Raw genomic sequence first — 112643 nt, 5'->3', positions numbered from 1 at the left:
GCCGTCCTGGCCGCCGCCACGGTGGTGTTCGCGTTCGTCCCGGGTCCGCTGGAGCACCTCGCCCAGCCGTACGCCGATCTCTTCGGGACCGCCGAGCACCCGGCGCACCTGGCCCTGTGGCACGGCCTCACGCCCGCTCTCGGGCTCTCGGCGCTCGTGGTGGTGGCCGGGACCCTGATGTTCCTGTTTCGCGGTGCCGTCGCGCGTGCCCAGGACGCGGTCTACCCGCTGGTGGAGGCGGAGAGCGTCTACCGCCACGTGGTCGGCGGGATCGACACCCTCGCGGTCTGGGTCACCGGCCGCACCCAGCGCGGCTCGCTGCAGTTCTACCTGATGGTCATCATCGTCGTCGGCGCGGCGACCCCGGCCGCGGCCGTGATCCTGCTGGACCAGCCGGTGCCCTTGCACACGCTGGCCTTCGAGTCTCCGACCCAGCTGGTCATCGGCCTGACGATGATCGCCGGCACCCTGCTGGCGGTGCGCGCCCACCGTCGTTTCCTGGCCGTCCTCATGGTGGCCGTGACCGGCTACGGCATGGCCATCATCTTCGCGCTCCACGGCGCGCCCGACCTCGCCCTCACCCAGCTGCTGGTGGAGACGATCGTCCTGATCGCCATGGTGCTCGCGCTGCGCTCCCTGCCCGTGGAGCTGTGGTCCTCGTCCCCGTCCGGGCACCGGATCCTGCGGGCGCTGCTCGCCATCGGCTTCGCGCTCGCGATGGTCTCGGCGACCGTCGCGGCCCTCGCCGGTCGCGTCGTCGAGCCGATCTCCCTGGCGCTCCCGGACCTGGCCTACGTCGACGGCGCGGGCGCGAACATCGTGAACGTGATCCTGGTGGACATCCGCGCGTGGGACACGTTCGGTGAGATCACGGTGCTGGCCGCTGCCGCGACCGGCGTCGCCAGCCTCATCTTCGTGCGCGGCCGTGGCGACGGCGGGAAGTCGCTCCAGGACATCGAGTCCGGCACGGTGGACCGCGGGTCCGAGCACATCCACTCGTCGCGCCGCACCGCCGCCCTCGCGATCGCCCGCCACTTCGCCCGGACGGACCGGGAGGCCTGGCTCGTCGCCGGCCGGACCCTCGCGCCGGAGCGCCGGTCGATCGTGTTCGAGGTCGTCACCCGGCTGCTCTTCCACACGCTGCTGCTCGCGTCCGTGTACCTGCTGCTGGCCGGGCACAACCTGCCCGGCGGCGGCTTCGCCGGCGGCCTCCTCGCCGGGCTCGCGTTCTCGATCCGCTACCTGGCCGGCGGCCGCTACGAGCTCGCCGAGGCGACCCCGATCAGTCCGGGCACCCTGCTCGGCCTCGGACTCGCGGTGTCGGCCGGCAGCGTCATGGTGCCGTTCCTGGTCAGCGGGAACCTCTTCGAGTCGTTCGCCCTGGAGTTCACGCTCCCGATCTTCGGGGAGCACAAGTTCGTCACGTCCACGGTGTTCGACGTCGGCGTCTACCTCGTCGTCGTCGGGCTCGCCCTCGATGTGCTCCGCAGCCTCGGCTCGGAGATCGACGAGCTCTCCGAGGGCCGCGGGATCACCGAGCGGCACGACGACGGCGAGTCCTGGCAGCACGACCGCGACGCCCGTGGCGGGACCGGGGGCGACGGCACCCGGGACGATGCGCCGCCCGGCGACGACCTCGCCCCGGGGGACCGGATGATCCACGAGAGCGCCGCCGGCGCGCGGACGGAGGACGACCCGCGATGATCCCCGCAACCGCCAGTGATGCCGCTCAGACCGGCCTGTCCGTGACCGCCTCGGTGGCCGCCGGGACCGGCGACACGCCGTCCATCAACGTGCTCCTGCTCGTGGTCATGGGCGTCTTCTTCGCGGCCGGCGTCTACCTGCTGCTCGAGCGCAGCCTCACGCGCGTCCTGCTCGGGGTGCTGCTGACGGCCAACGGCGTCAATCTGCTCATCGTGATCGCCGGCGGTCCGGCGGGCCTCGCCCCGCTCTACGACGAGGAGATCGCGGCCGGCGACTACGCCGACCCGCTGCCGCAGGCCCTCATCCTGACGGCGATCGTCATCACGTTCGCGATCACCGCGTTCATGCTGGCGCTGATCTACCGCTCCTGGGTGATCGCCCGGCGCGACGAGGTCGTGGACGACCCCGAGGACCTCCGCGTCGCCGAGCAGCACCACTTCGACCCGGAGGAGGACGCCGTCATCGCGGCCGAGACCACGGAGTTCGTCCCCGAGACGAGCGACCCCGAGCTGCCGCCGACGGCCGGGTCCCGGCCCGGCCGCGCCGGCGGCGGGCGCACCAGCGACCCGGAGCGGGGTGACGGATCGTGAACGAGGTCCTCGAGCTGATCACCAGCGTCGCGCCGCTCGCCGTCGCACTGCCGATCCTCGGCGCGGCCCTGGCCTTCGTGCTCCGCCGCCGCAGCCGCGCCCAGCGCACGGTCACCATCGGAACCCTGTGCCTGACGCTCGTGCTCGAGACGTCGATGATGGTCAACGCCTGGCGCAACGGCGCCCAGGCGGTGTTCCTCGGGGACTGGCATGCGCCGTTCGGCATCACGATGGTGGTGGACGAGTTCTCGTCGCTGATGCTCGTGGTGTCCACGGCGGTCAGCCTGGCCGTCCTCCTCTACGCCACGGCGCAGGGCATGGTCGACGGCGACGGGGACGGGCCGATCTCGATCTTCCACCCCACCTACCTGATCCTGGTCGCCGGCGTCTCCAACGCGTTCCTCGCCGGGGACCTCTTCAACCTGTACGTCGGCTTCGAGATCCTCCTGACGGCGTCGTACGTCCTGCTCACCCTCGGCGGTACCGCGCCGCGCATCCGCGCGGGCATCACCTACGTCGTCGTCTCCGTGGTGTCCTCGATCCTGTTCCTCATCGCCATCGGACTGGTCTACGCGGCGACCGGCACGGTGAACATGGCGGACCTCGGCCTGAAGCTGGAGGACCTGGAGCCCGGCCTGCAGATGATCCTGCACCTCATGCTCCTCGTGGCGTTCGGCATCAAGGCCGCCGTCTTCCCGCTGTCCTTCTGGCTGCCCGACTCCTATCCGACGGCGCCGGCGCCCGTGACGGCGGTGTTCGCGGGCCTGCTGACCAAGGTCGGCGTCTACGCGATGGTGCGCACGGAGACGCTGCTGTTCCCGGGCGACCGGATCAACTCCCTGCTCATGGTCGTGGCCCTGCTGACGATGCTGGTCGGGATCCTCGGCGCCGTGGCGCAGCAGGAGATCAAACGTATGCTCTCCTTCACGCTGACCAGCCACATCGGCTACATGGTGTTCGGGCTGGCGGTGGGCAACGTCGTCGCGCTCGGGGCGACCGTGTACTACGTGGCCCACCACATCATCGTCCAGACGTCGCTGTTCCTGGTCACCGGCCTGATCGAGCGCCGCGCCGGCACGTCCAACGTGGACCGGCTGGGCTCGCTGGCCAAGCTGTCCCCGGTGCTCGCGGTCCTGTTCTTCATCCCGGCGATGAACCTCGCCGGGATCCCGCCGTTCTCCGGGTTCCTGGGGAAGCTGGGGCTGATGCAGGGCGGCATCGACCTGGGCACCCCGCTGGTCTGGGTGCTGCTGACCGGCGCCGTCCTGACGTCGCTGCTCACCCTCCTGGCGGTGGCGCGCGTATGGAACCGGGCGTTCTGGCGCAAGGCGTCCGATGCCGAGGACCCCGAGCCCGTCCTGCTGCGCAGCCTCGCCGCGGTGCACGCCGACGCGGAGGCGTCGGTCGGTGCCGCGGCCGAACCGGCCGGCCCCACGGTGCGACCTGCGACCGCGGAGCACGGCCGCGCCGTACCGCGCATGATGGTCGGCGCCACGTCCGGCCTCGTGATCCTCGGCGTGGCGCTGACCGTCTTCGCCGGGCCGCTCTTCGAGTTCAGCGACCGCGCCGCGACCAGCATGTTCGAGCGGAAGCCCTACATCGAGGCGGTCCTCGGCGAGGGGGCGTACGACGGCGAGCCCCGGGTCGGCGTCGTCGAGGGCAACATCGACGGCGAGCCCGAGCAGGAGCAGGAGCAGGAGCAGGAGCCCAGTGCCGGCGCGGGTGACGTCGACGCTCCGGGCGCCGACCACCGGAGCGGCGAGAGCCCCGCCGCGCAGGACGCAGGGGGTGGGCGATGAGCACTGCAGACAGCCGGTCCGCCGGCCGCCGCTGGCGCCACCTCCGCGCGCGGGCCCGGCAGCGTCGGCGGCGCTTCGTCGTCGAGCTCCCGCTCCTGGTCGGCATGATGCTGGTCTGGGGTGCGCTCTGGCAGGACTACTCGGCCGGGAACCTGATCTTCGGATTGGTGATCTCGATGGGGATCGTCTCGCTCTTCCGCCTCCCGCCGGTGAAGCTGACGGGGCGGTTCAACGTGTGGTGGGCCCTCGTGTTCATCGTCCGGTTCGTGGGCGAGGTGACGGTGGCCAGCTTCCAGGTGCTCTGGTGGTCCCTCCGCTATGGACCGCGCGTGCGCAGCGCCGTCGTCGCCGTGCAGCTGCGGGCCCGCGAGGACCTGATGATGACCGCCACGGGCCACACGATGACGCTGATCCCGGGCTCGTTCGTCGTCGAAGTGGACCGCGGGACCGGGACGCTGTACATGCACGTGCTCAACCAGAGCGGACCGGACAGCGCCGAGCGGTTCCGCCGGCACGTCCTGGACACGGAGAAGCTGATCATCCGCATCATCGGGACCCCGGAGGAGGTCCAGCGCGTCCGCGACGAGGACGCCGGACGGGCCGAGCCGCCCGTCCAGCCGGTGCTCGCGGCCGACCGGCCCCGGGCGGGCCGGGCCGAGTCCCGCGCCTCCGGGCAGTCGTCGGGACGGGGCGATCCAGAACGGGGCGATCCAGGACGGGGCGATCCAGAACGGGGCGATCCAGGACGGGGCGATCCAGGGCAGGGCGGACCGGGACGGAAGGACGAGGCATGATACTGACGACCGCGGCCTGGATCGCCGGGACCCTGCTGAGTCTGGCCGCCGTGCTGGTGATCGTCCGGCTGATGCGCGGACCGTCCATTCTCGAGCGAGCCATCGCCATGGACGTGCTGCTGGCGATCATCATGGCGGCGCTCTGCGTCGACATGGCCGTGAACCACCACCTGAACCACATGGCCTTCGTGGTCGTCGCCTGCGTGGTCGGCTTCATCGGCACGGTGACCATCTCGCGCTACGTGACGGACCGGAGGAACACGTGATGCCCGATCCCGGCCTCTGGGCCACCCTGCGCGACGTGACGACGGCGGTCTTCCTCGTCGTCGGATCCCTCATGTCACTGACGGCCGCCGTGGGCATGCTCCGCTTCCCCGATCTGATGTCCCGCATGCACGCGGCGACCAAGCCGCAGGTCCTGGGCCTGCTGCTGCTCCTGGGCGCCGTCGCCCTCCAGATCGGCTCCTGGAGCGCCGTTCCCGTGCTGGTTCTGGCCTGGCTGCTGCAGCTGGTCACGGCGCCGGTCAGCGCCCACATGGTTGGGCGGGCCGGCTACCGCACCAAGCACCTCCGGCGCGCGATGCTCGTCAACGACGACCTCGGCGCCGTCGTCGAGCAGTCCGCCGAGCGGGAACGCGGGCGCGCCAGCGGTCCACCCGCGCGGGAGCCCGGGCAGACGTAGTAGTGAGTCGTCCCCCAGGGGTGCCGCGGCGTGGCGCCCCGGGAGTGGTTCGTCGCGAGCGGCTCAGACCTCGTCGGCGGTGCGGCGCAGGTAGGCGATGGCACCGTCGGTGCCGCGCTTGGTGAGGACCTGGATCACCGCGGTGACCACCGAGGAGGCGATCGCGAAACCGAGCGCCTGACGCAGCGACGCCTCCGCCACGGCCTCCTTGTCGCCCGGGCGCGGCGCGGGCTGGCCCGTGGCCTTCCGCCAGAGGCCGTCCAGCAGTTTGGAACCGGCGATGCCGGCGGCGACGGACACCAACGCGCCGAGGGCTTTCAGGATCAGTTTCATGCGGGCGACTCCCGTGTCTGTTGCTGGCGGCCTTGCGATTACCAACTCAGCATAACGCGGCGCTAAACTTGGCCTCACCAGATACGACAGGGGAGCGTTCGCCGTCGTCGAGCGCCGGGAGACCGGCCGACGGCAGGACGCTGAGAGTGCGCACCGACGCAGACCCTCGAACCTGCTCCGGCTAGTACCGGCGAAGGGAGTCGAGCTCTTGGGGTGCCCAGCAGCACCCTCCCCTCCTTGACCTCAAGGAGGAAAACATGGCAACACCGATCAATCCTGCAGCCCCGTCGACGGCCAAGGCGCCCCAGCGCGCGTGGCGGGTCGTCGACATCGTGGTCGCGTCCGTCATCGCGGTCGTCTCCGGCGTGATCTTCTGGGCCTGGAACATGTCCTACGCGGGACTGGACTTCCTGTGGGTGGCCTTCCCGCCGTCGTCGGGCCTCGTGATGGGGATGTGGCTGTTCCCCGGCGTGCTCGGCGCGCTCATCATCCGCAAGCCCGGCGCCGCCCTGTACTGCGAGCTCCTGGCGGCGATCGTCTCCGCGTTCATGGGCTCCCAGTGGGGCCTGACCGTCCTGATGTCCGGGCTGGTCCAGGGGCTCGGCGCCGAGGTCGTGTTCGCGTCCCTGCGCTACCGCCGGTGGGGCCTCCCGGCCGCCATGGTCGCCGGTGGCGGCATGGCCCTCTTCGGGACGTTCAACGAGCTGTTCATCGTGAACTGGTTCCCCATGTACACGCTGCCGATGAAGTTCGCCTACATGGGCTTCGCGATCGTCTCCGGCGTCGTGATCGCCGGGCTGGTGTCCTGGGTCGCGACGCGCGCCATCGCGCGGACCGGGGCGCTGTCCTCGCTGGCCTCGCGGCGGGCCGCGCAGGAACCGGTCGCCGGCTAGGCGGGCGGCAGCGATGAGTGCGGAAGTGACAGGTCCAGAGACGAGGACTGCGGGTGCACGGCACGGGGACCCGGCCGGGGGGACTGCACCCCGGCCGGCGGGCTCGACCGCCGAGGCCACGACGGCCGGCGCCGAGGTCGTCGCGTCCGGCTGGGGCTGGCGGCATGCCGGCCGGGAGAAGCCCGCGCTGGCCGGCGTGGACTTCCGGATTGCCCCGGGCGAGCGCGTCCTGCTCGTCGGGCCGTCCGGGGCAGGGAAGTCGACGCTCCTCCACGCGCTGGCGGGGGTGCTCCCTGCGGACGACGACGAGGCCGAGTCGACCGGGAGCCTGCTCGTCGGCGCCGGGGCTGAACGCGTGACGACCGGCCTCATGCAGCAGGACCCCGAGACCCAGGTGGTCCAGTCCAAGGTCGGCGACGACGTCGCGTTCGGTGCCGAGAACCTCGCGGTGCCGCGCGAGGAGATCTGGCCGCGCGTGCGTCAGGCGCTCGACGCCGTCGGGCTGGGCGGCCTGCCGCTCGACCACCCGACCAGCTCGCTCTCGGGTGGGCAGAAGCAGCGCCTGGCGCTCGCCGGGATCCTGGCGATGCGGCCGTCGCTCCTGCTCCTCGACGAGCCGACGGCCAACCTCGACCCGGACGGTGTCGAGGAGGTGCGCGACGCCGTCGTACGCGTCCTGGAGCGGACGGGGGCGACGGCGTTCATTGTCGAGCACCGGCTCGCCGCCTGGGCGCCCCACGTGGACCGGGTGCTGGTCCTCGAGCCGTCCGGCGGAGTGATCGCGTCAGGGACGCCGGAGCAGCTCTTCGCACCCGGGGAGACGCGGGAGCGGCTCATCGCCGCCGGCGTGTGGGTCCCGGGTTTCGTTCCCGAGGTGTCGGTCGACGCGGTCGCCGCGGCGCGTGGGACCGCCGGTGGCCCCGCCGGCGGAGAGGCCGACCGGACTGCCTCGCCCGCCCCGGCTCCGTGCGTCGCGATGGCGCGCGGGCTGGCAGTGGGGCGCGGGTCGGCCAAGCGGGGCGACGCGCCGACGCTGGCCGGCGTCGACCTGGACCTGACCGCGGGGCGCGCGCTCTGCGTGACGGGACCGAACGGCGCCGGGAAGTCCACCCTGGCCCTGACCCTCGGTGGGCTGCTGCCGGAGTTCGGCGGTGAGTACGCGTACACGACGGCGTCGGGCCGCCTGCCGCGGCGCCCGTACAGGTGGCGGGCGGCGGACCTGGTGAGCCGGATCGGCTCCGTCTTCCAGGAGCCCGAGCACCAGTTCGTCACCGCGACGGTGCGCGAGGAGCTCGAGTACGGGCAGCGGCATGCGCGCGACGACGGCGGCGAGCCGCTGTTCTCCGAGGAGGAGATCGCCGACCGGACCGACCGGCTGCTGGAGCGGCTCCGGCTGGCCGAGCTGGCCGACGCGAATCCGTTCACGCTGTCCGGCGGCGAGAAGCGGCGCCTGTCCGTGGCGGCCGTGCTCGCGACGCGGCCGCGGGTGCTGGTGCTGGACGAGCCGACGTTCGGCCAGGACGCCAACACGTGGCGCGAGCTGGCCGAGCTGATGCTGGCGGAGCGGCGGGCCGGGACCGTGATCGTCGCCGTGACGCACGACGAGCACTTCGCTGCGGCCATCGGGGCCGAGCAGGTCGATGTCCGCGATCTCGCCGAGCACCCGGGTACTGCAGCGCCGGCCGGAAACCGGGGGCCAGGCCGGCTGAGCCTCGAACCCAGCGCCCGTGCCTCGACGAGTTACCTGGGGCGGGCGAACCCGCTCGCGAAACTCGTCGCCCTGGCCTGCGTCACGATTCCCCTGGTGGTGTCGATGGACTTCGTGAGCGCCGGCATCGTCGTCGCGGCGACACTCGCGATGCTGCCGCTGAGCGGGGTCCGGATCGTCGACTTCCTGCGGAGGACCTGGCCCCTGATGATCGCGGCGGTCTTCGCCGCGTGGGGGACGGCTCTCGTCGGCGAGAAGACCGGCGAGATCCTGTTCGAGGCGGGCTGGTACAGCATCTCGACCGGCTCGGTGACGGGCGGTCTGGCGACGGGGCTGCGCATCTTCGCCGTCGCCCTGCCGGCCGTGCTGATCGTGGCGAGCACCGACCCGACGGATCTCGCGACGGGGCTGGCGCAGAAGGCCCGGCTGCCGCACCGGTTCGTGCTCGGAGCCCTCGCGGCAATGCGGCTCGTGGGGCTTCTGGCCGAGGAGTGGCAGGTGCTCGGCATGGCCCGTCGCGCCCGCGGCGTCGGCTCCAACGGAAGTCCGTGGCAGCGGATGAAAGCGAACGGCGGGCAGGCCTTCGGGCTCATCGTCCAGGCGATCCGGCGCGCCTCGAGGCTGGCGGTCAGCATGGAGGCGAAGGGCTTCGGTGGGCCGGAGCGGACCTGGGCGCACGACTCCGTCTTCACGGGTCGGGACGCCGTCGTGGTGCTCGGCGGCCTGCTGCTGGGCGTCGTCGCGGTGTCCGCTGCGATGGCGCTGGGGGCGTGGAACGTCGTCTGGGCGTCGTAGTCCGCCAGCGGTGTGGAGGGGCGTCGGGGCCAGGCTCCGGCGCCCCTCCTGTGTCCGCGAGGTTCCGTCATGCCCTGTGGACAACTCGGTACTCGGACGCCGGAAACGTTAGGCTCGAGAGACGCTGGGGGAGTGAAGCACATCACGAGGGGTAGTTCTATGCGGTTCAAGGGGTCTGGCGTCCTGGGCATCGCGGCGGTGTCCGCGGCGCTCGTGCTGAGCGGTTGCTCCGATGGCGGGGGTACGACGCCGGATTCGAGCGGAGCCGCGCCGACCTCCTCGGCGGCCCCCGAGACCACAGCGCCGCCGACGCCCAAGCCGGCCACATCGACGTCGCCGGCGGAGAACATCGAGCCCCCGGTCATGCCGGAGGAGGCCAAGGAGTTCACGGCGGAAGGCTACGAGGCCTTCGTTAACTATTGGTTCGAGGCTCACAATTACGCATATATGACAGGCGATTATCGACTAGTTGAATCCGCATCTCTTGGCGAGTGTCAGTACTGTTCGGACACGATTAGACTAGCTCAGGCCACGAACGCGAACGACGGTTGGCAGTTTGGTGGCGACGTAACAATTAGCGATTTCTATACTCCGATGAGTGAATCTTCGGACGGCACTGTAGATGCCGTATTCACTTTCAACCAAAGCTTCGGTGCCGCATATAATGCAGACGGCTCGCCCAACGAGGAGGTTGGCGAGATACCCGAATTTACATTGCCCTTCACGTTCTGGGCAACGTATGAATCGGAGGTCGGATGGAAGGCTGCCAAGATAGAGCCGGTTCAGTAAGATGCATTCTCGGCGACGCAAGACGGCCAGCTTTTTTGTCGCTAGTTTTATGATCTCCACTTTGTGGGCATTACCGATAGCAGGGTCTGCAAGTCCCGCCCAGCCTTCTCAAGATCCGCGTACTTTATGCGCGACTGCAGCGGGTAAATCCGATAAATCGAGGTTTGGCGCCGTTTGTAAGTTAACCAAGGAGGCGTCAGGCTCAGAGCCGCCCTCGGGGTCAGGAAAAGACCGTGAGGACGCTCAAAGTGGTGCAGGGGCGGGCGAAGCGTCCATGCCGAAAACTCCGAGTGTATTCTATTCTTGGGTGCTCTACTGTGATATTGAGAATTCAGGAGTCATAGATGTCGCCTGCGTCGAAAACACGGATAATATCTGCATCGATGGCCAGCGTTACTACCGCCAATATTCTTATACGGTCGACAATCCCGAGCGGATCCGTACTGGTGTGACGGGATGCCTCGGAGAAGCCGAAGTCTCCGAATCCGACGCGGAAGCGACGATGGATAACATCGTCCTGACACAAGCCCAATTTCGTTCGTTGCCGCTGGCCTCAGCCGGGATCCAATTCCAGGATGAGGTCGAAGGCTGGGGCGTGGCGCTGGTCGGGCACCACGTGAATGTCTGGGCCGACAGTGAGGCGCAGACGCTGACGACGACGATCCTGGGGACCGAGGTGGAGGTCCGGGCGACTCCGATCGAGTACAGGTGGTCCTACGGTGACGGGCGCACGCGCACTGTGGCTGAGCCGGGCGGGCCGCGTCCGGAAGATGCTGATCCGTATGAGTTCTCAACGGTGACGAGCGTCGTCTACGAGGAGACCGGGAACTACGACATCGGACTCGAGACCGTGTACACCGGCCAGTTCCGGTACAACGGCTCTCCGTGGCTGCCCGTCTCCGGCGTCGCCGTGGTGCCGTCCGATCCTCGAGGCGTCAGCATCTGGGAGACGGTCACCCGGAACGTGGCCGAGGACTGCATCGAGAACCCCGACGGGTGGGCCTGCCGCTCGCCCTGGCTCACCACACCGCCCTGGGAGGAGTAGAACAATTACTCGATGGCGTCGATGAGCCGTGAGAGCTCGGCAGTGAGCTCCGCGTCCGTCGCGATGGGCTGACCGTCGATGGCCGTCACCGGCGCCAGCAACCGAACGCTGGAGACGAGCCAGACCGCGTCCGCATCCAGCAGGTCCTGCGGGACGACCGGACCGTACCCCAGCTTCCAGCCCGCCTCCTCGGCCAGGCCGAACAACGCGCCCTGCGTCGTTCCCGGCAGGATTCCAGTCCGCAGGGTCGGCGTGATCAGCCGCTTCTCGTTCCCCTCCCGCGTGGCGAGCAGGACGGTGGACGTCGGGCCCTCGAGCACTCGCCCGTCGCTGGAGGTGAAGATGACATCATCGGCATCGTTCTTCCGCGCGTGGCGCAGGGCGGCCATGTTGACCGCGTAGGACAGCGTCTTCGCCCCCATCAGCAGCCACGGCGCGCGCTCCGCCACCGTGGAGTCGTAGCCGCGGTCGAGGAGCAGCACTCGCACTCCGGTCTCCCGCTGTTCACGACCCAGTGCCGGGGCCGGTGAGACCGTCACCCAGGAGGTGCCGTGCCCGGCACCCTCCGGACCGCGGGTGGCGATCAGCTTCACGACCGCCTCGACGTCGGTGTCCGGCTGACCCCCTGTGCCGGTGCCGGCATCGACCCGGCGTGCCTCGCCGTCGTACTCCGCGATGGCGGTGGCGACCGCCGCCCGCCACACGTCCTCCCCGGGGATGTCCAAGTCCGAGAGCTGGGCCGAGGACTGCAGCCGAGCCAGGTGCATGTCCAGCTTGCGGACCGAGCCCCCCTTGTAGAGGGCGGACTCGAAGATCCCGTCGCCACGGGTCGCTCCCTGGTCGAGCACGGAGAGCTGCGGTGCCGAGGCGTCGGCCACTCGGCCTGCGGGGACGGACGGGTCGATGAACACCAAGACTGTCATGCCCACCAGATTACTTGCCGTGCCGATCCGAGCCGGCAGACGGGTGGCGTCCCGGGCTCTTCCGCGCCCGACTAGGCTGGACCCATTGCTGCGTGTCGCCGCGCAGAGACCGGCATGGCTCGCGCCGGGGGCGGCGTGCAGCGGTGCCGAGGAGGAAGGTGGAATGTGGTCGACGCAGTGTCGCTCCTGAACGACTTGCCCGTGTGGCTCCTGGCCGTCGCCTGGGCCTTCGACGTCGCGATCCGGGTGCTGATGCTCGGCATCGTCCCCGGGAACCGGCGCCCCACGACGGCGATGGCGTGGCTGCTGGCGATCTTCTTCATCCCCGCGCTCGGCCTGGCGCTCTTCCTGCTGTTCGGGAACTTCAAGCTCTCCGACCGGCGCACCCAGAAGCAGCTGCAGGTCAACCGCCGGATCCTCGAATCCACCCAGCACCTGGAGAGCGAGGACGTCACCGGCGACGCGCCGGAGTGGCTGGAGTCGGTGGTGTTCCTCAACCGTCAGCTCGGCGCCTTCCCGATGCACAGCGGCAACCGGTTCGACTTCATCACCGACTACAAGCGGTCGATCGAGGCCATGACCGGCGAGATCGAACGCGCCGAGAAGTACGTCCACGTGCAGTTCTACATCATCGGCGACGACGACGAATACGTCTCACCCTTCCTCGAGGCGCTGGAGCGCGCGGTCCAGCGCGGCGTGAACGTCCGGGTCCTCTTCGACCACCTGGGGACCCTGCGCGTCGACGGGTACCGGAACCTCAAGCGCCGCCTCACGGGCGCCGGCATCGAATGGCATCCGATGCTGCCGGTCTCGGTCCGCAAATGGCGGTGGCGCCGCCCCGATCTCCGCAACCACCGCAAACTCGTCATCGTCGACGGCAAGGTCGCTTTCACGGGCAGCCAGAATCTCATCGAGCCCGGCTACAAGCGCGAGGCCGCGCACCGCATCGGCCGCGAGTGGATGGACATCATGGCCCGTGTCGAGGGGCCGCTCGTGACCGGCCTGGACATCGTCTTCGCCACCGACTGGTACCAGGAGAGCGACGACGATCTGCTCGCCGACGTGGTCGCCGGCGGCCTGGAGCCGAGCCGGGGGGAGACACGAGCGCAGATCGTGCCCAGCGGCCCGGGTTTCGAGTCGGAGAACAACCTGCGGCTGTTCAACACGCTGGTCTACGGCGCGCTGGAGCGGCTGACCATCACCAGTCCGTACTTCGTCCCGGACGACTCCCTGCTCTACGCCATTACGACGGCGGCGCAGCGCGGCGTCCGCGTGGAGCTGTTCGTCTCCGAGCGCGGCGACCAGTTCCTGGTCAATCACGCGCAGCAGTCCTATTACGCCCAGTTGCTGAAGGCGGGGGTGCGGATCTTCCGCTACCGGCAGCCGACCGTCCTGCACACCAAGTGCCTGACCGTGGACGACACGGTGGCCGTCTTCGGCTCCTCGAACATGGACATGCGCTCGTTCTCGCTGAACCGCGAGGTCTCGATCATGATGCTCGGAGCCGAGGTCGTCGAGGAGGTCAACCGGGTCCAGGACGAGTACCGGCTCGAGTCCAAGGAGCTCACGCTCGAGGAGTGGGCGGCGCGCAAGCCGGCGGCCCGGTGGCTCGACAACGTCTGCCGCTTGACGGCGACCCTGCAGTAGCGGTCCTCCGCGCACGTCGTCGTCCTTCGCCCACCTGGGGTCCGGGTCCCTCGCCCGGGTGTCCCTCGGGGACTACGCGTCCGGAAACTCGGCGCCGAGGGCGTTCAGGACGCCGAAGGCCTTGGTCCGGACCTCGTCCCACTCGTCGGCCGGGTCCGAGTCCGCGGTCACCGCGCCGCCGACCCCGAGCGAGAGACTCCAGGCGCCGTCGTCCGATTCATCCGCCGTCATCACGAGGCTCCGGATGACCACGGAGAGATCGCAGGCGCCCGAGTCGGCGAAGTACCCGATCCCGCCCGAGTAGAGGCCGCGGGCGTGGCCCTCCTCCAACCGGTCCAGGATCGCCATGGTCGAGATCTTGGGGGCCCCCGTCATCGAACCGGGCGGGAAGGCGGCCATGACGGCCTCGGCGCGTGAGGCGGCGGGCCGCAGGCGCGCCTCGATGGTGGACACCATCTGGTGCACGCTCGCGTACGACTCGATGGCGCAGAGCCGCGGGACCGAGAGCGTCTCCGGTGCAGCGCTGCGGACCAGGTCGTTGCGCAGCAGGTCCACGATCATGATGTTCTCCGCCCGGTCCTTGGGCGATGACTCGAGGTCCCGACGCAGGGCCGCGTCGTGCTCCGGGTCGGCGGAGCGCCGTCGCGTGCCCTTGATCGGTTCGGCGCGCATCCATCCATCAGCGTCGATCCGGAGGAACCGCTCCGGGGACGTCCCGGCCAGTGCGACGCCGTCGGCGCGCAGGTAGGCGGCGAACGGGGCCGGGTTCGTGCGGCGGAGCTGGCGGTAGGCCTGCCACGGTTCCCAGTCCTTCGCTCTGGCCTCCAGTCTCGTCGTGAGGCAGACCTCGTAGCTGTTGCCGTCCCGGATCTCGGCCTGCGCGGCGCGGACCTTCGCCTGGTAACCGGCGGCGTCGTCGCGGCAGGAGAAGACCGGCACGGAGTGCGGGGTCGGGGGTATGCCGGCCGCCCCGGTGCTGGCGCGGAGCGCGTGCCGCACGGTGGTGCTCCACGCGGGCGACGCCGCGTCAAAATCAGTGGACGAGTCGCCTAGTCGACCATGCGCCGGATCGGATCTGGCGGACTCTTCCTGGAGCGTCCAGGCGCGTGCCTCGTGATGGTCGATCACCACGGCGCGGCGGGTCCGGAACAGGAGGGCGTCGGGCAGGGACCCGGCCACCGACGAGCCGCCGACCTCGCGCTTCAGCTCGTAGCCCAGCCACCCGGTCCAGCCCAGCTGGAAGTTGCACCCGCTCGAGAGATACCCGAGCGCGCCGGGGCCGGTCAGGCGACGGGCCCCGGCGTCCTCCGCCGGGTCCCACCAGCGGGCGAGCCACTCCGTGAACGGGCCCGGCACGTTGGCCGTCGCCGCGCCGACGCGGACCAGCGTCCGCGGCTGGGCGTCCGCGTCCTGTCCGTCCCCGGCAGCCCTGTGCTCGACGACCGTCCGCCCGCACCCGGTCCCGGGTGCGCGGAACGGCTCGGGGATTGGATGATCGGCTCCGGCTCCGGCTCCGGCTCCGGCTGCGCGGTCGGGAGCGCCGACGCCGTCGGGGCCGGCCGCACCGTGGTCGGCCAGGGCGATGATGCTGAACCTGTTCCGTCCGCCGGCGTCCTCGGCCTCCGGATTCGACGCCTCGAGCAGCGCTGCATGGGGCGCGTGGTGGGCGCCGAGGCGCTCGAAGACGTCTGCGGCGGCGACCGGACCGGTCAGCCGGATCTCGTCGACCCGCTGGACCAGGGACCGGGCCGCGACGACCTCCGGGCGCAGGACATCGTGCAGGCCCGGCAGGTGCAGGAGGGCGGCTTCCGTCGCCTCGACGGCCGACCCGCCGTCGGATCGGCGGACGACGACGTCCGCGGCCGACCGGACGTCGTCGTCCGCGAGCCAGAGCTCCTCCTGGGCGGCCCAGCGGTCCCAGTGCGGACGGTAGGTATCGCCGTCGCGGTCCAGGGCGCGCGCCCGGCGGACGTCGTCGTCCTCGTCGATCCAGACCACCGCGTCCAGGAGCGGCCGTGCCGCCGCGGACGCGACTCCGACTCCCTCCAGCACGACGACGTCGGCCGCCGGGGTGCGCCGTCGCTCGCCGGGGCAGTCGCCCGTCCAGTCCCACGCCCGCCAGGTCGCGTCGCGGCCCGCCGCCAGCTCGGGGAGGACCTCGACGGCGAAGACGTCGATCGCCGTGGCGAGGCCGTCCCAGCCCGGGTAGAGGTCCTCGAGATGGAACAGCGAGACGTGATGGTGCCGACGCAGCCGCGTGACGAGCTCGAGGGCCAGAGTGCTCTTGCCGGCGCCCGAGCGGCCATCGATAGCGATCAGCGTCGGCGCGGAGCGGCGCGGCGCTGCGGAGGAGGGGCTCAACGGTCAGCTGTCCGCCGGGCGGGCCGCGCTGCGGATGTACTCCACCAGGCCGGGCATGGCGGACATGATCAGGCGGTGCGTGGTCTCGAAGTCGCCCTCGTCGCCGAACCACGGATCGTAGATGCCCTGCGCGGAGAGACCGGCCTCGGCGACCTCCGGGTCGAACGAGCGCAGCATGCGGACCTTCTCCTCGGCCTCGGGCGTGGGGGCCATGCGGCGCAGCGCCGCGTAGTGGTCGGTGTCGAGCGCGAGCACCAGGTCGACGTTCTCGAAATCCGAGGCGTCGAACTGCCGCGCCACGTGCCCGGCGGTGTCGATCCCCTGGCGGGCCAGGAGAGCGCCCGCGCGCGCGTCGATCGGGTTGCCGAGCTCCCACTCGCTGACAGCGCTGGAGGTCACGACGACGTCGTCGATCCCGGCCGCCTCCAGCTCGGTCCGGAGGAGGTACTCGGCCATGGGGGAGCGGCAGATATTGCCTGTGCAGACAGCGGCGATGCGGAACATGACTCCAGTCTAGGGAGCCACGCCGCGGCGCGTGAGCGGCGGCACGCGAGGCGGCGGGGCCCGGGTCAGTGCGTCAGCAGGAGGAGGACGGCGACGAAGATGAACAGCGTGCCGAAGGACAGGTTCATGAGGCGCTGGCCGCGCGCTCCCCGGGTGAAGCGCCGGAAGGACTTGGCGGTCGCCGCGAAGAAGAACCACATCACGGCGACGTCGACCAGGACCACGGTGCCGATGAAGGCCGCGTACTGCGGCAGCAGCGGCGCCGAGGGGTCGATGAACTGCGGGGTGAAGGCCAGGAAGAAGACGATGGCCTTGGGGTTCAGCAGGTTCACCCAGATGCCGCGGCGGAACATGGACCAGGCCGGCTCGCGCACGCGCTGGCCCGCGTCGGCGACCTCGGCGGCCGGCTTCGCCAGCATCAGCCGCACGCCCAGGTAGACCAGGTAGGCGGCGCCGGCGTAGCGGATGATGTTGAACGCCAACGGCGAGTTCGTGACGAGCAGGCCGACGCCGGCGGCGACGATGAGGACGTGGATGAGCAGGGCCAGCTGCTGGCCGAGGATGCCCCAGAAGGAGCGGCGGAACCCGGAGCTGATCGCGTTGGACATCGTGTTGATGGCGCCGGCGCCCGGCGTGAAGCTGATCAGGGCGCAGGCGCCGAGCAGGGGTAGCCACACACTCAACGTCACCGGGAGATCATAGGGCCCAGCGGCGGGTGGAACCCAGTCGCCCGCTCAGCCTCGTCCCGGCGTCTGCCGGCTGCGGCGGACGGTCCGGCCGGGCGCCGGCACTGCGCGGAACGGAGGGTCCGGCCGGCCGGGGACGCCGGCCGGAGTGCGGTCCGGCGCCCGTCGTGACGCCCGCCACCGACAGGACGCCGTGGTGACTGGTAGTGTGGGGTTCCTGCGATACGAGCGGCGGACGCATTCCGCGCCAGCCCCGTGTCCTGCGTCGATCCTCCTGTCGTGCATGGCCCCACCGGCCATCGATACGTCCGAGCCTCCGTCAGTCCGACGGGCCCGGTCCGCGGTCAGAGACTTCGGCGACCTGCCGGCACCAGCCGGCTGCCAGACCGCCGAGTGCTCCTGCCGACGGTCCCACTCTGATTGAAAGACAGTGATGACTTCCTTCGCTCAGCTCGGCGTGCCCGAGCGCCTGCTCACCATCCTCAACGGCATGGGCGCCACCAGCCCGTTCCCGATCCAGGAGGCCACGCTCCCGTCCACGATGGCGGGACGCGACGTCCTCGGCCGCGGCCAGACCGGCTCCGGCAAGACTCTCGCCTTCAGCCTGCCGATCGCGGCCCGGCTCGCCGCCTCCGGCGTGCGCCGCGCCTCCTACCGCCCCCGCGCCCTGATCATGGCGCCGACCCGCGAGCTCGCGACCCAGATCTCGCGCACCGTCGACCCGCTGGCCTCGGCGCTCGGCCTGAAGACCGCCGTCGTCTTCGGCGGCGTCTCCCAGCACCGCCAGGTGCAGGAGCTCAAGGCCGGCGTCGACGTGCTGATCGCCTGCCCCGGCCGGCTCGAGGACCTCATCGGTCAGGGCTACGTGGACCTCTCCACCGTGGAGATCTCGGTGCTGGACGAGGCCGACCACATGGCCGACATGGGCTTCCTGCCCATGGTCCGCCGCATCCTCGACCGCCTGCCGCGCGGCATCCAGCACATGCTCTTCTCCGCGACACTGGACAACGGCGTCGACACGCTGGTCAAGCGGTACCTCGACCGCCCGGTGACGCACTCCGTCGACGCGCCCCAAGCCGCCGTCGAGACCATGACGCACCACGTGCTGGTCGTCGACGCCGACGAGAAGAAGGACCTCGTCCGCGAGCTCGCCGCCGGCGCCGGCCGCCGCATCATGTTCATGCGCACCAAGCACCACGCCAAGAAGATGGCCCTGTGGCTGTCCAAGTCGGGCGTGCCCGCCGTCGACCTGCACGGCAACCTCAGCCAGAACGCCCGCGACCGGAACCTCGCCGCGTTCTCGGCCGGCGACGCCAAGGTCCTCGTGGCCACGGACGTCGCGGCCCGCGGCGTGCACGTCGACGGCGTCGAGCTGGTGGTCCACATCGATCCGCCGACCGAGCACAAGTCCTACCTGCACCGCTCGGGACGTACCGCTCGCGCCGGCAGCGAGGGCGCCGTCGTCACGATCTCCACCTACGAGCAGCAGCGGGAGGTCTCGACGCTGCTGAAGGCCGCCGGCATCTCGGTGCCGTTCCAGCGCGTGAGCCCCGACGACGACGCCGTGCTCGCCATCCGCGGTGCCGAGGCCGAGGCCGTCGAGTACGTGGCGCCGCAGCCGCGCCAGCAACAGGCACGTCCCAAGGCGGACCGGCCGCGTGGCGGCGGCGACGGGCAGGGTGAGGGCCGCCGCGGCGGTCGCTCGCGCCGTCGTCCCGGCTCCGCCGAGGCTCCGGCGGCCCAGCGGGCCCAGGGCGAGGGCCGGCGCAGCCGTCCCCAGCGCTCCGAGCCGGCAGCCGGCCAGGAGGCGCGTCCGGCACGCCAGCGTCCCGCACAGGACGGCGAGAGCCGTCGCGGTGGGCGTCCCCAGGGCGCCGGCCAGCAGCACTCCGGCGGTGCCGGCCGGCGTGACGGCCAGGCCGGCGGCGAGGCTCCCCGTGCCCCGCGCGGACGCCGCGGCACCCGCCGCGCCACCGCGCCGGCGACGGGCGAACGCCGCCGCTGAGGCCCGGCACCGCTGAAACGCGGCGTCGAGCCGGCGTGATCGGCGGGCCGGCCGGCGCAGCCCCGGACGGACATCGACGGAAGGGCGGTAGCCGCACCAGTGGTGCGGCTACCGCCCTTCCGTCTCTCTCGGGTCAGTCCTCCTCGGCTGCCCGCCTGGCCGCTCCGTCGGCTGCCTCGTCGATCGTCGTCGACGCGCGGTGGAGGAATCCCTCGATGAGCCGGAGCTCGTCGTCCGTGTAGGCACCGGCCATCGAGTCGAGGGCCAGCGCCAGCGGCCTGAAGATGCGCGAACCGGTCCGGCGGGCCAGATCGGTGGTGTGCAACTCGATCCGGCGGCGGTCGGCGGCGTCGCGCCGGCGCTCGACGTGGCCCTGCTTCTGCAGCCGGTCGACCAGTGCTGTGGTGGCGGGCGCCGACAGTCCCAGGTGGCGGGCCAGGTCGGAGGCCGTCGCGGCCTCTCCCGAGCGCTCGCTCTCGAGCACGGCGTTGAGCGCGTGGAGGTCGGTCTTGTGCACCCGCGCGGAGCGCGCCGCCGAGTCGACGTACCGTTCGGAGGCCACGGTGACCCGTTGCAGCGACTCGATCAGCCGCCACCGCAGCCCGGCCGAGTCCGGCCGGTCGAGGGGTGCGCCGGAGACCGCACCGCGTGCCTCCGGCTCTGGGTTCACGTGGGGGTTGCTCGGTCTCATGGTGGGGCTCGGTCTCATGGCGGTGCTCGGGCGGGGTCGGGCGATGGGGCGAAGGTCCGATCATAGCGCCGGGGCGGCCGCGGACCGGCTAGTATTTCCATCGTCGAACTAATTCGACGCATCGGACGTGACGCCGGGTCGCACTGGCCGGCCCGGCGCGGACAACGGAGGTACTCGTGGGCCGGGATACGAGGTCGGCTTTTGTGCGCGGACTGATCGCCCTGACAGTAGTCGCCGTCTGGCTCGCCGTCATGGCCGTCGGCGGGCCGACCTTCGGCAGGATCGGCGAGGTGCAGACCACCGATCGCACCACCTTCCTCCCGGACTCGGCGGAGGCGACGCGAGCCGTCGAGTGGCAGTCCAGGTTCTCCGCGTCGGATGCGACGCCGGCCGTCGTCGTCCTCGAGGCGGAGGCCGAACTGTCCCCGCAGGACGCCGCGCCGCTCCTGGGGGACCTCCGGTCGGCCGAGGTCGGCGGCCGGTCGGTCGTCGACGGCACCGTCGTGGGACCCCTCCCGTCCGACGACGGGCGGGCACTGGAGCTCGTCGTGCCCGTGTCCAGCGGGGTCGACGTCGAGGCGGCCGTGGAGGAGCTGCGGGACCTGGGCGCTGCAGCCCTGGAGCGCGGGGACCTCGCCGAGGGCGTCACGGTGTACGTCACGGGTCCGGCAGGCTTCGCCGCCGACCTCACGGAGGCCTTCGGCGGCATCGACGGCGTCCTCCTGGTCGTCGCGCTGCTGGCCGTCCTCGTCATCCTGGTGGTGGTCTACCGCTCGGTGCTCCTGCCGGTCTCCGTGCTGCTCACGGCCGTCGCGGCGCTCTGCGCGGCCATCGTCGTCGTGTACCAGATGGCCTCCGCGGGCGTGATCCGCATCGACGGGCAGAGCCAGGGCATCCTCTCGATCCTCGTCATCGGCGCGGCCACGGACTACTGCCTGCTCATCGTGGCGCGCTTCCGGGAGGCGCTGAGCGAGGGGCTGGACCGGTGGGGTGCGGTGCGGCAGGCCTGGCGGCGGTCCGTGGAGCCGATCCTGGCCTCCGCCGGGACGGTCGTCGTCGGGCTGCTCTGCCTGATGTTCTCCGACTTGAACTCGAACCAGGCGCTCGGCCCCATCGCCGCCAGCGGCATCGTCTTCTCCGTGCTGGCGGCCATGACCCTCCTGCCGGCGCTCCTGGGCTTCCTGGGGCGGGCCGCCTTCTGGCCCGTCATGCCGAAGCAGTTGCCGACGCGCACCGGGCCGGAGGCCGAGGGGCGGGCCGGCTATCCGTTCTGGTCGGCCATCGCCCGGTGGGTCCGCCGTCGGCACCGGCCCGTGTGGATCGTCACGACGATCGCGCTCGCCCTCGGCTGCCTCGGGGTGGCGCAGTTGCAGGCCTCCGGCGTCCCGGAGTCCTCGCTGGTCCTCGGGCCGTCCGAGGCCCGCGACGGCCAGGAGGCGATCGCCCGGCACTTCGACGCGGGCTCCGGCTCGCCCACGCAGATCTACATCGACCAGGCCAGCGCGGACGACGCCCTGGATGCCGTGGGCGTGAGCCCCGGGGTGGCCTCCGCCTACGCCACGGCCGACGACGGCGGACCGGCCGGGCCCCGGGCGGAGCCGCGCGTGGTGGACGGTCGCGTCCAGATCAGCGTCACGCTGGCGGACCCTCCGGACTCGGCGGCCGCGGAGCAGACCGTCGTCGAGCTGCGCTCGACGGTCCACGCCCTCGACGCCGGTTCGGTGGTCGGCGGCCCGACGGCGACCGCACTCGACCAGCAGGCCACTGCGCAGGACGACGTCCGGAAGATCATCCCGCTGGTCCTGGCCGCCATCCTGCTGATCCTCATGCTCCTGCTTCGCTCCATCGTCGCGCCGGTCGTGCTGGTCGCGACGACGGTCCTCTCCTACGGCACCGCCATGGGCGTCTCGGCGCTCGTGTTCAACGGCCTCTTCGAGTTCCCGGGCGCGGACCCGACGGTGCCGCTCTTCGGGTTCACGTTCCTCGTGGCGCTGGGCGTGGACTACAACATCTTCCTCATGAGCCGGGCGCGCGAGGAGGTGGCGCGGCTCGGCGTCCACGACGGGATGACCCGCGCCCTGACGGTCACGGGCGGGGTGATCACCTCGGCCGGCGTGGTCCTCGCGGCCACCTTCGCCGCCCTGACGGTCGTCCCCATCATGTTCATGGTCCAGCTCGGCTTCATCGTCGCGTTCGGCGTGCTGCTCGACACCCTCGTGGTGCGGACGCTGCTGGTGCCGGCGCTGGCGCACGACCTGGGCCGGTGGCTCTGGTGGCCGTCGGTTCTCTTCCGGCGCGGCCGGCCGGGCTGACGGCGGCTGGCTGGGCCTGGCCACGGGGGCTCGGGGGCGGTGGCGAGCCGGAAGCGACGTCGGATCAGGTGGGCCCTCGTGGTCGCGGAATCGGACCGCCCCGGCGCATCGCTCAGGGCGAACAGCACCCTCTCCGGGGCCCGACGCTCTGGATCGTCCCCAGTCAGCCCACGATCAGGGGTGATGCGACGGGTCGGCCCCTGCCCGTCGCGGCAAAGTTGAGCGAACTTCACTCAACTCTGGATTGACACCCGACCGGGGGTGAGTAGAGTTGAGTCCAGAACGCTCAAGCCAGTGTGCCGGAGACCGGCGTCGGCTCGGGCGGCCCCATCGTCAGAAAGAAGGAGCACCATGTCACGTGCAGTAGGAATCGACCTCGGAACCACGAACTCCGTCGTGTCCGTCCTCGAGGGCGGCGAGCCGACCGTCATCGCGAACGCCGAGGGCGCCCGCACCACCCCGTCCGTCGTCGCCTTCTCGAAGTCCGGCGAGGTTCTCGTCGGCGAGATCGCCAAGCGGCAGGCCGTCAACAACATCGACCGCACCATCGCCTCCGTCAAGCGCCACATGGGCACCGACTGGAGCGTCGAGGTCGACGACAAGAAGTACACCGCGCAGGAGATCTCCGCGCGCACCCTGATGAAGCTGAAGCACGACGCCGAGTCGTACCTGGGCGAGAAGGTCACCGACGCCGTCGTGACCGTCCCGGCCTACTTCAACGACGCCGAGCGCCAGGCCACCAAGGAGGCCGGCGAGATCGCGGGCCTGAACGTCCTGCGCATCGTCAACGAGCCGACCGCGGCCGCCCTGGCCTACGGCCTCGACAAGGGCAAGGAGGACGAGCTCATCCTCGTCTTCGACCTCGGCGGCGGCACGTTCGACGTCTCCCTCCTCGAGGTGGGCAAGGACGAGGATGGCTTCTCGACCATCCAGGTCCGCGCGACCGCGGGTGACAACCGCCTCGGCGGCGACGACTGGGACCAGCGGATCGTCGACTGGCTGCTGGCCCAGGCCAAGTCCAAGGGCGCCGACCTGTCCAACGACAAGATCGCCCTCCAGCGCCTGAAGGAGGCCGCCGAGCAGGCCAAGAAGGAGCTCTCCTCGGCCACCAGCACCAACATCTCGCTGCAGTACCTCTCGGTCACCCCCGAGGGCCCGGTGCACCTGGACGAGCACCTGTCCCGCGCCAAGTTCCAGGACCTGACCAAGGACCTGCTGGAGCGGACCAAGAAGCCGTTCCACGACGTCATCCAGGAGGCCGGCATCAAGGTCTCCGACATCGCGCACGTCATCCTGGTCGGCGGCTCCACCCGTATGCCGGCCGTCTCCGAGCTGGTCAAGGACCTGGCCGGCCAGGAGGCCAACAAGGGCGTCAACCCGGACGAGGTCGTCGCCGTCGGCGCCGCGCTCCAGGCCGGCGTGCTGAAGGGCGAGCGCAAGGACGTCCTGCTCATCGACGTCACCCCGCTCTCCCTCGGCATCGAGACCAAGGGCGGCGTGATGACCAAGCTCATCGAGCGCAACACGGCCATCCCGACCAAGCGCTCCGAGACCTTCACGACGGCGGACGACAACCAGCCGTCCGTGTCCATCCAGGTCTTCCAGGGCGAGCGCGAGTTCACCCGCGACAACAAGCCGCTGGGCACGTTCGAGCTGACCGGCATCGCGCCGGCCCCGCGCGGCGTGCCGCAGATCGAGGTCACCTTCGACATCGACGCCAACGGCATCGTCCACGTGTCCGCCAAGGACAAGGGCACGGGCACCGAGCAGTCGATGACCATCACGGGCGGCTCCTCGCTGTCGCAGGAGGACATCGACCGCATGGTCAAGGAGGCCGAGGAGCACGCGGCCGACGACAAGGCCCGCCGCGAGGCCGCCGAGACCCGCAACGCCGCCGAGCAGTCCGCGTACTCCGTGGAGAAGCTCATCAAGGACAACGAGGACAAGCTCCCCGAGGACGTCAAGACCGAGGTCCAGGCCGACGTCGACGCCCTCAAGGCCGCCCTGGAGCAGCAGGACAACGACGACGAGGTGAAGGCCGCGTTCGAGAAGCTCCAGAGCTCCCAGACGAAGCTCGGCGAGGCCCTGTACTCGCAGGCCCAGTCCGAGGGTGCCGCGGGCGACGCCACGGCCGACGCCGACGACGCCAAGAACGATGACGAGGACATCGTCGACGCCGAGGTCGTCGACGAGGACGAGAAGAAGTAAGGACGGTCCCTTCCATGCCGCATCACGGTCACGAGGAAGAGCACGGCGAGGAGCCCGTGCGCTTCAACGACAAACGGAAGATCGATCCGGAGTCGGGTCAGCCACGCGGCACGGAAGCTGCCGGGGCGGGGTCGGAGGACCCCGCTCCCGCGGACGCCGGCTCCGCGGAGACCGGCTCCGCGGAGACCGGCGCTGCCGAGGGCAACCCCTCCGGAGGAGCGGACGCCGCCGCCGCGGGCAGCGCGGAGGCCGATGCCGCCGAGGCCCTCGCCGAGGCGGAGCGCATCATCAACGGCGCCTCCGGCACGGACGCGGCGCCCGAAGCGGCGACCGACGTGGAGGCGGAGCTGCGGAACGACCTCCTCCGCCTCCAGGCGGAGTACGTGAACTACCGCAAGCGGGTGGAGCGAGACCGCGAGCAGGTGCGCGAGCTTGCCGTCCAGTCGGTCCTCACCAGCCTGCTGCCGGTGCTCGACGACCTCGACGCCGCGCGCCAGCACGGCGACCTCGAGGACGGTCCGTTCGCGGCCGTCGCCCGCAAGCTGAACACGATCCTCGAGGGCCACGGCCTGGAGCCGATCGCCGAGGCCGGCGGCGCCTTCGACCCGAACGTCCACGAGGCGCTGATGCAGCAGCCGAACGCGGAGATCCCGGCCGACCACGTCGCCCAGGTCCTCCGCACCGGCTACCGCAAGGGCGACCGCGTCCTGCGCGCCGCAGGCGTGATCGTCTCGACCGGCGAGTAGCCGGCGCACCCCTCGGGCTCCCCGGAGCCCGGGGGCGTGCATCGCCGTCGTCCCGACGTCTCCCGACCGCCTCCCCGAGGCGCTGGGGACCACCGGTACGACGGCGGTGCTCGCCCCGGCGGGCAGGGCCCGCCACCGCCGCTGACGCGGCGCAGGAAGACTCTCATCGACACAGCAGGAGGAGGCGCCAGATGGCAAGCCAGGATTGGGTCGACAAGGACTTCTACGCGATCCTCGGCGTCTCCAAGGACGCGTCGGACGCGGAGATCAAGAAGGCCTACCGTAAGCTCGCCCGGAAGTACCACCCGGACACGAACCCCGGGGACGAGACGGCCGAGCAGCGCTTCAAGGACGTCACCGAGGCGAACACGGTCCTGTCCGACCCCGAACAGCGCCAGCAGTACGACGCGATCCGCGCCATGGGCTCCGGCGCGCGTTTCAGCGCCGGCGGCGCCGGCGGTCCCGGCGCGGGTGCCGGGTTCGACGACGTGTTCAGCAACCTCTTCGGCGGCGGGGCGCAGGCCGGCCCCGGCTTCGGCGGGCGCGGCGGCGGACAGGTGCCACCGGAGTTCGCCGACCTCTTCGGCGGCGGCGGATTCGGCGGTGGCTTCGGCGGCGGCTTCCAGGAGCCCCCACGCAAGGGCGCCGACCGGACCGCCACCGCGAACATCTCGTTCGCGTCGTCCATCCAGGGGACGAAGGTCAGCCTGCGCGACCCGTCGGGGGAGATCGTGGAGGTCCGCGTCCCGGCCGGCATCAAGGACGGCCAGACCGTGCGCGTACGCGGCAAGGGACAGCCGGGCCCGGCAGGCGCCGGCGACCTGATGGTCAAGATCCACGTGAAACCGCACCGGTTCTTCGCCCGCGACGGCAACGACATCCGGGTGCACGTCCCCGTCTCCTTCGCCGAGGCGGCGCTCGGCGGGGAGATCGAGGTCCCCACCCTGACCGGCGACACCGTGCGGCTGAAGGTCCCGGCCGGGTCGAGCTCCGGGCGGACGCTGCGCGTGAAGGGCCGCGGCGTGAAGACGTCCAAGGCGACCGGCGACCTGCTGGTGACGATCGACGTCGTCGTGCCGCAGAACCTCTCCGGGCAGGCGAGAGAGGCCGTCGAGGCCTTCGCCGCCGCGACCGCCGACGCCGATCCCCGCGCGGGCCTGGCCGAGAAGGCTGCGCTCTAGGGGGCTGCGATGACCGACGATGTGACCCCGGTGTTCGTGATCTCGGTGGCGGCCCAGCTGGCCGACATGCACCCGCAGACGCTGCGGCAGTACGACCGGTTGGGCATCGTGAGGCCGCAGCGCCAGCGGGGCAAGCAGCGTCGGTACAGCGCCCGCGACGTCGAACTGCTGCGCGAGGTGCAGCGCCTGTCCAAGGACGGTGTGTCCCTCGAGGGGATCAAGCGGATCATGGAGCTGGAGCACCAGGTGCAGGCGCTCCAGTCCCGCGTCAGTGAGCTGACCGAGGAGCTCGAGCTCGAACGCTCCGCCCGGCGCCGGCAGTCCGGACTCTCGCGCGTCTTCGCGGCCGGCTCGGCGGGCGACGTGGTGACGCTGGCCCGCGGCGAACGGCCGCGCCCGCGGAGCCAGGCGCTCGTGGTCTGGGAGCCCCGGCGACCGTCGGGCCGCTAGTCAGGACCGGATGCGGCGACGGCGGGCCCCGCCGTGCGCGCGGGCCCGGTGCCCCGTGCGGCGTTAGGCTGGGGAGACAGGCGCCCGGTTCCGACGGCGTCGCACCTCGGGAGGATGGTCGGTCATGGCACTACCAGTCACGGAGCCGCGCCCGGGGGGCCAGGCAGCAGGGGACCAGGTATCAGGGCACCACGCATCACGGGGCCACGCATCAGGGCACCACGCATCAGGGGAGACGCGACCGGGCGCGGAGCTGATTCCGGCCCGGTCGGCCACGCGGCGTGGACGGGTGCTGCCAGCACTCACGGCCGCCGCGGCGCTGGTCCTCGCCCTGGCGGCCTGCACTCCCGGCGGCACGGAGCCTGAGCCGACCGAAGGCAGCGCCCCGGCCACCGGCGACGCGTCGCCTCCCGCGCCGTCGCGGACGGCATCGCCCGATCCGAGCGCATCGGCGTCGAGCGAGACGGGCCCTGGCGGAACGGACGAGTCGGCAGCGCTGTCGGACGGCGACTACGGGACCGGTGCGGTCGAGAGCGACGGCTTCCCGGACGCGCTCGAGGCGCCGGGGGAGGGCGCGGAGCTGCTGCTCGAGGACGTGCGCGTCGGGGTCCACGACGGTTTCGACAGGATCGTGTTCGACCACACCGACGGCGCGCTGCCGGGGTACCGCGTCGAGTACGTCGAGGAGCCCACGGAGCCGGGCAGCGGGCAGCCCCTCGAGATGGCCGGATCCGCCTATCTCGCCGTCCACGTGACCGGTCTGCGGCCCGGGATGGCGGGGGAGGAGCACGGCCACACCGTCCTCGACAAGGCCTGGACGGGCACGTCGGACGTCTTCCAGGAGACCGTCACGACGAGTGTCTTCGAGGGCGCGTCGAGCTACTACGTCTCGCTCGACGAGGAGCGCGGTTTCTCGGCGCGGATGATCGAGGACGGCTCGCGCCTCGTGATCGACGTCCGGCGCTGACGGCGTCCGGCGCCGCAAGGGCCCGGACCGGGGAGCGTTCGAACCAACCCGCATTTGTCGAAGGACCATGAACCGCATGACGACGAGACTCCGACCCGGCGGCCGCCGCGGGCCCAGCCGGCGGGCCGCGACCCATCCCGAGGGGCCGGCGGCGTACGATCCCCCTGTGGTGGCACGGAACTACGCGGAGTACACGGCGGAGGCGCGCCGGCGCTTCAGGGAGCTCTGGGCCGTGCGGCACGGCCTCGAGGACCGGCAGCGCCGGGCGGTCGAGGGCGTCGGCCATGCCCTGCGCTCGGGCTCCATGGACCGGGCCATTCCCGAGCGGCGCCTGCTCTACCTGGACCTGACCGGACCGCGTCCCCTGGCGGCGGTCGCACTCGGCGATCTGGACACGGCCAGCCACATCACGTGGCATCTCCAGGGCGTGGGCATCACGCCGGATACGGCCATGTGGGGGACCGTGCGCGAGGCCGGGCAGGTACTGCTCGAGCAGCGCCGGGTCGGCGCACCGGAGCCCGCGTCGATCGCCTGGCTCGGCTACCGGCCACCGGGCTACGTGATGGCGCTCTCCTCCCTCCACGCCAAGGCGGCGGTCCCGCGGTTCACCGAGGACTTCCTGCGGTTGCTCCGCTTCCGGCCCGACCGCCCGCCACTGGCCCTCGAGGGTCACTCCTACGGCTCGATCGTCGCGGTCCACGCGCTCGAGCACCTGGCCCGGGTCATGCCGCCGGGGCCTCCGCTCGTCGACGCGCTGGTCTCGACCGGATCACCCGGTCTGCCGTCGCGGTTCCGCGACACCGTGGAGTCGCTGCGCATCCGCGATGACCGCCTCTTCGACGTCGTCGCGCGGAGCGACTACATCGCGCGGGCGGGGCGCTGGCTCGGCTGCCTCACCGGCGCCCGTTCCCGGGTGGGCCGGGCCCTCGACGTCGAGGCTCGGCCCGAGCTGGGGCTGCATCCGGTCACCGGGCACAACTCCTCGCACTTCGTCCCCGGGCGCCTGCAGAGCGTCTACGGGTACCGCGATCCCGGCACCACCTCGCTGCGCAACATCGCCCGCGTGACCACCGGGCTCGAGCCGATCTGACGCCGGCTCGACGACGGACGCCGGCTCCCCGTGGGGAGCCGGCGTCCGTGTTCTGTCCGGGGTCCGCGGCGGCGCGGGACCGTGGGGGCCCGCTGGTGCGCGTCCCTACTTTGCGTGCCGGGCGTGGGGCTCGAAGGACTCGACGTCCTCCGGCGTCCACGCCGTCACGCCGCTGAGCTCGGGCATGTCCGAGGCCAGGAAGACCGGGTCCTCGCCGAGGCTGCGCTGGGCGCTGTAGTGCTTGAGGAGCTTCAGGGCGATGCCGCCGAGCAGGAAGATCGAGACCAGGTTCGTCAGTGCCATCAGGCCCATGATGCCGTCGGCGAAGCTCCACACGACGCCGACGCTGGCCAGCGCGCCGACCAGCACGGAGGCGGTCGCGAGCGTGCGGTAGGCCGTCATGACGGACTTGCTGCGGGTCATGAACGCGATGTTCGCCTCGCCGTAGTAGTAGTTGCCGATGATGGAGCTGAAGGCCAGGAGCAGGATGATGACCGCCAGCAGGATCGCCGACCACGCGCCCAGCGAGTCGGACAGGGCGGTCTGCGTCAGCTCGATGCCCTGCGTCTCGCCGAGCGGGTTCGGCACCGAGACCAGGATGATGAACGCCGTCACCGAACAGACCACGAAGGTGTCGAAGTAGACGCCCAGCGTCTGCACCAGGCCCTGCTTCACGGGGTGGGAGACGGCCGCCGTCGCGCCGACGTTCGGCGCGGAACCGAGGCCGGCCTCATTGGAGAACATGCCACGCTTGACGCCCTGCATGATGACCGCGCCGAGGCCGCCGCCGACGGCCGACTGGAAGTTGAAGGCCTCGGTGAAGATCGAGCCGAGCACGCGTGGCAGCTCGGAGATGTTCACGACGACGACGACGAGGCCCACCAGGATGTAGAGCGCCGCCATGGCCGGTACCAGCGACTGGCTGACGTGGGCGATCCGGCGGATCCCGCCGAAGACCACGAGCGCCGTCAGGACGGCCAGCGAGACGGCGATGGTCACCATGAGCGTCGGATCGCTGGTGCCTGCGGCCCCGGAGATCGCCTGGGCGATGGTGTTGGCCTGGAGCGAGGAGAAGGCGATGGGGAAGCAGATCACGAGGATGACGGCGAAGACGATGCCGAGCCACCGGGCCTTGAGGCCCTTCTGCATGTAGTAGGCGGGGCCGCCGATGTAACCGTCGGCCGACTTCTCCTTGTAGAGCTGGCCGAGCGTCGACTCGACGAAGCTCGACGCGCCGCCGATGAAGGCCATGACCCACATCCAGAAGACGGCGCCGGGGCCGCCGATGGCGATCGCGGTCGCGACGCCGGCCACGTTGCCGACGCCGACGCGGGAGGCCGCCGAGACCGTGAAGGCCTGGAAGGCGGAGATGGACTTGGGCTCGCCGTCCCGTCCCACCAGGGCCTTGTCCGTGAGCGTGCGGAGCATGTTCGGCAGCAGGCGCGCCTGGACCACCCCGGTGCGGAACGTGAAGTAGAGGCCGACGAACGCGACGACCGGCAGGATGATCCAGGTCCAGAGCCAGCCGCCGGAATCGCCGAGCCAGGCCTCGATGGCCTCATTGTGGAAGAGTTGCATGCGAGCGAATATACCCGCTCAGTAATGGGAGATTCAGCGCTTCCGGTACGCCAGGTCGAAGATCGAGCGGCCCGCGGCGAGGGCCTTGGTCTCGAAGCTCGTCTGGACGCGGCCCTCGAAGCGCGGAGCCCATCCGCCGCGCTCGCCGTCGTACAGGTTCTCGAAGCGGGCGTCGGGGTCGAGGACCTCGCGCATCTGGTGCGCGTACTCCTCCCAGTCGGTGGCGAGCCGCCAGAGGCCTCCCGGGCGCAGCGCCCGGTGGGCGCGGTCCGCGAAGCTCTCCTTAACCAGGCGCCGCTTGTGGTGCCGCGACTTGTGCCACGGGTCCGGGAAGAAGACCCACAGCTCGTCGACGCTCCCCGGGGCGAGGAGATGCTCCAGGACCTCCGGCGCATTGGCCTGGATGACGCGCACATTGGTCAGATCCTGCTTCCCGGCGCGGAGCATGAGCTGGGCCAGGCCGGGCGCATAGACCTCGACGGCCAGGAAATCCCGCTCCGGATGCGCCGCGGCCGCCGTGACGATCGCCTCGCCGAGGCCGGAGCCGATCTCGACCGTCAGGGGCGCCGTCCGGCCGAACACGGCCTCCTGGTCGAACCCCTCCTGCCGGCTGACGGAGGTGTCCGCGATGTCGCGCGAGACCTCGTAGAGGTAGCGGTCGGAGTACTTCTCCCAGGCCGCCAGGCGGCGGCCCTGCAACCGGGAGCCGCGGCGCACGAAAGAGACGGGCTCGGCGCGGTAGTAGCTGGGGTCGTCGACGGCGCGGCCGCTGACGGGCTGCTTGCGGTTCTCCGGGGAATTCACCCTGACAGGGTACCCGGACCGCGGGGCCGTGCGCCCGGCCCCGGAGGGGCGTCCGCTCCGCGGGGGAATCAGGGAGAACCCCTATGGCCGCTTTCAGCCGGAGGGGACAGAATGAGGCCATGAAGTCCACACTCTCCGCCGTCCTGAACGTCATCTGGCTCGTCTTCGGAGGCCTGTGGCTCGCCCTCGGGTACTTCGCCGCCGGCATCATCTGCTGCCTCCTCATCGTCACGATCCCCTTCGGGATCGCGTCCTTCCGGATCGGGCTCTACGCGCTGTGGCCGTTCGGGCGGACCATCGTGGAGCGCCCGCGCGGCGGCGGCGTCGGGGCGACCCTCGGCAACGTCATCTGGGTCCTGGTCGCCGGGATCTGGATCGCCATCGGCCACGTGCTCACCGCGATCCCGATGTTCCTGAGCATCATCGGCATCCCGCTGGGCATCGCCAACATCAAGCTGATCCCGGTCTCGCTGGTGCCGCTGGGCAAGGAGATCGTGCCCTCCGACGCCGTGCTGCCCACCTACCGCCGCTCCTGAGATGACCGGTGCACGGCCCGCCGGGCCGTCCGCCGGGACCGGGCCGTGACGACGGCACCGGCGGCGACGGCCGCCCTGCTCGTTGGCGGGGCGGCGCTCTGCCTCGCGGGGTTCGTGCTCACCGTGGTCTACCACGTGCCGCGCAACGAGTCGCTGGCGCGACTCGACCCGGGGGCGGCGGGGCTCGGATGCTGGGTGGCCGTCGTCGGGGGCCGAGGGATTCGATCTCTGGCCGGGGAATAGATCCTCGTGCTTCAAAGTTGAGCATAATAGACTCAAGTTTGAGTGGATCGTCCGCGCTGACAGCGAAGCAGAGAAAGGATCACGAGTGGACACCAAATTCACCACGCAGAGCCAGGAGGCTCTGTCCGCCGCCGGCATGAACGCCTCGACGGCCGGCAACCCGCAGATCGAGCCCGTGCACCTGCTGAAGGCCCTCATGGACAAGCGGGACTCGGTGGCGGTCGCCCTGCTGAAGGCCGCCGGCGTCGACCCCGATGTCGTCTCCGTCCAGGCGAGCGGGGCCATCAAGGCGCTCCCGGCGTCGTCGGGATCCTCGGTGGCGCAGGCGCAGTTCTCCCGCCAGCTGCTGCAGGTGGTCAGCGTCGCCCAGCAGGCCAGCACGGAGGCCGGCGACACGTACGTGTCCACCGAGTTCCTCCTCATCGGCCTCGCCGGGGACACCGGCCGGGCCGGCGAGATCCTCCGCGAGGCGGGCGCGACCCCCGAGGCGTTGAAGACCGCGCTGCCCGGGCTCCGCGGCGACCGCACCGTGGACAGCCCCGACCCGGAGGCGACGTTCCAGGCCCTCGAGAAGTACGGCACGGACCTGACCGCCATCGCGCGCTCCGGCAAGCTGGACCCGGTCATCGGGCGCGACGCCGAGATCCGCCGCGTGGTCCAGGTGCTGTCCCGGCGCACCAAGAACAACCCGGTCCTCATCGGCGAGCCCGGCGTGGGCAAGACCGCCGTCGTCGAGGGGCTCGCCCAGCGGATGGTCGCCGGCGACGTGCCCGAGTCCCTGCGCGGGAAGACGCTGATCGCCCTCGACCTGGGCTCGATGGTCGCGGGCGCCAAGTACCGCGGGGAGTTCGAGGAGCGACTGAAGGCCGTCCTGGAGGAGATCAAGAACTCCGACGGGCAGATCGTCACGTTCATCGACGAGATTCACACCGTCGTCGGCGCGGGTGCCTCCGAGGGCGCCATGGACGCCGGCAACATGCTCAAGCCCATGCTGGCCCGCGGCGAGCTGCGCCTGATCGGCGCGACGACGCTGGACGAGTATCGCGAGAACATCGAGAAGGACCCCGCGCTGGAGCGGCGCTTCCAGCAGGTCTACGTGGGGGAGCCGAGCGTGGAGGACACCATCGGCATCCTGCGCGGGCTGAAGGAGCGCTACGAGGCGCACCACAAGGTCCAGATCGCGGACTCCGCGCTCGTGGCCGCCGCCAACCTCTCCCACCGGTACATCACCGGCCGGCAGCTTCCGGACAAGGCGATCGACCTGGTCGACGAGTCCGCCTCGCGTCTGCGCATGGAGATCGACTCCGCTCCGGAGGAGATCGACGTGCTGCGCCGGGCCGTCGACCGGCTGACGATGGAGGAGCTGGCCATCGAGGGCGAGACTGACCCGGCGTCGGTGGAGCGCCTCGAAGCGATCCGCGCTGACAAGGCCGACAAGAAGGAGCAGCTCGACGCCCTCAATGCGCGCTGGGAGGCCGAGAAGGCGGGCCTGAACCGCGTCGGCGACCTGAAGGTGCAGCTCGACGAGCTGCGGATGCAGGCCGAGCGGCTGCAGCGCGAGGGCGACCTGGAGAAGGCGTCCCGCCTGCTCTACGGGGAGATCCCGTCCCTGCAGCAGCAGCTGGCCGAGGCGCAGGAGGCCGAGCAGAACGCCGGCGACCACGAGCTGATGGTCTCGGAGGAGGTCTCCGCGGAGGACATCGCCGAGGTGATCAGCGCCTGGACGGGCATCCCCGCCGGCCGCATGCTCCAGGGCGAGTCGCAGAAGCTGCTCGCGATGGAGGAGTTCCTCGGCCACCGGCTCATCGGGCAGTCGAAGGCGGTCACCGCCGTCTCGGACGCCGTCCGCCGTGCACGGGCCGGCATCTCGGACCCGGACCGTCCCACCGGCTCGTTCATGTTCCTCGGCCCCACCGGCGTCGGCAAGACCGAGCTGGCGAAGGCGCTCGCCGACTTCCTCTTCGACGACGAGCGGGCGATGGTCCGCATCGACATGTCCGAGTACTCGGAGAAGCACTCGGTCTCGCGACTGGTCGGCGCCCCTCCCGGATACGTCGGCTACGACGAGGGCGGCCAGCTGACCGAGGCCGTGCGCCGCCGCCCGTACTCGGTGGTCCTCCTCGACGAGGTGGAGAAGGCCCATCCCGAGGTCTTCGACATCCTGCTCCAGGTGCTCGACGACGGACGCCTCACCGACGGCCAGGGCCGCACGGTGGACTTCCGCAACGTCATCCTGGTCATGACCTCGAATCTCGGCTCGCAGTTCCTGGTCGACCCGACCCTGGACGACGACGCCAAGCGCCAGGCCGTCCTGAACGTCGTGAACGCCTCGTTCAAGCCGGAGTTCCTGAACCGGCTGGACGACGTCATCATGTTCGACCCGCTCTCGATCGAGGAGCTGGGGCAGATCGTGGACCTGCAGGTCGCGGCGCTCGCCCGGCGGCTGGCCGAGCGGAGGCTCACGCTCGACGTCACGGACGCGGCCCGCGAGTGGCTGGCGCTCACGGGCTTCGACCCCGCCTACGGCGCGCGGCCGCTGCGGCGGCTGGTCCAGCGCGAGATCGGCGACCGGCTGGCGCGGGAGCTCCTCGGCGGCGGGATCGCCGACGGCGACGAGGTCCTGGTGGACGTGGAGCCGGAGCAGAGCGAGCGGACCGGTCTCAAGGTCACCCGCGCCGGCTAGCGGCCGAGCCATCGGTGCCGGGAAGGCCAGGAGCGGTGACGACGACGGCGGTCCGGTGCACCATCGAGTGCGCCGGACCGCTGCGGCCGCGGCGAGAGCCCCCGGTCAGGAGGCCGGCGGCAGGACGGAGTCGGCGGTCCGCTCGTCGTCGGACTTCAGGGACAGGAAGCAGGCGACGTCACGGTCCCCGGCCTCCCAGGACCCGCTGGACGGCTGGCTGAACTGGTAGGTCCACTGGTGCGCCATGAGGACGTCGGTGTCCAGCTTGATGGCCTTGCACGCCTCGGCGGCTTTCTCGGTGGTGCCCGCCTCGCCCGGGTAGGGGAGGTCGTCGAGGGTGGCGGTCCCGATGAACTGCGCGTTGTGCGGGGTCTGGCAGGTGACGATCGTGGCCTCCTCCAGCGGACTGGTGAAGCCCGCGAGGCAGTCGCCGACCTCGAAAGCGGACGCCGGGGCGTCGGCGGCGATGATCCCGTCGATCCCCGGGTCGTCGTTCCGGACGACGGCGTCGGGCGACTCCTCCGGCGTCGTACCGTCCAGCCGGAAGACCGCGTAGACCACGAGGAGGACCACCGCCAGGGCGCCCACGACCAGCCAGACGCGCGAGGGGCGCTTCGTCTCGGTCTCCGCCGGCCTCGGCGGCTGGTAGGGCGACGTCTGGGGGCTCTCCGACGGTTCCAAAGGGCTCCTTCTCGGCGGCGGGGCGCAGGGCGCGGACGCGCGGTGGCGCACCTCCAACCTTAGCCGCGACGGCGGCCGGAATCGCGCAGTGCGGCAGCTGTGACGGCGCGGTGGAGGTGGTGACCAATCCCGCACGGATCCGGCGTTCTCACGCGGCAACCGACACCGCGATCCGGACCGAAACATGTTAACCTTGGAATACGAACGATCCAATCACTTAATCCGGGGCCTCCTCCTTCGTGGGGGACCACCTCCGGATCACTACCGCGAAGGGGGTCACGCCATGGGGCGCGGCCGTCAGAAGGCAAAAGCAACACGGCAGGCACGGGACATCAAGTACTACTCCCCGTCCACTGACTTGTCTGCCCTCGAACGCGAGCTCGGTGGTACCCGCACTGCGGCCACCGCGCACGCCGACGATCCCTTTGAAGCGGATTACGGGGACTACGCAGACAAGTACACCGATGGCGACGACGAGGATGAGCGGCGCTTCGGCTGAGTCGGACCTCGATGCGGGGGCCGGGCATGGTGAGACCACGCCCGGCCGCCATCGTTTAACGACCCCCGCGGACGTGCCGACCGGGACGGACGCCGGCCTCGCGACGCACAACGGTGCCCTCAACCACGTCGCGATCAACACGGCGCACAAGGCGGCCCTGCGCTCGATCGCGCGGGTCGTCGACGAGACCGCCGAGCCCCAGGACCCCGAGCTGGCGCGCGCGGGCATCGCGGCGTTGCTCGCGGCCGGCCGGACGATGGTTCTGACGGGTGCCGGCGTCTCTACGGACTCGGGCATCCCGGACTACCGGGGCCCGAACGGGTCGCTGCGGCGGCATCGGCCCATGACCTACCAGGAGTTCAAGCACGACCCCGCGGCCCGCCACCGCTACTGGGCACGGAGCTTCGTCGGCTGGCGTCACATGCGCCGGGCGGCGCCCAATCGGGCGCACTACCTGCTGGCCGAGTTCGAGCGGCGCGGCTGGGTCAGCGGGATCGTCACCCAGAACGTGGACGGGCTGCACGCCGCCGCTGGCTCGACCGCCATCCCCCTGCACGGCGACCTGTCGCTGGTGCGGTGCCTGAACTGCGGCTCGGTCGAGGACCGCCGCTCCCTCGATGCCCGCCTGCAGACGGCCAATCCCGGCTACCTGGAGCGCGTGGACCTCGACCCGGACGCCGTCAACCCGGACGGCGACGTCACCCTCGACCAGCACCTCGTCGACGACTTCCGTATGGTCGGCTGCCTCGTCTGCGGCAGCGTCGAGCTCAAGCCCGACGTCGTGTACTTCGGTGAGAGCGTGCCCGTGGAGCGGAAGCACGAGGTCGCGCGACTGCAGGCCGAGTCGGAGGCGCTGCTCGTCATCGGCTCGAGCGTCGCGGTCATGAGCGGCTACCGTCTGGTCCTCGACGCACTGCAGCGCGGTCAGCAGGTCGGGATCATCAACGGCGGACCCACACGGGCCGACGCCCGGGCGCAGTGGCGCTGGCGGACGCGCGTGGTCCCGGCCCTCGAGACCCTGGCTGCGGAGGCATAGCGGCCCAGTCGCCGACAGCGGCGCCTCCGTCCCGGTCAGCGCCCTAGGGGCGTGGGCCCATCGGTTGTAGGCTGGCCGGCAAGGGGCGTCGGCGGACAACGGCGGCGCCCGACGGAAGGAAGGAGAACCAGCTCGTGACTTCTACAGAAACCCTCCCGAACCGCCGCGGCGGCCCGCGGATCGACCTCGAGTCGACGCCGGAACCAAGCCCGCAGTCGGATCCGGCGACCGCGCCCGAGCCGGGGCCCGCCCCCGTCCCGGACCCCGGGCCGGACCCGCGGCCGGATCCATTCCCCAGCCCCGATCCCGGCCCGGCGACCTCGCCGGATCCGTCCGGACCGCCCGTGCCCGAGCGCAGCCCGTCGACCACGCCGGCGCCCGACCCGGACGTCGAGCCCGCACGGGAGGAACCGCCGCGGACCGACCCGACGGAGCCGCCCCGGCCCGATCCCACGCGCAACCCGCCGATCGAGCCCGACCCGCTCACCAACCCCGATCCGATCGGTCCCGAGCCGGCGGAGCCGCAGTGGCAGCCGCACCCCGGTCCCGTCCACCCGGGCGGGCCCGACCGGGTCGACGGAACCCTCCACGCGGCCGCCTAGAGGCGCCGGGCGGGCTCGTCGGCTGGCCCCGGCCCGGCCCCGGTCCGGCCCCGGTCCCCGTCCGGCGCGGCGCGTCGGACCGCTCGGCCGAGACGACGGCGGCCGGTCCCCTGGAGGGGGCCGGCCGCCGTTCTCGTTCGCGTGGCTGCGTCAGCTGGCGTAGGCGCCCTGCATGAGGACGGCGCCGCCGTCGACGCCCTTGGCGCCCTGGACGAAGTCGGCGCCCGCCGACGGCGCGTCGTCGGTGACGCGGCCGACGGTGCCCATGGCCCAGCTGGGCACGCCGCGCTCCGTGAGCCGCGCGATCGCGGCGTCCGCCGCGGCCGGATCGACGATCGCGATCATGCCCACGCCGAGGTTGAGCGTGCGCTCCAGATCCGCCTGCGGGACGCCGCCGAGCTGGCCGATGAGGCGGAAGACCGGCGGCAGCTCCCAGGTCCCGCGGTCGACCGTGGCCATGACGCCCTGCGGCAGCACGCGCGCCAGGTTGGCCGCGAGCCCGCCGCCGGTGACGTGGCTGAAGCCGCGCAGCGGCGCCGACTCGGGGGCGGCGTCCCCGTTCAGGGTGCGGACGAGGTCGAGGCAGTCGGCGGCGTAGACCTTCGTGGGGACCAGCAGCTCCTCGCCGAGGGTCTTGCCGAGCTCCGAGACCTCGCGGTCGAGCGCCCACCCGGCGTGGTTGATGACGCGGCGCACCAGCGAGTAGCCGTTGGAGTGGATGCCGGACGAGGCCATGGCGATGACGACGTCGCCCTCGCGGACGCGGTCCGGTCCGAGCAGCCGCTCGGCCTCGACCACGCCGGTCGCGGCGCCGGCGACGTCGTACTCGTGCTCGCCGAGCAGGCCCGGGTGCTCGGCCGTCTCGCCGCCCACGAGGGCGGTGCCGGCCAGCGAGCACGCCTCCGCGACGCCGCGGACGATGTCCGCGATGCGCTCCGGGACGACCTTGCCGCACGCGATGTAGTCGGTCATGAACAGCGGCTCGGCGCCGACCACCACGATGTCGTCGACGACCATGCCCACCAGGTCGTGCCCGATGGTGTGGTGGATGTCCATGGCCTGGGCGATCGCGACCTTGGTGCCCACGCCGTCGGTCGACGTCGCCAGCAGCGGCTTCTTGTAGGCGAGCAGGCGGGAGGCGTCGAACAGGCCGGCGAAACCGCCGACACCGCCGAGGACGGACGCGCTGTGGGTCGCCTTGACGGCGTCCTTCATGAGTTCGACGGCGCGGTCTCCCGCCTCCACGTCGACACCGGCGGAGGCATACGTGATCGGCTGGTGGTCGGTGGCGCTCATGCGGCTTTCGTTTCCTATCGTCGGGTGGGGTGGGGCGATGAGGGTGTCAGGCGGTGGTGGCGCTGCGGTCGGCGTCGGTCAGCGTCGACTCGAACTCCGCGTCCGGGCCCGGGTCGCATCCACCCTCCGGCTCGGTCACCGGGTTGCCGTTGCTGCGCTCGAGCAGGTTCTTGCCGAGCCGGTCCGCGGTGGGCAGCGGGATCGGGTAGTCGCCGGTGAAGCAGGCGGTGCAGAGCCGCTCCCGCGGCTGCTCGGTGGCGCCGATCATCCCGTCCTCGGAGATGTACGCGAGGCTGTCGGCGCCGATGGACTGGGTGATCTCCTCGATCGTGGCGCCGTTGGCGATCAGCTCCGCGCGGGAGGCGAAGTCGATGCCGTAGAAGCACGGCCACTTGATGGGCGGCGAGGAGATCTTCACGTGGATCGCGGCGGCGCCGGCCTCGCGCAGCATCCGGACGATCGCGCGCTGGGTGTTGCCGCGCACGATCGAGTCGTCGACGACGATCACGCGCTTGCCCTTGATGATGGGCTCGAGCGCGTTGAGCTTGAGCTTGATGCCGAGCTGGCGCAGCGTCTGCGACGGCTGGATGAACGTACGCCCCACATACGCGTTCTTGACGAAGCCGTGGGCGAACGGGATGCCCGACTCCTCGGCGTAACCGATCGCTGCGGGGGTCCCGGACTCCGGGACGGGAATGACGATGTCCGCCTCGGCGTCGTTCTCGCGGGCGAGCTGCCGGCCCATCTCGACGCGGGACTCGTAGACCGAGCGGCCGTTGATCGAGGCGTCCGGCCGGGCCAGGTACACGTACTCGAAGACGCAGCCGGCGCGCTTGGCCTCGGCGAAGCGGCGGCTGCGCACGCCGTTCTCGTCGATGGCGATGAGCTCGCCGGGCTCGATCTCGCGGATGAAGCTGGCGCCCACGGTCGCGAGCGCGGGCTGCTCGGAGGCGACCACCCAGCCGCGGTCCAGCCGGCCGAGCACCAGGGGCCGCACACCCTGCGGGTCCCGGGCCGCGTAGAGGGTGCCCTCGGTCATGAAGACGAAGCTGAAGGCGCCGCGCAGCCGCGGCAGCAGGCCCATCGCCGTGTCCTCGAGGGTCTCGCCCTCGCGGCCGTGCAGCAGGGCCGTGACGATCGCGGTGTCGGTGGTGTTGCCCTGCGCGATCTCGCCGCGCACCTGGTCGCCCTGCTCGGCCTGGACCATCTCCATGAGCTCGGCGGTGTTGATCAGGTTTCCGTTGTGGGCCAGGGCCACGGTCCCGTCGTGGGTGGCGCCCAGCGTGGGCTGCGCGTTGGCCCAGTGGCTGGCGCCCGTGGTCGAGTACCGGCAGTGGCCGATCGCGAGGTGCCCGGTCAGCGCGTTGAGCGTGTTCTCGTCGAACACCTGGGACACGAGGCCCATGTCCTTGTAGACGTTGATGCGCTGGCCGTCGCTCGTGGCGATGCCGGCGGACTCCTGTCCGCGGTGCTGGATCGCGTAGAGGCCGTAGTACGCCAGTTTGGCGACTTCCTCGCCGGGGGCCCACACGCCGAAGACGCCGCATTCGTCCTGCGGCCCCTTCTCGTCGGGCAGGAGATCATGATTGAGCATTCCGTCACCACGCGCCATGGGTCCCATTCTCTCACGGCCGGAACGGTGCTGGACGATCATGTCACCGGTCCCGAGCCGGGGGCCGATCCCCGTGGGGACGGGCCGCGCGAACCGCCGTTCCGGGCCGGAGGGGGTCGGGTGGGGCGCGGCGCAAGCGTGCGACGGCGGTTCAGGAGCGGCCGTCGCCGCCCTCCGGGCGCAGGTCCCCGTCGAAGCCGCCGCCGACGTCCCGGCCGCGAGCGCGGTCAGCCGCGCCGGCGCCGTCCGGGGTGCTCGCGCCGTCGACTCGGACGGCCTGCAGGCGGCGGGTCCTCCGACGCAGCGAGCGGTCGACCAGAAGGTAGGCGAGGCAGGCGAGGAAGACACCGATGATGCCGAAGATCACAGCCAGGAAGGCCGCGACCGAGCCCCGGGTGAACTCCTGGTGCGGCTCGCCGGTGTACGCGGAGATCAGGGCCGCGATGAAGCCGAGGACCGCGCCGACCGCCATGAACGGCCAGAATCTGGGGGAGCGGCGGACCTCCACGTCGATCGACCGGGGGTTCTGGGCGCGCTGTTCCTGCGGGTCGTCGGAGTGCTGATCCATGCGACAAGGGTACCCACTGGCAGGGGTGCCTCGACGCCTGCCGGGGCGGGGGACAGGCGGCAGGCGCCGAGGGCGGGTGTCCTGCAGTCCCGGGCGGCGTCCGGGCCATCCCGCCACGCCGTCAGGCCCGGGAGATGCGGGTCAGGCGGGGCAGCGCCTCGGCCAGGTCGGCCCGCACGCCGGAGGCGGACACCCGCCCGGCCGCGACGGCGTCGTCCCAGTCCGCGCGGCCGGTGGCCAGCGCGAGCCACACCCCGGCCTTCATCTCCACGACGTTCGGCGGGGTCCCGCGGGTGTGCCGCGGGCCGGGCACGCACTGGGCCACGCCGAACGGCGGGACCCGCACCTCCACCGAGTTGCCCTCGGCGATCTCGGAGAGCTCCTCGAGCGCGTAGCGGACGGCGGTGGCGAGCACCGTGCGGGGGAGGGCGACGGCCTCGGCCGCCGCCAGCACCTCGTCGGCGGTCCGTTCCTGTCGCAGCGGCCCATCCGCCGCGCTCTCCGGCCCGGCCCCGCCGCGAGCGGGCGGCTGCGTTGAATCCGGCCGGTGCGCCTCGAACTCCCGCAACCAGGCACGCACGGCCTCGCGGCCGGCGGAGTCGTCGATCCGGCGTCGCACTCCCATGCGTCAGTCCAGCAGCGCCAGGACGGGGGAGGCCAGCCGGACGCGGCCGACGGGCTCGCCGCCGCCCAGGATGGGCTGGGTGGTCTTCTCCAGCACGGGGCCCAGCTGCTCGGGCTCCACGGCGCCGGCGGCGGCCATCAGCGTCAGCCCCACCAGGGTCGAGGCGCGGCCGTTGCCGTCGAGCATCTTCACCGCGCACGCCGTGCCGTCCGGGGCGGCGAGGATGAGCACGCCCTCGGCCCCGAGCTTGCAGACGAGGCCGAGGTCCTCCATCACCACCGTGTTGTCCTCGCCCTCCCCGTGGACGGCCCACGGGTAGTCGAGCATGGCGGTGGCCACGGTCGCGGCCCGGGCGTTGGCGTTCTTGTCCGACGGCGCGGCGGCCAGCCTCCCGGCGGCCCGGGCCAGGCCGCGCAGCGAGAACGCGGGCACCGGGGCGCCGCAGCCATCCACCGCCAGGTGCGCTATCTTTTCGCCCGCGAACTCCTCGACCACCTCGATCACGTGCCGCTGCAGCGGGTGATCGGCGTCCAGGTAGCTCTCCAGGTCCCAGCCGTTCTCCACGCACGCCCACAGGAAGGCGGCGTGCTTGCCGGAGCAGTTGAACGCCAGCCGCGACTTCTCTGCGGCCAGCGTCCGGCCGCCGATCTCGAGCTCTCCGCGGACCAGCGCGGTGCGGGTGGGGACGTCCTGCGGCCAGGCGGTGGGGCAGCGGAGATCGTCCTCGCTCAGTCCGGCCTTGGCGAGCATCGACGCGGCCAGTTCCATGTGCGCGCGGCTGCCGACGTGGCTGGCGCACGCGAGCGCCACCTGCTCGCCGACCAGCGGCGCGCCGGCCTGCATGGAGGCGATGGCCTGGAACGGCTTGAGCGACGAGCGCGGGAAGACGGGCGCCTCGATGTCACCGACCTGCAGCTCCACCTCGCCGCCCGGGCCGACGACCACCGCCGAGCCGATGTGCCGGGACTCGACGAACCCGTTGCGGTCCACGACGGCCAGCTCGACGGCGTCGTGCACCGTGAACGTCCCGCCCACCGTCCCGGACGACGGCGTCGCGCCGGCCGCGTCCACGGCGTCGGCGGCGGCCGGGGAATCGGCGGGGGCGGGGGCGCTGGTGCGGGTGCTCTGCTGTTCGGCCATGCCACTATTGTGGCCGACGTCCGGGGTGCACGCGTCATGCGTGCGGAACGGGCTGCCGCCCCGCCGTCGGCGCCCGGTAGGCTTGGCCAGCGTGAAGGTTCTTGTGATTGGCCCCGGCGGCCGCGAGCACGCCATTGTCCGTTCCCTGCAGGCGGATCCGTACGTCACCGAGGTGCACGCAGCCCCGGGGAACGCCGGAATCGCGCAGGACGTCCCCGTCCACGCCGTCGACGCGCAGGACCCCGGCGCCGTCGTCGAGCTGGCCCGAGGGTTGGAGGCCGGCCTGGTCGTCGTCGGCCCCGAGGCCCCGCTGGCCGCCGGCGTCTCCGATGCGCTCCGCGAGGCCGGCTTCCCCGTCTTCGGCCCGTCCCGGGCCGCGGCGCAGCTAGAGGCGTCCAAGGCGTTCGCCAAGGAGGTCATGGCCGAGGCGGGCGTGCCGACGGCCATGGCCCGCGTCGCCGCGGACACCGCCGAGGCCGCCGACGCACTCGACTCGTTCGGCGCCCCCTACGTCGTCAAGGACGACGGGCTCGCGGCCGGCAAGGGCGTCGTCGTCACCGAGGACCGTGCCGAGGCGCTCGCCCATGCGGAGGCCTGCTTCGCGGCCGGCGGCACCGTCGTCGTCGAGGAGTTCCTCGACGGGCCCGAGGTCTCGCTCTTCGTCATCTCCGACGGCACGCACGCCGTCCCGCTGGCGCCCGCCCAGGACTTCAAGCGCATCTTCGACGGCGACGAGGGCCCCAACACCGGCGGCATGGGCGCCTACACGCCGCTCGAGTGGCTCCCCGAGGGCTTCGTCGACGAGGTGGTGGAGCGCGTCGCACTGCCGACCATCCGCGAGATGGCCCACCGTGGCACCCCGTTCGTCGGCGTGCTGTACTGCGGGCTCGCGCTGACCCGCCGCGGCGTCCGCGTCATCGAGTTCAACGCCCGGTTCGGGGATCCGGAGACGCAGCCGGTCCTCGCCCGCCTGAAGACCCCGCTGGGCCGGCTCCTGCTCGCCGCGGCGACCGGCGGACTCGACGACGCCGACCAGCTCGCCTGGCGTCCGGAGACCGCGGTCGGCGTCGTGCTGGCCTCCGCCGGCTACCCGGACGCGCCGCGCAAGGGCGACGTCGTCTCCGGCCTGGACGAGGCCGCCGCGCTCGACGGCGTCTCGGTCCTGCACGCCGGCACCGCCGCGGACGCGGACGGACGGATCGTCACGGCGGGCGGCCGGGTGCTCGCCGTCGTCGGGCTCGGCCCCGATCTCCGCGCCGCGCGCGCCACGGCGTACGACGGCGTCGCGCGGATCTCGTGGGACGGCGCCCAGTACCGGCGCGACATCGCCCAGAAGGCCGCCGAGGGCGGCATCGCGGTGCCGGATCCGTCCCGCGGCCGGCACGCCGCCGACGCGGGCCGTCCGGCGGCGGCGCCGCTGGGCGCCTCGCAGGGCGGTTCGGCCGACGCGTCCGCCGAGAACGAGACGGAGGTGCGCTGATGGCCGGTTTCGCCGCCGATGCCCCGGCCCTGGACGGCTGGACGCACGTCTACTCCGGGAAGGTGCGGGACCTGTACGTGCCCGCCGACGCCTCGATCACCGACCGGGTGCTGGTGGTCGCCAGCGACCGGATCAGCGCCTACGACTTCGTCCTCGCCTCCGAGATCCCGGACAAGGGCAAGGTCCTGACCCAGCTGAGCCTGTGGTGGTTCGAACAGCTGGAGGTCCCCAACCACGTGGTCTCCACCGACGTCCCGGCCGAGGTCGCCGGCCGGGCCATGGTCTGCCGCAAGCTGGACATGTACCCGATCGAGTGCATCGCCCGCGGCTACCTCACCGGCTCCGGGCTCGCCGAGTACCGGCAGTCCCGCACCGTCTGCTCGCTCCCGCTCCCCGAGGGACTGGTGGACGGCTCGAGGCTCGAGCCGGCGATCTTCACGCCGAGCGCCAAGGCGGAGGTCGGCGAGCACGACGAGAACATCACCTACGAGCAGACCGTCGAGCGCGTCGGCGCCGACGTCGCGGCCGAGCTGCGCCGCCTCACGCTCGACGTCTACACGACGGCGGAGCGCATCGCCCGCGATCGCGGCATCGTCCTCGCCGACACCAAGGTCGAGTTCGGGATGGACCCGGTCACGGGCCGGATCACGCTCGGGGACGAGGTCCTCACGCCCGACTCCTCCCGCTTCTGGGACGCGGAGACGTACGAGCCGGGGCGCTCGCAGCCCTCGTTCGACAAGCAGTTCGTCCGGGACTGGCTGACCAGCGCTGAGTCGGGCTGGGACCGCCACAGCGGGCAGGAGCCGCCGGAACTCCCCGCCGACATCGTCGAGAAGACCCGCGCCCGCTACATCGAGGCCTACGAGCGCCTGACAGGCAGCGTCTTCACGGCCTGACCCGGCCGGCTGACGCTTCGGGCCTGACGCGGACGGTCGCCGAGCCCGTCGGACCAGAGCGCCCCGTCGGAACAGAGCGCCCCGTCAGACCAGGCTGTCCCGCCAGGCCCGGTGCAGGGCCGCGAAGCGCCCGCCGGACTCGATGAGCTCGTCCGGACTGCCGTCCTCGACGATCCGGCCGTCGTGGACCACCAGCACCCGGTCCGCGATCTCCACGGTGGAGAGCCGGTGCGCGATGATCAACGCCGTGCGCTCGCCGAGCAGGCGGTTCAGCGCCTCCTGGACCAGCCGCTCGCTCGGCAGGTCCAGCGAGCTCGTGGCCTCGTCGAGGATCAGCACCCTCGGGTCCGCCAGGAACGCGCGGGCGAAGGAGATCAGCTGGCGTTGGCCGGCCGAGACGCGCCCGCCGCGCTTGTTCACGTCCGTGTCGTACCCCTCCGGCAGCGACTCGATGAACTCGTGCGCGCCGACCGACCGGGCGGCGAGCACCACCTCCTCGCGGCTCGCCCCGGGCCGGCCGAGGGCGATGTTGTCCGCCACGGAGCCGGAGAACAGGAACGCCTCCTGCGTCACCATGACGACGGCGCGGCGCAGATCCTCGCCCGCCAGGTCCTTGATCTCCACGCCGTCGAGCGTCAGCGATCCGGCGCTGAGGTCGTAGAACCGGGCGATGAGCTTGGCGAGGGTGGACTTGCCCGCACCGGTCTGCCCCACGACGGCGACCGTCTGCCCCGGCTCGATCGTCAGGTCGAACCGGTCCATCACCACCGGCCCGGAGCCGTACCCGAAGACCGCGTCCCGGAACTCGATCCGTCCCTCGGCCTGCGGCAGCGGCACCGGGTCGGTCGGCTCGACGACGGACGGCTCCTCCTCGAGGAGGCCGGAGACCTTCTCGAGCGCGGCGGTCGCCGCCTGCAGCGAGTTGTAGAACATGGCGATCTGCTCCACCGGCTGGAAGACCCGCTTCGAGGCGAGCAGCAGGGCCACCAGCGTGCCCACGGCGAGGGTGCCGCCGAGGACCCGGAAGCCGCCGGTCAGCAGGACCGCCGCGACGGTGAGATTGCCGATCAGCAGGAGCGTCGGCTGCAGGACGCCGAAGAGCGAGATCGTGCGGAGGGTGTTGTCCTTGTACTCGTTCGCGAGCGCCGTGTAGGCGGCGTCCCCGGCGGCCTCGCGGCGGAACGCCTTGACGGCCCGGATGCCGGTCATCGTCTCCACGAACGAGGTGATGACCCGCGCCGAGACCACCCGCGACTCGCGGTAGACCGTCTCCGAGCGGGTCTGGTACCAGCGGAAGATGAGCCAGATCGGCACGGCGGCGCCGAGCACCACCAGACCGGAGCGCCAGTCGAGGAGGAAGACGCTGGCGGCGGTGAAGACGATGAACACCGAGCTGGAGACCAGCTGCGAGACGCCCTGGTCCAGCAGCTCGCGGAGGGTCTCGAGGTCGGAGGTCTGCCGGGAGATGACGCGCCCGGAGGTGTACGTCTCGTGGAATTCGAGACTGAGCCGCTGGGTGTGCCGGAAGACCCGGAGCCGCAGGTCCAGCAGCATCGCCTGGCTGACCTGCGCCGTGCACAGCGTGTACCAGCCCAGCAGCCCGCCGGCCGTCACCGCGGCGAGGACGTAGAGCCCGCCGGAGAGCGCGAGGGCGGACCACTCGCCGTCGCGCACGCGCGGCAGCGCCCAGTCGATGGCCCACGCGATCAGCAACGGGAACGAGGCCCGGGCCGCGTTGGAGACGATGACCAGCACGGCGGTCAGCGCCAGCTTGAGCTTCAGTGGCCCGGCCAGCGACGTCAGGAGCCGCCAGGAACGACGCCGGACGTGGCGCCGGTCCTCGGCGGACAAGCGGATGTGGTCGTCGTGGGCGACGCCGCCGAGCTGGCTCATGCCCGCCCTCCCTCGGTCGTGGACGCCGACGCGGACGCGTCGTCGTCCGGCTCGTGCGCCAGGACGTCCTCCACGGTCGGAGGCTCGTCCAGGCTCGTGATGATGTGCCGGTAGTGCCCGCTGCGGGCGAGCAGTTCGGCGTGCGTGCCGACGTCCTCGATCCGCCCATCGCGCAGCACCGCCACCCGGTCGGCGAGCATCACGGTGGACGGGTGGTGCGCCACGATCAGCGTGCTGGTCCCGCGCAGGACGCGCCGCAGCCGGGCGGTCACCGCCTCCTCCGTGCGGACGTCCAGGGCGGACAGCGGATCGTCGAGGACCAGGAGCCGCGGGCTGGCGGCGATGGCCCGGGCGAGCGAGAGCCGCTGCCGCTGGCCGCCGGAGAGCGAGAGCCCCTCCTCGCCGATCACGGTCTCGACGCCGTCGGGCAGGTCGTGGACGAACTGCGCCTGCGCCACGTCGAGCGCCTCGGCGAGCAGTTCGTCCGGGCTCTGACCGGGCCGCGGCCGCGCGCCGAGCAGGACGTTCTCGCGGACGGAGAGCGAGAACAGGATCGTGTCCTCGAACGCGACGGCGACGGCGGTGCGCAGGGCCCCGACGTCGTACCGGCGGACGTCCACGCCGTCCAGGACGACGGCGCCCTCCGTCGCCTCGTAGAGGCGCGGGATCAGGGCGAGGAGCGTGGACTTGCCGGATCCGGTGGCGCCGACGAGGGCCATCGTCTCGCCGGGGCGGACCTCCAGATCCACGCCGTCGATCACCGGTCGCGTCCCCGGCGGCGTGTCCGGGTAGGCGAAGCGGACGCCCCGGAGCTCCAGGTGGCCGCGTGGGTCCACGGGCTGCTCGGGGTCGGCGGGCGAGGTGATGGTGACCGGGGTGTCGATGACCTCGTAGTGGCGGTCCAGCGCCGTCTTGGTGGTCAGAGTCATGCCCAGCAGCATGCCGATGCCCTCGACGTGGACGGCGAGGACGGCCGCCGTGGCGAAGAACGCGACGAGCTCGCCGACGCTCAGGCGTTCCGTGGCCGTGAGCCAGAGGCCGACGGTCAGGCCGAGGCCGAGGGTGATCTCGGGGACCGCGACCACGAGCATGAGGAACCCGGCGAGCGACTTGGCCTTGCTGATCTCCGTCTCGCGGAGCTTCTGCGCCTGCTCGCGGAATCCGTCCAGGGCCTCCCGGCCGCGGCCGAACGCCTTGATGACGCGGATGCCGTGGATCGACTCCTCCACGGTGGTGGCGAGGTCGCCGGCGCGGTCCTGGCTGAGGCGACTGGCGGCGTGGAAGACGCTGCGGAAGCGGAACGCGTTGAGGGTGATGGGGATGGCACCGGCGAGGTAGATGAGGCCCAGGAGCCAGCTGGAGGCGAACATGAACACCAGGCCGACCAGCACCGTTACCGAGGACACGACCAGCATGATCGAGCCGAACGCGAGCCAGCGCCGCAGCAGCGAGAGGTCTCCCATGGAGCGCGAGAGCAGCTGGCCGGAGCCCCAGCGGTCGTGGAAGGCGATCTGGAGGCTCTGCAGGTGCCGGAAGAGGTTGACGCGCAGGCCGGTCTCGATGCCGGCGGTGGGGGAGATGACGAAGATGCGCCGGGCTAGGATCAGGCCGGCCTCGGCGAGACCGAGGAGGGCGACGACGCCCACGCCGAGCCAGACCGCGCGGGAGGTGCCCTCGTCCGCGATGATCGCGTTGACCAGGACCCGCAGGACCTGCGGGATGGTGAGCGCGACGAGACCGGCGCCCAGGGCCGCGAGCAGGCCGAGGATCAGCCGCGGCAGGATGGGCTTCAGATGCGGGACGAGCCGGCCGTACGTCTGCAGGAGCGTCGGCTGGTGCGCCGACGTGCCGTGACCGCTGTGCTGGTGCTGCACCACTGGGGAGGCCTCGATTGGATCGCAGGATCGGGGGAGCAGGGCCCCGCCGACGGGGAGAACAGTGGTTGGGAGCCCTCAACTAGTCTGCCACGTCGCCGGCAGTGTGCACTACGTGTTTCAGATCCGGTGGCAGCCCGGCGTCCCGGCCGGCTCGGGTCTAGTGCTCCCGCGCGGTGAGGCTCAGGAGCACGGCCTCGGGACGGCACGCGATGCGGAACGGGGCGAAGCGGGACGTGCCGATCCCGGCGGAGACCTCCAGCGGCACCTCGCGGCCGCCGTGCTCCCACATCGTGAGCCCGCTGGCCCGCCACGTCGGCAGATCGCAGTTGCTCACCAGGGCACCGTACCCGGGGAGGCAGACCTGGCCGCCGTGCGTGTGGCCGGCGAAGATGATGTCCGCCCCGGCGTCCGTGAACTGGTCCAGGACACGCTGGTAGGGGGCATGGGCCAGGGCGATCCGCACGTGCGGCGCGGTGCCGGCGCTGGCCGACCCGTTCGGCCAGCCGGCGAAGACGTCGTACTCCAGGTGCGGGTCGTCGACGCCGGTGAAGTCCAGCCGGAGCCGACCCATCGGCATGGACTGGTGGCGGTTGGAGAGGTTGACCCAGCCTGCGGCGCCGAAGGCCGCGTGCATGCGCCGCCAGTCGAGCTCCTGCGTGGCCGGATGACGCCCGCCGCTGGAGCTCGGACGGGCCGCGGCCGTGAGGTAGCCCAGCGGGTTCTTCATCTTCGGCGCGAAGTAGCAGTTCGAACCCGGGACGTAGACGCCCGGGAACTCCATCAGCGGCTCGAGGGCGTGCAGGAGTGGGTCGACGGCCTTGCGGTGGCCGAGGTTGTCGCCCGTGTTGACCACCAGATGAGGCTCCCAGCGGGCCAGGGCGCGCAGCCAGTCCTGCTTCAGCCGCTGCCCGGGCAGCATGTGGATGTCCGAGAGGTGCAGCACCTTCAGCGGGGACGAGCCGGGCGGCAGGACCGGGACGGTCTCGTGCCGGACCATGAACTGCTGGCGCTCCCACAGGCCGTACGCCAGGGCCGCACCGCCCGCTGCGGCGGTGGCGCCGGCGACGAGTGCGGTCCGCTGCAACTGCCGTGCGAGCGCCTCACGCATGCCTAGCCGTTCCCTCCGTTGCCGTTGCCGTTGCCGTTGCCATTGCCTCCGCCGTTCCCACGGCCGTTGCCGCGGGCCGAGCTCTCCTCGGAGTCGCCGGATTTCTCGGTGGCGTCGTCCGACTCTTCGTTCGAGTCGCCGGACTCATTCGACTCCTGCGAGGACTGCTCGGAGTCGTCCTCGGAGTCATCCCTCGAGTTGCTGTTCGAGTCGCGGTCGGAGTCGTCGTCGTCCTTGGATGACGGCTTCGACTCCGGCCGTCCGAACGATTCGGCGGGATAGTTCGGAACGACCTGGTGCATGTACTCCAACCACATCGGCGATGCCAGCGTCGAGGAGTCGTACGGGCGGTTCGGGTCGAGGAAGTCGTAGCGCTTGCCGTTGATGACTTCGCCGTCGATCGCCGAACTATCGGTGTACCGTCCGACCCACGAGGCCGTGGCGATGCCGGTCGTGTAGCCGACGAACCAGGTGGAGGAGGCGTTGTCGTTCGTGCCGGTCTTGCCCGCAATGGGTTTCGTGATTTTGTCTTCGCGGTCGACGCGACGGTCAGCAATCTTTGACAACGTCCCGTTGAGGTTGCGGATGATCTTGGGATCGAGCGCCTGCTCGCAGTCCTGCGCGGGCACCGGGTAGGAGTTCCCGTCGGCGTCGGTCACGCTGACCAGCGCGCGAGGTGCACAGTACTCACCGTTGTTGGCGAAGGCCGCGAAGCCGGCCGCCATGGACAGCGGCGTCACGCCGGCCGAGCCAATGATGAACGAGGGATTCGCCGGGTTGATCGGCTGCGCCTGGCCGGTCTCCTTGTCGCGATTCGTCTGGTCCACGATGCCGACCGCCGCTGCTGCCTCGGAGATGTCGCACAGGTCGACCTTGGCGGCCTCCGCTGCCGTGGCGGTGTTGACGGACCAGTAGAGGCCGTCGTCGACCGTCATCCGGCGCTTGAATCCCTGCGAGGCGTTGTTGACTTTCCATCCGCCTTCTGCGACTGCGTAGCCCCGCGAAAGGCAGGATGCTTTCCATTTATAGCTGGCCGGATAGGAATCGCGACGTGCATCGATCCGGTCCCACATGTTCCGGCCGGACTGGAGCCAGGCGATGGCGGTGAAGGGCTTCATGGTCGATCCGCCCTGGAACCCGTTCTGGGTGCCTCCGTGTGCGCGATCGACGGAGAAGTTGTATGTGGTGTACTCGGAACCTTCCTGCGGCCCGTACGTCTTGTTCTGCGCCATGGCGAGGACCTTGCCCGTGCCGGGCTCCACGGACACGAGTGCCGTACCCATATTGGATGCATCGTCGGCGGGGATCGTCTCGCGGGCGGCCTTCGTCGCCTTTTCCTGAGCGTCCAGATCCAGAGTTGTCTGGATGGTCAGTCCGCCGCGATTTAGCAGACGCTCGCGGTCCTCTACCGTTTCGCCGTAGGCCGGATCGGCGAGGATGATGTGACGGACGTAGTCGCAGAAGTACGGGGCGGATGGCGAGGCGATGCAGCCGGAGTTGGAGGCCTTCGCATTGAGTGTGTCGACCAGCGGGGTGGCGACGGCCTCGTCGTACTCCGCCTGCGTGATCTTGCCGGTGCGCAGCATGGCACCGAGCACCGTGTTGCGGCGTTTCTCGGTCAGCTCCGGGTTCTTGACCGGGTTGTAGACGTTGGGGATCTGCACCATGCCGGCGAGCGTCGCGGCCTGGGGGATGGACAGATCCGCCGCGGAGACCGAGAAGAACCGCTGGGCGGCGGCCTCGACGCCGTACGTCCGGCCGGAGAAGAGGACGAGGTTGAGGTAGCCCTCGAGGATCTCCTCCTTGGACATCTCCTTCTCGACGGCGATCGCCAGCTTGGCCTCCCGCAGCTTGTCGCCGTAGGTCTTGGTGCCGGAGATCGTCAGCTCGTCGCGGTCCACGCCGTTCTGCACGCCCGCGTTGATGAGCACGTTGTTGACGTACTGCATGGTCAGCGTCGAGGCGCCCTGCTGGCTGGAGGAGGTCAGGTTGGACACGACGGCGCGGGCCATGCCGCGCAGGTCCACGCCTCCGTGCTCGTAGAACCGGTAGTCCTCGATGGCGATGATCGCGTCCTTCATCGACTGCGAGATCTGGTCGGCCGAGACCGGCTTGCGGTTCTCCGCGTAGAACGAGGCGAGCTCGGTGCCGTCGTTGGCGAGGACGCGCGAGGGGACCGAGAGCGGCTCCTTCTTCAGCTCCGCCGGGAGTTCCTCGAAGAACTCGATGCTGGCGTTGGCGCTGGAGCCGGCGAGCGACGCGATGGGAACCAGGAGTCCCGCCGCGAGCACGCCGCAGATCGCGCTCACACCGAAGAAGGCGATGATTTTGCCCAGGGTGGTAGCGGTATCGAATACGGGGGATTTGCGACCGGCCATGCCTTCCAGTCTAACCGGGAGCGACTACGCTTTCCCCTATGACCACTTGGGAATACACCATCACGCCCCTGCCCCTCCACACGCCCAAGGACGTCCTGGACACCTGGGGCTCCGAGGGGTGGGAGCTCGTGACCGTCACCCCGGCGCCCAACGGCTCCGGGCATGTCGCCTACCTCAAGCGTCCGAAGTCCTAGCCTCTGAGCTGGGAAGACTAGGAGAAACCGTGTCTGAAACCACCACGTCCGCCGTCGAGTCGAAGCTCGCCGAGCTCGGCCTGACGCTGCCCGAGGTCGCCGCCCCGGTGGCCGCCTATGTGCCCGCCGTCACCACCGGCCAGTACGTGTACACGTCCGGCCAGCTGCCCTTCATTAAGGGCGAACTCCCAGCCACCGGAAAGGTTGGGGCGAACGTCACCCCGGAGCAGGCCAAGGAGCTCGCCGGCACGTGCGTCCTGAATGCCCTGGCCGCCGTGAAGTCGGCCATTGGAGACCTCGACCGGATCACCCGCGTGGTGAAGCTCGTCGGGTTCGTCTCCTCGGACCCGGCCTTCACGGGCCAGCCCGGCGTCATCAACGGCGCGTCCGAGCTCCTGGGCGAGGTGCTCGGCGACGCCGGCGTCCACGCCCGGTCGGCCGTCGGTGTGGCAGTTCTCCCCCTGGACTCGCCAGTTGAACTTGAACTCATCGTCGAATTCTCCTAGCTGCTTCCGGCCGGTGCCGGGCGGTCCGGCCGGACTGCCCAGCCGGCGGTTCGCGCTCCCGCCCGAGCAGGTCCCGGCGGCCGAGAACTGGGTCGCGCACGGCGAGCGGGCACCGCGCGCCGTGCGGTTCGCCTCGTCGGTGGCGCTGATCCGCGACGGCAACCGGGGCGTGGAGACCTACCTGGGCTACCGCCGGGGCACGTCCCCGCTGGGCGTCGTCGCCTTCCCGGGCGGCAGCGAGGAGGGGCACGACGGCGACGCCGACATCCCGTGGTTCGGCCCGTCCGTCGGCGACTGGGCCAAGCGGCTCAGCGTGCTGGACCACGTGGCCGCCCGCCGTCGCGTGGTGTGCGCGGCGCGGGAACTCTTCGAGGAGACCGGGGTGCTCCTGGCCGGCTCGGATCCGCTGTCCATCGTGGAGGACTGCTCCACCGGCGAGTGGATGGAGCAGCGCCGAGCGGTGGCCGAGCAGGACCTGTCCTTCACAGCGATGCTCGCCGGCCGCGGCCTCGGGCTGCGCACCGACCTGCTGCGGCCGCTGGCGCGCTGGATCAGCCCGGACTTCGCCCTCCGCCGGTTCGACACCTGGTACTTCGCCGCGGCGATGCCGGTCCGGCAGCGGGCTGCCCTGCTCGACGGCAAGGGGACCTGGGCCGAGTGGCTGCCGGCGCGGCAGGTCCTCGACGAGCGGGCCGGCACGGCACTGGGCGACCGGATCGGGCACCCCGAGACCGTCGGCCGCACCTTCAGCGAGCTGACCGTCCCCGCCGTCGAGGCGATCCTCGAGAAGATCGCCACCACGCGCGGCACGGTCGCCTACCTGGCGCACCCGCGCGAGCCGAAGACCTACCACCCGCAGCTGCGCGAGGTCGACGGCGGCTTCTGCCTCGAGGTGCACGTCTCGGGGGCCAGCGAGGGCGGGACCTGCTTCCGCTCGCGGTAGGCCGGACCGGGGGCTCCCCCGGTGGATCTCCCCGAGTACGACGTCGGCCGCCCCACCACGGATGGTGGGGCGGCCGACGTCGTACTGCGCGGGACTCCGGCGCGGGGCCGGTGCCGCGTTCTAGCGGGAGCGCTGGCGGAGGCGCTGGATGTCGAGGATCACGACGGCGCGCGCCTCGAGGCGCAGCCAGCCGCGCTGGACGAACTCGGCCAGCGCCTTGTTGACGGTCTCGCGCGAGGCGCCGACCAGCTGGGCCAGCTCCTCCTGGGTGAGCTCGTGGGCTACCAGGATGCCGTCCGTCGCCGGGCGGCCGAAGCGGTCGGCCAGATCCAGGAGCGCCTTGGCCACGCGGCCGGGGACGTCCGAGAAGACCAGGTCCGCCAGGGACTCGTTGGTGCGGCGCAGGCGACGGGCCAGGGCCTGGAGCAGCTGCACGGAGACCTCGGGCGAGGTCTCGATGACCTTGCGCAGGTTCTCGTGCCGCAGACCGGCCAGGCGCGTCTCGGACACCGCGGTGGCGGTGGCGTTGCGCGGGCTCGGGTCGAAGAGCGCCATCTCGCCGAACAGCTCGCCCGGACCCAGGACGGCGAGCAGGTTCTCGCGGCCGTCCGGAGCCGTGCGGCCCAGCTTGATCTTGCCCGAGACGATGAAGTAGAGCTGGTCGCCCTGGTCGCCCTCGCGGAAGACAGAAGCGCCGCGCGAGAGGTCGACCTCGGTCAGCTCCTCCGTCAGTGCGGCGAAGACGTCATCGCCCAGCGTCTGGAAGAGCGGTGCGCGGCGAAGTACCTCGATATCCATGAATTCTCCTGTCCAAGTTTGATAGCGCTCTGCTTCATTCTGCCGTACCGGTCGCCCCTGTGACACCTTCCACAGGGATGACTTAGGTTTTCACCGTCGAGGCGCACCCGTGGCGGGCACGGCCGGTCGACGTAGAATCACTGGCAATGCTATTGGGATTCAGCTGGCTCGACGTCATTCTCGCGATCATCCTCGTGGGCTTCCTCGTGTCCGGGTGGCGCCAGGGCTTCTTCGTGACCCTGGGGCGCATCGTCGGGCTGATCGCCGGTGCCGTCGCGGCGTTCTACGCCGTGCCGATCGTCTCCGACTGGGTCCCCGCCGCCGGGTGGCGGCTGTTCTGGATGGTCGCGGTCGTCGTCGTGTTGATCATCATCGGTCAAGCTATCGGTACGGCGATCGGCGCGCGAATCCGCCTCTGGCTGAACCTGCCCGCGCTGAAGTCCTTCGACCGCCTGATCGGGGCCGTGGCCAATACCGTGGTGGCCGCGCTGGTGATCTACGCCCTGTCCTTCTCCGCCGCCGCCATGGGCATCCCGACGGTCTCCCAGGCGCTCGCCAACTCCAAGGTCATCGGCACCATCCGGCACTACACCCCCGAACCGATCGAGGAGGGCCTCGCGAACGCCCGGTCGATCGTCATGGACGAGACGCTCCCGGAGCTGATCGAGCCGTTCGCGCCCACCGACGTGGCGCCCGCCCCGGATGCGGAGGAGCCTCCGGCCGGGCCGGGCATCGAGGCGGCGTCCGACGCCGTCGTCCGGGTCTCCGGCACGGCGTTCGAGTGCGGTGTGAACCAGACCGGCAGCGGCTTCGCCATCGCCGAGGACCGTATCCTGACCAACGCCCACGTGGTGGCCGGCGTGACCGAGCCCGTGGTCACCACCCGCGATGGGCGGGCGCTGCCGGCGACCGTGACGCACTTCGACCCCGATCGCGACCTCGCGGTCCTCGACGTCGACGGGCTGGACCTGCAGCCGATCCCCGTCGGCGAGGATCTGGCGACCGGCGACCCGGCCGTCTTCATGGGCCACCCGGCCGGCGGACCGTTCCGTGCGCTGAGCGCCACCGTCCAGTCGCTGCGCTCCGTGGCGGTCCAGGACATCTACGGCGGCGAGCCCGCCCCGCTGAGCATCTACCAGCTCGGCGCGGCGATCGAGCAGGGGAACTCCGGCGGGCCGCTCGTCGACGACCAGGGGCGCCTGGTCGGCGTCGTCTTCGCGAAGGCCGTCGGGGCCGACGACGTCGGTTACGCGCTCGCGCTCGAGGAGGTGCAGCCGGTCGTCGCGGCCGCCGACGACTACGGCGACCGCGTCTCCAGCGGGGCCTGCAAGGCCGCCTGAGCCGCCCGAACAGGCCGAGCCGCCTGCGCCGCCGCGTGCCGCTCCGGGCGGCCTTACCTCGAGGAGGCTCGGCGCTGCCGGGAGGGCGCGGCCCGTCAGATCGAGGTGAGGGCCGTCAGGCCGAGCACCGCCAGCGTTCCGAACGCGGCGCCCCAGAGGACGATCGAGATGCTCTGCCAGAGGATCACCTGGTCCTTGGAAGCACCGATGCCGACCATGAGCATCGAGGTGATCTGGCTGGGCAGCACCCACTGCCCGAGCAGGCTCACACCCGGAACGCCGAAGCGGTTGAACATCCGGAGGAAGCGCTGCTGACCCCGCGACGGCTCGCGGCGGGACCGCTCGGCCAGGCGACGCTGGATGCCCGCGCCCAGGGTGACCAGCAGGAACATGCAGAGCCAGTTCCCCACGACGGCGGCCAGCACCGCGGCCCACACGGGCAGCCCGACCACAACGCCGATCACGGACCCGAAGTAGGACTCCACGAACGGGATCGCCCCGGCGAGGGCGATGACGAGCGCCTGCAGCAGGGCGGGGAGCGGGGTGGCCAGGTCCTGCAGCCAGTTGATGACGTCCATGGTGTTCTCCTCGGGTCGGGTGGAGCCGTACGGTGCGCGGCGGGTGCCGCCGTGCCACCGGTGCGCTTCTGCGTTCGACCACCAGTCCACCAGCGGCGGCGGGGCCCGCCCAGTGCCATGGCGGCCGGCGATCCCGTGCATTCCCACACGCGGCGCATCTGACAAATGTCACTGTCCTACGCTGGTGCCATGAGCCTGCCCCGTACCGTCCACGAGCGGAACTCGCACCGTGCCATGAACGCCTTCTGGTGGTGGACGTGGGCTTCCCTGGTCTTCCTCTACGCCGTGATGTACACGATGGCGTTCGGCGAGCTGGTCCGCGGCAACGAGGCACTCGGCGGCGGCACCGCCGCGCGGGTCTTCGGCATGGTCCAGCTGGCGCTGTTGAGCGCGTCCGCCCTCGCCGCGGTCCTGACTTCGCTCCAGTTCCGCAACGGGTGGCCGGACGAGGGCCCTGCCGCCTGGCGGGTGGCCGGCACGGTCGGCCTCGCCCCGCTCCTGCTGGCTCTGAGCAGCTGGGCCACCCCGGAGGCCGGGCTGGCCCCGCTGCTGCCCCTGTGGCTGGCGGTGTCCCACATCGCCTGCCTGGTGGCCCGGCCCGCCCGTTGGCGGCTGTTCTGGGCCGGCACGGCGCTCGTGGCGGCCATCGCCGTCGTCTTCCGGATCCTGCACCCGGACGCCCCCTGGATGACCGGGGACGACTCCGGCGGCGGTGCGGGACCGGTCGTGGTGCTGGTCTACGGCGCACTGATCCCGCCGATCGTGCTGGGGTCCGTGTGGTGGTGGGACGCCATCGTCCGCCTCCAACGGGGCCGCGCTGCCGAACGCGAGCTGGCCGTGGCCCGCGAGCGGCTGCGCATCGCCGCGGACCTCCACGACATCCAGGGGCATCACCTGCAGGTCATCGCGCTGCAGGCCGAACTGGCCGAGCGGCTCGTCGAACGCGACCCGGCCGGGGCGCTCGAGCAGATCGGGAAGGTGCGCCTCGCGGCGGCCGAGGCCATGGGGGAGACCCGCGCCGTGGTCAGCGGCCTGCGCAGGGTCGGTTTCGCCACGGAGCTGGAGAACGCGGCCGACGTCCTGCGGGCCGCCGGGATCGACTGCCGGGTGCAGGGGTGGGGCCGTGAGCTGGCCGGCACGCCGCGGGAGGCGCTCGGCTGGGTGATCCGTGAGGCGTCGACGAACATCCTCCGCCACGCCCAGGCGACGCGTGCCGAGCTGAGGCTCGAGGAGGGACCCCAGGCGGTGACGCTGACGGTCCGGAACGACGGCGTCGCCCCCGCGACGGCTCCCGGCGGGGAGGCACCGGCGGGGGTGGGCCCGTCCGGCCTGCTGGGCCTGCGGGACCGGATCGAGCAGGCAGGCGGCCGCTTCGAGGCCGGCCTCCGTGACGGGGAGTTCGTGGTGCGCGCCACGGTTCCGGTCACCCCGGTTCCGGGTCCGGAGGCCACCGTCGCGGCGGGCGCACCGAGCGAGCCTGCGCGCGGGGTGCAGGCATGATCCGCGTGCTCGTCGCCGACGACGAGGACCTGATCCGCGGGGCCCTCGTGGCGCTCCTCGGGCTCGAGGACGATCTCGAGGTGGTGGCCAGCACCGGGGACGCGCAGGCCGCCGTCGAACTCGCCGTCGAGCACCGGCCCGACGTCTGCGTGCTGGACCTGGAGATGCCGCCGAGCGACGGGATCGTCGCGGCGGCCGCCATCCGCCGGCGCGTCCCCGCGCGGACCCTGATCGTCACCCGGCACGCCCGTCCGGGCGTGCTCCGTCGCGCGCTGCACGAGGGCGTCAACGGGTTCGCACCCAAGTCCATGCCGGCCGAGGAGCTCGCGCGGGTCATCCGCGACCTCGCGGCGGGGAAGCGGTACGTGGACCCGGAGATCGCGGCCAGCGCGCTCAGCGGAGAGAAATGCCCGCTCAGCGACCGCGAGCTCGACGTGCTGCGCGTCGGGCGGGAGGGTGCGCGCATCGCGGCCATCGCCCGGGAGCTGCATCTGGCGGAGGGCACCGTCCGGAACTACGTGTCCTCCATCCTCGCCAAGCTCGGCGTCGACACCCGGCACGAGGCGGCGCGTCTGGCCTGGGAGAACGGCTGGATCTAGATCTGCTGGCCGTCCTCGGGCCAGTGGCCCCCGGGCACCCAGTGGAGTTCGGCGCCGTGCTGTCCCGTGTAGGCCAGGGGCACGCCGTCGAGCGCGAGCGTGAACATGCCCGCGCGCTCGCGCGGGACGGATCCGCTCGGATCCATGAAGAAGCCCTCGTTGGAGATCCACCGGCAGTCCAGCGTGCGCACCAGCTCCGTGAACCGCTCGCGGACCTCCGGGGGCAGATAGGAGATGACGGCCGAGTGGAGGACGACGGCGGTGTGCTCGTCCGGGACGGCCCGCACCAGGGGCTCGACCCGCTCGAGGAGGTCGCCGCGGTGCAGCCGGACGGGCCCGCCGGGGGCCATCCCGGCGGATCGCTGGTGCCCGGTCAGGACCCCCAGGGCCGCGGTCAGGCGCGCGAGCCGGTCCGTCTGCCCCGGCCAGACCAGGCACTTCAGCCAGCGCGCGGTCTCCGGGTCGGCGCCGTCGAGCGGGTTGAGGTCCACTCCTTGGCGGGAGGCGATCTCGGGCAGCCGGTCCGGCAGCGGCGGGTCGCCGGCGGTCGAGCACGCGAGCAGCGGGGCCCCGGAGGCGAGGTTCTCGGCGCCCAGGACCGCACCGTGGTCGTACTGATAGGCGTAGCGGTCGGGCAGGAGGCACAGGCCGGCGGAGGGTCCGAGTTCCACGAGCGCGAGCGGCTTCCCGGTCTCGCGCTGGATCCGCGACAGGACGGGCAGGAGCGTGGCGCAGCGGGCCGGTTCGTTGGTCTGGGTTCGGCGGACGGCGAGCTCGGCGGCGACCTCGTCCCAGCGGCCGCGCAGGAACTCGGCGAGGACGGGGAAGGAATCGTCGGGGCAGCCGAGAAAGCGTGCGGCCGCGAAGACGAGGTTGGGCTGCTGCTTGTCCGGCGGCAGCCGACGGATCAGGTCCAGCAGCCCGTCGTCGGAGGCGACGCCCTCGGCCCACTCGGCGTACAGCGGGGAGTGCGCGGGGAACCATACGCGCGCGTACTCCGTGAAGCGTCGCGCCGTGTTGGCGCGCTCCGTGCCCGGGTCCGCGGCGTCGGTTCCGAAGAACATGGTCAGGCGTCTCGCTCGTCGGCCCCGGCGGGCCTGCCCGCGGCGCCGGCGGCCTCGAAGAGGTGGGCGAGCTGGGCGATGCCCAGCCGGTAGCCGTTGACCCCCGCGCCGATGAAGACCGCCGCGGCGACGGGGGAGATGAAGGAGTGGTGGCGGAACGCCTCGCGGGCGTGCACGTTGGAGATGTGGACCTCGACGACCGGCAGCTCGATGCCGGAGACCGCGTCCGCGAGCGCGATCGACGTGTGGGTGTAGGCGCCCGGGTTGAAGACGACGCCGGCCGCCTCGAGCCGGGCCCGGTGCAGGGCGTCGATCAGGTCGCCCTCGTGGTTGGACTGCACGAACTCGACGTCCAGCCCGTGGCGGGCGGCCTCCTCGCGGCAGAGCGACTCGACGTCCTGCAGCGTCTGCTGCCCGTAGACCGTCGGCTCCCGCGTCCCGAGCAGGTTCAGGTTCGGGCCGTTGAGGATCAGGATCTTGGGAGCGCTCATGCGCCCATATAAGCACACCGGGAACCGCGGCACACCGCTGCGCGTCACATCTCGGGACGCCGGCGGAGGGGCCGCAGGGCACCGGCACGACGGCGGGTCCCACCCCTCCCGGAGCGGGACCCGCCGTCGTCGGGCGCAGCAGCGCTGCTGACGGGACTGCTGGCAGGGCTACCTGCGCATGTCCTCGGCGATCTTGGTCATCACCGCGGGATCCGAGAGCGTCGTCGCATCCCCGACCTCGCGGCCCTCGGCGACGTCCTTGAGCAGCCGGCGCATGATCTTCCCGGAGCGGGTCTTGGGCAGCTCCGGGACCACCAGGACGTGCCGCGGCTTGGCGATCGGGCCGATCTGACTGCCCACGTGGTTGCGCAGCTCGGTGACGATGTCGTCCCCCTCGGTGGCGTTCCCGCGCAGGATGACGAAGGCGACGACGGCCTCTCCCGTGGTCGGGTCGGAGGCGCCCACGACGGCGGCCTCGGCGACCTTCTCGTGCGAGACGAGCGCGGACTCGATCTCCGTGGTGGAGAGCCGGTGGCCGGAGACGTTCATGACGTCGTCGACGCGGCCCAGCAGCCAGAGGTCGCCGTCCTCGTCGCGCTTGGCTCCGTCGCCGGCGAAGTACATGCCCTCGAAGCGGGACCAGTAAGTGTCCGCGAAGCGCTGCGGGTCGCCCCAGATGCCGCGGAGCATCGAGGGCCACGGGTCGCGGACCACCAGGTAGCCGCCCTCGCCGTTCGCGACGGACTCGCCGGTCTCGTCCACGACGTCGACCGTGATGCCGGGGACCGCGACCTGGGCCGAGCCCGGCTTGGCGGCCGTGACACCGGGCAGGGGCGTGATCATGTGGGCGCCCGTCTCGGTCTGCCACCAGGTGTCGACGATCGGTGCGGGGTGCTCCTTCTTCTCGCCGTTCCTCCCGGCATTGGACCCGATGACGTCGCGGTACCACATCCAGGCCTCGGGGTTGATGGGCTCGCCGACGCTGCCGAGCACCCGGAGGCTCGAGAGGTCGTAGCCGTCCGGGATCTCGCGGCCCCACTTCATGCAGGTCCGGATGGCCGTCGGTGCCGTGTAGAGGAGCGAGACCTTGTACTTCTCGACGATCTCCCACCAGATGCCCTGGTGCGGGGTGTCCGGCGTCCCCTCGAACATGACCTGCGTGGCGCCGTTGATCAGCGGGGCGTACGCGACGTACGAGTGGCCGGTGACCCAGCCGATGTCCGCGGTGCACCAGTAGACGTCGGTCTCGGGGTGGAGATCGAAGGTGTCCCGGTGGGTCGCCGCGGACTGGACCAGGTAGCCGCCGGTGGTGTGGAGGATGCCCTTGGGCTTCCCCGTGGTGCCGGAGGTGTAGAGGATGAAGAGCGGGTGCTCCGAGTCGTGGCCCTCGGCGGTGTGCTCGGCGCTCGCGGCGGGCACGACGTCGTGCCACCACTGGTCGAGTCCGTCGTTCCATTCGACGGGCTCGCCGTTGCGACGGACCACGAGCACGTTCTCGACCGTGTGGCCCGGCGCGGACAGCGCCTGGTCGACGGCCGGCTTCAGGCTGCTCGGCTTGCCGCGGCGCCACGTGCCGTCGGCCGTGACGACCAGCTTCGCCTCGGCGTCGTCGATGCGCGAGCGCAGCGCATCGGCCGAGAAGCCGCCGAAGACCACGGAGTGCACCGCGCCGAGCCGGGCGCAGGCGAGCATGGTGATGACGGCCTCGGGGATCATCGGCAGGTAGACGGCCACCCGGTCGCCCTTGGCCACGCCGAGTGAGGAGAACGCGTTGGCGGCGCGTTTCACCTCCTCGGTCAGCTGCGCGTACGTGTAGGTGCGGGACTCGCCGTCGGCGCCCTCGAAGTAGATGGCGACGCGGTCGCCGAGGCCGGCCTCCACGTGGCGGTCCAGCGCGTTGTAGGCCGCGTTGACCTTGCCGCCCACGAACCACTTCGCCACCGGCGCGCCGGACCAGTCGAGGGTCTCGGTGAAGTCGGTGTCCCAGGTCAGCGTCTCGCGGGCCCGATCGGCCCAGTAGCCCAGACGGTCGGCGGCCGCACGCTCGTAGAGCGAGGCGTCCGCCACGGCATGGGCGGCGAAGTCGGAACTGGGCGGGAAGGCGCGCTCCTCGTGCAGCAGGTTGTCCAGTGCGGAAGTCGCTTCGGTCACGACGGATCCTTTCCGTTCAGTGGCGGGTCGTCTGTGTCACAGGTTACACAGGGGCTCCGGTCTCACGTGTCGGCCGTCACGGTTCTGGGGATGGGAGGCGCAGAATCTGCGATGAGCGGTCGGGGCCGGGCGGGGGCGCGGGAAACGCCGCGGCCTACTAAGCTCGGGAGGCAGACGGCACTCGCACAAGGAGACGGTGATGGGCTCGAGGATCGACAGCGCCCCGGACGCGGGCACGCCCCCGGAGACGGCGGCAGGGGAGACGGCGCCGGAGCCCACCGCCCGGGCCCGGGCCGATCACGCGGACCCGGCTCCCGCCGCCGGCGAGGGGGCCTGGCCGCCGGCCCCCGCCGCCCTCGGCCTGTGGACGCTCCGCGACCTGGTGGTCGTGGTGTCCGCCGGTGTGGTCCTGGTCGGCTCGGTCCTCCCGTTCGCGTTCATGCAGGCGCTCACGAGCGCCTGGCTCCAGGCCGGATGGCAGTTCAACCAGTTCGTCTACTTCCTCCTGCCCCTGGCCGTCGGCGTGGCGTTCGGGTGGCGCCGTCTGGCCGGCCGAACGCGCGTCCGGTGGGCCTCCCTGACCCTGGACCAGATCGGGTCCGTCGTGGCCGTGCTGTCCGCCGCGTACTTCTTCTTCGCGGGGATCAATCTCATGAGCCCCGCCTATGTGCTCTGCCTCCTGGGTGCACTGGGCCTGGTGGCGGGCACGACGGCGGCGCCCTACATCGGTGCGTTCGCCGGGGACTTCGCCCCGGGGGAGGGGCCGTTGCTGGCCCGGCCCGTGCGTCCCGTGGCCCGCCGTGCGGGCGCGGCGGAGCGGCGGACCACCGTCGTGCCCGCGGCCGAGGCCCAGCACCCGGCACGAGCGGTGCGGCAGGACGGGAGACCGTCGTCGGACGAGGCGGCCGGCGTGCCCGTCGCCGGAGGAATCGCCCCCGGCGGACCCGGCCGCGCCCCGGGGACGGACGGTGCGGTCATCGACCCGGCCGCCCGGGGTCCGGTGGACGCCCGCGGGGACCTCGCGGGCGGGGGCCCGTCCGGAGGGGCGGGTCAGCGGCCCGCCCCCGCGGGACTCGTGGCCGCGACGAGCGGAGCGCCCGCCGTCGAAACTGACCCCGCGCCGGCGCCCGCGAGCGTCCCGGTGGTCCCCGGCGGAGCGGGAACGGGCGGCGACGACGTCCTCGCCGCCGTCGAATCGCCGTCGCACCACGGGACGGTCCAGGCGCCCGAGCCGAGCGAGGCCTTCTGGTTCGCCGTCCCCGCCCCGCGCGACGCCGTCGACCCGGAGACGCGCCGGCCGCTCTTCGCGGTGCAGCCGGGCGAGTGGAACCTGGCGCTCGCCGAGCGCGGCGACCACCTGCTGGTGCAGCACACGGACGGGCGGATCGGGCTCCTGTTCGACCTCGAAGCCATCCAGCGGGCCTGACGCATGCCGGAGCAGACGCAGCGCAGGGCGGGCTCGGCCCAGCCGGAGTCCCGGCTGGCGCTGAAGCGCCGGGCCCGGAGGATCTACCGCGGCCTCGTGGAGACGTATCCGTACGCCGTCCCGGAGCTGGACTTCGAGACGCCCTTCGAATTGCTCATCGCCACCGTCCTCTCCGCGCAGACCACCGACGTGCGCATCAATGCGACCACGCCGGTCCTCTTCGCGAGGTACCCGGACGCGCTCGCCCTCGCCCAGGCCGACACGGCCGAGCTCGAGGAGATCCTCCGGCCCACGGGCTTCTACCGGGCCAAGGCCCGGAACGTCCAGTCGCTGGCGCAGCGCCTGGTGGACGAGTACGACGGCGAGGTCCCGCCCCGGCTCGAGGACCTGGTCACCCTGCCGGGCGTGGGGCGGAAGACGGCCAACGTGGTGCTGGCGAATGCCTTCGGCGTCCCCGGGATCACTGTCGACACGCATTTCGGGCGACTCTCGCGCCGCTTCGGCTGGACGGCCTCGGAGGACCCGGTGAAGGTCGAGCACGAGGTGGGCGAGCTCTTCGAGAAACGGGACTGGACGATGCTGTCCCAGGTGGTGATCTTCCATGGCCGGCGGATCTGCCATGCGCGCCGACCGGCCTGCGGCGCGTGCCCGGTCGCGACGTGGTGCCCGTCCTACGGCGAGGGCGAGACAGACCCCGAGAAGGCGCGAAGGCTGCTGAAGTACGAGCTCGCGCCCGGTCGCGAGGAGCTGCTCGCCCACCTGCTCGCCGGGCGGACCCGGCGCGAGCTGCGCGAGCTCGGCTACGGCCTCGGAGCGTGAGGAGGCCGCGGTGACCGCCACGGCCCAGGACGTCCGGGCCCAGCTGCTGCAGCTGGTGGCCCGGCACCGGGCGCTGCGGGCCGGCGGCGCCGATACCCGTCTGCCGGAGGAGTCGCGGGTCGCGACGGCCGACCCGGCGGTGCTGCGGCGGGCCGCGGTGCTGATCCTCTTCGGCCGGCTCGACGACCGGCCCGCCGTGCACGCCTCCGACGCCGTCCCGGAGGACCTGGACCTGCTATTCGTGGAGCGTGCGACGACGCTGCGCCAGCATGCGGGGCAGGTCGCCTTCCCGGGCGGGAAGGTGGACCCGACCGATGCGTCCGTCGTCGACGCGGCACTGCGTGAGGCGGTGGAGGAGACCGGGCTGGACCCTGCCGGCGTCGAGGTCCTCGGCACGCTGGTCGATCGCGAGCTGCCCGTGAGCGACTTCCTCGTCACGCCGGTCCTGGGCTGGTGGGCCCAGCCGTCCGAGATCTTCGTCGTCGATCCGGAGGAGTCGGCGCACGTCTTCCGCGTCCCGGTCGCCGACCTGCTGGATCCGGGGAACCGCGTGCTGACGGTCCTCGAACGGGACGGGCGCCGCTTCGAGGGGCCCGCGTTCCGGATCGGCGGCACGCTGATCTGGGGCTTCACCGCAATGGTGGTCTCCTCGATCTTCGACGAGCTCGGCTGGACCCGGCCGTGGGACCGGACCCGGGAGCACCGCATCCGGCGTTAGGCCGGGCTGCGAGGCGGAGGGCGCGGGAGCGGCTATTTGGCCTGGTCGTAGGAGTCGACGACCGCAACGGTCACGGGCGTCTCCACCAGGTCGGAGCGGAACACCAGGGCGGTCGCTCTCGCCGCCGCCTCGTGGACGATGGCCACCACCTCGTCGACCTGCGCGTTGGGCACGTGCAGCATGACCTCGTCGTGCAGGAAGAACACGATCCTCGAACTGAGGTCGGGGAGCCGGTTGCGCAGGCCGTGGCGGATCTGGCCGAGCCAGCACAGCGCCCACTCGGCGGCAGTCCCCTGCACCACGAAGTTCCGGGTGAAGCGGCCCCGGGTGCGGGCGACCGAGTCGGCGCGCGCCTGGTCGGCCGCCGTCGCGTCCACGGAGTTGGCGGCCCGCCGGGCCGCCACGAAGGCCGCGTCCGGCGGGGGGCATCCCCGCCCCAGGAACGTGGTGACGATCCGTCCGGCCTCGCCGTCCCGCGCCGCCTGCTCGACCAGTGCGACGGCGAGGCCGAACGTCCTGCTCAGCTGGCCCATGAGCCGGCCCGCCTCCCCGGTGGTCTGGCCGTACATGGCGCCGAGCATCGCGAGCTTCGCCTGGCTGCGGTCCCCGCCGAAGCCCATGTTCGCGATGCCCTGGTAGAGGTCCTGGCCGGTCGATGCCGCGGCGAGTGCCTCGTCGCCGCTCATGGCGGCGAGGATCCGCGGCTCGAGCTGGGCCGCGTCGGCCACCACGAGCTTGGAGCCGTAGTCGGCGTGCACGGCCGAGCGGATGGTCGCGGGGATCTGCAGGGCCCCGCCCCCGCGCGCGGACCACCGTCCGGTCACGACGCCGCCGACCGTGTAGTCCGGCCAGAACCGGCCGTCGTGGATCCACGCCTCGAGCCAGGCCCACCCGTTGGCGGTGAACAGGCGCGAGAGCTTCTTGTACTGCTCGAGCGTCTCGAGGGAGGGGTGGTCGTGCTCGGCGAGCTCCCACTGGCTGGTGCTCCGGACATCGATCCCGGCCCGGTGCAACGCGCGCAGGAGCTCCTGCGGGGAGTCGGGGTTGAGCCGGGGCGCGTCGAGCTGTTCGCGGAGGCGGTTGGCGATCTCCTCGAGTCTGGCGGGCCGGTGCCCGGGGGCGGGCCGGGGGCCGAGCCGCTCCTCCAGCAGTGCCCGGTGGAGGTCCGCCCGCCACGGCATCCCGGTGGCGCGGATCTCCGCGGCGATGAGGGCGCCGACGGTCTCCGCCGTGGCCAGCAGCTCGAGCTTGCGGCCCGGGACATCGGCCGGGATGGCGGCGTGCTGGGCCCGGAACTCCTCGGCCACCGTCTCGACGCTCGGGCCGGTCGCGGCCGGGGTCGGTGCGGCGAAGAGCGAGTCCTGTCCCGGGCGTGCGTCCAGCCCGGCCCGGCGGCTGTCGGCGTGCTCGGCGTCGCGGACGCTGGCGTCGTCGTGCTCGACGACCGGCGGGAGGGCCTGGGCGTAGGCGCTCCGACCGGTGACCGGGGAGCGCTGCAGGATGGTGCGGATCAAGCCGACGTCCCACGCCCGGTCGACCGTGTGCGAGTCGCTGAGCAGGAGGGCGTACCAGCGACGGGTCGACTCCCAGACCCAGCGGAGGGCCCGTGACTCGCAGTAGGTCACCAGGTCCGCCAGATCCGCGAACGTGAAGGACTGCACGGGCAGCATCGAACGGCCGCGCGCATCGAGGAACAGGACGGCTCCCAGGGGTTCGCCGGCTCCGGGGCCGTCCCGTCGTGGTGCCGGCGCGTCCTCCTTCTCGGGCAGCCGACGCAGATCGAACGGCGCGGGCGCCGGCTCCGCGGACCACGCGGCGACGACGACGTAGGACGGGCGCTCCCCGCTCGATGCATGCACACGGACATTGTGGCAGGGGCGGACCACAGGATGCGTCGGCGGCCTGCCCACTCGTCCTCCACAGGGCGGCCGACGCCCCCCTCCGGTCCACAGGGCGTGCGGTGGGGAGTCCGCGGGCGGGCCTACCGGCGGGAGACTGACGGCATGAAGGAGCAAAGATTCGTCGCCTCATCGTCCGGGACCAGCGAGCCGGGCCGGCGGCCCGGTGCCCGTCAGCGGGGTGGACCGCGACGGCAGCCCAGCTGCCACCTGCTCACCGCCGACACGGCGCACACGGACCTTGTCGCCCTGATCGCCGCCGCCGCGGGGGTCGAGCTGTCCGTCCACGCCGAGGCATCGGCGATGGCGGCCGCCGTCGGCGACGGGGTCCTGCTCGTGGCCGCGGACATGCTCGACTCGTTCGCGGCGGCGGCGGACCACGGCGGTTCCAGCCCCTGGGCCGCGTCGTCGGGCGGCCTGGGTCCCGGGGCAGGCGTGGTCTTCACCGGCGCGGCTGCGGACCAGGCCCGGCTCTGGCGCGCCGCGGCCCTTCATCCCGGGGCACGCGTGGCCGTTCTGCCGGAGGCGTCGGCGTGGCTCGGCGAGTACCTCGGCGCCCTGACGACGACCGACGGCGATGGTCGTGTCGCCCTGTTCGTCGGCGCCTGCGGAGGTGCAGGGACGACGACCGCGGCAGCGCTGACGGCGGCAGCCGCGGCACGGGCGGGGTACGACGCCGTGCTCGTCGACGCCGACGCGGCCGGGGCGGGACTCTGGCCGCTTCTGGGGACCGGCCCCGCGGACGGTCTCACCTGGGAGGACACGGTCGATTCGCACGGCCGGATCCCACCCCAGCAGCTGCTCGAGATGCTCCCCTCCGTCGAGGGCCTGCGCGTCATGACGAGCCTCGGCGGTCCCGGGACCGGCGCCGCGGAGACGTTCCGTCCGGGGCCGTACGTGTCGAGGGCCCGCCAGGGCGCTCCGTCGGCCCCGGGAGCCGCGGGCCGGCTGGGACCCGTCCTGCGGGAGGTCCTCGCGGCGGCCGCTCGGGCCTTCGAGGTCGTCGTCGTGGACGGCGGCCGTGGTGTGCCGCAGCAGGTGCGGGAGCTCGCCCACACCACCCTGCACGTGATCCCGGCGGAGCGGGTCGCCCAGCTCGGACTCGGCGACGGGCGGCTCGCCTCACGCGGCGGCCACGCGTACGCCGTCGTCACCGGCCGGCTGCCGACCGGCGCCGACTCCCCGTCGATCGCCCGGCACGCCTGGCTCCCGCTCGCCGGGCACCTTCCCCGGATTCCGGCGGTGCAGCGTGCAGGTGCTGACGGCCGACTCCTGCACACCGTCGCCAGAGGAGCCGTGGCGCGCCGGATCGCGCCCCTGCTCTCCGTCTGCGCGCCGCAGGGCAGCGGAGCGGACGGGCCGACGGCCGGGCCTCCGTTGGACGACGCTCCCTCGGTGTCGCCGTCGGCCGTCGCCGGGGTGAACCCATGAACATCGGAGAGTCGGGACCCGGGGACCGGCATCTGGACGAACGCCTGCTGGAGGAGGTGCGCACCAGGGCACTGGCCCAGTCCGGGCGGATCACCGGCGCCGACGTGGCCGAAGCCGTCCGCGCGTCGGGCCTGGTGGTCGGCAGCGGCTCCACGGCCCGGGTGGTGCGGATCCTCCAGGAGGAGCTGACCGGCCTCGGGCCGCTGCAGCGCTACGCGGAGCGGCCCGGCGTGACGGACGTCCTGGTCGACGGCGACGGCGCCGTGTGGCTCGACGGCCCGGAGGGGCTGGACCGGGCCGAGTACCGATTCCCCGACGCGGAGGCCGTGCGCCGGCTCGCCGTCCGGCTCGTCGCTGCCGGGGGCCGACGGTTGGACGAGGCCGAGCCCTGCGGCGACGTCGTCGTCGGTCCTTACCGTGTCCATGCGGTCCTGCCGCCCGTGGCCACGGGAGGGCCCGTGATCTCCGTGCGAGTCCGGGCGCCCAACACGGTCCACCTCGAGGGACTGCTGGGGAGGGACAGCCCCTGGCTGCCCCTCCTGCGCAGCATCGTCTCCGCTCGCACCAACTTCCTCGTCAGCGGCGGGACCGGCTCCGGCAAGACGACGCTCCTGAGCGCGATGCTCGCCGCGGCCCCGCACGGGGAGCGGCTGATCATCGTCGAGGACTCGCACGAGCTCGCCCCCGACCACCCGCACGTGGTCAACCTGCAGTGCCGGGCCGGAAACGTCGAGGGTGCGGGAGCCGTCACGCTCGACGAGCTCGTCCGCCAGTCGTTGCGGATGCGGCCGGACCGGCTCGTCGTCGGCGAGTGCCGAGGCGCCGAGCTGCGCGACTTCCTGGCCGCCATGAACACCGGGCACGACGGCGCGGGCGGGACGCTGCACGCCAGCTCGCCCGGCGCTGTGCCGGCCCGGCTGGTCGCCATGGGTGCGCTCGCCGGACTCGGACCGGAGGCAACAGCGCTCCAGGCCGCGAGCGCGGTGGACTTCGTCGTCCATATGCGCCGCCCCCGCAGCACGGAGCGCCCGGCCGCAACCGGCGGGCCGGCGGCCGACCGGGCAGCGGCGGGCCGGACCACGCCCGCGGCGTCGCGGCGAGGCCCCGAGGCGCTGGCCGCGATCGAACTGCAGGGCGGCGCGCTGACGGCCGTCCCGCTGGCCCGGACCGGCGCGGACGGCCGGCTCGAGCTGAGCGCCGAGGCCCCCCGGCTGCTCGGCCCGCTGCTCGAGCACGGTCTGCCGACAGAGGTTCTGCGGGTCGAACGGGCAGACGAACCGTCGGAGGCTCCGGCCGGTGAACGCGCCGTGCCGCGGCACCGGTTCAAGCCGGTCCGGGACGCCGCATGAGCCAGGGACTGCTCGTCGTCTGCGCCGCCGCAGCGGCAGCGCTGTCCGTCCTGCTCCTGCTGCCCCGCGGTCCGCTTCTCCCGGCTGCGGGGCGTACTGGCCCCGCCGGACGGATCAGCCCGGCAGCGCACGCCGGAGCCGCCCCCTGCGGTCCCGCGAGCAGGCTGCAGGATGCCTGGCTGGCCCGGGGCGGGAACGGGGAGGTCGAGGCCCACACGCGGGCCCTGCGCCAGCTGGCAGCGCTCCTCGAGTCAGGGCGGGTGCCGGCCGAGGCGTGGGAGATGCTCGGGAGTACCTGGTCGTCCGGCCCGCGGGGCGAGGCCCGCGAGCATCGCCGGCGGGACGACATCGTGGCCGCCGCCACGGCGGCGCGGACCGCCCACACGCTGGGCCGGCCCTCCTCCCAGGGGATCCGCCGGCACCTCGAGCGAACCCCCTACGGGCACGTCTGGGAACGAGTGCACTGGTGCCTGCGCCTCAGCGAGGAGACCGGGGCGCCCTTGGCCGCGCTCCTGGAACGACTGGCCGAGCAGATCGAGGCGGCGTACGACTTCCACCGGGCCCGGCAGTCCGCACTCGCCGGGCCCCGGACCACGGCGCGCCTGCTCGCAGGCCTCCCAGCAGTCGGTCTCCTGCTGGCGGTCCTGCTCGGGGCCAGGCCCGTCGACCTGCTCCTGGGTCATCCGCTCGCCCAGCTCAGCTTCGCCGCGGGCCTGGCGTTCTGGTTCCTCAATCACGCCTGGACGCGGAGGCTGTTGCGCAGAGCGAACGGCACCGCGGAACCAGGCCGCTCGGCACCGCCCAGCATCTCGGCCGCAGCCGCCCGGAGAGCGGGGGCCCGCCGGGACGCGGGCCCCGGAGAGCCGTGGAGGCGTCGATGAGCGGGCTGGTGGTCGTCGCCGCCGTCGCCGCGGCGGTGTCGGTGTGGGTCGCATGGGGGCCGTCCCCCGGCTGGCAGCGACGCCAGGGCGGAGGGGCCGGACGGGACGCCGGGCTCGGGGGCGTCGGGCAGGCGCTACCCGGGACGACTGGCCGCGCCGGGGCGGGCGGCCCGCCCGGCCCGGGGGCCTCGGCCCCGGACGGTCACGGGGCCGGGGCAGTCCCCGTGGGCGAGGCCGATGTCCCGCTCCTGCTCGAGCTCAGCGCTGGCCTGCTGCAGGCGGGACAGCCCGTGTCCGGGGTGCTGACGACGCTCTCCCGCGTGGTCCCCGGGTGCGAGCCCCTGGCGAGGGTCGCCCACGCCGTGCTGGCGTCGGTGGAGTGGGAACGGGCCTGGGCCGAGGCGCCTCCCGCCTTCCGGCCGCTCGCCGAGGCCCTCGGATTCGCGCACCGCTCGGGGGCCGCCGCCGCCAAGCTGCTGCGCACAACGGCTGCCGAGCACCGGCGCGCGTCGGTGCGCGCGGAGGAGCGCCGCGCCGCCGAACTGGGTGTCCGTCTCGTCGTTCCGCTCGGGCTGTGCGCGCTGCCCGCCTTCGTCTGCATTGGGATCCTGCCGCTCGTGATCTCGATGATGCCGGACCTCTGATCCGCCGGGCCCCGGGAAGGGAGCGCGCGGATCGACCCCGGCATTCGACTCGTCCTCCACACCCGCACCGGGACCGAGAGTTCTGCAGAGCCGGACACGCTGGGGACGCGGCGCCAGCCGCGCGGGAGCAGGCTGGAGTCAGACCAGCGGAACCGCTGGCCGCAGCATCGATGAAAGGCAGGAGCCATGCAGCACGCAACAGCAGCAGCACCGACCGAGGAGAACGCGGAGATCGTCGACCTCGCGCAGTTCCAGGAGCCCGGCGGCACGGAGGAACTCACCTTCGCCGGACCGGAGTGGGCCGGCGAGCACGGGATCGCCACCGCCGAGTTCGCGATCGTCGCCCTGGCCGCAGTGGCATTCGCGGGCGTGCTCGTGACCGTCCTGTCCAGCGGGGACGTCAGCGAGCTGCTGATGGGCCTCGTCCAGAAGGCGCTGTCCTACTGACCCCCACGGGGCCCGCGCCCGGCCCGACGAACCGTAGAGCGAGGAGACCGAGATGAAGCGCAGAGCCTGGACCGCCCGGCGACGCCTCGGCGGCGATCCGGCCCGGCACGCCCCGGGCGGCGATGGGACGGTCGTGGTCCGGCGGACAGTGTCCGAGGGCCGGGCCGCGGAGCCGGGTGATCGGGGGAGCAGCACCGCCGAAGTGGCGGTGCTGCTCCCCGCGATCGCGGTCCTGCTCGTTGTCGGGCTGGGCATCGGGTCCGTCGGGGTCGGGCAGATCCAGATCGAGGAGGGCGCTCGAGCGGCCGCGCGCGAACTGGCGCGCGGGGAGAGCCCCGAGACCGCCACGGCGGCGGCCCGACGCCATGCGGGCGGCGACGCCCGCATCAGCATCTCGCCTGGGGCGGAGTACAGCACCGCGAGCATCAGCCGGAGCATCCGGATCCCCGGAGTTGGCGCCGAGCTCCTCACCCTCGAGGCGACGGCGCAGGCCAGGACGGAGGCGTCCTTCGATGCCGGCTGACTCCCCGCCCAGCGCCGAACGTGGCTCGGGCACCGTGCTGATGGTCTCGGTAGTCGCGGCCATCGCCCTCGCGATCGCCGCAGTGCTCGTCGTCGCGCACGTGGCCGTGCAGGCGACACGGGCGGCGTCGGCGGCAGACCTCGCGGCGCTGGCCGCCGCCGACGCGGCCCGCGGCCTGGCCAGCGGGGACCCCTGCACCGTGGCGGCCGATGTCGCCCAGCGGAACGACGCCGTGCTCGTCTCCTGCGCCCGCAGCGGGAGCGGAGGCAGCATCGTCGACGTGGTGACGTCGATCCGGCTCGTCGGCGAGTGGGCGCCCTGGCCGGGCCGCGGGCCTCCCGGTCTGGAGGCGACGGGCGCGTCGCGCGCTGGTCCGCCGCCGACCCCGTGGAGCCCTCGTGAGGGAGACCACTGAGCCCCGCCCCGGTGACCGGCCGTCCGCGCCGGGCACCGGCGTGCACGCCCCTACCGGGCGTCGCGCAGGAGCCGGCGCAGGAGAGCGACGGCCCCGGCCTTGCTCAGCGGGTTGTTCTTGTTGCCGCACTTCGGCGACTGGACGCACGAGGGACAGCCCCAGTCGCACTCGCAGGCCTCGATGGCCTCCAGTGTCGCCAGCAGCCATGTCCGGGCCCGCTGGTAGCCGCGCTCCACGAACCCTGCGCCGCCGGGGTGGCCGTCGTAGACGAAGATCGTCGGCGACTCGGTGTCGGCGTGCATGGCCGTGGACACTCCGCCGATGTCCCACCGGTCACTGGTCGCGACCAGGGGCAGAAGACCGATCGCGGCGTGCTCGGCGGCATGCAGGGCTCCCGGGACCTCGTCCGGGGCGACGCCGGCCGAGACCAGGTCCGCCTCGGAGACGGTGAACCAGACCGCCTTGGTGTCCAGGTCCCGCGGTTCGAGCTCCAGCGGTTCCTCCCCGAGGATCTCGTTGCTGGAGACCGACTTCCGCTGGAAGCCCACGACCTGCGTCGTGACCCGGACATCCCCGTAGTGCATCCGCACGGAGCCCCAGTCAGCGGCCGTCTCGACGTCGAGCACCTTGACGCTGGTGATGTCCCGGGCCTGCGTGTAGTAGTTCGGGTTGGCGCGCCGGACGAGGACGCAGTGGTCCTGCTCGTTCAGCTCCTCGACGATGTACGTCTGGCCCTGGTGGACGTACACGGCCTCCGGATGCGCCTGGTAGTGCGTCTGGGGCGAGTCCATGGTCCCGAGCAGGCTGCCGGTGTCGGCGTCGATGATGCTCACCGGCCCGCCCCCGTCGGCCCGCAGATTGACCATGGCGGCGGCGGACTCCGGATGCGTCCAGTACCAGCCGGAGGGCCGGCGCCGCAGGTACCCGCGCTCGACCAGCCGGTCCAGCAGTTCGCCCGCGGTCGGCCCGAACAGGTCCACGTCCTCACGCCGCAGCGGGTGCTCGGCCGCGGCCGCGCAGAGGTGCGGACCGAGGACGTAGGGGTTCGCCGGGTCGAAGACCGTGGCCTCGACCGGCGTCTCGAAGATCGCCTCCGGATGATGCGCCAGGTACGTGTCCAGCGGATCGTCGCTGGCGACGAAGACCGCCAACGCGTCCTGCCCGGCGCGCCCGGCGCGCCCGATCTGCTGGTAGAAGGAGGCGCGGGTCCCCGGCCAGCCCGCCACGACGACGGCGTCCAGCCCCGACACGTCGATGCCGAGCTCCAGTGCCGGGGTCGAGGCGATGGCCAGCAGCTCGCCCGAGCGCAGCTGGCGTTCGAGCTCTCGCCGCTCTTCGGGGAGGTATCCCGAGCGGTAGGCGGCGACGCGGTTGCGCAGTTCCGGGTGGACCTCGTCGAGCATGCTCTGCGTGATCGACGCGATCGTCTCCGCTCCGCGCCGGGACTTGATGAACCCGATGGTCCTGACGCGCTCGCAGACCAGGTTGGCGATGAGGTCCGACGTCTCGGCGATCGACGTCCGCCGGCGCGGCGCCCCGTTCTCACCCTTGGCGTCCGTCAGCGGCGGCTCCCACAGGGCCACGGTCGTCTGCCCGTGCGGCGAGAAGTCGGTGGTCACGGCCGTCGCCCGGGCGCCGATCAGTCGGCCGAAGGACTCAGCCGGCTCCGCGCTCGTCGCGGACGCGCCGATGAAGACGGGGTCGGAGCCGTAGTGCGCGCACACCCGGCGGAGCCGGCGCAGCAGATTCGCGACGTGCGAGCCGAACACGCCGCGGTAGCTATGGGCCTCGTCGACGACGACGAAAGCCAGTCGCTTGAAGAACCGGGCCCACCACGCGTGGTTCGGCAGGATCCCGTAGTGGAGCATGTCCGGGTTGCTCAGGAGGAAGTTGCCGTGGTCGCGCAGCCACCGCCGCTCGCCGCGCTCGGTGTCGCCGTCGTACGTCGCCGCCCGCACGTGCGGGAGGTCGAGCGCGCCGACGGCCGCGAGCTGGTCGGCGGCGAGTGCCTTGGTCGGGGAGAGGTAGAGGACCACGGCGCCGTCGCCGTTCGGCGCCGCCTCGGCGGACGACACGATCCGGTTGAGGGCCGGCAGCTGGTAGGCCAGCGACTTGCCGGAGGCGGTACCGGTGGCGACGACGACGTGCTCGCCGCCGTGCGCTGCCATCGCCGCCTGGACCTGGTGGAGCCACGGCTGCTGGACGCCGAGACGCTCGTAGGCTGCGACGATGCGCGGGTCCGCCCAGTCGGGCCAGGGGCCGTGGACGGCGTCGCGGGCCGGGAGGATCTGGGTGTGCAGGAGCTGCTCGGGGGCCGGGCCGGACCCGAGCAGGGGGATCAGCGAACCATGGCTGACCTGGAACGCACTCGCTCCGCCCGGAGTAGGTCCCGAAGCGGCCGGTGCGCCGGTCGGCCCGTCGCTGGGAGCGGGTCGGCTGCTCAGCTCTGCGCTGCCTCCAGCGTCACCATGGCCCCCAGCGGCGTCCAGCCCAGGTACCCGTAGAGGGCCTGGCCGTCGAGGGACGCGACGAGCAGGCCCTCGTCGACGTCGTGCTCCAGGGCCAGCGAGGCCAGCGCCCGCATGACGAACGAGCCTAGACCGCGGCGGCGGTACTCGGGGGCCGTGATGATCCGGTCGAAGACGGCGAACCCGTCCACGACGGAGACGTGGCCGCTCGCGGCGACGACGGCCGAATCGTCCTCGAGGTGCACGGACACGTAGGCGCGTGTGCCGTCGCGCTCGGTCTGCAGGACGAAGCCCTCCGGGTTCCGCGGAAGCTCCACGTCCTGCTCGCCCATGTCGGTCACCATCAGGACCTCGTTGGCGTCCACGGTGGCGAGGGCGAGATCGCCGGTCGCCCCGAGGAAGCCCTCGGCGTCCTCGACGAATACGGTCAGCCTCCGCGCGGGGTGCTTCCTGAGCGTCTCTGCGATGGCGGCGAGCTCACCGATCGACGGCTCGTGGATGACGTACTCCCAGTCGCCGATCGTGTCGTGCCGCAAGGCGGCGTGGACGCGACCCTCGTGCCGGCTGTCGTACCCCCGGGCCGAGGACCAGCCGGTCACCCACGTCTTGATCAGTTCGTCGCTCGCAGTCGATCCCATGCGTCGACCCTACCGCGAGACCGCAGGGTCGAGCAGAGTCGATGCACAACTGTTGCCGAAGACGAAAAAGGGCTCGGCCGCGGGCCGCCCGTCGCGCTGGGGCAGGCCTGGACGTCCCGCCGCCGTGGCTCCGTCCGGCCGGGAGCCGTGTGCTGGCGCGGGTGCCGGACAGTACCCTTGAAGGGTGTCTGTCAACCGCATCGTCCTCTACTACGCCTTCGCCCCGATCCCCGATCCGGAGGCGATCCGCCTCTGGCAGCGCTCGCTCCTCGAGCAGCACGGATTGAGGGGGCGCGTCCTCGTCTCCCGGCACGGCATCAACGGCACCGCGGGCGGCGAGGTCCGGGCCCTGAAGGCCTATGTGAAGGCGACCCGCGAGTACCCGGCGTTCCGGACGATGGACGTCAAGTGGTCCGAGGGGTCGGCCGAGGACTTCCCCCGCATCTCCGTGAAGGCCCGTGAGGAGATCGTCTCCTTCGGCGCCCCCGGCGAGCTCGAGGTGGACGAGAACGGCGTCGTCGGCGGCGGCGAGCACCTGCGTCCGGAGGAGCTCCACGAGCTGGTCGACCGGAAGCGGGCGGCCGGCGAGGAGGTCGTGTTCTTCGACGGGCGCAACGCCTTCGAAGCGGAGATCGGCCGCTTCAAGGGCGCGGTCGTCCCCGACGTGCGGACCACCCACGACTTCGTCGCCGAGCTCGACTCCGGCAAGTACGACGACCTCAAGGACAAGCCCGTCGTTACGTACTGCACCGGAGGCATCCGCTGCGAGGTCCTCTCCTCCCTCATGGTCAAGCGCGGGTTCAAGGAGGTCTACCAGCTCCAGGGCGGCATCGCCCGCTACGGCGAGACCTACGGCGACTCGGGGCTGTGGGAGGGCTCGCTGTACGTCTTCGACCGGCGCATGCACCTGGAGTTCACGCCCGACGCCGTCACCATCGGCCGCTGCGTCTGCTGCGGCGCGGACACCAACAAGTTCGAGAACTGCGCCGACCTCGCCTGCCGGAACCTGCGCCTGTTCTGCGCCGAGTGCGCCCGGGACGAGACGAAGCGGCTCTGCCCGGACTGTACGGTGGGGCGTGGGACGAGTACGACGGCGGCGGGTCCTGCGGCGGAACCCGCGGCGGAACCCGTCGAGGCGGTGGCCCGTTGAGCGACGCCGGAACAGGGCACGATCCGGCCGACGGCCCCACCGGGGTCCCGGCGGCCGGCTGGGATGCACCGGAGGACGCGCCGTGCAGCGACGACCAGGGCCTGCTCGACGCCCTCGCGGCGGATCTGCGCGCCGCCCGGTACGACCACGACGGCGTCACCGAGCTGCTCGGGGAGGACGCTCACGCGGCGCTGCTGCGGGACCAGACCGTGCCGGCGCGACTCGTCCTGGACGGCGTCTACGCCGCCAGCCGACGGCGGGACGCTCCCGGGAGCGGCGCGGACGGCGCGGGGACGGACGCGCTGGCCCGGGCCGTCGTCGTCGACCTCTTCCTCCTCGGCGCCGAGGTCCCCGAGGACCTGCTCGACGCCGCGTTCCCGCGGCTCGGCCGCGACGGCCTGGCCGGGCTGCGCCTTGTGGAGCCCGGGGTCGAGGCCGCGCCGGAGCGGCCGGCGTCCGACGCGCAGGGGCCCGGGGATCCCGTACTCCGCCCGGCCGGGCGCCGCTGGCGGGCATCGGCCGACCTGCGCCCGCACGCCTCGGACACCGGGGCCGAGCTCTGGGTGGCCAGCGATCTCGGCTCGCACCAGCGCCCCGGCGTGCTGCGGACCGACCATGTCCTGGGCATCGGGCAGGCCTCGCTGACGCTGGCGCAGACCACGGTCCGCCGACCGGCTGCGCGTGCCCTCGACCTCGGGACCGGGTGCGGCATCCAGACGTTCCACCTCCTCGGGCACGTCGATCACGTCGTCGCCACGGATGTCTCCGCCCGGGCGCTCGCGTTCGCGCGCTTCAACCTCCTGCTCAACCATGCGGCCCTCGGCATCGACCCCGCCGACCTGGCGGCCCGCGTCGACCTGCGTCGCGGGAGCCTGCTGGAACCCGTCGCCGGGGAGAGCTTCGATCTGGCGGTCTCCAACCCGCCCTTCGTCATCACGCCGCGCCGTCCGGCCGAGCGCGAGCAGGACCGGTTCACCTATCGCGACGGCGGCCTGCCCGGCGACTCGCTCGTGGCGCGGCTCGTCAGCGAGCTGCCCGGGGTCCTGGCGCCTGGCGGCACCGCGCAGATGCTGCTCAACTGGGAGATCACCGCGGCCGACGGCACCGCGTTCGACCGCCCCCGCGCCTGGCTGGACAGCGGGCTCGCCGCAGGGCTCTCCGCCGAGGCTTGGCTGATCCAGCGGGATACCGAATCGCCGCTGGAGTACGCGGAGGTCTGGCTGCGCGACGCCGCCGAGGCGCGCGACCCGGAGCGGTACCGCGCGAACTACGCCGCCTACCTGGAGGACTTCGCGTCCCGCGACGTCGAGTCGATCGGTTTCGGCATGCTCTGGCTGCGGCGGCCCGCCGATCCGGCCCGGCGCGCCGTCGGCCGCAGGTTCGAGGAGATCGCCCATCCGATCGAGCAGCCGGTCGGTCCGCACCTGGCCCGTGCCGTCGCGGCCGCGGACGAGCTCGAGGCGGATCTGGCCGCGGCGCGCTTCGAGCAGCTGCACCTGGTGGTGGCCGACGACGTGACCGAGGAACGGCACCAGCGCCCCGGCGCGGAGCACCCCGGCGTCATACTGTTACGCCAGGGCGCGGGCCTGCGCCGGACCAGCCTGCTGAGCACGGCGGAGGCGGGATTCGTCTCGGCGTGCGACGGCGAACTGGCGGTCGGCCAGATCATCGGCGCCATCGGCGCACTCCTCGGCGACGAGGATCCGGAGCTGGCCGAGACGCTCGCGGCGGGCGTCCGCCGACTCATCCGTGACGGATTCCTGAACAAGTCGGACCACAACCGCTAGTCTTTTCGGATATGACCCAGAACACTCATGGGATACCGGCAGTCGCCCCGACTTCCGGTCCAACCGAAACGGGGGAGAAGTTGCCGAAAACGACGCCGGACAATCCGGTGGTCATCAAGGACCCGCAGGCCATCCGTGCACTGGCGCACGAGGCCCGTCTCGAGGCGCTCGAGGAGCTCATCTCCTCGCAGTCGAGCCGGACCGCCACCGAGCTGGCCTCCCGCTGCGGTCTGACCCCCAGCGCCATGAGCTACCATCTCCGCGCCCTGGAGAAGTACGGGTACGTGGAGCGCGCACCGAGCGAGGGCGACGCCCGCGAGCGCCGCTGGCGCGCCGCCGGCGACCGCATCGTCGTCGAGTCCTTCAACCAGAAGGCGCCGGCGAAGACCGCCTTCCTTAACGTGCAGCTCAACGCGTTCCGCGAGCGTCTGGCCGCCGAGATCGACCGGCGCGAGGCGGAGGCCTCGGCGGGGATCGAGCCGGCGCCGGACCGTGCCCCCGTGCTCACCACGGGCATGGTCTTCCTCAACGACGAGCAGCGCCAGGAGTTCGTGAAGCGCGTCTACGACATCGTGCGCGAGTACGAGTCCAAGGCCGGTCCGGAGGAGCGCGGAGTGGACGGCAAGCGTCTCTACTACATGCTCTCCTTCCTGCCCGAGATCGTGGAGTCCGAGCTGCCGAAGCCCAAGCCCGCCATCCAGCGCCCCGGCTTGCCGAAGAGGTAGAACAGGCTACCCTAGTGCGAGTATGAGCTGGCCCGCGCCGTGGAGATACCCGGCTGCGGGCCGCAGGTTGCTAGAGGAGTGTTGTGCCCGCCAAGGCGAAGGAAAAGTCCGGCAAGAAGCTCGTCATCGTCGAGTCGCCGGCCAAGAGCAAGTCGATCGCCAAGTACCTGGGCGAGGGGTTCGTCGTCGACGCCTCCGTGGGCCACATCCGTGATCTGCCGCAGCCGTCCGAGCTGCCAGCCGAGCTGAAGAAGACCTCGGTCGGCAAGTTCGCGATCGATCTGGACAACGACTTCGAGCCCTACTACGTGGTCAATCCGGACAAGAAGAAGAAGGTCGCCGAGCTCAAGGCTCAGCTCAAGGACGCCGACGAGCTCTATCTCGCCACCGATGCGGACCGCGAGGGCGAGGCCATCGCGTGGCACCTGCTCGAGGTGCTCAAGCCGAAGGTCCCCGTGCACCGCATGGCCTTCACGGAGATCACCAAGGAGGGCATCGCCCGCGCCCTGGACAACATCCGCGAACTCGACACCGACCTCGTCGACGCGCAGGAGACCCGGCGCGTCCTGGACCGGCTCTACGGCTACGAGATCTCCCCGGTGCTGTGGCGCAAGATCGCCCGCGGGCTCTCCGCCGGCCGCGTGCAGTCCGTCGCGACCCGCCTGGTGGTCGAGCGCGAGCGGGAGCGCATGGCGTTCCGCTCGGCCAGTTACTGGGACCTCTCCGGAGAGTTCGCGACGACGGGGGGCGAGTCCTTCAAGGCCAAGCTGACCGGCGTGAACGGCGCCCGGGTCGCCTCCGGCCGGGACTTCGACGACAAGGGGCGGCTCAAGGAGGCCAAGGGCGGCAAGGCCGCCGTCGTCGCACTGGACGAGCAGGCGGCCACGTCGCTGGCGGAGGGCCTCACCGGCGCCGAGTTCGCCGTCACCGGCGTCGAGACCAAGCCGTACACGCGCCGACCGGCGGCCCCGTTCACGACGTCGACGCTCCAGCAGGAGGCCAGCCGCAAGCTGCGCTGGTCCTCGCGGAACACCATGCAGATCGCACAGCGGCTGTACGAGAACGGCTACATCACCTATATGCGTACCGACTCGGTGGCGCTGTCCAACGAGGCCGTCACGGCGGCGCGCCGGCAGGCCTCCGAGCTCTACGGCGGCGAGTATGTCCCGGACAAGCCGCGCATCTACAAGTCCAAGAGCGGGAACGCGCAGGAGGCCCACGAGGCCATCCGCCCGGCCGGCGACTCCTTCCGCCGCCCGCGCGACGTGCGCAGCCAGCTCTCCGGCGACGAGTTCAAGCTCTACGAGCTGATCTGGAAGCGCACGGTCGCGTCGCAGATGGCCGACGCCAAGGGCTCGACGGCGTCCGTCCGGCTGACCGGGACGGCCTCCGACGGCCGCACCGCCGAGTTCGGCGCGTCTGGCACGGTCATCACCTTCCGCGGCTTCATGGCCGCCTACGAGGAGGGGCGCGACGTCCCCGAGGGGCAGGAGGAGAGCGGCTCCGAGGCCCGCCTGCCGCAGCTGGCCGAGGGCGATTCCCTGGTCGGCTCGGAGGTGCAGGCACTGGGCCACGAGACGTCGCCGCCGGCCCGCTACACGGAGGCGTCGATCGTCGCCGAGCTGGAGGCCCGCGAGATCGGCCGCCCGTCCACGTACGCGCCGACGATCTCCACGATCATGGACCGCGGGTACGTCACCAAGCGCGGCGGCGCCCTGGTGCCCAGCTGGATCGCGTTCTCCGTGGTGCGGCTGCTCGAGGAGCACTTCGGCCAGTACGTCGACTACGGGTTCACGGCCCGTCTCGAGGAGGACCTGGACGAGATCGCCCAGGGCCATCTGGGCCGCTCCGACTGGCTGCGGCACTTCTACTTCGGCGAGGACGCGCACCACGGGCTGCGCCACGTCGTCGAGAACCTCGGGGACATCGACGCGCGGGCGATCAACTCGATCGAGATCGCCGACGGGATTGTCCTGCGCGTGGGCAAGTTCGGCCCCTACCTGGAGAAGCCGGTCCCGGCGGATGCGCCGGAGGGCACCGAGCCGCAGCGCGTGAACGTGCCGGAGGACCTCGCGCCCGATGAGCTGACCGCCGAGAAGGCGATCGAGCTCATGGAGCAGCAGGGGCCGTCGGAGCGGGAGCTCGGCGTCGACCCGGAGACCGGGCGGACGATCGTGGCCAAGGACGGCCGCTACGGGCCGTACGTCACGGAGGTCATCCCCGAGATGACCGACGCGGAGCTCGAGGCCATGCCGACCGAGTACTACAAGAACGGCAAGCCGAAGCCGAAGAAGAAGCCGGCCAAGGTCAAGCCGCGCACCGGCTCGCTGTTCAAGTCCATGAGCATCGAGACGGTCACGCTCGAGGAGGCGCTGAAGCTCCTGTCCCTGCCGCGCGTTCTCGGCGAGGACGACGGGAAGGAGATCACGGTCCAGAACGGCCGTTTCGGCCCGTACCTCAAAAAGGGCTCGGACTCACGGTCGATCGAGTCCGAGGAGCAGATCTTCACGATCACCCTCGAGGAGGCCAGGAAGATCTACGAGCAGCCGAAGCAGCGCGGTGCCCGCTCGGCGACGGCCCCGCTGGCGGAGTTCGGCGACGATCCCACCACGGAGAAGCCGATCGTGGTCAAGGACGGCCGGTTCGGCCCGTACATCACGGACGGAGCCACCAACATCACCGTGCCGCGTGGGATGTCGATCGAGGAGCTCACCCGCGAGAAGGCGATCGAACTGCTCGCCGAGAAGCGGGCCAAGGCGCCGGCCAAGCGAGGGACCGGCTCGACGGCCGGGCGGTCGAAGTCGGGCACGGCGAAGGCCAGCGCCAAGACGGCGGCCAAGAAGCCGGCCGCCAAGAAGGCGACGGGCTCCAAGTCCGCCGCATCCGCCCGCACCGAGAAGTAACGGGGGTAGAGCGTGCGCCTGGGTGTTCTGGACATCGGATCCAACACCGTCCACCTGCTCCTGGTGGACGCCTACCCGGGCGCACGCCCCGTGGCGTTCGCGTCGCACAAGCGGCCGCTGTCGCTCGTCGCCTACCTCGACGCGTCGGGCGCCATCACCGAACGCGGTCAGCGCGAGCTCCTCGACTTCGTTGCCGAGGCACGCGATTTCGCGGCCCGGCACCGCGCCGAGGACCTGCTCGCGTTCTGCACGTCCGCGATCCGCGAGTCCGCCAACGGAGAGCTGGTGCTCGAGCGGGTCGTGACGGAGACCGGCGTGCATCTGATGGAGCTGACCGGTGAGCAGGAGGCCGGCATGACGTACAACGCCGTCCGGCGCTGGTACGGCTGGCAGGCCAACAGCATCCTCGATCTGGACATCGGCGGCGGATCCTTCGAGATGGCGCTGGGCACGGACGAGTTCCCGGCCATCGCCCGCTCCGTGCCGCTCGGCGCCGGCCGCCTGACCCGCGAATGGCTGCAGGGGAACCCGTCGGAGATCTCCCGCATCCGGGAGATGCGCGACCACGTCCGCGAGGTCATCGCGGGGCCGGCGGCAGAGCTGCGCGAGTACGGGCGGCCCGACCTGGTCGCCGGCACCTCGAAGACCTTCCGCTCGTTGGCCCGGATCGCCGGGGCCGCCCCCTCGGCCGAGGGCCCCTACGTCAAACGCGTGCTGCGCCGCGAGGACGTCAAGCTGTGGATGCATCGCCTCTCCGCCATGACGTGGGAGCAGCGGGGCGAGCTGCCCGGAGTCTCGCAGATCCGGGCACCCCAGGTCCTGGCCGGCGCCGTCGTCGCCTACGAGGCGATGTCCGCGCTGAAGGTGAAATCCCTCAGGATCTGCCCCTGGGCCCTGCGCGAGGGCCTCATCCTGCGGCGGTTCGACCATCTCCTGGTGGACAGCGGGGGACCGTCGGGGGATACCGTTGGAGTGGGACACGTGGAACTCTTGAAGCAGCAGCAACGCCACCCGGACGCCATGTCCGAAGCCGGACGGCCGGACCGGCCGGGCGTGTCGATACTGGACGGGAGTCAGCTATGACAACGAAGACCGATGTGATCCTCTCGAGTTCCTCGGTCTACCCGCTGACGGTGCTGGACGCGTTCAGCATGGCCCGCGATCTCGGGTACGACGGCGTGGAGGTCATGGTCACCGGCAACCAGATCTCCCAGAGTCCGGAGCGGCTCGTGACCCTGGCGGAGCGCTACGACCAGCCGATCCGCGCCATCCACGCGCCGACCCTGCTGCTCACGCAGCAGGTCTGGGGGTCGGCCTGGAACAAGATCGAGCGCAGCGCCGAGATGGCCCGCCACGTCGGTTGCGACGTCGTCGTCGCGCATCCCCCCTTCCGCTGGCAGGGCACCTATGCGACCGGGTTCGCCGATGGCGTGCGGCGGATCTACGAGGAGACCGGCGTGCGGATCGCCGTCGAGAACATGTACCCGTGGCGAGCGCGCGGCCGCGAGGCCAAGATGTACCTGCCGCACTGGAACCCCGTGCCCCAGCCGTACGACTACGTGACCTGGGACTTCTCGCATGCGGCGATCGCCAACGCCGACTCGCACGAGGCTTTCCGGGAGCTGGGCGAGCGGCTGACCCACGTGCACCTGTGCGACGGCACCGACAACGGCAAGGACGAGCACATGGTTCCCGGGCACGGCACCCAGCCGGTGCGCGAGTCCATCGAGTTCCTGCGCGACAGCGCGTGGGACGGCGTGGTGGCCGTGGAGGTCGCTACGCGCCGGGCCAAGGGCCCCGGTGCGCGGGAGGAATGGCTGGCCGAGACGCTCGAGTTCGCGCGGCGGCACCTGGCCCGCCCGGAGCCCGCCGCGGACTCCGCCGGCGGCGGGGACGACGGCGCCCGCGCCGAGGTCTCCGACTAGCGTCTCGCCTCGTACCGGGTCAGCACCGCCCCGCCGGGAAGCGTCCGCGTCTCCAGCGTCGAGGAGAACACCACCGTCGGCGTGTCCCGCCAGTTCCGGGCGAACTGGGCCCGCGCCGCGGTGGCGTCCGGGTGCTGGTCGCCGGCGGCGGCGACGTAGCCGTCCAGGGTGAGGTTCATGCCGTAGACCAGTCTCCGCATCGCGCCTGCCCTCCGTCCGCCGGTAGGGGCAGTCTAGGCCCGTCCGGGTCGCTCGGGCAGCCCGGAGCGAGCCCCGTCGTCGACCCCGTTGCCCGATCGCGACACCGAGTAGGGGCGCTCACGGCGTGCGTGCCACAATGGCCGGATGGAACAGAGCGCGAACCAGACCCAGTCCACCTCTGACCTCAAGCTGGCCTTCCTCGGCACCGGCTCGATGAACGGCGCGATCATGCGCGGCATCATCAGCGCCGGCCACCGCCCGGAGCTCATCACCGCCACCGTCCGCACCCCCGCCAAGGCGGAGGCGCTGGCGGAGGAGACCGGCGTCAACGCCGTGGCCACCGAGAACGACGCCGAGGCGAACCTGACCGCCGTGGCCGACGCCGACGTCGTCTTCCTCGGCGTGAAGCCCGTCGGCATCGAGGCCCTCGCCCGCGAGATCGCCGATTCCCTGAAGCCGGACGCCGCCGTCGTCTCGGTCGCCGCGGCCATCACCATCGAGATGCTCGAGCGCGCCCTGAAGCCCGGCCAGCCGGTGGTGCGCAGCATGCCGAACACGCCCCTGACCGTGGGCCTCGGCGCCGTCGGCGTCGCCGCCGGCAGCAGCGTCTCCGACGACCAGCTGGCCCGGGTCGTGGATCTCTACGCGGGGGCCGGGATCGTCAAGGTCGTCCCCGAGCACCTCATCGAGGCCGTCACTGGCGTCTCCGGCTCCGGTCCCGCCTACGTCTTCTACCTGGCCGAGGCCATGGCGAAGGCGGGCGAGGAGCTGGGCCTCGACGCCGACACCGCCCGTGACCTGGCCCGCGCCACCGTCGCCGGCGCCGGCCGGATGCTGGACGCCGACGTCGATCCCGGGGAGCTCCGCCGCAACGTCACCAGCCCCAACGGGACCACGGAGCGGGCGATCATGAGCTTCGACGAGTCCGGGCTGCCGGCGATCATCGCCCGAGGCGCGAAGGCGTCCGCCGACCGCTCGCTCGAGATCAGTCGCGAGCTCCAGGGTTGAGCCGGATCTCGCGGGGAGGCGGCCCTCGTCTTCTCGGCAGAACGTCTGATTCCGACCGAATCGATGGTCGGATTGGCGACTCCGGGAGAGCTGCGTAGGCTTCGGGCATGAGTCTGCCCACGCTCCGCGTCCCCGCGGTTTCCGGTCGCCCCGAGGTCCTGCTGCGTCCCTTCGCCGTCGAGGAGGAGGCGGAGGCTCGCGCCGCCCACGCCGAGCTCGCCGCCGAGAACTTCGATTTCCTGCTGGATCCCTACGTGCCGGGGCGTCGGAGCGAGGAACTGAGCTGGGCCGAGTGGCTGCACGGCCACGAGCGCCACGCGGAGGGGCTGGACCTCCCGCGAGGACACGTCCCCGCGCTCTTCCTCGCCGCCGAGGCGCACGGCCAGCTCGCCGGACGCGTCAGTGTCCGGCTCGACCTCAACGCCTGGCTGGAGACCTTCGGCGGGAACATCGGCTACGGGGTGCGCCCGGCCTTCCGCCGTCGCGGCGTGGCCTCTCAGATCCTGGCCGGAGCCCTCCAGCTCCTGGGTGAGGCGCGGGACGTGACGAGTGCCGTCGTCACCTGCGATCCCGAGAACCGTGGCTCCGAGGCGGTCATCCGCGGGGCCGGGGGCGCCCCGGCCCCCGTGCCCGACGGGGAGGGCCGGTCCCGCTTCCTGGTGCCCGTCCCGGCACGCTAGCGACGTCCGCGCGGTCCGCGGGTCCCCGAGGCGCCCGCGCTTTCCGCGCCCTTCGGCCGCGCTGCTCTACGGTCGGGCCGCGAAACGCTCCAGGAGATCCACGTGGCCGGAGACGATCAGCATGTCCCGGTGCGTCACCTTGGTGTCCGGTTGGGCGTAGGTGAAGTCCTCGCCCGGGCTCTTCACGCCCACCACGGTCACGCCGTACTTGGAGCGCACCTGCGACTCGCCCAGCGTGAAGCCCTGGGTCTCCTTCGGCGGGTACATCTTCACGATCGCGAAGCCGTCGTCGAACTCGATGAAGTCCAGCATGCGCCCGCCGACCAGGTGGGCGGCGCGGACGCCCGCGTCCGCCTCCGGGTACACCACGTGGTTGACGCCGATCCGGTTGAGGATCTTGCCGTGGGCGGGCGTGATCGCCTTCGCCCACAGGTGCTCGATGCCCAGATCGACCAGATTCACTGCGATGAGCACCGAGGACTCGATCGACGTGCCCACGCCGACGACGGCGGCACTGAACTCCTGGGCGCCGAGCTGGCGCAGGGCGTCGATGTCGGTGGCGTCGGCCTCGACGATGTGCGTGAGCGTGCCGGCGTACTTCTGGACCAGGGCGGTGTTGCGCTCGATGGCCAGGACCTCGCGGCCCTGGTGGATGAGCTGTTCCGCCACGGCCGAGCCGAAGCGACCCAGGCCGATGACCATGACCGGTGCGTTGTGGTCCATCCGATTGTCAGCCAATGATCGGCCTCTCCTCTGGGTAGTGGAAGCGCTGGTCGCGCTGGCGCGCCGCCAGGCTCGCGGCGAGCGTGATGGTGCCGAGTCGGCCCGCGTACATCAGGGCGGCCAGGATGTACTTGCCGGACGGCGGCAGCTCCGCGCTCAATCCTACGGACAGTCCGCAGGTCGCGAACGCGGAGATCGTCTCGAACAGGACCCGGTCCAGCGGCTCCTTGGTGATCCACAGGAGCAGGGCGCAGCCGATGGTGACCAGGGTCGCGGCCAGCACGACGACGGACAGGGCCACGCGCATCGCGCCCTCGGGGATCCGGCGGCCGAACGCCCGCACGTCCGAGTGGCCCCGGGCCTCGGCGGCGATCGCCAGGAAGAGGACCGCGATCGTGGTCACCTTGATGCCGCCCGCGGTGGACACGGAGCCGCCGCCGGCGAACATCAGGGCGTCGGTGATGAGCATGCTCGTCGGGTTGAGCTCGTTCTGGTCCACCACGGAGAAGCCGCCCGAGCGGGTCATGACCGAGCCGAACAGCGAGTAGAGGATCTTGTCGCCGAGGCTGAAGCCGCCGATGGTCCTGGGGTTCTCCCACTCGAGCGCCCCGAGGACCACGGCACCGGCGAGGCAGAGGATCGTGCTGACGACGACGGTGAGCTTGGCGTGCAGCGACCAGCGGTGGAAGTGGTGCCGACAGGTGAGCAGGACCATGAGCACGGGGAAGCCGAGGCTGCCGATGAAGACCCCGATCATCACGGTCATCGTGATGAGGAGGTTGTGCTCGTAGCCGACCAGCCCGTTGGCGTGGGAGACGAAGCCGCCGTTGTTGAACGAGGAGACCGCGTAGAAGAGGCCGTGGAAGACGGCGTCGCCGACATCGCGGTCCTCGTACCAGTAGGCGGGGATCAGGATCGCCGCCAGCGCGAGCTGGATGAGCGTCGTCGTGGTGATGATGATGCGCAGCAGCGTGCCGACCTCGCCGAGACGGCCGGCCTCGTTGGCGTTCATCGACTGCTGCGCCAGCAGCTTGCCGCGGACCCCGAGGCGGCGCGAGACGGCCATGGCCAGGATCGAGGCCAGGGTGATGACGCCGAGGCCGCCGATGAACATCGCGACCATGATCACGACCAGCCCGAAGAGCGACCAGTGCTCGCCGGAGTTGACGGTCGTCAGACCCGTGACGGTCACCGCGGAGGTCGCCGTGAACAAGGCGTCGTGCAGCGGTGTGACGGTGTGCTTCACCGAGGCGGCCGGCAGCGAGAGCAACCCGGTGAACACGGAGATCACCAGGAAGAGGACCACCAGGAAGAGGCGGGACGGAGAGGTGGCCGCGATCTCGTCCACCGCGTCGCGGAGCTGCTGCAGGGTGCGCACGATCCACGGGGTGTGCTCGACGGGCGGCGCGGACATGGGACCACCATAGTCCACGGCCCGGGCGGGAGCCGGCGACTGGTCGCGGAGCGCCGCACGGACCGGACGCGGCCCCGGGGGCCGGGTCCGCGACCGGCGGCGGCCCCGGTCCTGACCCCGGCCGCCATCCCCGTTCGGTAGGCTGGCGGCCGTGATGATCCTCAAGCGGGAAGCGCCGCCCACCACGGTGATCTGGAGCGATGCGCTCCTGGAGTACCGCTTCAGCGAGACGCATCCCATGGACCCGGTCCGGCTCGACCTCACGGTCCGGCTGGCCCGTGGCCTCGGGATCTGGGAGCGCGAGTCGCTCACCGTCGTCGAACCCCGGCTCGCGACCGTCGACGAGCTCGCGACCGTGCACGACCGGGACTACATCGACGCCGTCCGGCGCGTGAGCGCGGATCCGTCCGCGCCGGAGCCGCTGCTCGGCCTCGGCACCGAGGACAACCCCGCGTTCGGCGGGATGCACGAGGCCGCGGCCCGGCTCGCAGGGGCCTCGATCCTGGCCGCGGACGCCGTGCTCGAGGGGCGCTCGCTGCACGCCGTGAACTTCGCCGGCGGGATGCACCACGCCGGCCGGGCCGCCGCCGCCGGGTTCTCCATCTACAACGACGCCGCGCTGGCGATCCGCCGCCTCCTCGACGGCGGCCTGGAGCGCGTGCTCTACATCGACGTCGACGCCCACCACGGGGACGGGGTGGAGCGGATCTTCTGGGACGATCCGCGGGTGCTGACCATCTCCCTGCACGAGTCCGGGATCTCGCTCTTCCCCGGCACCGGCTTCGCCAACGAGGTCGGCGCCCAACCGGCGGCGGGCCAAGCCGTCAACGTGGCGCTGCCTCTGGGCACGGACGATGCCGGCTGGCTGCGGGCCTTCCATGCCGTCGTCCCGCAGCTCGCGGAGACCTTCTCCCCGGAGGCGATCGTCAGCCAGCACGGGTGCGACGGCCACGTGCGGGACGAGCTGACCAACCTGCGGCTCAGCGTGGACGGGCAGCGCCAGAACATGCTGGACGTGCGGGACCTCGCGGAGCGGCTCTGCGGCGGCCGCTGGGTGGCGCTCGGGGGAGGCGGGTACGACGCCGTCGGGGTCGTCCCGCGCGCATGGGCGCACCTGCTGGCCATCGCCTCGGGGGCCCCGGTCCCGCTGCGCACCCCGGTCCCGCAGGAGTGGCTGGACTACGTCCGCGAGCGGTACGGTCTGGAGGCGCCGGTCGGGATGAGCGACGGCGTCGAGCTGTGGTGGCGATCGTGGGAGGTCGGCTACGACCCGGGCGACGCGGTGGACCGCGCGGTCCTCGCCACGCGCAAGGAGGTCTTCCCGCTGTACGGACTCGACCCCTACTTCGATTGACCGCCCGTCACGAATCGCCTCGAAGAATGCCTCACGGCGTATATGCGATTAGGGTGATGGCCATGGTGTTCGACTCTGTGTTCCCGGTGATCTCCGACGCGACGCGTCGTCGCATCCTCGAGGAGCTCCTCGACGGCGACCTGGCCGTGGGCGAGCTCGTCGAGCGCCTGGGCGTCAGCCAGCCCACCGTGTCCAAGCACTTGAAGGTCCTCCGCGAGGCGCAGCTGGTGAGCACCCGGGCCGAGGGACAGCGCCGGTACTACGGGGTGGAGGTCGCCGGCCTGGTGGCCGCTGCCGAATGGTTCACGCCGTTCGCCGAGCTGGCCGCCACGGCCGGCCGCACGCCCTCCGTCCTCCGGCCGACGGTCCATCCGGCGGGTGCCTCCGGGGAATCCGCCCGCGCCGCTCGGATCGCGGAGACGGTCGGTGCCCCGCCCGCGTCCGGCGAGACGGCGCCGGCCGGCCAGCCCGCCCGGGACGGGCAGGTCGTGCGGGAGGGGCAGCCCAAGGAGTTCGGGCGGGCCGTCGGCGCGACCGTCGAGCAGGTCGCGGACCGGGCCCAGCACCTGCTCAACCGTCTGCCGAAGCCCAGGTTCCCGCAGGGACGGATCGGCCGCCGCCGCTGAGCGGGTCGCGCCCCGGAGGGCCTGTGCTCCGCGCGACCCATCCCGTCGAGGGGTGCCGCGGCGTCATACGTGGCCGGGGACTGCCGTTCCGGTGTACGCTTCTGGGCATGATCAAGCGTTGGTATGCGTATTTTGCGTCGGCTCTGGAGGGGCCCTCGCGCTTCTAGCGCATCCAACGACCTTCAGAGCCGACAGGACCCGGGCACCCGCCCGAGGTCCTTTTTCTATACCCGGCTCTGCAGGTGAGAACCATGCGGAGCCGCCATCCCGGAAGGCCCCCGCATGAGCATCACCACCGAGACCACCGCACCCGCCGACCGTTCCCGCCCGGAGGACCGGGGCACGAACAATGTCCGCGTCAAGGACTTCTCCCCGTTGCCGAGCCCGTCCGAGCTCCGCTCCGAGCTGCCCGCCGGGCCGGGGCTCCAGGCGCAGATCGAGCGCCACCGCGACGAGGTCCGCGCGGTGCTGGACGGCGTCGACCCTCGCCTCCTCGTGATCGTCGGCCCGTGCTCCATCCACGACGTCGACGCAGGTCTCGAATACGCCGCCCGCCTCGCCCGGATCGCCGAGCAGCACCGCGGAGAGCTCCTGATCGTGATGCGGACCTACTTCGAGAAGCCGCGCACCACGGTGGGCTGGAAGGGCCTCATCAACGACCCGGGCCTCGACGGCTCGCACCGGATCGCCGAGGGCCTGCGCGCCGCCCGCGGCTTCCTCCTGCGGGTCGCCGGGCTGGGCCTGCCGACCGCCACCGAGTTCCTCGAGCCGATCACGCCGCAGTACGTCGCCGACCTGGTCTCCTGGGGCGCCATCGGGGCCCGCACCACCGAGAGCCAGATCCACCGCCAGCTCGTCTCCGGGCTGTCCATGCCGGTCGGATTCAAGAACGGCACGGCCGGCGATCTCCAGATCGCCCTCGACGCGTGCGGTGCCGCAGCGGCCGAGCAGTCCTTCGTCGGCATCGACGACGACGGCCGGGCGTCCCTGGTCTCCACCCGGGGCAACCGGGACGTGCACCTGATCCTCCGCGGCGGCTCGGACGGACCCAACTACTCCGCAGGCCACGTCGCCGACGCTTCGGCGACGCTGGCCGCGGCCGGCCTGAACCCCCGCCTGATCGTGGACGCCTCCCACGCGAACTCGGGGAAGTCCCACACGCGGCAGGCCGCCGTCCTCGACGATCTGGCGGAGCGCATCGCCGCCGGCGAGGACGGCATCGCCGGGATCATGTCGGAGAGCTTCCTGGTCCCCGGGGCTCAGAAGTTCACGCCGGGTGCCCACGATCCGGCGGCGTTGGTCACCGGGCAGTCGATCACCGACGCGTGCATGGGATGGGAGGCCACGGAGGCCGGCCTCGGCCGGCTCGCCGACGCCGTCGCGCACCGCTCCCGGGCCGCACTGGCGGACTGAGCCGTCCTGCCCGTGGCGGGCGTCACGGTGGGGTGCGGAAGGGGAGGTGGTTTCGCTTAACCCCGACCGGCCACTATTGTTGCTTCTCGAGATGACACGGCTCCGAGCCGATCACGCGTGCGCCGCGAATCACCGTCCCCGATGGCGGGGCGGGTGCCGTGGCGCGGGACTCGGTGGAGTCCGTCGGCTAAGGCAGGAGAGTGTGAGTATGGCGGATGGTCAGAATTTCGCGGACGCCCGCTTCATGACCGTGGCGGAGGTCGCGGAGGTCATGCGGGTCTCGAAGATGACTGTCTACCGCCTGATCCACTCCGCGGAGCTGCCCGCCGTTCGGTTCGGACGGTCCTACCGCGTGCCGGAGAACGCCGTCGCCGAGTATCTGCGCGGCGCGCAGATCGACGGGAATTCGGCCACCGGCTGAGTGCAGCCGTCGGCCCCGGACCCACGCGTGGTCCGGGGGCCGCTCTGGAGCGGGTAATCTGTTAGAGAACGTTTAACGTCCGTTGGTTGCGCTCGTGTGCCTTCGGGTGAGACGCAACTACGTATTGAGTGAGGTATTCATGGGCTCTGTTATCAAGAAGCGCCGCAAGCGTATGGCGAAGAAGAAGCACCGCAAGCTGCTTCGCAAGACCCGCCACCAGCGCCGCAACAAGAAGTAGCACCGCGCGGTCCAGCCGCGGGTGCGAGCGAAGCGGGGCGTCCCTCCTGACCGGAGGGGCGCCCCGCTTCGCGTGCATCGACACCGTGAAACGAGTCACCCCGGGTGGCGTCACGGCCCGTCGCAGGGCCCGTGCGAGCACGGCGCAGCGGGGCGCTGGCGCTACATTGGAAACATGACAACGGACGTTCCCGCACCCGAGGTCGTGCTCCTGACCCGGTCCGGATGCCACCTCTGCGCCGAAGCGCGGAGCACCGTGGACTCCGTCACCGCCCGGCTGGGCCTCACGTGGGCGGAGCGCAGCATCGACGACGACGCCGAACTCGCCGCCCGCTTCTCCGAGGAGGTCCCCGTGCTCATGATCGACGGGGTACAACGCGACTTCTGGGTCATCGACCCGGCGCGACTGGAGAGGCTCCTCACCCGGTGACCGACCGCGATACGCAGCAGCACGGCGGGAGAGCCCTCCCCGAAGCGACCCTGGAGCGGCTCACGGTCTACCTGCGCGCGCTCGAGGCCGCGCAGCTCGCCGGGCAGCGGACGGTCTCCTCGGAGACGCTGGCGAGCGCTGCGGGGGCGAACCCGGCGATCCTGCGCAAGGACCTCTCACTGTTGGGCGGCTCGTTCGGGCGCCGCGGCGTCGGCTACGACGTCCCCGGGCTGGCCGACCACATCGGCGCCACGCTCGGTCTGAAGCGGCAGTGGCGCATGGCGATCATCGGCGCCGGAAACCTCGGGCGGGCGCTGGCGGGCTTCTCCGGCTTCCGTGGCCACGGATTCGAGCTCAAGGCCATTCTGGACCAGTCGCCGACCGAGGTCGGCCGCTCCGTGGCCGGGCTGCGGGTCAGCCCGGCCTCGGAGCTGGAGTCCATCGTCGCGGCGGAGTCGGTGAACATGGCCGTCATCGCCGTCCCGGGCGCCGTGGCGCAGGGCGTGTGCGACCAGCTCGTCGCCGCGGGGATCCGCAGCATCCTGAACTTCGCACCCGTGGTGCTGCAGGCACCCGCCGAGGTCAACATCCGCCAGGTGGACATGTCCCGCGAGCTGCAGATCCTGGCCTACTACGCGCACCAGGGGGTCGGGCATCAGGATGCCGTGCCCCCGTTGCAGTCCGAGTAGGCGCTCGGCCGCGAGGGGGCCGGGCCGTCTCGACGGAGCCGGCCGGCTCGCTCCACGGCGGAACGGGCCGGCCGGGTCGGCGGGGTCAGCGGCGGCTCAGCGGCGCCAGCGCTTGGCGTCGCGGGTGGCGCGGATGTAGTCCGACGCCGGGCGCAGCCAGGCGAAGACGATGCCGGCGACGCCCAGCAGCGTGGTCGCGATCGAGAGCAGGTCGGCGCTGAAGAGGTTGAGCAGGGAGATCGCCGCGAGCACCGTGCCCGTGATCCGGGCGCCGTTGCTTCCCTTGCGGATGAAGAACGCGATCAGCGCGTAGATGCCCACACCGATGAGGATGAAGACGAAACCGGTGGTCTTGACCATGGTGAGCAGCGCGTCCATGTCCAGTCCGGCCAGCTCCATCTGCTCGGCGAGCATCGGATCCTGGGCGATCACGTCGTCCATCTGGCTCGCGAGGACGCGGTTGGGCAGGATCAGCAGCATGATGCCGCTGATCAGGGAGAGGACGCCGGCGGCGATGATGAGGCCGAACGAGGTCTTGATCTCCTTCGGTGGCTCGGCCGGCGCCTGCGGCGGCTGCAGGCCGTAGCCCGGCTGCGGGTAGTTGTACGGCTGCCCCGGTCCCTGCTGTCCATAACCGTGCTGGCCGTAGGGTGCCTGCCCCGGGGCGGGCTGGCCGTAGCCACCCGGCTGCCCCTGGCCGTAGCCGCCCTGCTGGCCCGGCTGGCCGTAGGCCGCAGGGGGCGGCGGCGGGTACTGGCCCGGGCTCTGCTGGCCGCTCTGCGGGTCGTTCTGATCGCGGTGGCCCCGCGGCTCCTGCGAGCCCTGGTCGCCGTCGTTCCGGCCGGAGGAGTCGCCGCCGTTGCCGTCCCGGGGGACGCGGATGCCGTAGCGCGGCGGTTCGTCCGGCGAGTTGAATCCGCCGCTTCCGGTGGTGCTCATGGTTCCTCCATATGCGTGGGTTCGGGTCTGCCTCCAGACTAGTGCTCGCGCGGCGCTTCCGGGCCCCCGCAGCACGACGGCGCCCGGTGCCTCCCGCAGGAGAGGCATCGGGCGCCGTCGTCATGGGTGGGCCGTGTCGTCAGGACTGGCGCGGCCCCGTGGGAGGCGACTGGATCAGTCGGCCTTCACGAAGGAGAGGTCCAGGACGATGGTGACCTTGTCGCCGACCAGGACGCCGCCGGCCTCGAGGGCCGCGTTCCAGGTCAGGCCGAACTCCTTGCGGCTGATGACCGCGGTGGCCTCGAACCCGGCGCGGGTCGTGCCGAACGGGTCGACGGCCGTGCCGTGGAACTCCACGTCCAGCTCGATCGGCTGGGTGTTGCCGCGGATGGTCAGGTCGCCGACGAGCGTGAACTCGCTGCCTGAGCCCTTCAGGTCCCTGCCGGCGAAGGTCATGGTGGGGAACTTCTCCGCGTCGAAGAAGTCCTCGCCCTTCAGGTGGCCGTCACGGTTGGCGTCGCCGGTGTCGACGGAGTCGATCTGGACGACGGCCTCCAGGGTGGAGTCGGCGACGTCCTCGCCGACCACGAGGGTGCCCTCCACGTCGCTGAAGCGGCCGCGGACCTTGCTGATGCCGGCGTGCCGGACCGAGAACCCGACCTCCGAGTGCGAGTTGTCGATGGTCCAGGTGCCTGCCGTGATGTCTGCTGCGATTGCCATGCGTCTCTCTCCTTGCTCCGGGTGCGGGCCCCGCCGTGTGGCCGACGCCCTGGGTGTTCGGCGGAGGCCTCGTGGCCGCCGTTGCCCCCACTGTATTACATGCATTTGCATATAACCAGCCGGCGGGAGGATTTCTTGAGGGGCGCCCGCCTGCGCGGCCGGCGTGCCCCGCCCGGCCGGGGTGGGCGTTCCCATCTCGCGCCAAGGGTTTGCCGGTATGATTTCTACGAATTGTCGAAGTCCTGCGGATCCGCTGCGCGGGCGGCGGGAGAGGCGCTGCTGCAACCCTGTGGCGGTGCCCGCCCTGTTACGCGGACCGCGTCCGCGAATGAGAGAATGAGGCCCATGGCCCAAGCAACCGTCCACCTCCTGCGCCATGGAGAGGTGCACAATCCCGATCGCGTGCTCTACGGCCGCCTGCCGGGCTACCACCTCTCCGAGCTCGGCCACCGGATGGCAGAGCGCGTGGCCGAGCACTTCGTCGCCCAGCGCGATGCCGGTGCGAAGATCGTCGGCATCGCCGCCTCGCCGCTGCTGCGCGCGCAGGAGACGGCCCGTCCGACGGCCCAGGCCCTCGGCCTCGAGCTGGGGGAGGAGCCCCGGATCATCGAGGCCGAGAACCGGTTCGAGGGCATGTCGCGGATCAAGGAGCAGCTCCGGAACCCGCGGATCTGGCCGCTGCTGGCCAATCCCTGCCGGCCCTCGTGGGGCGAGCCCTACCGGGACCAGGTGGCCCGCGTCATGGAAGCCGTGCAGGATCACCGCGGCCGCGCCGTCGAGCTCGGCGGCGAGGGTGCGGAGACCATTCTGGTGGCGCACCAGCTCCCCATTTGGGTGACGCGCCTGGCCGCCGAGAACCGCCGCCTCTGGCACGACCCGCGCCGCCGCGAGTGCTCGCTCGCCTCGATCACGAGCCTGGACTTCGAGGGCGACCGGCTGGTCGGCGTCCGGTACGCGGAGCCGTGCGCCGACCTGCTGGCGGACGCCGCCAACCTGCCCGGCGCCTGATCCGTGCCGCAGCGGGCTCAGGCCCAGCCCCGCTCCCGACCCCCAGCACCGCCATGGAAAGCCCACTGATGAACCACATCGTCCCGACCGCACCGCAGTCCGGCCCGACGTCGCCCGGTCGGCCGAGCCGCCGTGCCCTCCTGCGCACGGCCGTCGCCCTGGCCGCAGTCGTCCCGCTGGCGGCCTGCGGCCCCGCCGAGGATCCGCTGGCCCAGCAGGCGGGCTCCGGCAGCGGCAAGAACTTCATTGCCGGCGACGGCTCGGTGCAGGTCTACGACCCGGCCGACCGCGGCGAGCCGGTCCGGGTGACCGGGACGTTCTACGACGGCTCGGCCCTGGACTCCTCCGACTGGACCGGCCAGGTGACAATCCTCAACTTCTGGTACGCCGCCTGCGCCCCCTGCCGCGTCGAGGCCCCGCACCTGGTCGAACTCGCCCACGGCTACGCGGACCAGGGCGTCGAGTTCGTCGGCATCAACGTCCGGGACCAGGAGGCCACCGCGGCGGCCTTCGAGCGGACCTTCGAGATCCCCTACCCCTCCGCCCCGGATCCGCAGGGCGAGATCCTGCTCTCCCTGAGCCAGTACGTGAATCCGCAGGCCGTCCCCACCACCCTCGTGCTGGACAAGCAGGGCCGGGTCGCCGCCCGCATCCTCGGCGTCGCGGAGAAGTCGACGCTCGAGGCGCTCATCGAAGACCGGCTCGGCGAGACGGCGTGAACCCCTTCGCCGAGATCGTCCAGGACGGCTCGCTCCTGCTCGCCGTGCCCGTCGCGGTGCTGGCCGGGCTCGTCTCCTTCCTCTCCCCGTGCGTGCTCCCGCTCGTGCCGGGGTACCTGGGCTACGTGACCGGGCTGACCGGGGCCGACCTGGCCGAGCAGCGCCGCGGCCGCGTGGTCACGGGCATCGCCCTGTTCGTCCTGGGGTTCACGGTCGTCTTCATGCTGGCCGGCGTGCTCTTCGCCCAGGTCTCCATCTGGCTGCGGTTCCAGGGAGCCTGGGTCACCCAGGCGCTGGGCGTCGTCGTGATCCTCATGGGCGTCGTCTTCATGGGCGGGCTGGGCTGGTTCCAGCGGGAGCGGAAGGTGCACTACCGGCCGCCGGCGGGCCTGTGGGGCGCGCCGGTGCTCGGATTCGTGTTCGGGCTCGGCTGGGCGCCCTGCATCGGCCCCACCCTGGCCGCCGTCCTGGCGATGAGCTCCGGCCCGGATCCCGACGTCGGGAAGGGTGCGCTCCTGACCTTCGCCTACTGCGTCGGCCTCGGACTGCCGTTCCTCCTGATCGCGCTCGGCCTGCGCCGCGGCATGGGGGCGCTCGCGTTCTTCCGCCAGCGCCAGCGCGCCATCATGTTCCTCGGCGGCGGCCTCCTGGTGCTGCTCGGCCTCCTGATGGCCAGCGGCGTCTGGGGGCTGTGGGTCGCGGAACTGCAGAACTGGTTCGCTAACGAAGTGAGGCTGCCCGTCTGATGACTGAGGACAACGAACGCAACGGCACCGCCCCGGACCGGGCGACCCCGGACGGTGGAGCCCGGGACGACGGCGGCCGACCCGGCGAGGGCACCGGCGCGTATGACGCCGCGGCCGAGCGCGAGGGCGACGCCGGAACCGGCGACCGCGGCGTGAAGGCCGAGGCGCCGGCCGCGGGACCGGTCGGTGCCCGCCAGGCCGGGCGCGGCGATGCCGCCCTGCCGGCGCTGGGCTTCAAGGGCACGGTCCGCTGGGTCTGGACCCAGTTGACCTCGATGCGCACGGCGCTGTTCCTCCTCATGCTCCTGGCCGTGGCCGCCGTCCCGGGATCCCTGTTCCCGCAGCGCGACTCCAACCCGGAGGCCGTCGCCACCTACATCGAGAACGACCCGGCCGCCGGCGAGTGGCTGGACCGCTTCCAGCTCTTCGACGTCTACTCGTCCGTCTGGTTCTCCGCGATCTACCTGCTGCTGTTCATCTCGCTGATCGGCTGCATCCTCCCGCGCACCAAGAAGCACTGGCAGGCCATGCGCACGCCCCCGCCCCGCACCCCGGCCCGGCTGAGCCGGCTCCCGGAGCACGGGACGCTCGAGCTCGACGCCGTCGACGTCGCGGACGACGGCGGCAGGAGCGACGCCGTCATGCGGGACGCCGCCGCCCTGCTGAGGAAGCGCGGCTACCGCGTCCAGGAGCGTCCCGCCGGCGAGCACGACGGCGTGGCCTCCGTGGGCGCCGAGCGCGGCTATGTGCGCGAGGTGGGCAACCTCGTCTTCCACATCTCGCTGGTGGGCATCCTCGCGTCGGTGGCGATCGGCGGCGCCTACGGGTACAGCGGCCAGCGGATCCTCGTAGAGGGGGAGTCGTTCGTCAACACGCTCGTCTCCTACGACTCCTTCAGCCCCGGCACGGCCTTCGACGAGACCGATCTGGAGCCGTTCTCCGTCACCCTGGACGACTTCGACGTGACCTACGACCGGGAGACCACCAGCTCCTTCGGCCAGCAGATCGGGTTCGACGCGAGCGTCACCACGCAGCAGCCCAGCGGGGAGCGGGAGCAGCAGGAGCTCAGGGTCAACCACCCCCTGCGGATCGGCGGGGCCTCCGTCTACCTGGTCGGCAACGGCTACGCGCCCGAGGTGACCGTTCGCGACGGCCAGGGGAACATCGCCTTCCAGGGGCCCGTGCCGTCGGTGCCGCAGGACTCGGTGTTCACCTCGCTCATGGTCCTCAAGGTCCCCGACGCGCAGCCGGACCAGCTCGGGTTCGTGGGCCTGTTCCTGCCGACCGCTGGCGAGGTCAACGGCGTCGGCGTCTCGCTCGACCCGTCGCCGGCCCTGCCGCAGCTCCAGCTGAACTCCTACTACGGGGACCTCGGCCTGGACGAGGGCACGCCGCAGAACGTCTACGTCCTGGACACCGACACACTGACCGAGCTGAACAGCCGCACCCTGGACGCCGGCGGCCTGGTCATCAACCCGGGTGAGACGGTCCAGCTGCCGGAGGGCAAGGGCAGCATCAGCTTCACGGGCCTGAAGCGCTACGTCGGCCTGGACGTCCACCACGATCCGGGCAAGACGCCCGTGCTGATCTTCTCCGTGCTCGCCCTGACCGGTCTGGCGGTCTCGCTGTTCACGCCGCGCCGGCGCGTCTGGGTCAAGGTCCGCGAGGACGCCGAAACGGGTGCCGCGTCCCCGCTTACCATGGAATACGGCCTCCTGGCCCGCGGCGAGGACCCGCGGCTGGAGCACGAGGCCACCGAGCTGCGCGCGCTGTTCCAGCAGCAGTGGAGCACGCCGCACGAGTCCGGCAGCAGCCGGGCGGACGACTAGGGAGTACACGCATGTTGCCGGTCATCAACGAGCAATTGGGCGCCTACAGCGACCTGTTCATGCTTCTGGCCGCGTTCGCCTACGCGGCGGCGCTGGTGGTCTTCGCCTGGGATCTGGCGAAGTCCAACGCGACGATCCGCACCATCGAGCAGGAGGTCCTGCGCGAGGAGGCCGAGCAGCTCGCCACCGTCGGCGGCCCCGCGCCGTCGCGGCCCGCAGGCCGTCCGGTCCTGGTGGACGAGTCGATGGCCTACACGGCGGCCTCCGGCCAGCGGAACCTGGCGCGCATCGCCGTCGTCCTGACGTGGCTCGCCGCTGTCATCCACACAGTCGCCGTGGTGACCCGGGCGATCGCCGCCGCCCGCGTGCCGTGGGGCAACATGTACGAGTTCCTCAGCACCGGGGCCCTGCTGGTGGCGCTGGTCTACCTGATCGCGCTGCTGAGGAAGGACCTGCGGTTCATGGGCGTCTTCGTGACGCTGCTCGTCACGGTCATGCTGTGCGCCGCGACGATGGGCTTCCCGACGCCGGTGGGCCACCTGGTGCCCGCGCTGCAGAGCCCGTGGATCATCATCCACGTCTCGATCGCGGTGCTCGCCTCGTCGCTGTTCACCATTTCCTTCGTCGCCAGCGTGGTCCAGCTGCTCCAGCACCGCCGCCAGGCACGCCTCGCCGCCGGCGGGGAGGACAGGCTCCCGTTCTTGCGCCTGGTGCCCAGCGCCGGGGCCCTGGAGAACTTCGCCTACCGGATCAACGCGGTGTCCTTCGTCCTCTGGACGTTCACTGTCATGGCCGGCGCCATCTGGGCCGAGGCCGCCTGGGGCCGCTACTGGGGATGGGACCCCAAGGAGGTCTGGAGCTTCGTGATCTGGGTGGTCTACGCCGGCTACCTGCACGCCCGCGCGACCCGGGGCTGGACGGGCGTGCGCTCGGCGTGGCTGAGCATCGTCGGGTACGCGTGCATCATCTTCAACTTCACCGTCGTCAACATCCACTTCAGCGGCCTGCACTCCTACGCCGGCGTCTGAGCAGCACTGAGGTTCCGCTCTGGGCGCGTACGCCGGAGAGGCGTATAGGTAGATCCATGGAGAGAATCAACGGCCGACTCGTCAACTGGGCGTCCATTCTGGACGCCAAGACTCGCGAGCAGGCCGAGACCACATCACGTCTGCCCTTCGTCTTCCCGCACCTGGCCCTCATGCCGGACGCCCACCTGGGCAAGGGGGCGACCGTCGGGTCGGTCATCCCGACGCTGGGTGCCATCATCCCCGCAGCCGTGGGAGTGGACATCGGCTGCGGCATGATCGCCGTCAAGACCGGTTACCGGGCTGACCAGCTCCCGCCGGAGCGCCGCCCGCTCCGCGAGGCGATCGAGCGGGCCATCCCGCTCTCGGCGGGGCACTACAACCGCAGGGTGGTCGACACGGCTCGCCCGCGGATCGACGAGCTCACGCGGCTCGCCGCAGAGGCGGGCTTCGACCCTGCGGGATACGCGGGGAACTGGGAGCTGCAGCTCGGGTCGCTGGGCTCGGGCAACCACTTCATCGAGGTCTGCCTCGACGAGGAAGACGCGGTCTGGCTCTTCCTGCACTCGGGCTCGCGCGGGGTCGGGAACAAGATCGCCCAGCGGCACATCAAGGTCGCCCAGCAGATCGCGACGAAGTACTGGATCCGGCTCGAGGATCCGGATCTGGCCTACCTCGCGGAGGGCACCGACGAGTTCGACACGTACATCCGCGAGCTGCGGTGGGCGCAGCGGTTCGCCCTCCTCAACCGCGAGGAGATGATGGACCGGGTCATCCGCCAGTTCGGCGAGTGGGTCGGCGGCGAGGTGGACGAGGTGGAGCGGATCAACTGTCACCACAACTTCACCGAGCGCGAGAACCACTTCGGCAAGTCGGTGTGGGTCTCCCGCAAGGGGGCCATCCGCGCCCGGGAGGGTGACCTCGGCCTGATCCCGGGCTCGATGGGCACGGCGTCCTACGTCGTCGAGGGCCGCGGCAATGCCGTGGCCCTGGACTCGTCACCGCACGGCGCCGGTCGCGAGTACTCGCGGACGGCGGCACGCAAGGCGTTCACCCTCGAGCAGCTTCGCGCGGCCATGCAGGGGATCGAGTTCCGGGACACCGACGCGTTCATCGACGAGATCCCCGCGGCGTACAAGCCGATCGATCAGGTGATGGCCGACGCCGAGTCGCTCGTGAGGGTGCGGCACCGCCTGCAGCAGATCATCAACGTCAAGGGCGACTGACGCCCGACCCTCCGACGGCGGGTCGCGGACTGCGGTGCACGGCCCCGCCGTCCGTGTGCCGGCTCCCGGCCTTGAAACTCCATCGGCCGGGTGCGATTCTGAAGGCTGCACCGGACACGGGAGGGACCATGCGTACCAGCAGGTCATGGACAGCGCCGCAGGCCCTCGCCGCAGCAGCGGCGGCCCTGCTCCTCGCCGGCTGCGCGGGGCCGGGCGTCGCGGAGAGCAGGGCCGGGGGCACACCGGACGGTGTGGAGCTGCCGGTCGGGGACGAGGCGCTGCCGGTGGTCGTCGACGTCGGAGACGGCACCGTGCAGGTGGTCACGTGGGGCAGCTCCAGCTGCCTGCCCGTGGCCACGTCCTTCGAGAACGACGGCGACCGTCTGACGGTCGTCTTCGAGGAGGAATCGGACGGGCCCTGCACCGCGGACTTCACCGGGACGACACACACGTTCTCCGCGGACACCGTGGGAGGGCCGGTCCCGGACGAGGCGCGGATCGTGTTCGCCCCGGAGGGCGGCGAGGAGACGGTGGACGTCGTCCACCGGTGAGGCTCAGCGCATCAGGCCGGATTCCCGCCCCGTCCGGGGCGGTCGCCGTCGGACCCGTCGGCGTCGCCGCCGGAGGCCGTGCCCTCGGTGCCGTCGCCCTCGGTGCCGTCGCCCTCCGGGCCCTCGCCCTTCGCCTGGCCGGCGCCACCGGCGGGGCCGCCGCGTCGTTTGAGCTCGTCCTCACGGCGCTTGAGCTCGGCCTCGCGGGCCTTCTGCGCGCGCTCCTGGGCGAGCCGGCGCAGGAACGCCTCGTCGTCGTCCGGGGCCGAGCTGCGGGAGGAGGACCCCGGGGCCGAGTAGCCCTCCGGGGCCGGGGAGTTGCGCGGACGGCCGAGGAAGAACCAGAGCAGGGCGCCGACGAGGGGGAGCAGGAGGATGCTGAGCACCCAGGCGGGCTTGGAGATGCTGCGCGCATCCTGCGGACGCGTGCGCAGGCAGTCGATCAGCGCGTAGATGATGATGAAGAGCGCGATGACCGAGGCGATGATTGCGACGCGGAGAACCATTCTCCAATTCTAGGCTCGCCAGCGCGGGGCGGCGATTCGTCGGCCAGTAGGATGGGCGGGTGCAGTTTCTCAAGTTCACCCTGTTGCGCCTGGCCCTCTTCGCCGCGGTCTTCGCCGCGCTCTACTGGGGGCTGGGGTGGAACCTGTGGATCTGTGCCCTGATCGGCCTGGTGGTGGCCTTCGCCGTCAGCTATCTCTTCTTCAACCGGCTGCGTCTGGCGGCGTCGCAGGAGCTCGCGGCGCGGATGTCCGGCGACCGCAGGGCCCGGCGGAACCGGATCGCCGACGAGGACGCGGCCGCCGAGGACCGCGACTGACGATCAGACGTTCCGCAGGATCACCGTGATGACCAGCCCGCCGGCGAACAGCGCCGCGTAGGCCAGGCTGATGGCGCCGGTCTGCTTGAGGACCGGGATCAGCGCCTGCCGCTCCGTGGAGCGGAGCATCGTCCACGACGGCATCAGGCACAGCGGCGCCGCCAGCACCACGAGCAGCAGCCACGGGTACTCTCCGACCAGCAGTATCGGCAGCAGGATCGCCAGCGCCAGCATCAGCACGTAGCTGGCCCGCGCCCATTCGTCGCCCAGCCGCACGGCCAGGGTCCGCTTCCCGACCTCGCGGTCGGTGGGGATGTCCCGCACGTTGTTGGCCATGAGCAGCGCCGCGGCGATCAGGCCGGTGGAGACCGCGCCGATCCACGCCGGTCCCGTGAGCTGGAGCACCTGGGTGAACGTGCTCCCAAGGGTGGCCACGAGCCCGAAGAAGAGGAACACGAAGAGGTCGCCGAGGCCCTGGTAGCCATAGGGGTTCGCACCGCCTGTGTAGCCCCAGGCGGCGAGGATGGCGGCCACGCCGACCAGCAGCAGGGGCCATGCCTGGGAGAGCAGCACCAGGGCGAGCCCGGCCACAGCGGCGGCGCCGAAGCAGGCGAACGCCGCGGCCTTCACGCGCTGCGGCGGCACCAGGCCGGACGCAGTCAGCCGCAGCGGCCCCACCCGCTGGTCGTCCGTGCCGCGGATCCCGTCCGAGTAGTCGTTGGCGTAGTTGACACCGATCTGGAGCAGGAGGGCCACGAACGCGGCTAGCAGGGCGCGTTCCCAGTGGAGCCGCTCGTCCACCTCGTACGCGGCCGCCGTACCGACGATGACCGGCGCGACCGCCATCGGGAGCGTCCTCAGCCGTGCGCCTGCGATCCATTGCCCCACGGTTGCCACTGAACGTCTCCTCTGCATGCTCCTGCGCCGACTGCCGGCCCGGGCCGCGCAGCTCCGGATGGCCCGGACGAATTCCGACGCCCCATTGTCCGCCCGCGGCCCGGGTTTGTCCGAATCGGGACCGCCCGCAGCGGCGCCGGGGGCCGGGCCCGCCTACGCGAACCGGGCGACGACGGCCTGCCGATCCGGCTTGCCGTTCGGCAGGAGGGGGATCCCGGGCAGCCGCACCCAGCGCTTCGGCGCCGCCGCGGGACCGAGCTCCGCGCGCACGGCGGCCGCCAGCGCCTCGCCCTCCGCGTCGCCCGTGTAGGCGAACGCGACGACGGCGCCCCAGTGGTCGTCCGGGACGCCCACGACGAGCGCGTCGCCCGCGCCGGGGACGCCCTCGAGGACGCGCTGCACCGCCCCGGCGGAGACCTTGACGCCGCCGGTGATGACGACGTCGTCGATGCGGCCCTCGACCGTGACCAGGCCGGTGCCGGTCGTCGGGTCGGGGGCGCCGCCGTCGTACTCGCCGAGGGCGCCCGCCGGAGGAGCCGTGGGCGCGGGGTCGGGGATGTAGGTGCCGACGTCGTCGGTGAGGAACCAGCGGAGACCGTCGGCGTCCGTGCCGAAGTGCGCGGCGGTCCGCTCCGGGTCGCCCAGGTACCCGGTGGCGACCATGGGTCCGCCGAGGGAGAGCCGGCCGCCGGCCTCGCGCACGGCAACGCCGGGCAGCGGCACGCCGTCGTAGACGCAGCCGCCGCAGGTCTCGCTCATGCCGTAGGTGAGGCGGACCCGCAGCCCGTGCCGGGCGGCGTCGGCGCGCACAGCGTCCGGGGTGCGGCCGCCGCCGACGAGGATGGCGTCGAAGCGCTGCAGGACGGCCAGTGTCTCCGGTGCGGGGTCCTCGAGCAGGCGCTGCAGCTGCGTGGGGACCAGCGAGGTCATCCGGACCCGGTCCGTCAGGGCGGAGGCGGCCTGCACGAACCGCTCCGGCGTGAAGCGCTCGGCAAGGTCGACCGCGACCGGCTGCGTCCCCGCGAACAGGCTCCGCGCGAGGACGGAGACCCCGGCGACGTAGTGCGTCGGCAGGGCCAGCAGCCACTGGCCCTCGGCGCGGAGATGGCGGGCGGTCGCCTCGGAGGACGCCGCGAGGGCCTCCACGCTCAGCGCCGTGCGCTTGGGGGCGCCCGTGGACCCGGAGGTGCGGATGACGACGGCGGTCTCCTCGCCGGCGTCGTCCGGCCGGAGGAGCTCCGGGGCCCCCGGCGTGCCGGAGTCCACCGGCTCGACGGCGGGACCGCCGCCGAGCGCGTCGGTGAGCGCACCGAGCAGGCGCAGAACGGAATCGGTGGCCATGGCCGCCTAGAAGTAGTAGGGGAACGCGGACCAGTCCGGATCGCGCTTCTGCAGGAACGCGTCCCGGCCCTCCACGGCCTCGTCGGTCATGTAGGCCATGCGGGTCGCCTCGCCGGCGAAGACCTGCTGCCCGGCGAGCCCGTCGTCGGCCAGGTTGAAGGCGAACTTGAGCATGCGGACGGCCTGCGGCGACTGGCGGGCGATGTCCGCCGCGTAGTCGAGCGCGACCTCCTCCAGCTTCTCGTGCGGGACCGCCTCGTTGACGGCGCCCATGGCCACCATCTCCTCGGCCGTGTACGTCTTGGCGCGGAAGAAGATCTCGCGGGCGAACTTCTGGCCCACCTGCCGCGCGAGCAGCGCCGAGCCGTAGCCGGCGTCGAACGAGCCGACCGTCGCGTCGGTCTGCTTGAACTTCCCGTGATCGCGGGAGGCGATCGTCAGGTCCGCCACCACGTGCAGCGAGTGCCCGCCGCCGGCCGCCCAGCCGTTGACGACGGCGATGACGACCTTGGGCATGGTGCGCATCAGCCGCTGGACCTCGAGGATGTGCAGGCGGCCGGCGCGGGCCGGGTCGATCGTCTCGGCCGAGTCGCCGTCGGCGTAGCGGTAGCCGTCGCGGCCGCGGATGCGCTGGTCGCCGCCGGAGCAGAAGCTGTGGCCGCCGTCCTTGGGGGAGGGGCCGTTGCCGGTCAGCAGGACGGTCGCCACGTCCGGCGTCATCCGGGCGTGATCCAGGGTCCGGTAGAGCTCGTCGACCGTGCCGGGGCGGAACGCGTTGCGGACCTCGGGCCGGTCGAAGGCGATGCGCACGGTGGGCAGGTCGCGGACGATCCTGCCGCCGGCGTCGCGCTCGACCTGGCGGTGGTAGGTCACGTCCTGCAGGTCGAAGCCGTCCACAACGCGCCACTGCGCCGGGTCGAACACGTCGGAAACCTGCTGGGGCATGGAAGCTGGGTCAGTGGTCACGGACCGAGTCTAATCCCGCGCCCTCGGTGCCGGCAGGGGCGGCGCCGGAGGCGGTGCGGACGGCGAGGCGGGGCCCGACGGCGGCCGCTCCCAGTGACGAGGTCTACACTATTGCGCTGTCGCCCTTCCCGCCGCACCCGGCGAAGGTGGTGGACATCCCCCTCATCTGCTAACCCACAAGGAAAGCGCGCGTGTCACAATCCCTGCGTCCGGACGCGAGAACCGCCGCCCCGGAAACCACCTCCGCCCTCACCGCCGAGGGCTACCAGAAGTCCCTCTCCCGCCGGCACATCCAGATGATCGCCATGGGCGGCGCCATCGGCGTCGGCCTGTTCCTCGGCGCCGGCGGCCTCCTCGCCACCACCGGCCCGGCCCTGCTGCTCTCCTACGCGCTGGCCGGCGTCATCGCCTACTTCCTCATGCGGGCGCTCGGCGAGCTCGTCATGTACCGCACCACGTCGGGCTCGTTCGTCAGCTACGCCGGCGAGATGTTCGGCGCCAAGGGCGCGTACCTCTCCGGCTGGATGTACGCCCTGAACTGGATCATGACCGGCATCGCCGAGCTCATCGCGATCGGCCTGTACTTCCAGTTCTTCTTCCCGAACGTTCCGCTGGAGGTCGCGGCGATCGCGGCCCTGCTCCTGCTGGTCTCGATCAACCTCTTCAGCGCCAAGGCGTTCGGCGAGACCGAGTTCTGGGCGTCGCTGCTGAAGGTCTCCGCGATCGTCATCTTCCTCGTGGTCGGCACGGTCCTGGTGGTGATGAACGCCCGCATCGGCGAGCACACCGCCACCGTGTCCAACCTCTTCGCCTCCGACGGCGGGCTCTTCCCGAACGGCGTGATGGTCTCGATCCTCGTCCTGAACTCGGTGATCTTCGCCTACAACGGCATCGAGATGGTCGGCATCACGGCCGGCGAGGCCAAGGACCCCGAGCGCGAGGTCCCCCAGGCCATCCGCGCCGTCGTGCTGCGCATCGTGGTCTTCTACGTCGGCTCCGTGACGCTGCTGGCGATGCTGCTGCCGCACGACGCCTACAGCGCCGGGGAGTCCCCGTTCGTCACCGTGTTCTCGCAGATCGGCGCCTCGTGGATCGGGGACGCGATGAACATCGTGGTCATCACCGCCGCCCTCAGCTCGTGCAACTCCGGCCTGTACTCCATGGGCCGCGTCTTCCGCGCCATGGCCCACAACGGCCACGCGCCCGTGTGGCTGGCCCGCATGAACAGCCGGCACGTGCCGTACGCGGCCATCCTGACGGTCGGGGTGCTCTACTTCTTCGGCATCCTGCTGAACATCTGGCTCGGCGGGACGTACGCGTTCGAGCTGGCGCTGAACTCCGCGTCGATCGGCGTGCTCTGCACGTGGGGCGCGATCTTCGCCTCCCAGCTCGGGCTGCGGCGGAAGGAGGGGCGGGTCTCCACGCTGCCCATGCCGGGCTCGCCGTGGACCAGCTGGATCGGTCTGGGCGCGCTGCTGCTCATCGGCGTGCTCGTCTCCTTCGACACCCGGGTGGACCCGGCCACCGGCGACGTGTTCCGCCTCGGCCTCTACACGATCGCCTGCGTGCCGCTGTTCGCCGTCGCCCTGTGGCTCGGCTGGCTCCGGGTGCGGCACCACGAGCCGGCCAACGAGTTCTACTCCTAGAGCCTCAGGCGACGCAGAACTCGTTGCCCTCGGGGTCGGCGAGCGTGTGCCATTCGAACGGCCCCTGGCGCTCGGAGTAGAGGAATGTGGCGCCGCGTGCCACGAGGCCGTCGCGGGCGCGGTCCCGGCCCTCCTGGTCGGTGCCGTGCCCGTCCGGTCCCAGGTGCAGGTCCAGGTGCATGCGGTTCTTCACGGTCTTGGGCTCGGGGACCAGCTGGAAGAGTATCCGGCCGGGGCCGCCCGGCTCACGGAGCGCCGCCATCTCCCGCCAGACCAGCGTGCCGCGGAACTCGCGGGTATCGGCCTCGGTGGCGTGGCCGTCGGCGATCATCCGCCGGATGAAGTCCTCGTTGCTCGGCTCCACCTCCCACTCGAGCGTCTCGGCCCACCAGGCCGCGAGCTCGTGCGGATCGGCGCAGTCGAGGACGAGCTGAAGAGTCGGCTTCATGCGCTCAACCTAGACGCGGCCCCCGGTGGTGACAAGACCCGGGGACGGTTGACCGTCGCGGTGACCGGTGACACTATTAGTGAACGAACGGTCGGTAATTCGGTCGGTCATCCAGTCAGCAATCCGCGGACCCGGCGGCAGCCGCCCCGCGGCCCGACCGTCCCGGCAGGCCACCCCGGCTGCCGCAGGCCGGGGATCCGAAGGAGCATCCATGGCAGAAGCATTCCTGGTGGGCGGGGCCCGCACGCCGGTGGGCCGCTACGGCGGCGCCCTGAGCTCGGTCCGCCCGGACGACCTCGCGGCCCTCACGGTGCGCGCCGCCGTCGAACGCGCGGGCCTCGACCCGGCCGTCGTCGACGAGGTGATCCTCGGCAACGCCAACGGCGCCGGCGAGGAGAACCGCAACGTCGCCCGCATGGCCTGGCTGCTCGCCGGCTACCCGGACACGGTCGCGGGCATCACCGTCAACCGCCTCTGCGCCTCCGGCATGTCCGCCATCACGATGGCCCAGCACATGATCGCCGCCGGCGCGGCCGACATCGTGGTGGCCGGCGGCGTCGAGTCCATGTCCCGAGCCCCGTGGGTCATGGAGAAGCCGGCCACCGCCTTCGCCAAGCCGGGGCAGGTCCACGACACCTCGATCGGCTGGCGCTTCCCGAACCCCGCCTTCCTCTCCGGCGAGCTCTCCCGCGACGGCAAGGCCACCTACTCCATGCCGGAGACCGCCGAGGAGGTCGCCCGCGTCCGCGAGGTCTCCCGCGAGGACTGCGACGCGTTCGCCGTCCGCTCCCACGAGCGGGCCCTCGCCGCGATCGAGGCCGGCCGGTTCGCCGACGAGATCGTCCCCATCGAGGTCAGGGACCGCAAGGGCCGGGTCACCGTCGTCGACACCGACGAGGGCCCCCGCCCCGGGACCACCGCCGAGGTCCTCGCCGGGCTCCGCCCCGTGGTCAAGGGCGGCTCGGTGGTCACCGCCGGCAACTCCTCCGCCCTGAACGACGGCGCCTCCGCCATCATCGTGGCCTCCGAGGCCGCGGTGGGGAAGTACGGTCTGACGCCGCGCGCCCGCATCCTCGGGGGCGCCTCCGCCGGGCTGGCCCAGGAGATCATGGGTCTCGGCCCCGTCCCGGCGACGCGCAAGCTCATGGAGCGCACGGGCCGCAGCCTGGGCGACGTGGCCGCCGTCGAACTCAACGAGGCGTTCGCCTCCCAGTCGCTCGCCTGCGTGCGCGAGCTCGGGCTGGATCCGGAGACCGTCAACAACGACGGCGGCGCGATCGCCCTCGGCCACCCGCTCGGATCGTCCGGGTCCCGGCTGGCGATCACGCTGCTCGGCCGCCTCGAGCGCGAGGCCGGTCCCGGCTCGATGGGGCTGGCGACCATGTGCGTCGGCGTCGGACAGGGCGCGGCTCTGCTGGTGGAGCGGGTCTGATGCTCGACGCCGCCGACTTCACCACGCTCAGGCTCACCGACGGCGAGGACCGCCTCCTGGTGCAGCTGCACCGGCCCGAGGTGCGCAACGCGATCGACCAGACGATGGTGGACGAGCTCCATGCGGTCTGCGCCGAGTTGGAGCGCACGCCCCGGATCCTGATCCTCTCCGGGACGCCCTCGCAGGCGCCCACGGAGGAGAACCCGAGGGGCGCCAAGGGGATCTTCGCCTCCGGCGCGGACATCGCCCAGCTGCGCGAGCGCCGTCGTGCGGATGCCCTCGCCGGCATCAACTCCGGCGTCTTCGACCGAATCGCCCGGCTGCCCCTGCCGGTCATCGCCGCACTGGACGGCTACGCGCTCGGCGGCGGGGCGGAGCTCGCCTACGCCGCGGACTTCCGCATCGGCACGCCTGAGCTGCGGATGGGCCAGCCGGAGGCCAACCTCGGGATCATGGCCGCCGCCGGGGCCACGTGGCGGCTGAAAGAACTGGTCGGCGAGCCGCTGGCCAAGGAGATCCTGCTGGCCGGCAGGATCCTCGACGGCGAGGCGTGCCTCCGCGCCGGACTCGTCACCGAGCTGGTGCCGGGCCCGGAGCTGCTCGACGCCGCCCACGCCCTGGCGGACCGCATCGCCGCCCAGGACCCCCTGGCCCTCCGCATCACGAAGTCCGTGTTCCACGCCCCGCGCGAGGCACACCCCGCGATCGACACCCTGGCCCAGGGGATGCTCTTCGAGTCGGAGGAGAAGTTCCGGCGCATGCAGGAGTTCCTGGACCGCAAGAAGTCCGGGTCCGAGAAGTGAGAGAAGAGACCATGACCGACGTTCTCCTGCCCGCACGAGTCGGCGTCCTCGGCGGCGGCCGCATGGGCGCCGGCATCGCCCACGCCTTCCTGATCAACGGCGCGGAGGTCGTGGTCGTCGAGGCGAACGACGACGCCGGGGCGGCCGCGCGCGACCGCGTCGAGTCCGCGGTGGCGAAGTCGATCGAGCGCGGACTGCCCGAGGGCGACTACGCCGCGCGGCTGCGCGTGAGCACCGACTACGCCGCCTTCGCCGATCGGGATCTCGTGGTCGAGGCCGTGCCGGAGGTCTGGGACCTGAAGATCGAGTCCCTGCGCAACGTCGAGGAGCGCCTCGGCGAGGACGCCGTGCTGGCGTCCAACACGTCGTCGTTCTCCGTCTCGGGAATCGCCGAGCAGCTGCGCCGGCCGGGCCGCTTCCTGGGGCTGCACTTCTTCAACCCCGTGCCGGCGTCGAAGCTGATCGAGGTCGTGATCGGGAAGCAGACCGAGGAGGCCCTCGTCGCGGACGCCCGGGCCTGGACCGAGGCGCTCGGGAAGACGCCGGTCGTCGTCAACGACGCCCCCGGCTTCGCGTCGTCGCGGCTCGGCGTCGCGATCGCGCTCGAGGCCATGCGGATGGTCGAGGAGGGCGTCGCCTCTCCGGACGACATCGACAACGCCATGGTCCTCGGCTACAAGCACCCCACCGGCCCGCTGCGCACCACCGACATCGTGGGGCTCGACGTCCGGCTGGGCATCGCCGAGTACCTCGAGTCGACCCTGGGTCCGCGCTTCGCCCCGCCGCAGATCCTGCGGGACAAGGTCGCCCAGGGCGAGCTGGGCCGCAAGTCCGGCCGAGGGTTCTTCGACTGGAGCTGAGGCCGTGTCAGACCGAGTTCGGTGTTGGATTCGGATTGTGACGCAGTGTCGGACGTGGTCTCCGAAAAGTTATCAACCTGCTCTTGTCCCCCTCTCAGAGCCGGCTCTAAACTGAGCGGACGATTCCCGGAATTAACGGAAATCGACTCACCTTGAACTCATAGGGGGGAATGAGTTGGGTAACTTTAAGCACTCTTCATCGCGTCTTCGGCGGCCTTCGTGGCGGCCGGTCACCGCTGCTCTCTCGGTGGGCGCGCTCCTGGTTCTGACGGGCTGCGGGCCCAGCGAGGAGGAGCTCGCCGCCGAGGCGTCCGCCTCTCAGGCAGCGGCGTCGGAGGCCGCTGCCGCGGAGGCGAGCGCATCCGCCGCCGCGGCCAGTCAATCGGCGGCGGCCGAGGCCAGTGCTTCAGCCGCAGCGGCGAGCGCTTCGGCGGCCGCAGCCGCCGCCCAGGCATCAGAGGAGGCCAGGGTCAAAGCCGAGGCGGAGGCGAAGGCCAAAGCCGAAGCCGAGGCGGCCGCAGCCGAGAAGGCCCGGATCGATGAGGCCAAACCGATGAGCGAGCGGGATCTGGCGTTGCTGGTGAAGCGGCCCGACGATCACGTCGATAAAACCGTCGTCCTGTACGGCCATGTCACGCAATTCGATGCGGCGACCGGGACCTGCATATTCCGTGCGGATATTTCGCACCAGAATATGGCGGATACCTGGGACTACGAGC

At 71.8% G+C, this 112643-nt stretch carries 107 protein-coding genes and 1 riboswitch (2 of these 108 cut by a window edge); of the genes, 71 read left to right on the top strand and 36 right to left on the bottom strand.

Translation table 11 applies throughout. From position 1 onward, the window contains the following. The 6 genes in view from RIN46_RS10415 to mnhG are tightly spaced (each overlapping or abutting the next) and all read left to right on the top strand, a layout consistent with a single transcriptional unit that may run on beyond the window. Window positions 1–1704: the 3' portion of a Na+/H+ antiporter subunit A gene (locus tag RIN46_RS10415; RefSeq protein WP_309080935.1), read on the top strand. It extends 1443 nt beyond the left edge of the window; 1704 of the gene's 3147 nt are visible here — the last part of the coding sequence; its start codon lies off the left edge, out of view; its stop codon occupies window positions 1702–1704. Continuing rightward, complete coding sequence (locus RIN46_RS10410; RefSeq protein WP_309080936.1) at window positions 1701–2294, top strand: Na(+)/H(+) antiporter subunit C; 594 nt, start codon at window positions 1701–1703, stop codon at window positions 2292–2294. Before RIN46_RS10415 ends, RIN46_RS10410 begins: the two co-directional genes overlap by 4 nt. Continuing rightward, window positions 2291–4093, top strand: a complete 1803-nt coding sequence (locus RIN46_RS10405) for a Na+/H+ antiporter subunit D (protein WP_375141863.1) — start codon at window positions 2291–2293, stop codon at window positions 4091–4093. The genes RIN46_RS10410 and RIN46_RS10405 overlap by 4 nt, the downstream gene beginning before the upstream one ends. Further along, entirely contained in the window at window positions 4090–4887 is a 798-nt protein-coding gene (locus RIN46_RS10400; protein ID WP_309080937.1) for a Na+/H+ antiporter subunit E, read from the top strand. Before RIN46_RS10405 ends, RIN46_RS10400 begins: the two co-directional genes overlap by 4 nt. Beyond that, the gene (locus RIN46_RS10395; protein WP_309080938.1) at window positions 4884–5153 is read left to right on the top strand and encodes a monovalent cation/H+ antiporter complex subunit F; all 270 of its coding nucleotides are present in this window, start codon (window positions 4884–4886) and stop codon (window positions 5151–5153) included. Before RIN46_RS10400 ends, RIN46_RS10395 begins: the two co-directional genes overlap by 4 nt. Next, on the top strand, window positions 5153–5569 hold the full coding sequence (mnhG, locus tag RIN46_RS10390; RefSeq protein WP_309080939.1) for a monovalent cation/H(+) antiporter subunit G: 417 nt from the start codon (window positions 5153–5155) through the stop codon (window positions 5567–5569). Before RIN46_RS10395 ends, mnhG begins: the two co-directional genes overlap by 1 nt. A gap of 63 nt (window positions 5570–5632) precedes the next feature. Here mnhG and RIN46_RS10385 read toward each other — a convergent pair whose 3' ends face one another. After that, entirely contained in the window at window positions 5633–5902 is a 270-nt protein-coding gene (locus RIN46_RS10385; protein ID WP_309080940.1) for a DUF4235 domain-containing protein, read from the bottom strand. A 78-nt stretch (window positions 5903–5980) separates the two neighbouring features. After that, a riboswitch (TPP riboswitch) is annotated at window positions 5981–6118 on the top strand. A 41-nt stretch (window positions 6119–6159) separates the two neighbouring features. On the opposite strand from RIN46_RS10385, the gene RIN46_RS10380 reads away from it, so the two are divergent. From RIN46_RS10380 to RIN46_RS10365, 4 genes are all read left to right on the top strand, one after another. Next, window positions 6160–6795, top strand: a complete 636-nt coding sequence (locus tag RIN46_RS10380) for an ECF transporter S component (protein WP_309080941.1) — start codon at window positions 6160–6162, stop codon at window positions 6793–6795. Between the two features lie 25 nt (window positions 6796–6820). Beyond that, the gene (locus RIN46_RS10375) at window positions 6821–9298 is read left to right on the top strand and encodes an ATP-binding cassette domain-containing protein (RefSeq protein ID WP_309080942.1); all 2478 of its coding nucleotides are present in this window, start codon (window positions 6821–6823) and stop codon (window positions 9296–9298) included. 132 nt (window positions 9299–9430) lie between these two features. Further along, window positions 9431–10087: a DUF6318 family protein gene (locus RIN46_RS10370; RefSeq protein ID WP_309080943.1), complete on the top strand. Its 657-nt coding sequence runs from the start codon at window positions 9431–9433 to the stop codon at window positions 10085–10087. Window positions 10088–10394: 307 nt separating this feature from the next. Further along, a complete protein-coding gene (locus RIN46_RS10365; protein WP_309080944.1) occupies window positions 10395–11132 on the top strand; it encodes a hypothetical protein in 738 nt (245 codons plus the stop codon). Between the two features lie 5 nt (window positions 11133–11137). Here RIN46_RS10365 and RIN46_RS10360 read toward each other — a convergent pair whose 3' ends face one another. Next, window positions 11138–12055, bottom strand: coding sequence for an aminodeoxychorismate lyase (locus RIN46_RS10360; RefSeq protein WP_309080945.1), 918 nt, complete (start codon window positions 12053–12055; stop codon window positions 11138–11140). Window positions 12056–12220: 165 nt separating this feature from the next. On the opposite strand from RIN46_RS10360, the gene cls reads away from it, so the two are divergent. Further along, complete coding sequence (gene cls / locus RIN46_RS10355) at window positions 12221–13702, top strand: cardiolipin synthase (protein ID WP_309080946.1); 1482 nt, start codon at window positions 12221–12223, stop codon at window positions 13700–13702. A gap of 72 nt (window positions 13703–13774) precedes the next feature. Here the strand turns inward: cls and RIN46_RS10350 are convergent, their stop codons facing one another. The 3 genes from RIN46_RS10350 to RIN46_RS10340 all read right to left on the bottom strand — a co-directional run bounded on the left by RIN46_RS10350 (window position 13775) and on the right by RIN46_RS10340 (window position 17256). Further along, entirely contained in the window at window positions 13775–16063 is a 2289-nt protein-coding gene (locus RIN46_RS10350) for a chorismate-binding protein (protein ID WP_309080947.1), read from the bottom strand. A gap of 3 nt (window positions 16064–16066) precedes the next feature. Continuing rightward, a complete protein-coding gene (locus tag RIN46_RS10345) occupies window positions 16067–16567 on the bottom strand; it encodes a low molecular weight protein-tyrosine-phosphatase (protein ID WP_309080948.1) in 501 nt (166 codons plus the stop codon). A 65-nt stretch (window positions 16568–16632) separates the two neighbouring features. Next, window positions 16633–17256 carry a LysE family transporter gene (locus tag RIN46_RS10340; protein WP_309080949.1) on the bottom strand — a complete coding sequence of 208 codons (624 nt, stop codon included), beginning with the start codon at window positions 17254–17256 and terminating at the stop codon, window positions 16633–16635. Window positions 17257–17686: 430 nt separating this feature from the next. Between RIN46_RS10340 and RIN46_RS10335 the strand changes: the two genes are divergently transcribed. Next, complete coding sequence (locus RIN46_RS10335) at window positions 17687–19258, top strand: DEAD/DEAH box helicase (protein ID WP_309080950.1); 1572 nt, start codon at window positions 17687–17689, stop codon at window positions 19256–19258. Between the two features lie 133 nt (window positions 19259–19391). Here RIN46_RS10335 and RIN46_RS10330 read toward each other — a convergent pair whose 3' ends face one another. Next, window positions 19392–19949, bottom strand: coding sequence for a MarR family transcriptional regulator (locus RIN46_RS10330; RefSeq protein ID WP_309080951.1), 558 nt, complete (start codon window positions 19947–19949; stop codon window positions 19392–19394). A 203-nt stretch (window positions 19950–20152) separates the two neighbouring features. On the opposite strand from RIN46_RS10330, the gene RIN46_RS10325 reads away from it, so the two are divergent. The 7 genes from RIN46_RS10325 (at window position 20153) to RIN46_RS10295 (ending at window position 28903) form a co-directional block, all read left to right on the top strand. After that, complete coding sequence (locus RIN46_RS10325) at window positions 20153–22261, top strand: efflux RND transporter permease subunit (protein WP_309080952.1); 2109 nt, start codon at window positions 20153–20155, stop codon at window positions 22259–22261. A gap of 351 nt (window positions 22262–22612) precedes the next feature. Further along, window positions 22613–24469, top strand: coding sequence for a molecular chaperone DnaK (gene dnaK / locus RIN46_RS10320; RefSeq protein ID WP_309080953.1), 1857 nt, complete (start codon window positions 22613–22615; stop codon window positions 24467–24469). 14 nt (window positions 24470–24483) lie between these two features. Beyond that, window positions 24484–25215 carry a nucleotide exchange factor GrpE gene (locus RIN46_RS10315; protein ID WP_309080954.1) on the top strand — a complete coding sequence of 244 codons (732 nt, stop codon included), beginning with the start codon at window positions 24484–24486 and terminating at the stop codon, window positions 25213–25215. Window positions 25216–25406: 191 nt separating this feature from the next. After that, a complete protein-coding gene (locus tag RIN46_RS10310) occupies window positions 25407–26396 on the top strand; it encodes a J domain-containing protein (protein ID WP_309080955.1) in 990 nt (329 codons plus the stop codon). A gap of 9 nt (window positions 26397–26405) precedes the next feature. Beyond that, complete coding sequence (locus tag RIN46_RS10305) at window positions 26406–26846, top strand: heat shock protein transcriptional repressor HspR (protein ID WP_309080956.1); 441 nt, start codon at window positions 26406–26408, stop codon at window positions 26844–26846. Window positions 26847–27135: 289 nt separating this feature from the next. After that, window positions 27136–27813 (top strand): hypothetical protein, encoded by a 678-nt coding sequence (locus tag RIN46_RS10300; protein ID WP_309080957.1) that lies wholly within the window; start codon window positions 27136–27138, stop codon window positions 27811–27813. 169 nt (window positions 27814–27982) lie between these two features. Continuing rightward, window positions 27983–28903 (top strand): alpha/beta hydrolase, encoded by a 921-nt coding sequence (locus tag RIN46_RS10295; protein WP_309080958.1) that lies wholly within the window; start codon window positions 27983–27985, stop codon window positions 28901–28903. A gap of 105 nt (window positions 28904–29008) precedes the next feature. On the opposite strand, the gene RIN46_RS10290 is transcribed toward RIN46_RS10295, so the two are convergent. Both RIN46_RS10290 and trmB read right to left on the bottom strand, forming a co-directional pair. After that, entirely contained in the window at window positions 29009–30481 is a 1473-nt protein-coding gene (locus RIN46_RS10290) for an alanine/glycine:cation symporter family protein (protein ID WP_309080959.1), read from the bottom strand. Window positions 30482–30514: 33 nt separating this feature from the next. Beyond that, entirely contained in the window at window positions 30515–31285 is a 771-nt protein-coding gene (gene trmB / locus RIN46_RS10285; RefSeq protein ID WP_309080960.1) for a tRNA (guanosine(46)-N7)-methyltransferase TrmB, read from the bottom strand. A gap of 119 nt (window positions 31286–31404) precedes the next feature. On the opposite strand from trmB, the gene RIN46_RS10280 reads away from it, so the two are divergent. The 3 genes from RIN46_RS10280 to clpB all read left to right on the top strand — a co-directional run bounded on the left by RIN46_RS10280 (window position 31405) and on the right by clpB (window position 34747). Next, complete coding sequence (locus RIN46_RS10280; protein ID WP_309080961.1) at window positions 31405–31821, top strand: YccF domain-containing protein; 417 nt, start codon at window positions 31405–31407, stop codon at window positions 31819–31821. A gap of 45 nt (window positions 31822–31866) precedes the next feature. Beyond that, complete coding sequence (locus RIN46_RS10275) at window positions 31867–32064, top strand: hypothetical protein (RefSeq protein WP_309080962.1); 198 nt, start codon at window positions 31867–31869, stop codon at window positions 32062–32064. An 85-nt stretch (window positions 32065–32149) separates the two neighbouring features. After that, on the top strand, window positions 32150–34747 hold the full coding sequence (gene clpB / locus RIN46_RS10270) for an ATP-dependent chaperone ClpB (RefSeq protein WP_309080963.1): 2598 nt from the start codon (window positions 32150–32152) through the stop codon (window positions 34745–34747). A 105-nt stretch (window positions 34748–34852) separates the two neighbouring features. Here clpB and RIN46_RS10265 read toward each other — a convergent pair whose 3' ends face one another. Then, a complete protein-coding gene (locus RIN46_RS10265) occupies window positions 34853–35428 on the bottom strand; it encodes a septum formation family protein (protein WP_309080964.1) in 576 nt (191 codons plus the stop codon). Window positions 35429–35711: 283 nt separating this feature from the next. Between RIN46_RS10265 and RIN46_RS10260 the strand changes: the two genes are divergently transcribed. The 3 genes from RIN46_RS10260 (at window position 35712) to RIN46_RS10250 (ending at window position 37565) form a co-directional block, all read left to right on the top strand. Then, the gene (locus tag RIN46_RS10260) at window positions 35712–35927 is read left to right on the top strand and encodes a DUF3073 domain-containing protein (RefSeq protein WP_309080965.1); all 216 of its coding nucleotides are present in this window, start codon (window positions 35712–35714) and stop codon (window positions 35925–35927) included. 73 nt (window positions 35928–36000) lie between these two features. Then, the gene (locus RIN46_RS10255; RefSeq protein WP_309080966.1) at window positions 36001–36963 is read left to right on the top strand and encodes a Sir2 family NAD-dependent protein deacetylase; all 963 of its coding nucleotides are present in this window, start codon (window positions 36001–36003) and stop codon (window positions 36961–36963) included. Between the two features lie 134 nt (window positions 36964–37097). Next, window positions 37098–37565: a hypothetical protein gene (locus RIN46_RS10250; RefSeq protein ID WP_309080967.1), complete on the top strand. Its 468-nt coding sequence runs from the start codon at window positions 37098–37100 to the stop codon at window positions 37563–37565. A gap of 150 nt (window positions 37566–37715) precedes the next feature. On the opposite strand, the gene purM is transcribed toward RIN46_RS10250, so the two are convergent. The 5 genes from purM to RIN46_RS10225 form a co-directional block, all read right to left on the bottom strand. Next, window positions 37716–38861, bottom strand: coding sequence for a phosphoribosylformylglycinamidine cyclo-ligase (gene purM / locus RIN46_RS10245; RefSeq protein ID WP_309080968.1), 1146 nt, complete (start codon window positions 38859–38861; stop codon window positions 37716–37718). 46 nt (window positions 38862–38907) lie between these two features. Further along, complete coding sequence (purF, locus tag RIN46_RS10240) at window positions 38908–40473, bottom strand: amidophosphoribosyltransferase (RefSeq protein ID WP_309080969.1); 1566 nt, start codon at window positions 40471–40473, stop codon at window positions 38908–38910. A gap of 151 nt (window positions 40474–40624) precedes the next feature. Then, window positions 40625–41041, bottom strand: a complete 417-nt coding sequence (locus RIN46_RS10235; RefSeq protein ID WP_309080970.1) for a hypothetical protein — start codon at window positions 41039–41041, stop codon at window positions 40625–40627. A 121-nt stretch (window positions 41042–41162) separates the two neighbouring features. Further along, window positions 41163–41666, bottom strand: coding sequence for a sterol carrier family protein (locus tag RIN46_RS10230; protein ID WP_375141864.1), 504 nt, complete (start codon window positions 41664–41666; stop codon window positions 41163–41165). Between the two features lie 3 nt (window positions 41667–41669). Further along, on the bottom strand, window positions 41670–42701 hold the full coding sequence (locus RIN46_RS10225) for an asparaginase (RefSeq protein ID WP_375141866.1): 1032 nt from the start codon (window positions 42699–42701) through the stop codon (window positions 41670–41672). A gap of 196 nt (window positions 42702–42897) precedes the next feature. Here RIN46_RS10225 and purD point away from each other — a divergent pair, with 196 nt between their 5' ends. Together purD and RIN46_RS10215 are read left to right on the top strand one after the other, a co-directional pair. Beyond that, window positions 42898–44286 (top strand): phosphoribosylamine--glycine ligase, encoded by a 1389-nt coding sequence (gene purD / locus RIN46_RS10220; protein WP_309080972.1) that lies wholly within the window; start codon window positions 42898–42900, stop codon window positions 44284–44286. Next, on the top strand, window positions 44286–45182 hold the full coding sequence (locus tag RIN46_RS10215) for a phosphoribosylaminoimidazolesuccinocarboxamide synthase (RefSeq protein WP_309080973.1): 897 nt from the start codon (window positions 44286–44288) through the stop codon (window positions 45180–45182). Before purD ends, RIN46_RS10215 begins: the two co-directional genes overlap by 1 nt. 84 nt (window positions 45183–45266) lie before the next feature. Here the strand turns inward: RIN46_RS10215 and RIN46_RS10210 are convergent, their stop codons facing one another. From RIN46_RS10210 to RIN46_RS10195, 4 genes are all read right to left on the bottom strand, one after another. Then, complete coding sequence (locus RIN46_RS10210; protein ID WP_309080974.1) at window positions 45267–47075, bottom strand: ABC transporter ATP-binding protein; 1809 nt, start codon at window positions 47073–47075, stop codon at window positions 45267–45269. Next, a complete protein-coding gene (locus RIN46_RS10205) occupies window positions 47072–48952 on the bottom strand; it encodes an ABC transporter ATP-binding protein (RefSeq protein ID WP_309080975.1) in 1881 nt (626 codons plus the stop codon). The genes RIN46_RS10210 and RIN46_RS10205 overlap by 4 nt, the downstream gene beginning before the upstream one ends. 157 nt (window positions 48953–49109) lie before the next feature. Further along, window positions 49110–50060: a metallophosphoesterase gene (locus RIN46_RS10200; protein ID WP_309080976.1), complete on the bottom strand. Its 951-nt coding sequence runs from the start codon at window positions 50058–50060 to the stop codon at window positions 49110–49112. Window positions 50061–50062: 2 nt separating this feature from the next. After that, complete coding sequence (locus RIN46_RS10195; protein ID WP_309080977.1) at window positions 50063–52438, bottom strand: transglycosylase domain-containing protein; 2376 nt, start codon at window positions 52436–52438, stop codon at window positions 50063–50065. A 38-nt stretch (window positions 52439–52476) separates the two neighbouring features. Here RIN46_RS10195 and RIN46_RS10190 point away from each other — a divergent pair, with 38 nt between their 5' ends. Genes RIN46_RS10190 through RIN46_RS10180 form a run of 3 tightly spaced genes read left to right on the top strand, consistent with a single transcriptional unit; the run spans window position 52477 to window position 54081 of the window. Further along, the gene (locus tag RIN46_RS10190; protein WP_309080978.1) at window positions 52477–52632 is read left to right on the top strand and encodes a hypothetical protein; all 156 of its coding nucleotides are present in this window, start codon (window positions 52477–52479) and stop codon (window positions 52630–52632) included. Window positions 52633–52661: 29 nt separating this feature from the next. After that, window positions 52662–53138: a RidA family protein gene (locus RIN46_RS10185; RefSeq protein ID WP_309080979.1), complete on the top strand. Its 477-nt coding sequence runs from the start codon at window positions 52662–52664 to the stop codon at window positions 53136–53138. Continuing rightward, the gene (locus tag RIN46_RS10180) at window positions 53113–54081 is read left to right on the top strand and encodes an NUDIX hydrolase (protein WP_375164262.1); all 969 of its coding nucleotides are present in this window, start codon (window positions 53113–53115) and stop codon (window positions 54079–54081) included. The genes RIN46_RS10185 and RIN46_RS10180 overlap by 26 nt, the downstream gene beginning before the upstream one ends. 120 nt (window positions 54082–54201) lie before the next feature. Here RIN46_RS10180 and RIN46_RS10175 read toward each other — a convergent pair whose 3' ends face one another. After that, window positions 54202–54879 carry a Crp/Fnr family transcriptional regulator gene (locus RIN46_RS10175; protein WP_309080981.1) on the bottom strand — a complete coding sequence of 226 codons (678 nt, stop codon included), beginning with the start codon at window positions 54877–54879 and terminating at the stop codon, window positions 54202–54204. Window positions 54880–55025: 146 nt separating this feature from the next. Between RIN46_RS10175 and RIN46_RS10170 the strand changes: the two genes are divergently transcribed. Beyond that, on the top strand, window positions 55026–56219 hold the full coding sequence (locus RIN46_RS10170; protein ID WP_309080982.1) for a MarP family serine protease: 1194 nt from the start codon (window positions 55026–55028) through the stop codon (window positions 56217–56219). A gap of 95 nt (window positions 56220–56314) precedes the next feature. On the opposite strand, the gene RIN46_RS10165 is transcribed toward RIN46_RS10170, so the two are convergent. Continuing rightward, window positions 56315–56797 (bottom strand): hypothetical protein, encoded by a 483-nt coding sequence (locus RIN46_RS10165; protein WP_309080983.1) that lies wholly within the window; start codon window positions 56795–56797, stop codon window positions 56315–56317. 189 nt (window positions 56798–56986) lie between these two features. On the opposite strand from RIN46_RS10165, the gene RIN46_RS10160 reads away from it, so the two are divergent. Together RIN46_RS10160 and RIN46_RS10155 are read left to right on the top strand one after the other, a co-directional pair. Then, window positions 56987–58297 carry a histidine kinase gene (locus RIN46_RS10160; RefSeq protein ID WP_309080984.1) on the top strand — a complete coding sequence of 437 codons (1311 nt, stop codon included), beginning with the start codon at window positions 56987–56989 and terminating at the stop codon, window positions 58295–58297. Continuing rightward, a complete protein-coding gene (locus tag RIN46_RS10155) occupies window positions 58294–58896 on the top strand; it encodes a response regulator transcription factor (protein WP_309080985.1) in 603 nt (200 codons plus the stop codon). The genes RIN46_RS10160 and RIN46_RS10155 overlap by 4 nt, the downstream gene beginning before the upstream one ends. On the opposite strand, the gene RIN46_RS10150 is transcribed toward RIN46_RS10155, so the two are convergent. The 3 genes from RIN46_RS10150 to acs form a co-directional block, all read right to left on the bottom strand. Next, window positions 58893–59960, bottom strand: a complete 1068-nt coding sequence (locus RIN46_RS10150) for a DUF2332 domain-containing protein (RefSeq protein ID WP_309080986.1) — start codon at window positions 59958–59960, stop codon at window positions 58893–58895. The two genes, RIN46_RS10155 and RIN46_RS10150, sit on opposite strands and share 4 nt — an antisense overlap. A gap of 2 nt (window positions 59961–59962) precedes the next feature. After that, the gene (gene aroQ, locus RIN46_RS10145; protein WP_309080987.1) at window positions 59963–60451 is read right to left on the bottom strand and encodes a type II 3-dehydroquinate dehydratase; all 489 of its coding nucleotides are present in this window, start codon (window positions 60449–60451) and stop codon (window positions 59963–59965) included. 168 nt (window positions 60452–60619) lie between these two features. Next, window positions 60620–62602 carry an acetate--CoA ligase gene (gene acs, locus RIN46_RS10140; RefSeq protein WP_309080988.1) on the bottom strand — a complete coding sequence of 661 codons (1983 nt, stop codon included), beginning with the start codon at window positions 62600–62602 and terminating at the stop codon, window positions 60620–60622. A 199-nt stretch (window positions 62603–62801) separates the two neighbouring features. Between acs and RIN46_RS10135 the strand changes: the two genes are divergently transcribed. From RIN46_RS10135 to RIN46_RS10125, 3 genes are read left to right on the top strand one after another with little or no spacing between them, the layout of a single operon-like run. Continuing rightward, the gene (locus RIN46_RS10135) at window positions 62802–64028 is read left to right on the top strand and encodes a hypothetical protein (RefSeq protein WP_309080989.1); all 1227 of its coding nucleotides are present in this window, start codon (window positions 62802–62804) and stop codon (window positions 64026–64028) included. Window positions 64029–64031: 3 nt separating this feature from the next. Beyond that, a complete protein-coding gene (gene nth, locus RIN46_RS10130) occupies window positions 64032–64847 on the top strand; it encodes an endonuclease III (RefSeq protein ID WP_309080990.1) in 816 nt (271 codons plus the stop codon). Between the two features lie 10 nt (window positions 64848–64857). Next, window positions 64858–65565: a CoA pyrophosphatase gene (locus tag RIN46_RS10125; RefSeq protein ID WP_309080991.1), complete on the top strand. Its 708-nt coding sequence runs from the start codon at window positions 64858–64860 to the stop codon at window positions 65563–65565. Window positions 65566–65597: 32 nt separating this feature from the next. Here the strand turns inward: RIN46_RS10125 and RIN46_RS10120 are convergent, their stop codons facing one another. After that, the gene (locus RIN46_RS10120) at window positions 65598–67424 is read right to left on the bottom strand and encodes a bifunctional 3'-5' exonuclease/DNA polymerase (RefSeq protein WP_309080992.1); all 1827 of its coding nucleotides are present in this window, start codon (window positions 67422–67424) and stop codon (window positions 65598–65600) included. A 144-nt stretch (window positions 67425–67568) separates the two neighbouring features. Between RIN46_RS10120 and RIN46_RS10115 the strand changes: the two genes are divergently transcribed. From RIN46_RS10115 to RIN46_RS10085, 7 genes are all read left to right on the top strand, one after another. Further along, on the top strand, window positions 67569–68894 hold the full coding sequence (locus RIN46_RS10115) for a hypothetical protein (RefSeq protein WP_309080993.1): 1326 nt from the start codon (window positions 67569–67571) through the stop codon (window positions 68892–68894). Next, complete coding sequence (locus RIN46_RS10110) at window positions 68891–70243, top strand: TadA family conjugal transfer-associated ATPase (RefSeq protein ID WP_309080994.1); 1353 nt, start codon at window positions 68891–68893, stop codon at window positions 70241–70243. Before RIN46_RS10115 ends, RIN46_RS10110 begins: the two co-directional genes overlap by 4 nt. Beyond that, the gene (locus RIN46_RS10105) at window positions 70240–71124 is read left to right on the top strand and encodes a type II secretion system F family protein (RefSeq protein ID WP_309080995.1); all 885 of its coding nucleotides are present in this window, start codon (window positions 70240–70242) and stop codon (window positions 71122–71124) included. Before RIN46_RS10110 ends, RIN46_RS10105 begins: the two co-directional genes overlap by 4 nt. Then, on the top strand, window positions 71121–71768 hold the full coding sequence (locus RIN46_RS10100) for a type II secretion system F family protein (RefSeq protein WP_309080996.1): 648 nt from the start codon (window positions 71121–71123) through the stop codon (window positions 71766–71768). Before RIN46_RS10105 ends, RIN46_RS10100 begins: the two co-directional genes overlap by 4 nt. A 186-nt stretch (window positions 71769–71954) precedes the next feature. Further along, the gene (locus RIN46_RS10095; protein WP_309080997.1) at window positions 71955–72215 is read left to right on the top strand and encodes a DUF4244 domain-containing protein; all 261 of its coding nucleotides are present in this window, start codon (window positions 71955–71957) and stop codon (window positions 72213–72215) included. 52 nt (window positions 72216–72267) lie between these two features. Next, window positions 72268–72738, top strand: coding sequence for a TadE family type IV pilus minor pilin (locus RIN46_RS10090; protein WP_309080998.1), 471 nt, complete (start codon window positions 72268–72270; stop codon window positions 72736–72738). Then, window positions 72728–73153 (top strand): Rv3654c family TadE-like protein, encoded by a 426-nt coding sequence (locus tag RIN46_RS10085; RefSeq protein WP_309080999.1) that lies wholly within the window; start codon window positions 72728–72730, stop codon window positions 73151–73153. The genes RIN46_RS10090 and RIN46_RS10085 overlap by 11 nt, the downstream gene beginning before the upstream one ends. 50 nt (window positions 73154–73203) lie before the next feature. On the opposite strand, the gene RIN46_RS10080 is transcribed toward RIN46_RS10085, so the two are convergent. Together RIN46_RS10080 and RIN46_RS10075 are read right to left on the bottom strand one after the other, a co-directional pair. Next, window positions 73204–75495, bottom strand: coding sequence for a DEAD/DEAH box helicase (locus RIN46_RS10080; RefSeq protein WP_309081053.1), 2292 nt, complete (start codon window positions 75493–75495; stop codon window positions 73204–73206). A 98-nt stretch (window positions 75496–75593) separates the two neighbouring features. Continuing rightward, complete coding sequence (locus RIN46_RS10075) at window positions 75594–76259, bottom strand: GNAT family N-acetyltransferase (protein WP_309081000.1); 666 nt, start codon at window positions 76257–76259, stop codon at window positions 75594–75596. Between the two features lie 184 nt (window positions 76260–76443). On the opposite strand from RIN46_RS10075, the gene RIN46_RS10070 reads away from it, so the two are divergent. The 6 genes from RIN46_RS10070 to RIN46_RS10045 all read left to right on the top strand — a co-directional run bounded on the left by RIN46_RS10070 (window position 76444) and on the right by RIN46_RS10045 (window position 84749). Next, window positions 76444–77409, top strand: coding sequence for a rhodanese-related sulfurtransferase (locus RIN46_RS10070; protein ID WP_309081001.1), 966 nt, complete (start codon window positions 76444–76446; stop codon window positions 77407–77409). Between the two features lie 101 nt (window positions 77410–77510). Beyond that, window positions 77511–79196: a methyltransferase gene (locus RIN46_RS10065; protein WP_309081054.1), complete on the top strand. Its 1686-nt coding sequence runs from the start codon at window positions 77511–77513 to the stop codon at window positions 79194–79196. An 80-nt stretch (window positions 79197–79276) separates the two neighbouring features. Further along, entirely contained in the window at window positions 79277–79921 is a 645-nt protein-coding gene (locus RIN46_RS10060; RefSeq protein ID WP_309081002.1) for a winged helix-turn-helix domain-containing protein, read from the top strand. Between the two features lie 83 nt (window positions 79922–80004). Beyond that, entirely contained in the window at window positions 80005–82824 is a 2820-nt protein-coding gene (gene topA, locus RIN46_RS10055) for a type I DNA topoisomerase (protein ID WP_309081003.1), read from the top strand. A 12-nt stretch (window positions 82825–82836) separates the two neighbouring features. Further along, a complete protein-coding gene (locus RIN46_RS10050) occupies window positions 82837–83907 on the top strand; it encodes a Ppx/GppA family phosphatase (RefSeq protein ID WP_309081004.1) in 1071 nt (356 codons plus the stop codon). Further along, window positions 83904–84749, top strand: a complete 846-nt coding sequence (locus RIN46_RS10045) for a sugar phosphate isomerase/epimerase (protein ID WP_309081005.1) — start codon at window positions 83904–83906, stop codon at window positions 84747–84749. The genes RIN46_RS10050 and RIN46_RS10045 overlap by 4 nt, the downstream gene beginning before the upstream one ends. Here RIN46_RS10045 and RIN46_RS10040 read toward each other — a convergent pair. Beyond that, window positions 84746–84928, bottom strand: coding sequence for a hypothetical protein (locus RIN46_RS10040; RefSeq protein ID WP_309109461.1), 183 nt, complete (start codon window positions 84926–84928; stop codon window positions 84746–84748). The two genes, RIN46_RS10045 and RIN46_RS10040, sit on opposite strands and share 4 nt — an antisense overlap. 166 nt (window positions 84929–85094) lie before the next feature. On the opposite strand from RIN46_RS10040, the gene proC reads away from it, so the two are divergent. Both proC and RIN46_RS10030 read left to right on the top strand, forming a co-directional pair. Beyond that, complete coding sequence (gene proC, locus RIN46_RS10035) at window positions 85095–85958, top strand: pyrroline-5-carboxylate reductase (protein WP_309081007.1); 864 nt, start codon at window positions 85095–85097, stop codon at window positions 85956–85958. A gap of 107 nt (window positions 85959–86065) precedes the next feature. Continuing rightward, window positions 86066–86638 carry a GNAT family N-acetyltransferase gene (locus tag RIN46_RS10030; RefSeq protein WP_309081008.1) on the top strand — a complete coding sequence of 191 codons (573 nt, stop codon included), beginning with the start codon at window positions 86066–86068 and terminating at the stop codon, window positions 86636–86638. Window positions 86639–86704: 66 nt separating this feature from the next. Here the strand turns inward: RIN46_RS10030 and RIN46_RS10025 are convergent, their stop codons facing one another. Together RIN46_RS10025 and RIN46_RS10020 are read right to left on the bottom strand one after the other, a co-directional pair. After that, window positions 86705–87361 carry a TrkA family potassium uptake protein gene (locus tag RIN46_RS10025; protein WP_309081055.1) on the bottom strand — a complete coding sequence of 219 codons (657 nt, stop codon included), beginning with the start codon at window positions 87359–87361 and terminating at the stop codon, window positions 86705–86707. Between the two features lie 7 nt (window positions 87362–87368). Then, a complete protein-coding gene (locus tag RIN46_RS10020) occupies window positions 87369–88775 on the bottom strand; it encodes a potassium transporter TrkG (protein WP_309081009.1) in 1407 nt (468 codons plus the stop codon). Between the two features lie 154 nt (window positions 88776–88929). Here RIN46_RS10020 and RIN46_RS10015 point away from each other — a divergent pair, with 154 nt between their 5' ends. The 7 genes from RIN46_RS10015 to RIN46_RS09985 all read left to right on the top strand — a co-directional run bounded on the left by RIN46_RS10015 (window position 88930) and on the right by RIN46_RS09985 (window position 93945). Continuing rightward, complete coding sequence (locus tag RIN46_RS10015) at window positions 88930–90129, top strand: acetoin utilization protein AcuC (RefSeq protein WP_309081056.1); 1200 nt, start codon at window positions 88930–88932, stop codon at window positions 90127–90129. 62 nt (window positions 90130–90191) lie between these two features. After that, window positions 90192–90755, top strand: a complete 564-nt coding sequence (locus RIN46_RS10010; RefSeq protein WP_309081010.1) for a metalloregulator ArsR/SmtB family transcription factor — start codon at window positions 90192–90194, stop codon at window positions 90753–90755. Window positions 90756–91037: 282 nt separating this feature from the next. Beyond that, window positions 91038–92168: a 3-deoxy-7-phosphoheptulonate synthase gene (locus tag RIN46_RS10005; RefSeq protein WP_309081011.1), complete on the top strand. Its 1131-nt coding sequence runs from the start codon at window positions 91038–91040 to the stop codon at window positions 92166–92168. 208 nt (window positions 92169–92376) lie between these two features. Continuing rightward, on the top strand, window positions 92377–92589 hold the full coding sequence (locus tag RIN46_RS10000) for a helix-turn-helix domain-containing protein (RefSeq protein ID WP_309081012.1): 213 nt from the start codon (window positions 92377–92379) through the stop codon (window positions 92587–92589). A gap of 139 nt (window positions 92590–92728) precedes the next feature. Beyond that, window positions 92729–92827 carry a 30S ribosomal protein bS22 gene (locus tag RIN46_RS09995; RefSeq protein ID WP_003792170.1) on the top strand — a complete coding sequence of 33 codons (99 nt, stop codon included), beginning with the start codon at window positions 92729–92731 and terminating at the stop codon, window positions 92825–92827. 174 nt (window positions 92828–93001) lie between these two features. Next, window positions 93002–93256, top strand: a complete 255-nt coding sequence (locus RIN46_RS09990) for a glutaredoxin family protein (RefSeq protein WP_309081013.1) — start codon at window positions 93002–93004, stop codon at window positions 93254–93256. After that, entirely contained in the window at window positions 93253–93945 is a 693-nt protein-coding gene (locus RIN46_RS09985) for a redox-sensing transcriptional repressor Rex (RefSeq protein WP_309081014.1), read from the top strand. Before RIN46_RS09990 ends, RIN46_RS09985 begins: the two co-directional genes overlap by 4 nt. 96 nt (window positions 93946–94041) lie before the next feature. Here the strand turns inward: RIN46_RS09985 and RIN46_RS09980 are convergent, their stop codons facing one another. Then, a complete protein-coding gene (locus RIN46_RS09980; protein ID WP_309081015.1) occupies window positions 94042–94884 on the bottom strand; it encodes a hypothetical protein in 843 nt (280 codons plus the stop codon). A gap of 174 nt (window positions 94885–95058) precedes the next feature. Further along, on the bottom strand, window positions 95059–95604 hold the full coding sequence (locus RIN46_RS09975; protein ID WP_309081016.1) for a YceI family protein: 546 nt from the start codon (window positions 95602–95604) through the stop codon (window positions 95059–95061). 345 nt (window positions 95605–95949) lie between these two features. Here RIN46_RS09975 and RIN46_RS09970 point away from each other — a divergent pair, with 345 nt between their 5' ends. From RIN46_RS09970 to RIN46_RS09940, 7 genes are all read left to right on the top strand, one after another. Further along, on the top strand, window positions 95950–96612 hold the full coding sequence (locus tag RIN46_RS09970) for a histidine phosphatase family protein (protein WP_309081017.1): 663 nt from the start codon (window positions 95950–95952) through the stop codon (window positions 96610–96612). Between the two features lie 68 nt (window positions 96613–96680). Next, window positions 96681–97331 (top strand): TlpA disulfide reductase family protein, encoded by a 651-nt coding sequence (locus tag RIN46_RS09965; RefSeq protein ID WP_309081018.1) that lies wholly within the window; start codon window positions 96681–96683, stop codon window positions 97329–97331. Then, on the top strand, window positions 97328–98077 hold the full coding sequence (locus RIN46_RS09960; protein WP_309081019.1) for a cytochrome c biogenesis protein CcdA: 750 nt from the start codon (window positions 97328–97330) through the stop codon (window positions 98075–98077). The genes RIN46_RS09965 and RIN46_RS09960 overlap by 4 nt, the downstream gene beginning before the upstream one ends. Continuing rightward, complete coding sequence (locus RIN46_RS09955; RefSeq protein ID WP_309081020.1) at window positions 98077–99906, top strand: cytochrome c biogenesis protein ResB; 1830 nt, start codon at window positions 98077–98079, stop codon at window positions 99904–99906. Before RIN46_RS09960 ends, RIN46_RS09955 begins: the two co-directional genes overlap by 1 nt. A 14-nt stretch (window positions 99907–99920) precedes the next feature. Beyond that, the gene (gene ccsB, locus RIN46_RS09950; RefSeq protein ID WP_309081057.1) at window positions 99921–100934 is read left to right on the top strand and encodes a c-type cytochrome biogenesis protein CcsB; all 1014 of its coding nucleotides are present in this window, start codon (window positions 99921–99923) and stop codon (window positions 100932–100934) included. Between the two features lie 56 nt (window positions 100935–100990). After that, on the top strand, window positions 100991–102157 hold the full coding sequence (locus tag RIN46_RS09945; protein WP_309081021.1) for an RtcB family protein: 1167 nt from the start codon (window positions 100991–100993) through the stop codon (window positions 102155–102157). 128 nt (window positions 102158–102285) lie between these two features. After that, window positions 102286–102708 carry a hypothetical protein gene (locus tag RIN46_RS09940; RefSeq protein WP_309081022.1) on the top strand — a complete coding sequence of 141 codons (423 nt, stop codon included), beginning with the start codon at window positions 102286–102288 and terminating at the stop codon, window positions 102706–102708. A gap of 11 nt (window positions 102709–102719) precedes the next feature. On the opposite strand, the gene RIN46_RS09935 is transcribed toward RIN46_RS09940, so the two are convergent. Beyond that, the gene (locus RIN46_RS09935) at window positions 102720–103214 is read right to left on the bottom strand and encodes a PLDc N-terminal domain-containing protein (RefSeq protein WP_309081023.1); all 495 of its coding nucleotides are present in this window, start codon (window positions 103212–103214) and stop codon (window positions 102720–102722) included. Between the two features lie 59 nt (window positions 103215–103273). Between RIN46_RS09935 and RIN46_RS09930 the strand changes: the two genes are divergently transcribed. Then, the gene (locus tag RIN46_RS09930) at window positions 103274–103531 is read left to right on the top strand and encodes a DUF4229 domain-containing protein (RefSeq protein ID WP_309081024.1); all 258 of its coding nucleotides are present in this window, start codon (window positions 103274–103276) and stop codon (window positions 103529–103531) included. 3 nt (window positions 103532–103534) lie between these two features. On the opposite strand, the gene RIN46_RS09925 is transcribed toward RIN46_RS09930, so the two are convergent. The 3 genes from RIN46_RS09925 to RIN46_RS09915 form a co-directional block, all read right to left on the bottom strand. Then, a complete protein-coding gene (locus RIN46_RS09925; protein WP_309081025.1) occupies window positions 103535–104428 on the bottom strand; it encodes a 1,4-dihydroxy-2-naphthoate polyprenyltransferase in 894 nt (297 codons plus the stop codon). Window positions 104429–104581: 153 nt separating this feature from the next. Next, window positions 104582–105769, bottom strand: coding sequence for an AMP-binding protein (locus tag RIN46_RS09920; protein ID WP_309081026.1), 1188 nt, complete (start codon window positions 105767–105769; stop codon window positions 104582–104584). 6 nt (window positions 105770–105775) lie between these two features. After that, window positions 105776–106714: a 1,4-dihydroxy-2-naphthoyl-CoA synthase gene (locus RIN46_RS09915; protein WP_309081058.1), complete on the bottom strand. Its 939-nt coding sequence runs from the start codon at window positions 106712–106714 to the stop codon at window positions 105776–105778. A gap of 212 nt (window positions 106715–106926) precedes the next feature. Between RIN46_RS09915 and RIN46_RS09910 the strand changes: the two genes are divergently transcribed. After that, on the top strand, window positions 106927–108381 hold the full coding sequence (locus RIN46_RS09910) for an amino acid permease (RefSeq protein ID WP_309081027.1): 1455 nt from the start codon (window positions 106927–106929) through the stop codon (window positions 108379–108381). A 4-nt stretch (window positions 108382–108385) separates the two neighbouring features. Here RIN46_RS09910 and RIN46_RS09905 read toward each other — a convergent pair whose 3' ends face one another. Next, complete coding sequence (locus RIN46_RS09905) at window positions 108386–108829, bottom strand: VOC family protein (protein WP_309081028.1); 444 nt, start codon at window positions 108827–108829, stop codon at window positions 108386–108388. Between the two features lie 211 nt (window positions 108830–109040). Between RIN46_RS09905 and RIN46_RS09900 the strand changes: the two genes are divergently transcribed. The 4 genes from RIN46_RS09900 to RIN46_RS09885 all read left to right on the top strand — a co-directional run. Further along, window positions 109041–110261 (top strand): acetyl-CoA C-acyltransferase, encoded by a 1221-nt coding sequence (locus RIN46_RS09900; RefSeq protein WP_309081029.1) that lies wholly within the window; start codon window positions 109041–109043, stop codon window positions 110259–110261. Further along, window positions 110261–111064: an enoyl-CoA hydratase/isomerase family protein gene (locus RIN46_RS09895; protein WP_309081030.1), complete on the top strand. Its 804-nt coding sequence runs from the start codon at window positions 110261–110263 to the stop codon at window positions 111062–111064. Before RIN46_RS09900 ends, RIN46_RS09895 begins: the two co-directional genes overlap by 1 nt. An 11-nt stretch (window positions 111065–111075) precedes the next feature. Beyond that, the gene (locus tag RIN46_RS09890; RefSeq protein WP_309081031.1) at window positions 111076–111924 is read left to right on the top strand and encodes a 3-hydroxyacyl-CoA dehydrogenase family protein; all 849 of its coding nucleotides are present in this window, start codon (window positions 111076–111078) and stop codon (window positions 111922–111924) included. A gap of 247 nt (window positions 111925–112171) precedes the next feature. Continuing rightward, window positions 112172–112643: the 5' portion of a hypothetical protein gene (locus RIN46_RS09885; RefSeq protein WP_309081032.1), read on the top strand. Its footprint extends 182 nt past the window's final position; only the first 472 of its 654 coding nucleotides appear in the window; its start codon is at window positions 112172–112174; its stop codon lies beyond the right edge, outside the window.

It is taken from the genome of Zhihengliuella sp., assembly GCF_031178195.1.
Classification (GTDB): domain Bacteria; phylum Actinomycetota; class Actinomycetes; order Actinomycetales; family Micrococcaceae; genus Zhihengliuella.
This window is presented reverse-complemented; position numbering and strand designations above follow the sequence as displayed.

Excerpts from the sequence above, each read along its gene's own strand:
- RIN46_RS10410 (WP_309080936.1), top strand. The coding sequence starts at position 1,701 with ATGATCCCCGCAACCGCCAGTGATGCCGCTCAGACCGGCCTGTCCGTG.
- RIN46_RS10400 (WP_309080937.1), top strand. The coding sequence starts at position 4,090 with ATGAGCACTGCAGACAGCCGGTCCGCCGGCCGCCGCTGGCGCCACCTC.
- RIN46_RS10395 (WP_309080938.1), top strand. The coding sequence starts at position 4,884 with ATGATACTGACGACCGCGGCCTGGATCGCCGGGACCCTGCTGAGTCTG.
- mnhG (WP_309080939.1), top strand. The coding sequence starts at position 5,153 with ATGCCCGATCCCGGCCTCTGGGCCACCCTGCGCGACGTGACGACGGCG.
- RIN46_RS10385 (WP_309080940.1), bottom strand. The coding sequence starts at position 5,902 with ATGAAACTGATCCTGAAAGCCCTCGGCGCGTTGGTGTCCGTCGCCGCC.
- RIN46_RS10380 (WP_309080941.1), top strand. The coding sequence starts at position 6,160 with ATGGCAACACCGATCAATCCTGCAGCCCCGTCGACGGCCAAGGCGCCC.
- RIN46_RS10360 (WP_309080945.1), bottom strand. The coding sequence starts at position 12,055 with ATGACAGTCTTGGTGTTCATCGACCCGTCCGTCCCCGCAGGCCGAGTG.
- RIN46_RS10345 (WP_309080948.1), bottom strand. The coding sequence starts at position 16,567 with ATGTTCCGCATCGCCGCTGTCTGCACAGGCAATATCTGCCGCTCCCCC.
- RIN46_RS10335 (WP_309080950.1), top strand. The coding sequence starts at position 17,687 with ATGACTTCCTTCGCTCAGCTCGGCGTGCCCGAGCGCCTGCTCACCATC.
- RIN46_RS10330 (WP_309080951.1), bottom strand. The coding sequence starts at position 19,949 with ATGAGACCGAGCAACCCCCACGTGAACCCAGAGCCGGAGGCACGCGGT.
- dnaK (WP_309080953.1), top strand. The coding sequence starts at position 22,613 with ATGTCACGTGCAGTAGGAATCGACCTCGGAACCACGAACTCCGTCGTG.
- RIN46_RS10315 (WP_309080954.1), top strand. The coding sequence starts at position 24,484 with ATGCCGCATCACGGTCACGAGGAAGAGCACGGCGAGGAGCCCGTGCGC.
- RIN46_RS10310 (WP_309080955.1), top strand. The coding sequence starts at position 25,407 with ATGGCAAGCCAGGATTGGGTCGACAAGGACTTCTACGCGATCCTCGGC.
- RIN46_RS10305 (WP_309080956.1), top strand. The coding sequence starts at position 26,406 with ATGACCGACGATGTGACCCCGGTGTTCGTGATCTCGGTGGCGGCCCAG.
- RIN46_RS10290 (WP_309080959.1), bottom strand. The coding sequence starts at position 30,481 with ATGCAACTCTTCCACAATGAGGCCATCGAGGCCTGGCTCGGCGATTCC.
- RIN46_RS10280 (WP_309080961.1), top strand. The coding sequence starts at position 31,405 with ATGAAGTCCACACTCTCCGCCGTCCTGAACGTCATCTGGCTCGTCTTC.
- RIN46_RS10260 (WP_309080965.1), top strand. The coding sequence starts at position 35,712 with ATGGGGCGCGGCCGTCAGAAGGCAAAAGCAACACGGCAGGCACGGGAC.
- purM (WP_309080968.1), bottom strand. The coding sequence starts at position 38,861 with ATGAGCGCCACCGACCACCAGCCGATCACGTATGCCTCCGCCGGTGTC.
- purF (WP_309080969.1), bottom strand. The coding sequence starts at position 40,473 with ATGGCGCGTGGTGACGGAATGCTCAATCATGATCTCCTGCCCGACGAG.
- RIN46_RS10235 (WP_309080970.1), bottom strand. The coding sequence starts at position 41,041 with ATGGATCAGCACTCCGACGACCCGCAGGAACAGCGCGCCCAGAACCCC.
- RIN46_RS10230 (WP_375141864.1), bottom strand. The coding sequence starts at position 41,666 with ATGGGAGTGCGACGCCGGATCGACGACTCCGCCGGCCGCGAGGCCGTG.
- RIN46_RS10215 (WP_309080973.1), top strand. The coding sequence starts at position 44,286 with ATGGCCGGTTTCGCCGCCGATGCCCCGGCCCTGGACGGCTGGACGCAC.
- RIN46_RS10210 (WP_309080974.1), bottom strand. The coding sequence starts at position 47,075 with ATGAGCCAGCTCGGCGGCGTCGCCCACGACGACCACATCCGCTTGTCC.
- RIN46_RS10200 (WP_309080976.1), bottom strand. The coding sequence starts at position 50,060 with ATGCGTGAGGCGCTCGCACGGCAGTTGCAGCGGACCGCACTCGTCGCC.
- RIN46_RS10195 (WP_309080977.1), bottom strand. The coding sequence starts at position 52,438 with ATGGCCGGTCGCAAATCCCCCGTATTCGATACCGCTACCACCCTGGGC.
- RIN46_RS10190 (WP_309080978.1), top strand. The coding sequence starts at position 52,477 with ATGACCACTTGGGAATACACCATCACGCCCCTGCCCCTCCACACGCCC.
- RIN46_RS10175 (WP_309080981.1), bottom strand. The coding sequence starts at position 54,879 with ATGGATATCGAGGTACTTCGCCGCGCACCGCTCTTCCAGACGCTGGGC.
- RIN46_RS10170 (WP_309080982.1), top strand. The coding sequence starts at position 55,026 with ATGCTATTGGGATTCAGCTGGCTCGACGTCATTCTCGCGATCATCCTC.
- RIN46_RS10165 (WP_309080983.1), bottom strand. The coding sequence starts at position 56,797 with ATGGACGTCATCAACTGGCTGCAGGACCTGGCCACCCCGCTCCCCGCC.
- RIN46_RS10160 (WP_309080984.1), top strand. The coding sequence starts at position 56,987 with ATGAGCCTGCCCCGTACCGTCCACGAGCGGAACTCGCACCGTGCCATG.
- RIN46_RS10155 (WP_309080985.1), top strand. The coding sequence starts at position 58,294 with ATGATCCGCGTGCTCGTCGCCGACGACGAGGACCTGATCCGCGGGGCC.
- RIN46_RS10150 (WP_309080986.1), bottom strand. The coding sequence starts at position 59,960 with ATGTTCTTCGGAACCGACGCCGCGGACCCGGGCACGGAGCGCGCCAAC.
- aroQ (WP_309080987.1), bottom strand. The coding sequence starts at position 60,451 with ATGAGCGCTCCCAAGATCCTGATCCTCAACGGCCCGAACCTGAACCTG.
- RIN46_RS10135 (WP_309080989.1), top strand. The coding sequence starts at position 62,802 with ATGGGCTCGAGGATCGACAGCGCCCCGGACGCGGGCACGCCCCCGGAG.
- nth (WP_309080990.1), top strand. The coding sequence starts at position 64,032 with ATGCCGGAGCAGACGCAGCGCAGGGCGGGCTCGGCCCAGCCGGAGTCC.
- RIN46_RS10115 (WP_309080993.1), top strand. The coding sequence starts at position 67,569 with ATGAAGGAGCAAAGATTCGTCGCCTCATCGTCCGGGACCAGCGAGCCG.
- RIN46_RS10110 (WP_309080994.1), top strand. The coding sequence starts at position 68,891 with ATGAACATCGGAGAGTCGGGACCCGGGGACCGGCATCTGGACGAACGC.
- RIN46_RS10105 (WP_309080995.1), top strand. The coding sequence starts at position 70,240 with ATGAGCCAGGGACTGCTCGTCGTCTGCGCCGCCGCAGCGGCAGCGCTG.
- RIN46_RS10100 (WP_309080996.1), top strand. The coding sequence starts at position 71,121 with ATGAGCGGGCTGGTGGTCGTCGCCGCCGTCGCCGCGGCGGTGTCGGTG.
- RIN46_RS10095 (WP_309080997.1), top strand. The coding sequence starts at position 71,955 with ATGCAGCACGCAACAGCAGCAGCACCGACCGAGGAGAACGCGGAGATC.
- RIN46_RS10090 (WP_309080998.1), top strand. The coding sequence starts at position 72,268 with ATGAAGCGCAGAGCCTGGACCGCCCGGCGACGCCTCGGCGGCGATCCG.
- RIN46_RS10085 (WP_309080999.1), top strand. The coding sequence starts at position 72,728 with ATGCCGGCTGACTCCCCGCCCAGCGCCGAACGTGGCTCGGGCACCGTG.
- RIN46_RS10075 (WP_309081000.1), bottom strand. The coding sequence starts at position 76,259 with ATGGGATCGACTGCGAGCGACGAACTGATCAAGACGTGGGTGACCGGC.
- RIN46_RS10045 (WP_309081005.1), top strand. The coding sequence starts at position 83,904 with ATGACAACGAAGACCGATGTGATCCTCTCGAGTTCCTCGGTCTACCCG.
- RIN46_RS10040 (WP_309109461.1), bottom strand. The coding sequence starts at position 84,928 with ATGAACCTCACCCTGGACGGCTACGTCGCCGCCGCCGGCGACCAGCAC.
- proC (WP_309081007.1), top strand. The coding sequence starts at position 85,095 with ATGGAACAGAGCGCGAACCAGACCCAGTCCACCTCTGACCTCAAGCTG.
- RIN46_RS10030 (WP_309081008.1), top strand. The coding sequence starts at position 86,066 with ATGAGTCTGCCCACGCTCCGCGTCCCCGCGGTTTCCGGTCGCCCCGAG.
- RIN46_RS10025 (WP_309081055.1), bottom strand. The coding sequence starts at position 87,361 with ATGGACCACAACGCACCGGTCATGGTCATCGGCCTGGGTCGCTTCGGC.
- RIN46_RS10020 (WP_309081009.1), bottom strand. The coding sequence starts at position 88,775 with ATGTCCGCGCCGCCCGTCGAGCACACCCCGTGGATCGTGCGCACCCTG.
- RIN46_RS10015 (WP_309081056.1), top strand. The coding sequence starts at position 88,930 with ATGATCCTCAAGCGGGAAGCGCCGCCCACCACGGTGATCTGGAGCGAT.
- RIN46_RS10010 (WP_309081010.1), top strand. The coding sequence starts at position 90,192 with ATGGTGTTCGACTCTGTGTTCCCGGTGATCTCCGACGCGACGCGTCGT.
- RIN46_RS10005 (WP_309081011.1), top strand. The coding sequence starts at position 91,038 with ATGAGCATCACCACCGAGACCACCGCACCCGCCGACCGTTCCCGCCCG.
- RIN46_RS10000 (WP_309081012.1), top strand. The coding sequence starts at position 92,377 with ATGGCGGATGGTCAGAATTTCGCGGACGCCCGCTTCATGACCGTGGCG.
- RIN46_RS09995 (WP_003792170.1), top strand. The coding sequence starts at position 92,729 with ATGGGCTCTGTTATCAAGAAGCGCCGCAAGCGTATGGCGAAGAAGAAG.
- RIN46_RS09990 (WP_309081013.1), top strand. The coding sequence starts at position 93,002 with ATGACAACGGACGTTCCCGCACCCGAGGTCGTGCTCCTGACCCGGTCC.
- RIN46_RS09980 (WP_309081015.1), bottom strand. The coding sequence starts at position 94,884 with ATGAGCACCACCGGAAGCGGCGGATTCAACTCGCCGGACGAACCGCCG.
- RIN46_RS09975 (WP_309081016.1), bottom strand. The coding sequence starts at position 95,604 with ATGGCAATCGCAGCAGACATCACGGCAGGCACCTGGACCATCGACAAC.
- RIN46_RS09970 (WP_309081017.1), top strand. The coding sequence starts at position 95,950 with ATGGCCCAAGCAACCGTCCACCTCCTGCGCCATGGAGAGGTGCACAAT.
- RIN46_RS09965 (WP_309081018.1), top strand. The coding sequence starts at position 96,681 with ATGAACCACATCGTCCCGACCGCACCGCAGTCCGGCCCGACGTCGCCC.
- RIN46_RS09955 (WP_309081020.1), top strand. The coding sequence starts at position 98,077 with ATGACTGAGGACAACGAACGCAACGGCACCGCCCCGGACCGGGCGACC.
- RIN46_RS09945 (WP_309081021.1), top strand. The coding sequence starts at position 100,991 with ATGGAGAGAATCAACGGCCGACTCGTCAACTGGGCGTCCATTCTGGAC.
- RIN46_RS09940 (WP_309081022.1), top strand. The coding sequence starts at position 102,286 with ATGCGTACCAGCAGGTCATGGACAGCGCCGCAGGCCCTCGCCGCAGCA.
- RIN46_RS09935 (WP_309081023.1), bottom strand. The coding sequence starts at position 103,214 with ATGGTTCTCCGCGTCGCAATCATCGCCTCGGTCATCGCGCTCTTCATC.
- RIN46_RS09920 (WP_309081026.1), bottom strand. The coding sequence starts at position 105,769 with ATGGCCACCGATTCCGTTCTGCGCCTGCTCGGTGCGCTCACCGACGCG.
- RIN46_RS09915 (WP_309081058.1), bottom strand. The coding sequence starts at position 106,714 with ATGCCCCAGCAGGTTTCCGACGTGTTCGACCCGGCGCAGTGGCGCGTT.
- RIN46_RS09905 (WP_309081028.1), bottom strand. The coding sequence starts at position 108,829 with ATGAAGCCGACTCTTCAGCTCGTCCTCGACTGCGCCGATCCGCACGAG.
- RIN46_RS09900 (WP_309081029.1), top strand. The coding sequence starts at position 109,041 with ATGGCAGAAGCATTCCTGGTGGGCGGGGCCCGCACGCCGGTGGGCCGC.
- RIN46_RS09895 (WP_309081030.1), top strand. The coding sequence starts at position 110,261 with ATGCTCGACGCCGCCGACTTCACCACGCTCAGGCTCACCGACGGCGAG.
- RIN46_RS09890 (WP_309081031.1), top strand. The coding sequence starts at position 111,076 with ATGACCGACGTTCTCCTGCCCGCACGAGTCGGCGTCCTCGGCGGCGGC.